Below are 115,343 nucleotides of genomic sequence, written 5' to 3' on the forward strand. Positions count from 1 at the left end.
ACAACATTAGGGTCTATAATTTTTTATAGACCCATGAATTTTTTAAACTTCTGTACCCAAGTAACTTCAAGGTACGAATTTCAGCGAGATAGGTAAGGCTTCAATGCTAGCTTGATGCATTGCGTAACTTTGGGTCATCACTAAGGTATTCAACAAACTCTACTTCAAAGCCTGCTGGATCAAAGAAATAGACATTTTTTCGATAAGGCTCGCTTGCGCCAGGTTTTGCAATCTGGAATCCTGCTTTTGTAAGCCTATCTATCACGGACTCAATGTTGTGAGTAACGTACGCAAAATGGGCCAACCCAACCTGATGTCCTGACAAGTCGCGATTTTCTCCTTCCCCATGATCACTCAACGCAATGTATTGGTATTCGTCACCAAAATGTAGCCAGTTACGAGGCTTACCATACCATTCTCCTTTGCCTTCATCACGGATATACCAATGTGGAAATGCTGCTTGGTAGAATTTCAACATTTCTGGGATATCTTTTACCACCAAATTCACATGTTCGAGCTGAATCATCGTTTTCTCCTTAAGCCATAGTCTTATACAACACGGGCAATGCTAATACCTCAAGTTAAGCTGAGGTAAAGCACTTTTTTATCTTTTAATAAAAAAGTTTGAAGACATTATAGTTAAGGTGATAGTAGGGCTAGGGCGTGTTGATCTTTTGCGTTTGAATTTTGTTCAATTCGAAGAAGGGCCAATCATAGCCCTTCATTGTTCGCGCCACTAAACGGTTTACAGTTTACCAACCGTAGCCCACACCGCTGCAAGCGTATCTTGGCCAAACGCAGCGCTACGCTCGGGAGACCAGCCATACAGCTCATCAGCATGGCTAATGTGATCTTTAAACGGCATTTCCACGGTATAAGACAAGCACTTAAACTGCTCGCCAACCCAGTTCGACCCTACCGTTAAATTGGCTTTTCCTGGCTCATCTTTTTCATAGCCAATTTCATCTTGGAATTCTGGCGTTATGGTTAGCAAAGCTTGTTTAAAGTGATTCTCAAGACGTGCGAGACGTTCATCGTATGAAGGAATACCTTCGCCACCGGCAACAAAGTTGTACGGAATCGCCTCGTCACCATGAATATCTAAGAACATATCCACGCCCGTTTCCAGCATACGCTCCCTTACCAGATACACTTCAGGACTGCGCTCCATAGAAGGATTTTGCCATTCGCGGTTAAGGTTAACCCCAATCCCATTGGTACGTAAGTGACCACGAATACTCCCATCGGGATTCATATTCGGCACGACTCGAATGACTACACTATCAAGTAGTGAGCGACCGACGGTATCTGTTTCGTCAAGTAAGCGCTGCAACAACCCTTCAATAAACCATTCCGCCATGGTTTCACCTGGGTGCTGACGTCCAATGACCCAAATATTTTTCTTTTCAGGGCTTGGCTCGCCAATCGTTAACAAGCTAATGTCATTATTGTCGAGCGTATGTCCTAAAGTTTCCAGCTTACAGGCCGGGTGCATCTGAGCATTGTGTAGCAGATCTTGATGGCGATCGTAGGAGTACGGAGCAAAATAGGCAAAGTACATAGAATCTTGTTCAGGAATGATGTCAAATGTGAGTGCATTGCCATCAAATTTTGCTGGAATACGAAACCACTCTTCGCGATCATAAGATGCGACCACATCGTAGTCGGTCCAACCTTCTGGGTATGCCGAAGTCGCCAATTCATTGATAGTAAAGCGGTGAGCTTGCTGCGCTTTACTTTCTAAGCGAAAGTGAAACCATTGCGAGATGTCTGTTTGATTGTCCGCTGGAATGGTCAATTGAATATCCTGCGGTGACATGGCTGAAACTACATGAATGTTGCCACTTTCAAAATTGCTAAAAATTTTCATTTCCGATGGTATCCGTTGATTGAGATGGGCTAAGACTAGCACACTTTATTTCTAATGATGGAAAGTCTTGTCAATGTAAAGAATCCTGATATTGCTGCTTTGGCCGCACAATTTGATCAAAAAACACTGTGTTGAGATAAAAGTTGTTAACTCATTCGATAATTGCTCGTAATCTAGCCGCTATGTGAATACATCACACCAGTGAAACCAAATTTAATCATCGAAAGAACAACGGAAGGTTATTATGAAAAAACTGCTCAACTTACCCATATTATGTACCGCTATGGCCACTGTCTTCCTGGCATCGCCGGTATTTGCACTCAAAATTGATGCCGACAAGATAGACAATATTATGTCATACCAAGGAGATGTTAGAGTAACCGTGAGCCCTAACGAAAAAGTGATGATATCTTCAGATTCTATTCAGCAGTCTAAAAATGGATATACCACCTACGATGGCAACGTCGTGATAAAGATTGATGAAATGACAATGAAAGCCAATAAAATAAAAGTGCAAAAGCGCAAAGATGGTGCCTTTATCATAACGACCGACAAGTTAGTTCAATCCAAAAGCTAACCGTTATCGCGTTACATACCAAATGACTTCAAGAGGGAGGCGTTCGCTTCCCTCTACTGACACCGAAGAGTCACTCTGAACTTTACTCCCTAATGCTTTATATGATCCACGGGGAAATTAAAATAGGTGTTCGGGTATGGCTCATCTGCTAAGGTAAAATGCCACCATTCAGTGTCTAACGGCATAAATCCAGCTTCCATCATCAGGGTTCGCAACAAAAGCCGATTTGCTTTTGCCTGAGCGCTAATATTGGCATAATCCGGGTGTGAAACTGGGCTAAAACAATCGTAACCGCTGCCAAAGTCTAAGCTGTTATCGGGAGCACGTTTATTTTTCTCTAGAATGCATGAGTCTTGAAGACTGACTTTCGACAAATTAGGAACTTGACTGTTGAGAGGTACGATAGTGAGATCAATAGTACTGCCTCGGCTGTGTCCTGAACGCTCTGCAATATACCCTTCAGCGAACAGTGCGGTTTTATCTACATTGGGATAAAACGCTTGCTTCATTTTGGTATCTTCGACATTACTGGCCCACTCGATAAAATTATTGACCGCACGTTGAGGCCGATAACAATCATAAGCTTTTAAGGTTAATCCCATCGGAACCAGCTGAGCCTCTACATTTTTTAATGCTTCTGCCGCTTGTTTCGTTAACAAACATACAGGGCTTAAGTAGCCGTTAATTTTCTGCCCAACGAAGTTATATGCCGTATCATACCTAATATCCAGCTGCATATCGGGTATCATCTTTTTTACTTCAACAAATGTTTCAGGAGGAGTACTAATTTGCGTTTCAGAATAAGCACTGACCGATAAGCCCATCAAAACGGAGCTGGTGAGAAAACAATACGCAACGCTTGCTATCTTCATACTGAATAATTCCTTTTACCACGACATATTACCCTTCAGCATATCAAAGCATCGTCGTTGGTTCAGTATTAAAAATATCAAAATATAAGGTTGATTTTATTCAGCAGAAGCCGAATATGTTTGATATCCAGCTTGATTATGTAAAGAGGCAGCTAGCTCGGCTGGATACCATTTTGAAGTGCCTTAGCTGTGTATACACAACTCATGACAATATCCCCTTATTTAATATCCGAACAGTCGACGCCAGAAGCCTACTTTAGGTTTTTGACCTGCCACAGCATGAAATTGGTTACCCGATTTATCTTGTTGCAATTGGTCAGCGGTTTGATCAGGCGTCGATGCACGTTTTTTTCTTGAACCACAACATCCCATCACTTTTCTCCTATTTAATCTCTATACCCAAGTGACTCCCTTGAGAATGGTTTGTTTCTATCTCAAGGGATAATTTCAGACTAAAGGTTCCATTAAGGGGAGAGTCAACAATTAAATTACACTGTTATAGAATTAATACCCAGACGCTTTGGAAATTAAACCATAAAGATAGAAAGGTTTATTTCCATATAGTATTTGAGGGCACATGAAAGAACGCTCTCAGTTATTTTTCGACCATACTCACCGAAAATAAAAATCCCACTTTTACTTTGTCTTTTCTTTCGAAAATCGGCTCAACATACAATAATTATTAACAAGAATCGTCATTTTCTGTTTACATAAATTAACAAAATAATCAAATAAAATTGACTTAATCACTACGGGTTTAAACATTTAATAATAGTGATTTAATAAAAATATGATGTAGGAGAACTCATGTCAGTCAAAAAATGGTTAGGGCTTATTGGTGCTTTAACAGTAATACCTGCTTACGCTAATGCAGCCGAATTAGCGGTTCAGATGCCAGTTAATCATAATGCAACTTCCGCTAAAGATGTGATGTATTTTAAAAATGCAACCTCTAAAACCATTACACTAATGAACCATTCTGATAAAACCATTTATCCTGTTTTGATTGGTGCTAATTCGATGCCCATTTACGATCGGCATGACCCTGCTAACCAAGCTTATAGGGCCTACGTGGGTTACAATGAAAATGGTAAACACTTTCTTGGACTTAAGCCGAAATCTATTGTGACCATTCCAGTTCCTCAAGCATTTTGGGATTCGGGCAGAATGCAATTGTTTGATACTAGTCCTATTCCATTCCACAACAGCAATACGTTTACTTATGACGTGAACGCGTCGCGATATGCTATTTCGACAGGTTTCACTGACTCGGAAGGGACATCTTTACACGGCACCGACGGAGTGGTTATGCTCTATCATGCTCCTACCGCTCAGGCAATAGGTTTAGATGCACCCAGTCAACTGATCGAATTTACCTATCGAGATCCATCTCTAGCCGGGCCAGGAGTTCCAGCTTCGGAAACCCACAACCTCATTAACTATGATGTATCTTATGTTGATCATATGTACCTCCCGGTTGCAATGGAGGCACTAGCACCAACGGGAGAAACTCAAGTTGGCTATATTGGGACAGGTATAAGCGTCGACAAGATGCAAAATACGATCAGCGAATTTGCTCTTAACACTGGCAATGTCTTAGGTGACTATTTCCACGGAAGTGGCTGGCCTCGGTTTTATATCCCTGCCGATATCACCAGTAATGTCAAAATACCTGGCGCTTTTAATCTTTTTGCATTGGATGGACCCACTTCCACCTATGATTCAGAGAAAATGCTCATAATGGGCGATGGTTCAATGGATCAAGCCAATAAACTCACATCACTGTGGTTTTCTTGGGTTAATTATTATCAAACTAAGGTCAATAAGGCTGCACCCGTTATAGCCGGGCAAAGCCAAGTTGCACTAACTCAGCTAGACATTCCCAATGATCAGCAACAAAAAGCCGCGGAGTTTTCGAAGGTTGTGTACAATGTGGTCGATAATTTCAGACAGGCGTTTCCAGAGGCGAGCCCTAGTAAACTTGTCGAAAATATTGTCGGTTTTTATCTTCCTGAGGGTAAAACGACAACCGAAAGTCGAACCTTATTGACTATGCAAGTTAAATCTCTATTGCGTGGCGTGCCGGATTACACCAAAGATCCAAATGAGAAAGATTGGTATCCCAGCCCAGCGGATAAAGACTCTGCCAAGTATAATTTAGATCCTTACGTATGGTTTGCTCATATCGAGCTTGGTATGACTGGCTACGGCTTTTCAATTGATGATGACACGGCAGATGTTGGTGTAAACGGTGCCAATAGACTCTACGTAGCCATAGGTGGCTTAGGTGGGCTACCCAATCCAGCACCTTATGAAAGGAAATAAATACTCACGCATTTTTCGGTGCTCAACCTCATAGAAAAACAGCTGTAATCATGCTGTGCTAGATTAAATGAGAAGGGATACTCTCATTCATTTTTAAATACACAGGATCAGCTAATAAAAACGTATTTCGATGGCAATATAACAATGATTCGCTACCTAAAACGGTATCAGCCAACGAATAATACCAAACAAGGAAGCACTACCATGAGCAAACCAATTATTGCGGACAATAAACCTAAAAAAGTCGAGTTAAAGAAAGGCACTGATTATTACTTTTGCGCCTGTGGGCGCTCGAAAAACCAGCCCTTCTGCGATGGCTCACACGCTGGCACCGATTTTGCGCCTAAAGCATTTACCGCAGATGATGATGGCGATGCCTACCTGTGCGCCTGCAAGCACACAGCAAATACGCCATTTTGCGACGGATCACACAAGCAATTTTCTAGTGATCAAGTCGGCAAAGAAGGTCCTGGTGTGCAAATTCAAGCGGGCAATTCCCCTATTGCATCAGCGACAAAAGAAGAGCCAACCGTTGAATTTATTCATCAGCTCGCCAGAGAAGGATTATCCAAGTTGGGCCATCATGGTCCAATGACATCGATGGGGGTTCCACGCCATTTGCTCCCTCACTGGGACGATATACAAGTGATGGTTGCCCAAATGGCACGTAAGCCTTTAATGGAAGATGTTCCTGTTAAAACAGAATTAGTGATTGGCCCGAAAGCCGATAAGCCTTTAACACTCGACATCCCCTTGTTTGTGTCCGACATGAGCTTTGGCGCACTTTCTGAAGAAGCAAAAACCGCTCTTGCCAGAGGTGCAGAGCTGGCCGGAACAGGCATCTGTTCGGGAGAAGGAGGTATGCTATCCGAAGAACAAGCGGAAAACTCACGCTATTTTTACGAACTGGCCAGTGCTAAGTTCGGCTACAATGAGTCGTTACTCACTAGAGTGCAAGCGTTCCACTTTAAAGGAGGACAGGGAGCAAAAACAGGAACTGGCGGCCATCTGCCTGGCAATAAAAATATCGGCAAGATTTCCCAGGTTCGAGGCATAACAGAAGGAGAGCCTGCAGTGTCTCCTCCAACATTTGCCGATTTAAAAACAGCGGACGATTTCAAACGATTTGCCGACAATGTTCGCAACATCACTGGTGGCATACCTGTCGGCTTTAAGCTTAGTGCCAATCACATCGAACAAGACATACAGTTCGCTCTTGATGCCAGCGCTGACTACATTATTCTGGATGGACGAGGTGGTGGTACTGGCGCTGCCCCTGAAATTTTTCGCGATCACATCAGCGTACCCACCATTCCTGCGCTAGCGAGAGCGAGACGCTATCTGGATGAAAAAGGGCTCAATGGGAAAGTTACGCTTATTATTACGGGCGGCCTACGAGTGCCGATGGACTTTGTTAAGGCCCTTGCATTGGGAGCCGATGGCGTCGCTATTTCTAACAGTGCCATGCAATCCATTGGCTGTGTTGCTGCAAGAATGTGTAACACTAATAACTGCCCTGCAGGCATCGCGACTCAAAAAGCCGATCTGCGGCAGAGGCTCAATGTCGACAAGTCGGCCAATCAACTGAAAAACTTTTTTCAAGCCTCCGTTGAACTGATGCAAGTCATGGCTAGAGCCTGTGGTCACCATACATTGCAGGATTTTAACCCAAACGATTTAGCTACTTGGCACAGAGAAATGGCCCTGTTGTCTGGTATTCAATATTCTGGATTGATTGATCCCAGCTAGCCCCAGCCTGAGCTCCTAACAAGCCTCCCATTAAGTTAATTTGATGGGAGGCTAAGCAGCATGACTGGCCTAATTATTGATTATAAAAAGACTGGCTATCAGAGGCTGTACTGCCAGCTGAATTCACCGCAATCACTGTATAACTTAAAGTTCCTTGCGGTGCCGTAGTATCTAGATATGGCTCATAGCCATAGGTATACGTGCTGCCCGATTGCTGAACTTTAATTTCACTATATCCCGTACTCAAAGGCGTTGAATCAGACGTTCTTACAATTGTGTAAGATTGCGCCCCTGCGCCGCCCCAAAACGTCACTTCTACAGCACCAGTATCGGTTCTTGTTACCGATACGATTTGCGGTTTAGATGGCGGAGTAGAAATTCTTGGATAAGTATCGGCTAATGGCATACCTTGCAACTGATCAGAGATCTTTTGCACCGCAGCAACAACGTCTATTTCTTGATAATTGTCATCAAGGTGGCTTCCCGGCCAATGATAGGCCCGATAGTGTGTGTTGCTCGGCGTTAGAAACGAAGAGCTCTCAACATGATCAAAATAGCCACCTGCAATTGGCGAGCTATTGATGTCTTTTTGGTGAAATCTCATGCTCCATAATAAGACGCCACTAAGATTGGTTTTGCCATCCAGCATCCTCGCCAGTGTTGGCTGAATGCACGAATCCAAATAGCACAGCCCCATCTCTCCAATCACAAATGCCTTATTGGCTTTAGTCGCGGGTTGTGACTGCTCATCCACATACCTAGTGCCCACTTGGCTTTGCTCTGATTTGCTCCCTGGATAAGCATGAAACGAAACGATATCAATACCATCATCGCTCGTATAATGCCTCTCAGAGGTTTGCATCGCACCATCCATAATGAGATGGTTTTTGTCGACATTTTTGATTGCCGCGGTGACTGCTTTGGTCCATTGGCTAAACGTTGTGTCATCAACTGGAGTTGTGCATTGCCAATTACTTCCACTTTGAGACCAAAAACATTTTTCCAGTTCATTACCGGTTTCCCAGGCTAAAATTGCCGGGTTGTCTTTGTAACGAGTCACTATGGGTAGCACTATTTGATTAATAAATTGCTTTTCCAGATCTTTATAAAAAGCAAGGTGGCTTTGTTCTGGACAAGATAAACCAAACTTAGCGCAAAAGGCTGAAATTCCTCCCCATTTTCCCCCTCCGTTGCCATGACTAAAATCATTCGCATCAATGAATGGGAATATGATTTTTATATTATTTTGTTTCGCAAGTTGCAGTAAATAATCTAACTTTCTAAACAAAGTGGGGTTGATAACAAACTGGCTATTCCCACTATCCCAAGTAAAGTAACTCTGATCGTCGGTATTGCCCGAACTGCGAATGGTTGGTGGGTAAATACGCGTTACTCTGGTTCCCATTTGCACTAAAGTACTGATCGCGTCTTCTAGCTCTTCTTTGGTTGGCGCTCTGAATTGGTCGTGATTATTCGAGTTCCATTGTTGAGAAACCGGATCAAATTGTTGGATAGGATCTTCAACCATTGTCAGCCCAGGCATGTTAAAAGAAGCAAATTTAAATACCTTGCCTTGATAGCAGAGTGTTGTGCCTGTCCTCGTTACAAAATCAGAGGTCGTACTGGGACACGTTGCTGAAAATACATAAGTTGGCGCTAAAAACACAAATATTAAAATAAGATTTCTTAACTTCATATCTTTCACTCCATGGTCTTATTACGTAACAACAAACATTGTTATTCCCAACCAATATCCCATGGAAATTCGGATAAAATTTCAACATCAAGCCAAGCTATGACAATATGCGCAGCATGTCATATTTTAATAATTATAGTTATTTATCAAGTGGTTATATATTATAAATTTGTAAAACTTTGGTGGTTCGTGTAAAAATTGAACATTAAGATGAGCTATACACAATTTGGGGATATATGCCCCCATAGCTGGAGGCATATTGTTATAGAATCACACAATGGCATTTATTTCTGCTAATTCTTGTATCGATTCTTCTTCCTAGTAATGGACTCGTTTCACTGGTTCCCACTCTTCTTCTAGTTGTTATTTTGTATTCTTGAAATCGTCGTTTATAGGCGTAAACATTTCCCTCCCTATAATTAAATCGACTCATATTCTCTATTAGCCAGTCATTTGCACTCGTGCAGCTTGTCAACGTCTCTACCGAACTCTCAACAGGAGGAATAACCGGTAACCATTCACTATGTCTTGACATAAAGTATTTCTTTATTTTTCTCAGTTTGGGCTTTTCATCCCATAACCCACCAGAGCTTGATAGGTTGTCAATAGCAATAGATATCCCCATACATTGCATACATCCCAATTTCTGTAAAAGGTACTTATTATTAGCAGCCTTTATGACATCTCGTGTAAAATACTCTTCTAACAGGTTGGGGTTTTCCTTTAAATCTTGATCGTCAAATGGTTTGACTATCGTCGGATTAAGTTCACGCCCTGCAACACAAATCATCGGAAACCATATACCAGGGAAGCTTTGAGTATTTCTGCTCTCTCCAGTAGATTGATACATTGGAAATCCATTTACCACAGTAATGCGGTTATCCGAAGATTGTGACTGTTCTGGAGAAAGTATGGCTATCTTCATTTTATTATTAACCTTTTTATGCCAAATACTGAATAGTTGTGTTATTAATATTGATTAATTTATTGTATTTTTAATATTTCTATTATATCTAATTCTAATATCAATTAATTAGTCACACGACCATAACAAATACATTTTGTCTAAGAAAGAAAAAATACTCTCTCATATCTATTAATGTCAGAACATTTAAAAATATAAACCTGATTTATTTTCTTATATAACAATGGTTTGCATTATTTTTATTAATATGAAATAGTACCATTAAAAACAAGGAGGGGTTTAAAGCATGTCGTACGAAATAAAGAATGAAGAACAAAACACACTGTCGCAAGAACATTTGAGCAACATCGCTGTCGGCGAAAGAATATCCTTGTATAAACCTTCAATGCGACTTTGCCAAAACGTCCATCAAGCCATCCTTGAGTCACAAAACGAAATGTCGAAATACTTACCTTGGGTGCAACATACACTTACTCTAGAAAGAGTCAACGACACTATGCTAGAAGCAATCGACAATTTTGACAATATGACTCACGAGCTCAGAATGCCAATTATTGACAATCATACCGGGCGATTCTTGGGGATGACGGGCTTAATCATTCGTGATAAATCCGTACCCTGTTATGAGATTGGCTATTGGCTAAGAACCGCCGAGGTGGGTAAAGGTTACATCAGTGAAGCGGTAAAACTGGTTGAAAGCTATGCCTTTAATCAGTTAAATGCCTTACGAATTGCTATTACCGCAGCGAGTACAAACCAAAAAAGCATCGCTGTGGCAAAAAGAAATGGCTATCGACATGAAGCGACACTTGAACAGAACCGACGAATGGCAGATGGGCAACTGGTTGATACGGTTGTTTATAGAAAGTTGGCTCATGAATATCAAGCAGAACAAGAGAAGTAATACAACAAATGAAAATCATCGTCACCGGCAGTGCTAGCGGAATCGGCCTGCACACCCTACAGCGTTTAGTTGAACTTAACCACGAAGTCATTAGTGTCGATAAAACATCATTAGACAATGACAATTTACAATGTAAACACTACTGCGTTGATCTACTTGACCCCAACGATACTGCACTTATCTTTCGAGAAATAGGCGATTTTGATATTGCAATAAACTGTGCAGGGGTAAGCAGCACACGACAACGATTCGATGCTTTTGAGTTGAATGACTACATGGAGGCGTTTAATGCCAATTTCCACCCATTTTTTAACGCTATCCACAATGAAGTAGCTGTGAGTAATGCTAACCGCGCGAAGAAGCGCAAAATCATCAATATTGCCAGCATCACTGGCCATTATGGCTGTACTAACATGGCCGCCTATGGAGCAGCGAAAGCTGCCATTCTTAACCTGAGCAAAGTGATTGCCGTTGAGCACGCACCCAATTTGCAAGTTAATTCTATCTCTCCAGCGACGATTGATACGCCAATGATACGCAATAAATACCAAGGTGAGCTGCCGGATTATTCCAACAGCTACCTTACTGGTGATTGTGGCCACGTTGAGGATGTCTTTTCAGTGATTCAAATGCTTATGGAAAACCATTTTATGACTGGGCAAGATATTAAATTAGACGGTGGGTTTTCCGCTCAGTTTCATATTTAATCCAAACCCAAACAATCATACTTGCATTGTTTGGGTTTCAATTTTAAAAAGCACACCTTACAGCATGGTCAGTTTTTTATTACGAATTTCAATATCTCCTTCAATAACAGCCGCTCTTACTCTATCTACATGTGCTTCATTGATTTTAGACACCAGCTTTTTTTGCTCCGCGACCGCGTCTGCCTTGATCATGGAAACATATTGTTTGAATAACGCCACGTCTTCATTGGCAGCTTTGAGCTTCCGTTTTGATGCTTGAAAATCAGTGTAATCAAATTGAGTGGTCGCCGTCATGGCTTTAGTTTGGCAAGCTTGTAGATGCTGCATCGCGACTTGATATTCGCTTTGCAAGCTCTCAATCTTGGTCAAATAGCTGTTTTGCTTATACGCGGCATAATGTGCGTTAAGAAACGACCATTTTTTCGATACACCATCAACATCAATTTTATAGCCTGGATACCACTGACCATATTCTGCCGCATAGATTTTGTTGGTTGGACCAATATTGGTACTGAAATAATTGCCTGCAATTAAAGCCGTTTTAGCGCCTAAAATAGTTTCAAATTTAGAGGCTGCGTATACCTTGATTTCATTCGGTGTACTGAATTCAATCCCAGGATGGGTGAAATTATGTGCGAACTCTTTTGGCGACAGGCTTAAACTTCCACTTGTTGACATGCTCAAATCTCCATATTTTTGTTAGGGCCCTATCAATGATGATTCCTTGTGACCCTAGCGATGACTCAATACTGTTGATGGATTGATAGATACCGCTTAATGGCTACAAAAGTAAACGATTGCGACATGCAGTACTATTAAATCTTGATGAAGGTTTTATGATCATTGAAACAGTAAGCACACTGTCTCGAACTACTTCAATACAGTTTCAAATATTGACCAATCAGCACAGATTATAACCCATTGATTATAAGTGAATTTCCAATAGAACTATCAGTAGCATAAGTATATAATTGCACATTGCAGGATATACAAGGATATAACGTGGACAGGGAACGAGATATGGATACTAAGCTGATGTCATTTTATTTGGAAAACCCATTTCTGGCTAAATCAAATGACATTGTCTTGGTCAAAGATGCTGAGCATAAAATAGTCGCATTCAACGAAACATTTTCGCGCTTGTCAGGCGTCGTACCGAAAGACCTCATCGGTTTATCTGACCACGATATGCTGTGGAGCAATAATGCAGATATCTATATAGATCATGAACGCGATATTATGGCAGGAGAGAATTATTCCGTGATTGAGCCGTTGCAAGGTACAGACAACGTGATTTTGCACACCACCAAAAAGCCAATTTTTAACCATTCAGGCCAACGAGTTGGCACAATGGCAAAAGCAAGCTTTGTGAAAGACGATGTCATCATGCACGAGCATCTAGGAGGAAAATCAAACATATTAAAAGTCATGGACTTCCCCAACAACAATGCCCATTTAACCACCATGGAGTCCAAATTAGTGTATCTTCTCATGCGAGGGTTTACTCGAAAAAAAGCCGCAGAAGCGCTTAACATATCCGTTAAAGCTTTTGATTTTCACCAAGAAAATATCAAAAAGAAACTTTCGTTAAGTTCATCTAAAGACATCATATTCTACGGCTTAAGCAAAGGTTGGCAGCACTACCTACCCTTTGTTATCCAAACACAGCCCTAAAAAATCAAAGATGTTCCTATTCTTCTGGCTCATCGGAATATACGCAGACATTATAGTCTTCAACCAAACCCGCTTCGCCTAAACAATGGATTTCAAAAAAGTCACTGATTTCACGCCGCTGACAATGTGTTTCAAAGCTTTCCTTATCAGCCCACACCTCATGAAAAACAATAGGGAAGCTCACGCCTTCGGCAAAAGGCGAAGCCACTTTTCTGGTGACCACATACTGAATACAGCCCTCTTCACGAAGAGAGTTTGGCTCTAGAGACTGTAATACTTTAAACAGTTCTTTATCCTTCCCTGCCTTGGGTTTAAACGACGCCGTGCAATAGATCTTTTTTGACATTCCTAGCCTCTAACAGTTTGTGTTATATGATTTTTCTGGACAATAAGCATTCGAAACCTCAGCTGCTAGCCGTAGTCCAACCGAGGTGAGAAAGTGTGACATAGATATATGCAACTTGTATATAGATTTATTCCAAAACCATATTGAAAACGAATATAAATTATCAAAACCTAGAACTTTTCTAGGTCACAAATAAGAGGTATTCGTATTTAATCTCCCCCGAAACGCAACACACACTCCGGCATCAGTGTTGCACCTATTGTCATTTAATTTCCTTAGCAAACAGGCCGTTTTTTCCAAGCGATATGGCTGGTTGTAAGGACATACCTTAACTGAGTTTATTATTCATGAAGATGCAAAAAAACATAGGGATATTATCAATGTTCATTGGCCGTGCCATGGCCAAACCAAGCCGTATCGCGGTAAAGAAAGGTGAATTAGGGTACACCTACAAAGATATTGCTTTAGGTGCATGGCTAGTTTCGGAGCGAGTCGAACAATTACAGCCAAACAGTGGTCAATATATTGGCGTCTATACCGATCAAGATCAAAGCATGTATTACGGCGTATTTGGCGCTCTATTGTCTAATATGGGATACCTGCCTTTATCTCCAGAATACCCCGACGAACGCATCGAATACATGATTTCAGACTCTGGCATAAAGGTCATTTTCACCAAGCAAAAATACGTGGCTAAACTTCGCAACTTCATCGATGACGATACCCATATCATTGCACTCGAACAGCTTGCATGTCGTTCATCGAACGAATTTTGCCTAGAACATCTTGCTCAGTATCAAGAGTACGAAAACTCACCAGCTTATATGATTTATACCTCAGGAAGCACAGGGAAGCCTAAAGGTGTCGCTATCAATAACCGCAATATTACCAATCAGATGCAGTGGGTATTGGAAGGGCTGAACTTCAATGAAAGCAAAACCATCTTGCAAAAAACACCGATGAGCTTTGATGCCGCCCAGTGGGAAATACTGTCCATTTGTTGCGGTGCAACCGTGGTGCTTGGTGACTCAGACGTGTATAAGAACCCAAGCAAAATCATTGCTGAGATCAAACAGCATAAAGTGACATCCCTTCAATGTGTGCCAACCTTGCTAAAAGCACTGCTGTCATATCGTGAATTTTATTTATGCGATAGCTTAGTGGAAGTGTATTGTGGCGGAGAAGCACTCACCAAAAAACTGGCGTTAGAGTTCAAAGAGCACCTTACCAACAAGCGATTGATCAACCTGTATGGCCCAACAGAATGCACGATTAACGCCTCTTATCTCGACGTTGACCTAAATAATCTAGAGCACTATCCAGAGGTTATTCCGATTGGCACTCCTGTTAGTAATACCGAAATATTCATCTGTCGTGATTCAGGGGAATTGATCGAGAGCCATGAAGTGGGTGAGATCTGCATCAGCGGGGTTCAGCTATCGCCGGGCTACCATAACAATGAAAGAGCAACTGCCGATAAGTTTATTCTGGTTCAAGGCCTAAACCATCACGCTGAGCAGTTAATTTATAAAACCGGTGATTTGGGTTTCCGCGACAACATGGGTAACCTCCATTTTGTAGCAAGAAAAGACAACCAAGTGAAAGTCAGAGGATATCGCATCGAGTTGGACGAGGTGAAAGTCGCGATAGAAAGCCACGACTGGGTTAAGCATGCTGGCGTTATTGTTACGGAAAACTCTCGAACGGAAAATAAAGAAATATCGGCGTATGTGGAACTCAACCCAAGAGAAGCTGCGCTAATGGACCAAGGACTAGTTCAAAGCCATCACGTTTCCAAAAACAGCAAAAAGCAAGTCAAAGCCCAGCTGTCTAATCCTGGTGTGAGAACATTTTCATCAAATGAGCGAAGCGTCAAACTACCCGGTCAATCCGAGACCACAGCGCAGTCACAAAAAGCGTTTGCGAGAAAAACATACCGGAGCTTCAAAGGAGAGAAATTGGATGTTAACGATTTAATCTCGTTAATATCTCGATCCAACCAGACCAACAAAGACGCTGGATTCAAAAACACGATTGAAGAGCTAGGATCCATCATGCGGATGTTTGGCCAGTTCCATAGCACAGAGAGATTGCTACCTAAGTATTCTTACGCCTCCCCAGGTGCGCTCTATGCCGTACAAATCTACGTTGAATTATCTGATATATCGGGCATTACAAATGGTGTCTATTATTACAACCCAACTGACCACACATTCACTTTGGTTAATACAACAACGAAACGTAACCAAATAAAGGTTCACTTAGTCGGCATTCATTCGGCCATTTCCTGTGTATACACAAACAATGTCCTTGAAGTGTTGGAAATGGAAGCTGGTCATATCATAGGCATGTTTGATGATGTCTTAAGTGACTACGGCATGCATGCTTCAGAGTTGTATCAATCCAATGATCTTGCCAGCGGAGTAGTCACCAGCAGCGACTCGGTATACCTGGCGAGTTTTGATGTCATTACTGGTCCACAGAGCGCTCACAGCTGTCCCGTAGAAACGTATATACAAGCTAACAACTCAAAAATTGCCCAACTAACGTCTGGGACATACCGCTGCGTGAATGGTGATACAAGATTTGTCTGCGAAAAAAACATTCGTAAGAAAGACGTGATAGCCATCAATCAAAGTGTCTACAACGAATCTCACTTCGGTGTGTCGTTAGTGGTCCCCGATGAAAACCGTTGGGATGCCTATATATGGCTGGGCCGCGAGCTACAAAGGCTTCAACTAAATGAACAAGGAATAGGTTTGATGTCATCGGGCTACAGCTCTAAAACAGGTCATGACCTCCCTTCTTGCAGCCGAATGAGAGACATACTCAGCGGCGAAAACAAAAAGGTCGGCGCATTCTATTTCGCCATAGGCGGCCCCATCACCAAAGAGCAAATTCGTTCACAAGGTATGAAGGAAGATCTCATTCACTCAAGAGGACCCACTGAAATCCTCCGAGATGACTTAAAAAGAACGCTTCCTATCCATATGATTCCAAATCAGATTTCGGTATTGCACACGATGCCACTCACCTCGAATGGCAAAGTGGATAACAACCAGCTCAAACAACTCGCTCTTCAAGAGGAGAAGAGTAACCGTGTGGTGGTTGCTCAGCCAGAAAACGATCTGCAAACCACACTGGCAAAGATTTGGTCGTCCATTTTGGAATACAGCAACGTCTCGATAGACGATGAATTTTTTACCTCTGGTGGGGACTCACTCAGTGGCGTTATGTTGATATCTGAGATAAACGAGGCTTTGGATGTTTCCCTGCCCCTCCAAGTCCTGTTTGACCAATGCAGCGTGAGAAAGCTTGAGCAGCATATTGTAAACAACAGTGAAACAACAACGCTTAGGGTTTTACCGTTAAATCAGCGACAAAGCGATAAAAATATATTCTGCTGGCCAGGTCTAGGGGGCTACCCCATGGGGCTGAAGAACCTAGCAGACAGCGTTGATGACCAGTTTTATGGCATTCAAGCTTATGGGATTAATGAAAATGAGCTGCCCTACTCGACCATCGAAGATATGGCCGCTGAAGACATGAAAGCAATTAAACAAGTGCAGCCCACAGGCCCATATTACCTTTGGGGATACTCTTTTGGCGCGAGAGTTGCCTTTGAAACCGCCTACCAACTGGAAAAACAAGGAGAGGTAGTAAAACAACTTGCACTCATCGCGCCGGGTTCACCAAAACTCAATATTCCGTCTCATGTAGAGGAAATAGCCTGCTATACCAATCATAAATACGTCACGATACTGTACTCGGTTTTCTTTAGGAAAATTACAGGTAGCGATCTTGAGCAATGCTTATTACAGGTCAACAGCAAAGCATCATTTATCGATTTTGTTCAACATCGCCTACCGGAAATAGACACAGGCACAATCGAGCGTATCGTTTCCATTGTGGAGCAAACCTATGACTTCAAATACACCTTTAAAGAGTTAGAGAAACGAACCATCAAGGCTGAGATTTCTATATTAAAGTCCATTGGTGATGACTACGCATTTGTTGATGGTAGCGATAGCTACTATTTGACAGCGCCAAGCGTATTTAGCTTAACCTATGATCATTACCAATCGCTCTCTGTTGGTGGCTCTAAAGAGATATCAGAAATCCTCAGTGAATCCAGCACGGTTCACAACACCATTAACCAAGCGTCATAAGAGACACTCATCATGCCACATGTATTGATTAAACACTTCCCCTCACACATTTCGCGGGCAGATAAAGAGCGCATTGCCAATAAGATTGCGAACGTCATTTCATCAGGCTTTGACTGCCCAGACGAGGTCGTCTCAGTCTCCATGGAGGATGTGGAGCAAGAGCTATGGAATAAAGACGTTTACCAGCCCGATATAGAAGAAAGACCAGACATCTTAGTCAAGAAACCCAACTACTAATTCACCTAGCGTGGTCCAAGGCCACGCTACTCGATCCCAAGAGAGAATTATGAATCAATTAGCCTCGAGCAAAGGAAGCACCATAAAGCCAGCTTTTACCAAAGATGGCATTTATTTCAACGGCAAATTCATTGAAAAATATGGAGAAATAGACCGCAGTTCCTATCATGCAGACCCACTGCATTCCAATAAGAAATTTGGTCTCATTGTTCCAGCCACCAATACGACGATGGAAAAAGAAATTTGGAGTATCCTCGTCGATAACCATAACGTTGAATCGCTGCGCGGTATCGGCTTTCACACGTCGAATGTACTGACTCCAAAGCCTGAAATTAATAATGAACAAGATATCGAGCGCTATAAAACCAGCTTCTTAGCTGGGTTACAGGACGCGATCAATATCGCCAAACTTTCTGAGCCCGATCATCTGATATTGGGCATGAGCTTAGAACATATTTTATACGGCATTGACCAAGTCTCGACACCCATTGATAGCGCTATCGCCACCACCGATATGAGCTGGTCAACATGCCATCAAGCCATAGATCGAGCACTCAAACAATATCGAGCGAAAAATATTGGCATCATCACGCCATTTGAAGCCCAAGGGAACGCTTCTGCGAGGAAAATGTTCCAGGATCTGGGTTACAACGTGGTCGCCGATGTCGGCTTAGCGTGTGGTAACACTCAACATATTGCCCATATCCCAGATTCACTCAAGCAAAGTGCCATCTTGGGTTTACTCGATGCAAAAGGCAATAAGTTAGACGCGATCGTTCAATGTGGTACAAACATGAGCTTTGTGAACCTCGCTGAACAATTTGAGAGCAGCATCGGCGTCCCTTTACTGAGTATCAACGCCGTTGTGCTTTGGCATGCACTGCGAAGTAATGGCATCTTGGACAAGCTCATCAATGCCAGCCGAATTTTCCGTGATCACTAGTTAGGAGGTTTTAAAAAATGAAGAACAAATATTTTCTGCTGGCAGTCATTGGTTTAATTTGGGGCTCTCAGTTTATATTTCAAAAAATCGCACTCACGGCTTTAACACCACAGCTGGTCGGCGTAGGCCGCGCAGTCGTGGGATTTATTACGCTGTTTGTTATTTGTAAGATGCTAAACGTACAATCCAAAGGGGGCACCTCTTGGCTTATATACATGCTGATAGGGCTGCTAGAAGCATCAATTCCATTTACGCTCGTGCCATGGGGACAACAGTATGTCTCCTCGTCCATTGCCTCAGTGCTGATTGGTACCATTCCATTTTTTGTCATCTTATTTACACCACTACTTAGTGCAGGGAGCAAAATTTCGCGTGCCAATATTCTTAGCGTCGTTGTCGGTTTCTTCGGCCTACTGTCTCTATTTGCGCCGGGCATTATAGAGGGCGATAGCTCATTAAGCTTTTGGGGGCCCATCGCCATCCTTGCGGCCTCCGCGTCGTTTGGCGTAGCGCTTCTACTGCTGTCTAAATGTGGAGACGAACACCCGCTGATTGTGGCTAGAAATGTATTGGGCTCTGCCAGCCTGCAAATTTTAGTGATATCCCTATTTACTGGCAGCCAAATCCCCCACCAGGTGACCTTAGATTCGATGCTGTCTATCGCTTACCTAGGCGTAATGTGTGCCGGAGTGGTCTATTTTCTCTATATGATCCTTATCTCCGAAGCGGGCCCAGTGTTCACCTCTCTCACCAACTACCTTGTGCCAACATTCGGTGTTTTGATCGGCGTGATGTTTGCTCACGAGCATGTCGGCCTAAATACATGGATTGCACTGGTGTTGATCTTAATTGCCGTGGCGTTTAATCAAGGGAAAGGCGAGAAAGCGGCGGGGTGAAGATTGAAGAAAAAGTACTTTGTCCCTGCAGAAAAACTAACAAGGTACTGTTTCTCTACCTCAAATCCAAAACCAAACAGAAAACTTAGGTAAGCGTTAAAAAGATTGAAACCCCTAAAAAGATAGCCTCAATTTCTCTATTGCACTGTCCAAGCTAATTAAAGTGGGCCATTAACTTATTGACACTAATGTGCCCCATCCCTTTTGTATAGCACGTTTACAGTACTTCAATAAAATGATTTCTGTGTAAATTGAATTGCAATTTAATTCACAATTAATATTTTTTTCTACTAGGGTATAGAATAGGATAATGATTGGACATCTCAGATGAATACGATACACAACACGATAATATTTGGTGTTACTTTCTCTTTTCTCCTTGCTCCGCCAATTTTCGCCAAGGCTTTGGATAGGTTTGAGATTGGTAAACAAAAAGCCAAAGTCTGTATGACCTGTCACGGTGAAGACGGGATCTCAACTCTCGATCCCTACCCAAACTTGCGTGGCCAAAAATACGGATACCTTATCTCAGCGTTAAAAGATTACAAGTCTAGGGAAAGAACGAGTGGCCTAGCGATATTAATGCAGCAAGAAGCCGCAAACCTTTCAGAGCAAGATATTAAAGACATCTCCTACTACTACTCCCACTTAGGTAAAGATGAACAATAATAAGGGCATCCAACATGGTGAACTCAAATGTACAATATAGCATCAAAGTCGTTCAGTACTTTATTGTCGCTTCTGTACTATGGGCGATCATCGGTATGACAATTGGTGTCATACTAGCTGGTCAACTTTATTGGCCTGCTCTTAACTTTAACTCTGAATATTTCAACTTCGGTAAACTACGTCCATTGCATACCTCGGGTGTTATCTTCGGCTTTGTCGTCAACATATTGATGGGGACGTCATTATATATCGTCCAGCGCAGTGGACAATGCGAACTATACAATAAAAGCTTGTCTTGGATGGTGTTTTGGGGGTGGCAACTCGTCCTACTCCTTGCTTTAATTTCTTTGCCGCTAGGCTATACCACGTCAAAAGAATACGCCGAATTAGAATGGCCAATTGACATACTTATCGTTCTCGTCTGGGTACTGTATGCGGTTTTATTTTTTGGAACGGTAGCAAAAAGAAACGTTCCGCATATCTTTGTTGCCAATTGGTTTTTTGCAGCGTTCATCATTGTTATCGCAATGATTTTTATAGTTAATAACTTGGAAGTACCAGTTACCTTAACCAAGTCTTATTCGGTTTACTCCGGAGCAAGAGACGCCATCGTACAATGGTGGTGGGGGCATAATGCGGTAGGTTTTCTGTTAACCGCTGGCATTATCGGGATGAACTACTATTTTGTGCCCAAAGCCACTGGGAGACCTATCTACTCCTATCGATTATCCATTATTAATTTCTGGGGTTTGGTTGGCTTTTATACTTGGGCTGGAACTCACCATTTACTTTACTCTTCCGTACCAGTATGGGTGCAGAATATTGGCATGATCATGTCACTCATTCTCTGGATACCGTCGTGGTTAGGAGCCTACAACATCTCTATGACCATGTTGCAAAACAAGGCCAAGTTGAAAACCGACTATGTATTATTGTTTTTCTTCTCCGCCATTTTGTACTACTGCTTAGCCACATTTGAGGGACCATTACTTGCGATACGTTGGTTTAACATGTTGGCCCATGATACTGAATGGGTGATTGGCCACGTACATTCAGGTGCTCTAGGCTGGGTAGCCATGTCGGGCATTGCGACTTTTTATTACTTTATTCCAAAGTTATGGGGAAAAGATACACTTTGGTCACCTCGGTTACTTAAGTGGCATTTCTGGTTGGCGCACCTTGGGGTTGCGATCTATGCCATCTCGTTATGGGTAGCAGGAATTGGCGAAGGTTATATGTGGCTTGCTCAGCACGAAAACGGCGAGTTGAAATACAGCTTTATTGAAGCACTGGAGTTTAAAGCCCCCTGGCTCTTTCTGCGCTTTGTCGGCGGTTCCTTATTTGTGCTAGGTATGCTACTCATGGCGACCAATCTCTATAAAACTGTGAGATCTCCCTCTCAACTCATAGCTAGGGAGGCATAGTTATGTTGAGTAAAGACATCACACAATCTGTCGTCGTTTTGATTCTTTCGACTATTTTCGTTGCCTCTTTCTCGTTACTTGTCTGGGTGGTCCCTAATATTTTTAGTACTATCGAACTTAAACACGACAGTAAAGCTAAGCGTTTAACTGCGATCCAACTTGCTGGCCGAGATGTATACATCAGTGAGGGCTGTCATGTCTGCCATACTCAAATGGTCAGGCCTTTGGAACCAGAAATAAAGCGAAGCGGCAGACCAAACCAAGAATCAGATGATATCTATGAGTTCCCCAATTTGTGGGGCTCGAAGCGAACTGGACCAGATCTGACTAACCTAGGTTTAAAATACTCTGATCAATGGCACGTTTATCATTTGATCAACCCACGCGATGTTGTGCCAAGCTCCATTATGCCGTCATATCCTTGGTTATTTGAAAAGACACTCACTGGAGAAGAAATCGGGGAAAAAATGCGGGTGCTGCGTTTTCTTGGTGTACCTTATACCGATGAGGAAATTTCTGAAGCCAGATTACAAGTACGAGGAAAAACCAAGGGCGAAGCTCTCATTCGCTACCTCCAAAGTTTAGGTGTGGACACATTTGTGGAGGGGCAGTGATGAACGTTTTATGGCACCTTTGGGCATTAGGGCTCACCATTCTATTTTTCTTTTTGATGATAGGGGTGGTAATTAAATACTGGCGCTCTAACCATCGCGCAAATGAAAATACGGTGATCGATACGTTTGATGGTATCGAAGAGCGCGATGCTCCCGTACCAAAACTTTTGTTTATTTCCTATTTAATCAGCTTTATTTTATCTGCTGGCTATTTGGTTCTATACCCAGGCCTTGCAGGCTGGCCCGGATTACTTGATTGGAAACAAAGCAACGACAAACTAAGCGATCCGACAACAACGCTCCAAGCCCAAATGTCAGTGATAAGCGATCGTTCTTTGGTGAATCTCGCATCAGACGATCTCATTGTTACCTCTGGCCAGATATTGTTTCAAACCCATTGTGCCGCTTGCCATAGAAGCAATGCACAAGGGCAAGAAAATTTTCCAAACCTCATTGATCATGACTGGTTATGGGGCGGAAGTGATGAGGATATCCTAGACACAATTAATAACGGTAGGGAGGGTGTAATGCCCAGCTGGAAAGCGGTATTTACCCCTGAGCAAATCGAAGAGCTTGCCTATTTTATACTGGCGAAAGGTAATCGAGACATTGATGCACCTGCGGTAAAAATTCAAATTGGACAATCGATTTTTGAAGAAAACTGCATCAAATGTCACTGGGATGGAAAACCAGAGAATAAGAATAATGAAGATATCAATGCCCCTAATCTTTTTGACTCCGTATGGTTGCATGGAGGAAGTGTCGAAGACATTCAGTACTCTATTACCAATGGATGGATCAGCATCATGCCATCATTTCAGGGGAAGCTTTCCGAAGATGAAGTACTCGCCATTGGCGCTTTTATAACGCGTGCGAGACTTGATAACGACGCAAAACTCGCCAAATTGAACTCAAGCTCAGTACAAAGAGGAAAATACCTCGCAAGAGCAGGAGACTGCGTCGCATGCCATAGCGCGATTGGTGGAGAGCCATTCGCAGGAGGTTTACCATTTGTCACTCCTTTTGGCACCCTTTACTCTACCAATATTACGCCGCATATCGATGAAGGAATTGGCTCGTATAACTATGACGAATTTCGAGCCGCTTTGGTTGACGGTAAAGGCAAACACGGTTATCTATATCCCGCGATGCCTTACACCTCTTATCAATATATAAACGACAAAGACATTCGAGCACTGTGGGATTATTTGCAGACCATTGTTGCTGTTCCTCGTCGAGATGATAAAAACGACATGATGTTCCCTTCCAATGTCCGATTAGGATTGTTGGGGTGGAACTTGGTCTTTATGGATACAGCACCTCTAGATTACCAAGTACCCAATGAATTAGCTAAGCAGGTTGACGACGTTGAAAAATGGCAAAGAGGTAAGTATTTAGCGATGGGCCTGGGCCACTGCAGTGAATGTCATACGCCGAGAAACTTTGCCCAAGCTTTAGAAAGCGATCGTTTGTTTCATGGTAATCTGATTGATGGTTGGAATGCGCCCGCAATTGATGCGAACGAGCTTTATATTGATGGATGGGATCTAAAATCCTTAACCGATTTTTTGAAAACTGGAAATTCAGGCAAAGGTACAGCCTTTGCTGGTATGGCTGATGTGGTAAAAAATAGCCTACAATATATGACCCTAGATGATATAGAAAGTATTGCATACTACCTCCTAAAAGGTGACAAGGGGAACTTGATTAACGCTAACGCTGTGAAGTTATCTCCATCCGGCTTTACTGACAGCGCCTATCAAACAGCTGATTATAAGTTGTTTAGCGAAACCTGCGGTGCTTGCCACGGTCAAGATGGGAAAGGTCGTAATTCCATTGCTCCCACTTTACTTCATAACGGTATTATTATGCATAGCGATCCTTACAACACCATAGCCGTTACCATTCGAGGCTTATCACCCAGCTATATCGATGAAAGACGCAACTTCATGTCAATGGTTAGTTTTTCTGAAATATTCTCAGACGAAAAGCTCGCGCAACTTATCTCTTTTGTTCGTAAATACTTGGGAGATAGACATGAACCTGTCACACGTGCAGACGTCAAGAAAGTAAGGCTACAGCTTGAGAAAGCAGGATTTACTGGAGGCTTGCATACGACTCCAGATATGTTTATCCATAGAGACAAAAATATTGATATTGAGTAAAACGATCCGAGCACTAGCTCTGGTTGTATAGAGAAATACTGCATCACTTCAAGATTAGAACATCAGTAATGTATTATTTCTCAACCAAAACATAATAGAAATGAAACTTGGCGTTCCATAGAATGATGACATTTCCAGATCGATAAATGAAATCAATCCTCCTTTTCACTACATCGGCATCATCAATAATATCAAAGTTACGATAACGAGATGCATGTTCTATGTTTGATATCTCTGCTCCTTGCTGTTTGACAACATGTGTCGTCAGCTGAAACACTCCATCTTCATAAGAAGACAAAGAGCCTGATATAGCAAACTGAGAAAAATACTTATAGCCAGCCTCTTTGATAAATATATTTCCATGAAAGTCATTATCGGAAAAACTTACATCGACTATCTTATGCAATGAATCCAATATTGGACCGTAGTGCACATTAGAAATATAATCTCCGTTGACAACTTCTATATTTTCTTTTTTAAAATACTCATAGGAGTATAAATAAAATCCAATAGAAAATAATAACCAAAGCACAATGTATCTATTGGGTTTGACCAAAAACTGATAGTACGGTTTCATAGGCACTGTAATCTGAAGATAATCGTTGAACACCTTATATCACTCTAGCTCGAATTTACCATTCATGAAAGAAAACACTGTCTCTACACCACAATAATATGCGTCAAGAGTCCTTTGCGTTTCACACTGATAATGGACTCTGAACAGACTCTACCGACTTTACTGTGAGCATGTATGTAGTAAATGAAGGCCTCACTATTAGGCAAGGCTCCAAAAGTGAGGCAATCAAAATGGACGGTTCTATAGGTCGCGCCAATTTCTCAGTTTCACCACATTAACTATCGATGAGTTCCAACACATTATTATTTAGTGACAATGACACACTATCATCAGAATTCATATCGGTGTAATAAAATCCTTTGTATTCAATAGAGCTTTCATTCACTCGTGCCTTACTAACCAGAATATTAATCGCTTTCTGACTTCCCATCAGGAACAGACCGCAGCTATTTCCGTCTTCAGATTGACCTAGATCTGTTGCTAAATGTAAGTTATCGTTTGGATTCAGTGAGTAAGAAGCAAACACGCTGTTATCTAGATGGCATCCTACCCCATAAAATATATTAAAGAATGGGTCCGAGGTTGAGTTCTTGATAATCGCTCTGGCTAAACTTGCATGAAAGACTTTCTGGGCAACAATAACGTTTGACAAAGTGGGATAGATAAGCGCAGTACCGTCATATCCCATTTTCAATTTATCTGGAATAGCAGAAAGTTCTCCATTATGAGCGAAAAAAGCTACGTTCGCTGAGCTTTTTCCAACTTTAGAAGCGTAGATACTACAAAAATCTGCTGCATCGTCATTAAATTCAATACTATCGCCACCATTAACAAAAGTGGGAGAACGAAAGCCACAGTTTACCTTAGTCTTTAACATTATCGGTGTTGATAAGTGGTTGGTAAGTTGATATGAAGACGCGTTACTATATGCGGAAATAGCACAGAGCATTGGAATAATTGCCATATATCGACTCAATATTTTCATTATATAAGTAGTTCCTTTGATAAATACGCCATTAGCACTAGTTATAGCACCAGTCATAATGCGTGAGGTGGTTATTTGCGATTTATTTTTTTGGCTGATTTCCAATCGCATTCAGTGGAACCAGACAATATCAACATAATAAACTTTTGATAATCTAACTTTCCGATAAAACTATGGTAATTTAATCATAATATTATAATAAGAAAGGGATTAAAGGAAAGTTATTATATAAGTAAGATTAAACTATCTATCAGTTCAATAATAAGTTTACTTATAATTTTGCTTCTATAATGACTGTCTAGGAGACTCACTCAATGAAGTATGCATTATTTTGTTCAATGTTGTTAAGCACCACTGCGTTCCAATCCCAAGCTCTCATTATCGACAACACTAGTGTGGATGATTATCACTATCGTGTTCTGACAGACAATGTAGAAACCTCGAGCGGAGACATCCTCTCAGGTCAGATAATTACTCTACCTGGAGGGGGCGGTTCCATTGATTTTCTTATCGAGATGGCCCCTTTGCATGCTCAAGGGCAAAAGTTTCACTTTACCTATGAATCAATTAGCCGAAGCATTGCTGATCCTAACGATCAAAGCCGGGTTGCCAACTTGACAGCTTTCAATGACAGTATGAGTGATACGTTTGATTATAGAAACTTAGCCGTGCACCAATACGCCCCTCCTCTAGGAAGTGATATTGATGAAGGAAAGTCTAAAATATTACTGCGTAATCATGCCAAAGCGGTATATTTTTTCTGGGGGATTAATGAACAAGAATACCCCATATCATCAGGAGCACTCACAGTTCCGGAATGGAAAAGTAAAGATAATGCCAGTCACGCTCTTGCCAAATCATGAGGTTAAACTTTAATACTATTCAAAAATCAAAATTATCCACAAAGTCGCTTGGTGCTTACAGAGTTGTTTAAAAAGTGCGACTACCAAAGCAGTTTGACAATCTAACAAACAAGCGATTTGGCTTAGTCACACCTTTAAAGACATCAAAAGTTCGATTTAGTGATACTGTTCAACGATTGCAATCCCTGATTGTGACGTATCTCGTTGTATTGTCAGCTCATCATCGAGCTTGCTATCGGTATAGTAATAATGCTCAAAGTAAATAGATTGATCATTTATCGGCTTGTTTGTCACGTAAATGCCAATAGATTCACTATATGAGCCATTCATCAAGTACAACGCACATCCTGTCGGTGATTCAAATTTTGCAGTGTCCAAAGAAAGAAACAAGGTATCATAGGAGTTAAACAAGTCAAAATGAGTGTTGACTGGATTGTCGTCAGCGTGACACCCCGCTGTGGTAAATATTGTGCTGAAATAGAAAGGCGTGGCATTTCTAAGCGGCACCCTCGCCATGCTTTCGGGGATCACTAACTGGTGAAATGTGAGTCTGTCCCCATTAATTGAGGTGTCCGTGCCATCATACTGAAAGATCACATCTTCGGGAATTATCCCCACACCTTCATCTATTTTAGTCAAAACAAAGTCCGCCTTATGCTTGCCAGCGTCCCCACCGATCACACAATAATTATCCTTAAGCCGAATCGCAACACTGCCAGATGGGGCCACTTGATATTGATCAGGCGTGCAACCATCAGCACTGTTAAAAATAATGGGCTCACTCGTATAATTCGTCACATAAATGTCTCCGGCATCGGCACTCATACTCAGTAATGACGTCGTACTGATTAAGAACGCGAACTTGTTCATCATAATCTTCCTCAAATTCATCATAAAACTCCTTAATTATTTCTAGATTCAATCCGCTACTTATTCAACGATAATTACACCATCGTAAAAAATGTAAAATAAACTTTAACGTTTCGTGTAGTTTAATCGACCTACCTTATCTCCTTCCCCTACCGATATCCTGAAAATAATCGTCACTTCTAATTAATTTCTGATTCGTATTCAATGAAAAGTTGGATTACCTATTTAATCCTACATAAAAACAATAACATCAACACAGAAATGAAAAATAAAAATACCATTAATAAACTAATAATAAATATAAAAATGTCGTTCTATCGATTATGAATCTCTATTCTAGAATTGTGCTTTCTTTTATAAAGTTATTGTTTAATCATGTGATACGCTACATTATTGACGTTTGTTGCTTCCATTCATAGCTCGGAAATCTCGTACTATAGCGACCTCGATAACCTTCACCAAAGATAAAGTTGCTGCATCTGCAAGTAACTATGAAAAAAGAAGTTTAATGTTTTTTTAGTTATTTATTATTGTTTTTTTCCAGCGCTATTCACAGCATGTTGTGGAAGAATATAAGGCGAATATATTGTGCGAGATCATACAGACAGACTTTCAAGTCAATGATGACACGATGAATGAGTGATGCTTTTAACCAGGCTACAATTGAATGCTTGAGGTTAAAGGAGGTATTACGCACATTTAGTGCTGTTAATTGGCCATTATCTCCAGTCGAATCTGTTCGTGACCATGCACCATAGATATTGGGCTTAAAACACCCATCAACCTTATAACCAGAGTGATTTATTATGTTCAGAATTAGCCTCAAAATCCTCATCACAGTATTTGTTGTATCGTCTTTCTCAGCGCATGCTGGTATAAAGAAGCGAGAGCTTTTTTCTGCTGAGTTACCAACTGGTAAGAACTATAAGATGGTCACCAATTTCGTTACCTTGACCGAAGGCCAATCGTTACCTCATCACATTCATCATGGTATTGAATTTGGTTGTATCGAATCAGGCTTGTTAACACTTTATATTCGAGGAGAAAAGACTGCATTGCTCCATGAGGGAGAATGTTATCAAGTGCCAAACAAGACTGAGCATTGGGCCAATGCACAAGAAAACACCACCTTAGTAGCAAGTTGGGTCGTAGATGTCAATCAACCTTTAATGGACACTCGCCTCCCTGCTGGTCGTTCGAATAAGACTTCAACTCATTGATATAGTGTAACCCAGTGTCTGGGCAAGTTGTCTAGCTCGCACCGAAGCTGCCTACCGATTTTGTAAACAAGCTAAGCCTGTGAGAAAGCATGGAAGCTCGGTGCAAAAGAAAACATCATCGATATGACGATGAATAACTCAGGATTGCATTATACAGGCTATCTCACTCTGTTGTTCTCAGCCATTATTTTTTAAAATGCATATATAAAGGCCTTGATTATCAATAAGTTCAACCAGAGATAAGTTTGTATCCACAATTAACTCACTGACTTGTTTTATACTTTTAGGCAAGGTATTAGGTACAATGATATTGTTAGTATTTTTCAGGTTTTCAACAAAGGCTGATCCAAGAGGGTGACTTATCACGATTAGTCCACTACCACTCAACATATTCGACATGTTTTTTAATGCAGAAGATTGATTTAGTATATTACCAAAGCAAGCATTACAATATATCAGGTCATACTCTACTGGGTTGATAAAACTGGATATATCACCCAAATAAACTTCAACATCTGGGTATTGTAATTTGACATGTTCCAACTGATTTGAAGATAAATCCAAAGCATGGATACATACATTGGAAAATAGACACTCAATATACTTTATTAGCACTCCAGTACCAGTGCCTACATCTAAAATGTTGTAGGTTGCATATGGGCTTTTCGCTATGTGACTCTTAGGGCTAGAAACAATTTTCTGCAACCTTGGTTCCGTGAAGTTGGGTCTAGATTCTTTTGATGCGTACCAATGTGACTCTTCATCGAAAAACACTTTTTGGATATTAATAAACTCCTCGTGCGATAACTCATCCTTCAAATACTGTAGCTTGGAGTTAGAGTCAGAATGAGTATTCAGGAGCGCTTTGATATGTTCGATTTCCTTCGTCATTTCACACCACCAATTTTACTATTCAACATCTATATGACTAGCATATCGTTTCTGTAATCTAAATCACTGTTTGTATACTTTTACTTTTTCTAAACAGCCTCAAAGCCTTTGATAGTGGCATACGTCGTTTTCATGAGCTTAAAGCTATAAACAGGAATAATGTTGCCATACATTACTTCCAATCTAATAGGCCATACTTACTCAGTATCTGGTCCAGCTTTCCATTCCTTCTAAGTTCAATAACCCCTTCGCTAAGCTCTTTTGAAAGGGCGGTTGAAGAAGCTTTATCTTTGGGGTTAAACCCAACGTAAAGATCTTCTCCGCGGGTGCATGAAGATGTTGTTATCCCATTGATTTCATTTTTTTTTAAATAAAACCTCATACCGTTTTCTTCAATAAAGAAAGACTTTATCCGACCTTTTTTTAACATTTTCACTCCACGAGATAGTGCATCGACGCCAGATAGATAATTGATATTGTCTTTATCCGTCTGGATACCATCTAATGAGTAACCGGTAAACGTCCCTACTTTAAACTTGCTCAGCTCATCTATAGTCATATCTTTATTTTCATCCAATACAAAAAAGCACGAGCGCTGTATACCAATGGTTTCGACAGGGTAAATTAGCAAAGGCGCTTCAGATTTTGTAGGTGTCAATAATGCGTCTAAATCTCCATTCACTGTATTTATCACTGCTCTTTTCCATGGAAGATAATAGATATCAGCGTTGTGATATATTTCTTTCACTATATCAACAACATACCCAGAATTAGTGCTCTTACAATGGTAGGGACAATAATCAAGTGTTCCAATAGAAACTCGTTCTTTAGAAGCTAAGTTGAACGAAACAAAAAGAATAAGAAGTATAAAAGCTTTCATATCTTGCTCTCTTTAACATGACATTCTGTTGTACTTAATTACTATAGTAGAATAAACGATTTTCTCTATCTCCAGAATACACACAGACTTAGCCGGCACTAGTATGCACTTAAGTAAGTCGACCCATTTTTTTTATATCAATTACTTGAAAATTAAAATCAAGACACGACGTTAGACCAAACCCTAGGAGACTGCCTTTGACTGAGAGGGAGTAAACGCGCCTTCAAAGAGATCCGCTGACACACCAAGCGTAAGTTATACTTGATGAGTTCACTGACAAGCTTGTTGTGGTTTGGCAATGCATGAGGGCCAAGCGCACGTTCACCTGCTATAAGCCCCGGGCCGATAACTAAGCTTAAAAAGGTCATAACCAAAACCGCATTGGACATCGGCTCATCACTTAGTGCGCGACGATTCACACTTAGCCCCGAATGCACCAGTTGTTCAACAAACCCATGGATCACCTCTTCTAACTGCACGCGCTCCACGTTGAACTTAGGCAAGATCAAGATTTTAAAAACGAATGTAGACAGTTTTGGGCGGGTTTTAAGTAGTGTAAATATCGATTTGAACAGCGTATAAAGATGTATTGAATTTGGCTGAATTAAATACTGCTCAAGTGCGGTATACACTGGGTGAAAGATATGCTCTACTGAGCTACGAAATAGGCCTGGTTTGCTGCCAAAGTAATACTTGATTAACGAACTGCTCACCTTGGCTTTACTTGCAATCAGACGTGTTGACACCTTGTCATACGGCATTGCGACAAATAGATCCGCAGAGACCGTAACCAGTGCCCCTCTTACATCTCGACTCGATCCTAGTAATGGTCGGCCCACTCTTCCTTGTTTGTTGTTCATGCTATCCTCCTTGGGTAAGGGTTGTTTTTAGTTACCAGTGTTACTCGAGCAAAACTGAATAACCAATAAAATACTATAAATCAGAACTTTACCATTCATTACGGCGTGATATAACACCAGACACCCCACATCGAGCTCGATTATTCTTTTAGTCGAGTTTTTTTAGTTAACTTTTATCACCGCTATGATATCTATAATCCACACTCGGATTTTTGATGCTGATTTTAAGCTTGTGATGTAACAGTGAGATAAGACATCTCTCACCACCCGACATATTTATCACCAATGGCACTGGATTTTTTCATAGAAAAGTCGCAAATAACTCTCTATGAACGGCATAAAAATTAGGCAACTATAACTTTTTATTATTCTCAGCCTTGAGGTCCACGAGATATATGAACCCACACGTATTGATTGAATTTCACCGCCAAATCAACGGCAACGTTTGTCATGACTGTATGGCTATTCGCCATATTGAGTTGTCCGATATGGGCGTCTGCTCACAATGCGGTAATCTAGCCCAATGCCTAGATGCTGATTTGATAGCGTATTACCAAAGCCGGTTACTCAGCCACGAGTTTATATGGCGGTATTTACCCATGCTACGCGCACTTGGTAGCTGTGGTGAGGTGTACTCTATTGAGCATATCGCGAGGGTGTACAACAAGCTTATTGAAGAAAATACATTTGGATCAGAAAATTAATTTATATCCTCCGCTTTCATCTTTTCACTCGCGAGCCAATCGCATCGATACCCACATCTGCCGTACTCTGCAGGAGTTAGGTTTGCCCGTCGTAATGTCCACGTCCTAGGTACAGAACAAACTGTTAATTGATAAGTTTTTATCTCCATATTTTATTATTACTTTTCATGGAGGTGTGCTCGAATTGGGTACAAAACCCCACAATAAGCACCATGATACCTTGTGCATATACGCATGTAATTGAAGCAATGTGCTCATCACTTAGATTTACGATCTTTCGCTTACTTCATTTATATAGCTTAGACAAGGACACACCTTTGAAACTCGAAGCCAATGGAAAAATCCTCTCAATCGATCAGCCCAGGCAATGGGTATCCTCAATGTTACACCTGACTCATTCTACGATGGAGGCCAGCACCATGGTTTGTATAGAGCACGCCAAAGCCGAGGACATGCTGGTGGCTGGTGTTGCCGTCATTGATGTCCGGGGAGAGTCCACCCGCCCCGTCCCCGTGGAGGTGGAAACCAGACGTGTGCTCCCCGTTATCGAGGCGTTAAAAAAACTACCCCAACGCTTGGATATCAGTCGATACCAGCTAGGCGCAAGTGATGCAGAAAAACCATCCTATCGCAACGTGGTCTCGGATGTGCTGCAGTTTTTGCACGAGTGTGCACTTGCTTGTCAGGAGGCAGGGATCGCCCGAGACAGACTCATCTTCGATCCGGGGTTTAGGTTTAGCAAAACACAACAGGATAGGACAATTATCGTTGCTCGCCAATCTCGAGGTGTTTCAGCTGCAAACGTTACCTATATTGGTTGACATGTCAAGAAAGTCGATGCTGTTTCAATTGCTTGAAAGTGACCCCTCTCAATGTCTGACAGCTAGTATTGCCTGTGCCAGTATCGCCATGTTATAAGGTGCCCATTTACTTCGTGTACACGACTATAGGGAACCCCTCTATGCTATCAAAGTCCTCTCGGCGATGTCCGATCAATCGAGGGAAACACTGAGCTGATTTTCAAGCTGGCAGATCAGTAGCCAATTTGAGCCCTTCAGCAATAGGGCCCAAGCCTACCTTTCCTTCTTGGGCGATAAGCCAGCCCCTCCAGCTGATTACTAGCCTGGCGACGACACTTGGTATTGAAACTCAGCAACGGACACTTCCACTCGTCGGTTCATAGCTCTTCCCTCAGGAGTAGCGTTGCTGGCAACAGGACGGGCTTCACCTTCTCCATTCACAGTTAAGCGCTCTCGCGCTATACCTCGCGCGACCAAAGCATTGGCAACGGCTTGCGCGCGTTGTATGGATAATTCTCGATTGTAACGTGCACTACCCCATGAGTCGGTATACCCAACCACATCGAAGTGTGCCTGGCGGTATTTATTGAGAAACCGCGCCAACTCATCGATTTTACTCTCACTACCGGGTTTAAGTTGACTACTGTTTAGCGCAAATACCTGATGGCCCAGCAAGGCGCTATGAAATGTTTTGGATCGGCTCACCGGTGGCAACGGCTCTACCTTGTTACTCTCTTGAACAACGGTGGGCGACGCAACCTTCTCTTTCGCTGAACCAAAGCGGTAAACAAAACCCACCGAGGCCGTGTTGGTCAAGGTCGGCAAGAGTCTATTATCTGTGATCGCCTGATATTCCAACCGTATCGTACCATGTTTGATGACATTCAATTCGAGACCCAACGCACTAAAAAACGCTCCATCACCTTGGTTCCCATAATGGGTGTAGGCACCCCCTACTTTGCTGTAAATAGCCACGTTATCATCGAGCCTGAACGTCATTTTTGGGGCCAATGTAAATGCCTCTACTTGTCCGTTTGGTAGGCCAAGCTCTGGAAATTTACCCAAATAATCATACCCTGCCTCAAAGGATAAGAAATCATTCAGTCCAAATCCCGCAAAAAGTCCAGCGGACACTGACTGGCCCTCACACACACGACCATGCTGGCAGGTATCACTCATCCATGCTTCACCTATCTTAATGCCAAGGTAAGGCGTAGAGTTGGCAACATTAGCTGTCATCATGAGGGATGCAGCCATAACCACGGCTAACTTTTTCATATTACACTCTGTTTACTTATGTTTATCGGTATCGTTGTTCTTTATGACACCTCCATGAGGCAGTACTACCAGAGGATGGAGTGCAGCATCACTATTGTATCTCATGGATGTAGTCCCACTCACAGTTTCTACCCCACTATTAATACAATTATCATAAAGGAACATCTTGACGATGTTATAACCGTTTTCTTCACGAGTTTTCTTGATAATAGCTTGCGAGTTTTATGATATTTTTTTTATAATAACGCCAAGTGGTTGAGTTAGTGTATAATTTTTTTCTTTTGAATGGATTGAGTTAAATGACCTCCGGCCTAGCCGGAGGCTTATTTGGTGACGCCCTCTAAGGGCTCAAGTCAGCGCCCAAGGCGCTAAACACCAAATTCCAATTGATCTCGTGCATCATCGTTACGTTCTTCGTTTCTTATATATTCAAGAACCACAGCCTCATCAAGACCAACCGTTGAGACAAAGTAACCCCTTGCCCAAAAGTGTTCACCATTGAAGTTACGCTGCTTTCCCTTAAACTTCCTTGCTACTGATATTGCACTTTTTCCTTTCAAGTAACCGACTACATTAGATACCGAATATTTTGGGGGAACACTGATGCACATATGAACGTGATCTTTCATCAAGTGCCCTTCCTCTATCACTACACCTTTCCGCTTCGCTAGCTCATGAAAGGTTTCACCTAGGTGTTTTCTAATTGCGCCGTATATCAACTTTTGCCGTTTTTTGGGAATAAATACGAAATGGTATTTACAATCCCAACGGGTATGAGACAGACTCTTATAGTCTCGCATAGGGTGTTTCCTCTTTACTTTTGGTCGAGCAAAGAAGTGGCATATACCGTTGTCACGGTCAAACCTATGCGAGTCACCCTAGCTGAGCTAGGGGTTTACCAATATTTAATTATGGCTACCGTTGAAGTGAAATATCGCTTTTGTTCTCAGACTGATCCTGTCATGAAGCATGGGCGGAACCCGAGAGGTGTCCAGTGATATCGTTGCTTGGAATGTAAACGAAGTTTCTTTCTCGATTACGCTTAGAAGCCTGTGAACCCAGAGTAAAGAAAAAATCGTCGACATGGCGATGAATAGCGCAGGACTACGCGACACAGAACGAGTCCTGAAGGTCGGCGACAATACGGTTTTGCACACTCTAAAAACTCCAACCAAGGCAAGTAACCACGATCCCGTTTGATGCCGCGAATATTAACTGATTTGCGAGGTCGACGAGTAATGGTCGTTTGTCGGTAATAAAAAGAATCAATGTTGGTTGTGGCATACATGGGAGCCAAGGTTTAAACGCATTGTCGCCCATGCATTTGGAAAGCGGAACTGCCAAACATTCAAGCACCTCCAATGCTTGTTGGCTCCCTTTACCATAAACTTCTTCTGTACGGATGACTTTGTTGTTTACTCGGCAAACTTACCACTCGAAAAACACATTGTGGGAAAACGCTACACACAGAGAATTGAACGGGCCAATCTCACTTTACGTACTCGCCTGAAGAGATTAGTGAGAAAAACGATGGACTTCTCTAAGTCAGAAACCATGCACGACAAAGTGATCAGTACTTTCATCGAGCGAGAGTATTACTAGTGAATCAACTAATTGGAGTCAAGACCATTTTTTTACTTTAATAGATAAAACCTGGTAGTAAAAACCATCTCAGACATAAAATGGTCATAATACTTAACAGGTTGTGCAAAGAGGCCTTCCAATCTCAGAATACTTTCAGATACATTGTGTTGAGTGGATGACGTGTCACATATTAGCAACATCACCGTTAGGTATCCATGCAAGAAGTGATCATTAGCGTCAGCTGCTCCAAGCACAAGCAGCTAACAATGTGAAGTCGTATCATTTCGGGAGCATGTAAACAGGGAATCTAACATTAAACTCACCAGATTGCAGCTCACCGTTTTTCTCTACCTCTACTTGCAATTTAGTGTCACCATTCATATTAAAACCATCATCCTCATCATATTCGTTATCAAAGATAATAGACTGGGTGTCATTCCCCTTATATTGCCTCAGATGAAGTCTTATAGATTTATTACCGTCGGGCGTCACCGTGGCAAGCTCGGGAGTCCCCCCTTTAGGGGGTTTAAATTTGATATAATGCGATGAGCAGTTACCAGTTCTGATGATGAAATCCTTGAAACGTTTACCTGAACGATTTTCGAAATCCTCCTCCGTCAGATCAAAGATCATCGATTCTGGATCGACCGAGACTGTACAATTTCCAGGCTCTGGATTGGGATCGGGATTACTATCTCCATTCCTAGGCCCCCACCACAGACTTGGTCTTTCATGTATTGAAGATTTGGAGCGCACGTATACCCATTTTAAGTCATGCGGATCATTCGTATTATTCACCCGAACGATGTGTAGCGTATACTTCATTTTAAGCTCACATCGACTAGCATCATCCACTTGAGTGGTTCCTGCTTGAGCTGCCCCCGGATAGCAACTACCTCGACGAAGCCTCCCACCTGGTTCAGCATCAACATAGAACGCAAAATCACTATTGCCGGAATCAATCATACCGTCTCCGTCTGGTAGCCAATTTACTGGCTGCGTATGATCTGCATCATAAGTAAGACTATAGCATCCATAACTAAAACTTACTCCTCCATCAAAAAACTCTTCCCTCCATGAGTTCTCGATCCAGTCAATTGGTTCTCCATCATGGATGTTAAACTTTTGGTAGTACTTCAAAGAATGATTGTAGTACGGCGTATTTCCATTAGAATAATGATAATTGGGTTCATTCTGTACTTGATCTACAGTTGATTGGTTGCACACCTTGTCACTTTTCGTATTCGGCTCTAATGCCTGAATTTTACCGATAATATCTTGCTTTGGGTAGAAAGGTTTGGTGTCTACCGTTGGATACAATGGTTTAACATTCGGGGACTGCGGATGAAAGGGCATTGGCCGAGTATCGGGAACCACCGGCTGAATTGGCATCGGCCGAGTATCGGGAACCACCGGCTGAATTGGCATCGGCCGAGTATCGGGAACTGCCGGATACAGTGGTTTTGTTGTGATGCTGGGAAGCGATTGTTTTAGCTCTTCGTCAGAGGAAGCAAAACTATCTGAAGCCGCAACGACCAAGCTTATCGAAAGTAAAGAAACAGTAATAAGAAAGTTGTATTTCATGAACGGTAACCAGTTAATAATAAGTGAACTTAAGTGAAACCAACACTTCAAATTGGTTAGCTGAACGAACCTTATTTCCCATATTTCTTATACTAGACTGCACATTCCAAATTAAAGGTTGACTCTTGGGTATAGTAAGCGTATGTCCGCCCAAAAATCTTTCCGAATTTGTCACACTCGGATTATTTGTTGCACTGAATTGAAGTTTTAGGCCTGAGCCTATATCTAGTGCGTCTTGACCGACAAGCTGATAAGCATCGGAGTAAGGTTCGATCTTTAGTTCCCCCGTAGCGGCTTTGTCACATGATGTTTTGATAGCAAAGCTTTGATTAACCAATCCATTATCCACATCTGTTTGTGTATAACCCCAGAAATCAATGGTAGGCGGGTACTCTATAGAGCAGGTAGGGTTAACGCTGATCTCGCCTTGAATCGTAAATGTGGTTTCTGCATCTACTCCTCTTGCTAAGCTACTTGCACAAAACAAGTAACCTAAAATCCAAATTGTGTATTTCACTATCGAATTCATCATAACCATATATCTATATTTCAGGTGGCCTACAACTTAATAGTATGGGTTGTCGAGTTCATTTCGCCTTCAATGGCGCTTGTAAAAACGACACGTCTGTAGTTTGTTTTATACCGTAGTCATCCAAGTAGGAAACGGAGACCTTGTCACCTTTATGAACCACCTGTTTGAATGACACCTTGGAGAATGGTTGAAACTTCGCAATACGCGGAGAAATTCCTTTAGGCAACGCCACAGGTTTCCCATTGATGTTCACGTTGAGAATGGCAAAGTAGTATGGCGAGCGGTTTTCTATCACCATTTTTCTGCCATGAGTTGTCCATTGAAGCTGAGATTTTTCAGCGTTTTTGCGATGTTTGCTGATGGATTCAGGGCGATATAACAGTTTAATCACATCATTGATCGCCACCATCATCGAGGATTTTGGCGCGTTCTCTGGTAGCATGGGGATCTCTTGGATACTTAAATAAAATAAGCTTTCTCTGTCGGTTGGAAACTTCGTGGTGTCGACCGCGTTCATCACCCGCAGCTCCTGCTTTTGTTTTGAATCTAGCTGCCCCAATTGTGGTATAACCGCAAACTGATCCGATACCGAAAAATTTCCATCCAACACACTGGCCTGATAGCCAAATGTCCTATCTGAGGGGTTAGACAGCACAATCTCAGCATTCATCTCATTAGCAGGCACCACTAAACGTGTTTTGCTCAGTGTCAAGTAGGCAAACGAAGACGAGCTGTACGACAACAAAACTGTTATCAGCATGAAACATTTAAATGAAAATGTTGAGCGGTTATTTATTTTACTAAGCATGAGGAAGTCACCCTTTCAATTTTACTGCCTGTACCTTGCTGTGGTGGCAATTGACAGACATATTGTTTATCGTCTTTAGATACAAGATTTACCGTATCTACAGTATATTCCAAGTTCAGGAAAGTCCCAGTTTGACCGCTAACGAATCCAAGTAATGTGCCATCGCCAGCAAGGACTTTTGCACCTGATAGGCCCGTGGGATTGTCTTTGGTGGTAAATTTGACAAACATCGGTCTTTTGTATTCCGCTTTATATTTAAACACCGGCACGGCATCACGCTCTGGATACACAACCGCATTGATTGTTTTGACTGACATGGCGTAGGGTAAATTGTTGTAGTCCAATTTTGAGGTATTGGCATGATATGGATTCACACCCGGCAAGATAATTTCGCCATGTTCATTGGAACAGTATTCGTCGCTGCTAGCACACAATTCATGGTCCCCTAGGCCGTCTATATCGATGATCTCATAAGAGTCTGAGCTAATGTGGGTAAAATCTAGATGGTTTTGATACCATAGAACGGAACCGGAGTAGTTGTTAGACAGCTCATAGCTATCTTCTGAGCCCATCAATCCCATTTGATAGGACATATACTTTGAGTGCGTGTTCAGGTTGACGTTCGCTGAAGTAACCTTACCGTTTTTGGTATCCGTATTCACATTGGCGCTATAAGCCATATCCTGGTTATAATTCGATACCCCTGTTGTCGATTGGATGGAGCCCTGAGAAAACTGTGATATATGAGAAACGTTGATGTTAGAGTCTTCTAAGCTCCAGTTTACGCTAAGCATAGCGCTGGCTTCTTTTTGATCGTCCACGGTGCCAGATAACATCAGCGTAATACCATGAGATAAAGCATACGCTACGTTGGCATCGACTTTGTACGAGGCGTCTCGGTTATAGTAGGTATCGTAAGAAAACTGTAGGCTGTCACTTAACGCCTCGCTCCATGTATTTTCAATCAACAAATAGGTTTCGGCTTTAAGTTGATTCTCATCATTCTGTGTGGCGTACTGAGGGAAAGAAAGATAATGGGAGGAGTTATAACGCAATGCGCCCAGCTTTAGCGCGAGGTCATCACCAAAATACTTTGCGTACTGAATACGCTGGCTAACACCAAACACATAGTTGCTGTCGTCTAACCACACTTTTTTGGCGTAGCTTTCATTGAGATTAAAAGACAGCGTGCCTATCTCACCCAGCGTCAGTGCACTGCCGATGTTGCCACCGATATAGTTATTCGAAAACAAAGAGCCTGCTTTGAATGTGAAGGTATTAAAACCATAAGAGAGTGCGCCCAACACAAAAAGGTCATTGGTACTGTTATTAAAATCAGTTCGTCCCGCATCTATCTCATAATCAAACGTCCCAGGCCTCATCAGCCCTGGCAGGTGCGATACTGGATAAGAGTAGGTATAGACGGCGCCATTTTGCTCCTTGATCGTCAAGGTTAAGTCCGCTTGACTCGATGGGTTTAATTCAGAGATCACGAATGGCCCCGTGTACAGCACTTTACGATAGAGTATGGTGTCATTTTGCGAAACGGTTACTTGTGCGCTTTGTGACAAAACATTGCCACTAATGATAGGTGCATAAGACGCCTCCCCCGCTAACATGCTGTTGTCTCTTTTTAAGCTAAGGCCTGAGAAGCTAAACGAGTCAAACTGCTCAGTCCCGATGCTGGTTTTTCCTGCCGTCATATAGGAGGATAAGGATGGAACCACATGCTTGATATAAGCATCACCTAAGCTAGCGCTATTGTCTTCAAAAGACCAATGAGATCGAAAATAGAAACCATGAACGTTGGCACCCGAAGTGCCATGACCAAACACCTGACTGTCATACTCACCCGATTGGTTTTTGTCGATCGTGTGATCGATGGAGTATTGGGTGAACGCCAAGTTGGCACCTTGTGAAAAAACGTGAGACTGCTCTGGCTTATGGGTTAATAAATATTGTGGTATAAACAGGTTTAACGTGAGTTCAGGCCGATTAAACTCGTAACGGATATGCTGATTTTGATCAAACATCAACAAACCACGATCATCGAAAACATGGCTATCAGCAATGCTGACATGGATATTGTCCAAATACGCTTTGGAGAGTAAAGGGCGACCTTTGTCAAAGTGGATTCGAGCGTTGTATTTATTTTCCCCATTCACATACAGCGTGACAAAAAACTCCCCGGACACCTCATGAGTAAGGGTGTTGAACGTCTCCGAGTTCATAGCAGTATTAGAGTTCAAAAAACCCGTGGCAAATGTCATTTTTGCTAAAGCATGTTGGCTAATTATTAGGCATAAAAATGCAATCAGTACTCTGATAAAAATACAGTCTCTCATATTTACTTTGCCTAACTCTAAATAAAACAGGGGTTGGAGATGTAGATACATCGATGTTGAGTGATACGACTTCATTAAATCGCCAAACCTTCGCGATCGGTTTGACGATTTAATGATTACTTTTAAAGTATTACGAAGTCATACCTCACTTTTGCATCGAGCGAGCCATGATCACCAGGCGACGCAGACCAAGGGAAAGCATAGATATCATAAGGCTGAGTTGTACTAAAATCGCCAGCAGCAATGGAAACTTCGTGATCAGATACAAATCCACTACCACTTGAGGGTGTGCTTGATTTCGACAATACTACACCTGTCACGGCACTGTCAGTTCCAAAAACAGATCCTCCAGTTGTTGAGTCTGTAGTCGCACTCTCTTGCGCACCACTGACCCTAAAGGTAGAGCCATCAGAAGTATCACAATTCCCACCCGAGCCATCGGTTAATACGAATTCGATTTTCTGCATTGCATCTGTGAATAGACCTTGTTTGCCGGAGCCATCGATGTTACCAAAATTGACTATTTCGTTCCCTTCATTGGTGATTACTTCCACAGAGCACGATCCAGAACTAATCGCACCAGCAAAAGTGATCACTCCGCCTGCATGATCTGGCGTAGAACCAACCATTGCGGATGCAGCCATTGCGTTTGTAGCAAATCCGCCTGCCATAGTAGCGGTCAAAATCATTGAGCTTACTAGTTTCTTATTGAACATGATTACATGTCTCCTAATAAAATATCTATCGTGAATTATTTGTTTGTTGTCGCCTAAACTGAGTACACATTGCTACCCAGCTGACGAGGTGCACAATAAGAAAATCGAACTTATCCATCCAATCAAAAAAGTGGGAATACTCTGCTAAAAAACCTGTAACTCTTGCTTTTTCCGCATGAAAATTGATCGATTTTCTTGCCACCATGGCATAAACAACAGAATTGGCAATTGCCGTTCAATTTTGACAATATCTTTATTATTAAATGGTTAGCCTTTATTTTGAGTTAGTTAGCCGCATTCTCAAAGCCCATAGAAATCTTACTCGCCTAAGAAAGGTCAGTTTGCCGTTTTAAACTGTGAAATGGTGGATCAAGCAATAAAAAATGTAGGGATTTTTTGCGCCCGTTTTAAAAATGACCGGGTGTAATAATAGCTTTTGCTGTGACCGATATCGCCCTGACCATCTACATTATGAATGTGAGCCATGATGGGCTGGAATTCAAAAGGCATCGAACATTGGTGATCTTGTGTCGTTGCTAATGTGCTTTAGCGCGCGTAAACAATAGGGGAGTCAACAACGATTTTTGCTTTTACAATGCGTGAGCTATTTAGGTAATCACGAAAGGACATTGCTACAAAAGAGAGGAATGGAGCCCCATTTGAGGCTCAGCTTAATGGCTCGATAGGAGAAGTGCTTACGATCAGAAGCGATGAGTTTGACGACCCCATCACTCCCTTTTTACTTTGCCCCTGCATGCTCAACGCGGAGCTTGATCATCCAATACGAAGTCAGCAAGCGCTAGTTGCGGCCAGCCATGACACCACCATCCACATCCCAAACAGCGCCAGTCACCCAACTTGCTTGCTCTGAGAGTAAAAAAGCAATGATATTGGCAACATCATTTGGCGTCCCAACTCGACCAATGGGATGAAAAGCATGGAAGCTTTGCAATGTTTCCTTTATCTCTTCTTTAGGAATGAAGCCCTCATAAATTGGCGTTTGTACCACCGCTGGAGACACTGCGTTGACACGAATATTGTGTGGAGCTAGTTCCATCGCCAGATGTTGAGTCAGTGAATGTAACCCAGCTTTAGCCATAGAATACGCCGAGGAAGGCGTCGCTGCGATGGCCTGTTTTGCCCACATAGACCCAACGTTGACGATGGCCCCTGGGCGCCCTTTTTCTACAAGGTTGGCGGCAACCTTCTGGGTGATAAAGAAAAACGCTCGGTTCAATTGCATGTACTGGTCGTAGTCATGTGCACCATGCTCAAGAAATGGCAATGGGAAGAAGACGCCAGCCGCGTTAACAAGTAAATCAATGTCAGTGTAATGACTATCAATCATATGCAATAGCTCTTGAACGCCCTGTTCACTTTTCAGATCGGCAGTGACGGCTTCAACCTCTCCTATGTCGGACAATGCCGCACGAGCTGACTCTGTCTTATCGGCTCTATGGCCAACGATCACTACTTTTGCGCCTTGCTCTAACACCATTTGCGCCGTAGCCAATCCCATACCACTTGTGCCACCAATAACCAGTAGTCTATTTCCTTCAAATTGCTTGTTCATCATTTAGATTTCCTTAAGCCGAGCTGCACGGCTGAGATTACATTTAACATGGCCGCCGAGGCTATCCCGTGCTCCACGAACAAGTTCGACGTATTCTAGAAAATGTCGGTCTACTTACGTCGATATGATCAACATGAGCTATCATTGATTTTCCTCAACAGCTTGATTGATAGTGTCACTGGATTTACTTTCCACCACAAACGAGATAATCTGTTACCCCGTGAAAGAAAATATTTATCGCGATGAAATTACCCATACATCTCAACGCATTAAGAGCATTTGAAGCCAGCGCCAGGCATCAAAGCTTCTCCACCGCCGCCGAGGAGCTTCACGTGACACCAGCGGCCGTAGGACAATTGGTTCGTTCATTGGAAGAGTGGCTGGATACCCCTCTATTTCATAGAACAAATACAGGTAAAGCTCGCCTCATCCCCACCGAGGCAGCAGAGCACGCGTTGCCTGATATTCGAAATGGTTTTGACAAACTCATGTTAGGCCTAGAGCGCCTGCAGCAAGGTTCCGTAAACCAAACATTGACTGTGGCGATGAGCCCATCCTTCGCTGAAAAGTGGCTACTTCTTAGATTAGAAAGCTTCCAAACGCTGGATACGAATACCACGGTTCGATTGGATACCAATTTAAGCTTGGTCGATTTTGCCGCTCAACACATTGATATTGGCATTCGCTATGGACAGGGGCAGTGGCCAGGATTGGTTGCAGAAAAGCTGATGGGGGAAGAAGTGTATCCAGTCTGTTCAGCACAATTTTTAGAACAAAGGACACTCCATCAACCTGAAGATTTACTGTGTGTTCCTCTGATACATGACGGTTCACTAGGTACGCACGCCGGGTTCCCAACGTGGTCTGATTGGCTAAACAAAGCCAGAGTCAACGGAGGCAACAAAGCCCAGCACCTACAAATCAACAACTCGGCGGCTGTACTTCAATCTGCGGTGGATGGGCATGGCGTCGCACTTGCTCGCAGCGTGATGGTGAAAAGAGAGTTGGACGATGGACGTTTGATCCGATTGTTTCCCAACATAGCATTGGAGTCAGCACTAGCATACTACCTTGTCTATCGTCCAGAGTGCTCAACATGGCCGAAAATACAATCCTTCAAAGCCTGGTTATTTTCAGAAGTGAAAAGAGGGTAAGGCGATCGTTCTGGATGAGAATCGACGCATAGACCATCACTATGAACCAAGCAGTAAGAGCTCCAACAGAAGCGAACCTGGGAAACTTACCCTACTTCTCCATTTGATAGACACGAGTTTGACCTTTCTGTTTTGAATAATGATAAACAATACCCTTACCATCACTCTTATCAACGATAAACACGTCTCCGGCTTGCCCCATCTTAGAAATGCGCTGGTTCTCGGCTTTCTTCTCTAATCCATTTTTCACGATGACCGTTCTACCATCAGCATTCACCACATGGTAATTCGGATTCACATACATGCCTACGCGATTCGATTTGTATATGTAGTACAAAGAATAACTAACGAGCATCAGGGAGGTTATCACAGCAAATAGGTTCAACACGACTCCAAAATATTTTAGCTTTCCACCTTTTTTTTCTCTCATCACCGAAGAGGCTGCTGCCTCTACATAAGAGAATTTTTGTATTTTATATCCAACTCTAGGTACACTGACAATCACTTCAGACTCAGTAATTGTCTTAATTTTTTTTCTTAAATCAGAGATTAGTTTGTTATAGGATGCATCCGTCACGATAGTTTTTGGCCACAAATAGGCCATGATGTCGTTTTTAGCGACTGGTTTTCCCGCATTTTCAATTAACAGCCTAATAAATTGGGCTTCCTTAAACTTTAAATGTATCCGCAAACTAAACTTATTAATGAGGCATTCATTATTCGAATCAAAAAAAAGATCATCATCGATTTTTACAATTCTTTCGCTATTATTCATGGGTAACCTTAACTACTTCTTCACTATCATTAATGAGTATCTTGTTATTCTTTAATAAATACATCATAGGCTTGCAACGTAGAATCCCAAAGAATCATCACCGGCCCTGTTCGATAGACTAACGCAATACTTCTCTTGACAAGATCGCTATCATCGATAACATCAAACTTACGATAATGAGAAGAATGCTCGACATCAAAAATTTTAACACCTTGCTCTTTGAGTACTTGTGCTTTTAGTTGAAACACACCATCTTTAAAATTCGAAAGCACCCCTGTAATTTTAAACTGAGAAAACGTTTTATATCCTTTCTCTTTTATGAAAATATTCCCATGCAACTTATTGTTCATAAAATTGACTTCAATAACCTTATGTGAAGAGTCAAGTATGGGCCCATAGAATACATCAGAAACGTAGCCCCCATTGACCACTTCGTCGCTGGTTTTTCTATAATGCTCGTAGGAAAAATAATGGAAAGCCAAGGATAAAAACAGGAGAACAAAAAGATACGCATTTGGCTTACCCGTAAATAGTCTTAGTTTTTTCATATACTTTCTATAAACACCTTATTTTTCTGGACGTCTAGTTAAAGCTCAGATGATTTCAATACCAAGTATAAGCATTCATCTGACTTAACTGTATAAAATATAGTGATTTTCACTTTTATAATATCAGTCGCGAGCGAAGCATCACAAATCTAGAAGATGCAATCCTTCCTCTTTAGTCTAAGTCTGCTTCCGAGCGGAAAGCCACAAACTAAAAGTCACCACAGTCGGCCTACTCAATTTAATTAATGAAAAAACAACACTATATAAGTTGCATTTATTATGCATGTTAAATTTTTAAAGTCAAATTTCAGCACCTAACATAGAGCAAATCTAATGTGGGCAGCCATCAATGTATGTGATGAGTATTTGTTCACTTAGTAACATCATAATCCACCAAAATAGACATTAAAAAATTTGTGACATTAGTTCCATTAATATTACTTTTATCAACCACTGTTGAGCCTAATTTTAGTCAAGATTTTATTAATCGCAAGCGTCACCCAACCATAACAAACAAGAGTAATATATTGATAAAAAAAGAAAATAGCATAAAAATATCGGCTAATTACAACAAAAGTAAATAGGAATTTTTATATAATTTGATAGCATCGCCGCACTTTATTGAACTTTATAGAGCGTATAGGCAAATGAACTACTTGATTAGCATCATGACCGATCAGCCCATAATCAAAAGTTTCTTAGTGAACTGTATTCGGGATTCATCTTATCGAATGAAGCAGAGTGTTTTTTTTCTAGAAAACAGAAAAGTTGGCTCCAGAGGTTTAATATCACCTTATTCAGACGTGATATACTGCCCGAGCTCAATCAATGAATACAAAAGAATTGTCATCATCGACACCGATAGTCGGTCGTTCAACGGAATTCAAAAAGATAAGGTTAAACACATTAAAGAGTTCATTGGACACAAATACCGTGATGTAAATGATACCTACTTTCTTTATCTGTCCACACCACTTAAGAGCGAGGAATTTAATATACGGTCCTTCATACCAAAACCATTAAATAGAAAGACATTAACGAGTATTTTTGATTATGTTTTTGATACAAACTATCTTAACGATAAAATTCAAGCCTAGTATCTTTTTTGCTTGCTTCAATAAGGCTGAAAAGGTAACTCAAAGGGTTACCTTTAGGTGAATGGAAGCCTGACCAATGCGATTTACCGCAGAGATTGAGAGCTAGCTTGATCAAATCGTTATAGGCTTCGTTATAAAGTGGTAATAGACCTGCCTTTATGGCAAATAAATATCGAGAGCCAAAAGCAGCAGCACTATAGCTAGACACAATGACAAAACAATAAACTCAACCAAATTACAGACTGTTTTACTTACCTTCACTACGGTTACCTTGATGTTAATATCTTGACGAAATACGGTTTCAGTGTATTGTGACAGCGAAGTATCCATTTATTTGAGATAGACAAGCGCCACCTCATGGTACGGACCTCACCCTCCTTGTCTCGAAAGACCTTCGGTTCACAATACGATTATTAGCAGCGATATGATAACAACGCCATAGAACAAAACATTATAATAAACAATGAAAATAGTGTTATTGTTGTTATAACTAAACCGTTAGCCCTACCCCATTAACTCTAGTATTGTCGCAAGAAACCTTTGTTTTGTTGCTCTTGCTGGACCACAGATTGGATTGATGTCTTTGTCAAAGTTCCCATACCCATTAACGTTAAAGTATGCCCTCAGCTCCTTTTCTGAAGGCATAATCTGATCAATAAACACAGGTGTCCCCCCATTTAAATGGTATTGAATCCTAAAGTAATCCATCATATTCCCTGTCATCAGTGGAGCTTGAGTTGTTAGGCTCGCTTCCACATCACACCCAGAAGCGGCCCTCGCACTGTGCTCAAACCCAAGTGTATGTCCTAACTCATGTGTTAAAACATACACCAGAATGGCTCTCACCAAATCCAGGTCACTTTCATGATGTATAAAGCCCAGATCGACGCTATTTAAACTGTTTAGTGTTTGCTCTATTTGCTCTGGGTGCAGTTCAATTGCCCCTTGATAAGCGCTGGTACCTGGTTCCGTAGGGTAACCTAATGGATAAGCTGCAGCTGCAGCCCCGGCACCAAACCCGTGCTCAGGAGCAGGGAACACCCTCACAACGATATCCGCGTCCTCTTTTGAATCTACTAATATAAAGTTCACAAACAGTGCCCACCGGGGAAAAATAATGTTTTGTAGGAAGCTTCTCAAAGTAAACGTAAAAGGTGTCCCATGATAGTTTATAGTAATAGTTGCATTCTCAACATACACCCTAATAGCACCGGTATCATAGGAATTACTTGCTTGAAACAAACCGTTAAATGGGTTACCAAAATCTCTCGCCATAAATGTGGTTGCGGTTAGCTCACCATTAATATTAAATCCTGTGCTGGCTTGTACTGGCATTGCAAATATAAGTGCCAAGCACAAAGACAATAAGTAAAAATGTTGTGTTTTCAACGCTAATCATCCAAGGTTATTCTGTTTACATACCAGTAATTGCTGTAATATACATAGTGAATACATACTCTTGCTTTCGTTAAATACGCTAGTTTAACTAAGTCTATTACCACTTCATTGTCTGCCCAAAAACTATCATTTGTTTGTGAACTGTCATCCATCACTCCCCTAAAGTACATGCCTCCGTTGTCGTGAAAACTTAGATTCTCGACAAATCCACAGGCATCATTTTCATTATTCCTATCGATATTGTTGATTGGTTTTTGTGCGTATGTACTAAAAGAAATAAACAACATTAACGTTATTATATATCTCATTTTTTCCTCATCGATTCATTATTTGTTTTATCTTTCCAATATTGACAAACTAAACAGTCAATACTCTTCGCTAAATATAATATCAACCGTGGATGTCGAAAAAAATGCACAACCATTTTTTTTTGCTCAATAAAATAAACGATACAGACAACAATTCCATCTCAATATAATGCTCAAAATAAATACTGATAAGTCAATTTTTATACGGTAATGATGTCGGTTGTTAAACTGGAAAGTAATTTTTACTCGTAGACTCACCCTTTGATCAAGTATGGAAATAACTAAAGGGCAATCGGCGTTATAGATAGGTTTCTATGCTAGGCAGAGATGTGTATACTGGCCACACTGGCGAAATGAGTGGCTAATTATAGCTATCATGGGCAACTACACGTTATGACACTTTCATCAAGAAGGCTAAGGGTCATTACCGATATACCTTAAAAAACCGAGTATCAATGTTACTCGGTCCAAAAAAGAAACGCTAATGTAGAGCTGAGACTAATTAGTCGACGGTGGCAAAAGCTTTAACCGCACAGCTGAAGCTGGTGATACGATATTTCTGAGTGAAAGGCCTAATTAGCTTAGTGCGTTTAATGCATCAAGCGCTGCTGTATAATTGGGTTCATTTGTAATTTCTGAAACCAGTTCACTGTACGTTACCAACCCCTCTTCATCTACTATTAAAATGGCACGTGCAGAAAGCCCTTCCAATGGACCTTCACTGATCTTAACCCCAAAATGTTCAGTAAATAGTGGAGAACGGAAAAATGAAGCAGTTCGAACGTTTTTAAGTCCTTCAATCGCACAGAATCGGTTTGCAGCAAACGGTAAATCTGCAGAAATACAAAGCACAACCACATTTTCCAAGTGAGATGCTTCTTTGTTAAATCGACGAACACTTGCTGCACAAACAGGAGTATCAATACTCGGGAACACGTTGATAACTAATTTTGTACCACATAAATCTGACCATTTAATCTCCTCTAATGTTGAGGAAGTTAGCGTAAAACTTGGGAGCTGAGAACCCGCTTGGACGAAGCTCCCTGATATCGCTACTGGCTCACCTTGGAATGTTACTTGACTCATGATCTATACTCTCTTGTTGCACTGTGTTTATTTATCCAATTAAATTGGGGTGTTTATGACCGAAAGCCAATAACGACGCTCTCGATAGTAAATTACCTATTGAGAATATCCAGATGCCTAATACGACGTCATATTGGTTGGTTTTAGAGCAAAAGTTACTGAAAAACCACCAAACTTTGGTCAACCTCTAGATCCTATTCTGAATCTCTATGAAAATGAATGGATTAAATAGATCGAAATGAAGTTTGTGGTCAATCGAGCCAAATCGAAATATTTTGTTATTGTGTGAACAATGCGTAGACAGCCCTTAACCTTACCGAACAGTCAACTTGCCTTTAGATACAAATTAAACGGTTCAGCCAAACTATGAATTGCTCCGAGTTCATCGAAGCTTGGCCGATCTACTTATAAATTGTTGATTTTTAACCAACCTTTTGCGTTTGGCCACATAAAATAAAGGGTGTAGCCGATCAGATCGTGAGCTCCTGATTTAGTTCCCCTGAATTACGCAACAAAGCCGTAAATGGGTGCAAAACCCCTTAGAGGCGTGTCCAATTTTTGGGGCCTTCTATTGGTCCACTTATTTGTAACAAATGGGCTTTAAGAACTAATTAATTTATTTATATATTCAGCAACACCTAGAGAATGGGCATGCCCTATTACCTCGGCATGAGGAACAGCTTTCTTTACACTTGTAGAAGCATTTAGCATAACTTTAGGGAACCCTACATATTTCAGCATTTCAATATCGTTTTCACCATCACCAAATGCCATTGTTTGCTTAGGTGTAAAACCAAGATGATTACAAAGTAAACTTACAGCAGATGCCTTATTGACCCCAACAGGCATAATTTCCATACACCAAGGTAATGAAAATGAAAAATCCAATTTACCAAAATATTTGACTTGTAATTCATCATGTAACTTTAATAAAGATAGTCTATCACCCAAAAGGAAAAATTTTATTATCCTCTTTCTTTTCAAAAATTTTTTATTTATTATTTTGTATTTAAAACCAGATTGTGGACTGTAGTTTTCTAGATTATTATTGGTTTCATTGATATACCAGCTTTTAATCGTATATGCATTTAAATGTATATCTTTTGGTAAGGGATAATTAATTATCGATATGGAAGTGTCTATAGGGATGTAAGTTACCCCAATTATTTTATTATTTGGATCAATAACCATACCTCCATTGCAGCTAATCATACCGATAGGCCTGTCAATTCGCTTTGATAAATCCATTACATCAAAATTATGACGTCCTGTTGCGATAGAAAAAGTTCCCCCGCAATCATGGAGGTTTCTGATTGCAGTGATAGTCTCTCTATCTAACTCATGATTATTCTGCAATAATGTGCCATCTAGATCACTAATGAAATGCCTAGGCATCTCCCCCCTCCTTATCTAAACTTAAACAGTAGTAATATATTAACATAGTGGTTCTGTCACATTAACGACAGAACCGGCATCGCTATCCTTCAAGAGGTAAATTTTTTTTCACTCTGGATCAATAAAGTATGAAAGTAGTAGCTTTCAGGGTTACCCTGTAAGCGGTTATGACAGATAGTTCCATTATCAACTAAAGATTTAGTATAAATTGTTTCCGAAAGGTATTTTTTTCTTTTTGAAATTATATTTGATTCTATTCCCATTTGATCGAATTCATGTATTAGTTTTTTTATATCTATTAGATCGTTTGCCATGAAAAACATTTTCCCTGTATTCTTACAATAAGATAAGAAGTTGTGTCCTAGATTACGTAAATTACGAAGGCCATCACTACCACCATCGAGACAAAGCGTGTTTTTTCTATCTACATTTTCTAAGTTAAATGGTAAAGTGGGCAATGTGCTTAATAGCAAATCAAAACTTTTGTCTCGATACTTACTGCTCGTAAAACAACTAAAATCTACATTGAATTTTTTTATGCCATTTATATTTAAATTATTTCTAGATAATTCTATAGCACTTTTGTTTTTATCAATTAGTGTTATATCAATTGAAGGGAATTTTAATTTTATAGCTAGAGACAACAGCCCTCTACCACTTCCTAGCTCCACTGACTTTAATGATTTATTTTTAGATAAACTATCTGATAGTATATCAATATTCTCAAGAAAGTGGTCAGTATAATAATCCTGTGTTATTACGCTTGAAGTTGATGTTAAAGTTATATCTTGAGTCAAACCGGGAATGGATATGTTTTGAAAACCTACTTTTGGTAAGCTCCCTGTATGCTCTATCTTGCATTCAGATGTTTCATAAATACTATTTATTTCGCTACTCATATTTATATCTCTTTTAAATGTCGTACATCTCTTAGATAAAAATCATCAAGCAGTATTCAAGTCTAGTATAATTAATACCGCTCTTCCTTGCTCATTGGACGTTCGCTATATAAGCTCAGTTTCTAGCACCCATTTTTCACTGCCCCACAAGTTTTTCTGCTCTTTGTACATATTCGAAGAACGATGAGCAGAGAGGTGTGTGCCTATTAAAGGTTATAATGGTTAGTTTTAGGGCAGGTATCGTTGAAAAACCGTCAAACTTTGATCACCTCCGAGATCCTATTCTTAATCTCTATAAAAATGAATGGATTAAATAGATCGAAATGAAACTTGTGGTCAATTGAGCCAAATCGAAGCATTTTGCCATTGTATGGACAACCCTTAACCTTACTGAACAGTCAAGTTACCTCGAGATAAAAATTAAACCAGGCGGCCAAATCATCTAACTGACAAAGAAAATAATATAAGACCAAAAATTTCGAAACAAAATCACAAATACTACCTTTATCACCAATTGTCCTGTTTTATCTATGAACTTCATTAGCAACAGCTAATCAAAACGTATATTCTTGGCAAATAGTTATTATTTGCAAACCAGATTCTTTATATAACGGCCAAATCCGATATAGATGATAAAGCGAATTATAAATGAGTAAAATATCAGAAAAACTATTACTAGTGATATTTATACTAAATTTTTCTTTCTCATTCTCAACCCTTGAGACGGTTATCGATCATTTTGAAAACACGCCTGTTTCCGGCTCTATTATTCACTATCACAATAGCTTTTTCAGTGTGTATCCTGACTCTCATAATATTAATGATAATCATGATATCGAAAATTGCAGTGCTCATCACTGTCATTCAAACCATCAGGCCATTACCAATGGTTCGTTAAGTTTTACAAAAATCACTTCTACACTATTCATGCTTCAAAAAACGATTTTTTACACCTCCCCTCTCTACTCAATATTTAGACCGCCTATTTCCCTTTAAATTATCGAATGAAATCTTGGTTTTAACCATACGAATTATCGTAGATATCATGACATTTAAAGGAAATGAAAATGGCTCATTTAGACGCATATTATATTTATCGAATCGAAGGAAATTGGAATAATATTCCCCACCAAGTCACTGGTTTATTATATAACTACCATTGTGATTCATTTTTCGAAAAGCCTATTATCCCACATGAGAACACCAACCCAAATAGAGTTGAATCTTTAGAAAAGCTATCACCAAATCTCTACCCACCAAGCTTTTGGATTACTGACAGTAATAACTTCCCTCTAGGCCTGATTAATCAATGGTTTGATGAGAGCGAGAACAAGATCTCAATTCCTAGTTCAGACGGAATGTCTCACACCATATCGAGATTAGAAGGTCGATTTCAGAACCAGTTAATCACCAAAGCGCTCAGCACAGTGCCTAATTTTTTAATTGCCGATGGCCATCACCGATATGAAGCAATAAAACAAAAAAGGTACACAACAGCACTGCCTGTTTTTGTCATCTCATCCTCTCAAGCCGCATTTCAGTTTAACGAGCTATGTTTCAAGTTGAAGGAAAATACCAACATTGATTGCCTATTAAGTAGGATCTCTGAAAATTGGCTTACTCAATGCCGAATTGATGAGGCCGATATTAAAATTAACTTTGCTAATAACACATGGGGATTGCGTCTTAAAGAAAATGATCGAAAAAACGCAAATATATTTATTTTAGTCTATGAAAAGCTAAAACAAATTAATGAAATCACATCAATAAAGACCTCGCCAGAATGTTCACGGTTTGATAAAGAATGTGTATCAGTGAAAGTGGTACATTCTAATGTGTCTCATGTTATTCAGGAAGGAGTATCAGGGCGAAGAATGCCTATTAAGTCGACGTGTTTTGGACATAAACCGAATGAAAATATTCTACAACACATTGCCAAAGCCTACTCCAACGACTCAATGCTAGAAGGAGCATTATCATGAGCATCACTAACCCTATCCAGACTAACATCGTATATCGCCACAAGCTGCTCGCAAATTCAGTATCAGAAGCAGTGGGCAATGTTCCTTTTATTAAACTTAATCGAATTCATACGTTATGTTTAAATAATGATTTCTACGTAAAAATGGACTCTTGCAATCCTACCGGTAGTATCAAAGACAAAAATGCAGCGTTTTTAATAAGCCAAGCTGAGCAAAAAGGTCTATTACAACCGAATGGTACAATTATAGAATCCAGCTCAGGCAATTTTGGCATGTCACTGGCAAGTATTGGGGCCTCTAAGGGCTATCGAGTGATCATTGTAATTGACGCCAAAACTCCGCCTCCAGTCATCAAGATGTTAAAAGCTTATGGCGCACAGCTAGAAGAAGTCCCCTTATCTTTTGCCGACAAAGCGGGCTCGATGCAAAAAGCTCGTATGGCCCATGCCAAAAAACTCGCCGATGCTATTCCAGGCTCCTTTTATCCATGCCAGCACCTTAATCCCGACAACCCCCTCGCACACTATTATTATACGGCGTTTGAAATTTCGAATGCGTTTGAACAACAACCCGATGCCATCGTTGTTGGGATCAGTACCGCCGGGCAACTGTCAGGGACCGCTCAGTATTTTAGAGTCCATAGTCCGCGAACAGAAATCGTCGCGGTCGATGTTGCTGGCTCTGGCATCTTTGGTAAACCAAGACATCCTTATAAAATGACGGGGCTTGGCCTGTCTTTTGTTCCTCCCGCATTTAATCGTAGTGATATCGACTACGCCTATAACGTCACAGATCAAATGGCCTTTTCTATGTGTCACCACTTAGGCAAAAAGGAGGGGTTATTGTTAGGCGCATCTACCGGAGCCATCGTCAGCGCAGGGCTTGCGTACGCCGCACAGAAAAAATCTCAACAAACAACGGTGGTACTTATCAACCCAGATAGAGCGGATCGCTATCTGGATACGGTTTACAACCATGAATGGTTAGCCCAAGCCAACGTGCAGCTCTTCAACGAACATCAGTTACAACAACATATTGATGATTTGTCTCCAATCTATTGCCCCAATCAGGCTAAGGAGGTAACAGTAGATGCGATCTCGTAATCGGCGTTACCTCAAAGAGCTGGCGCCTGCGTCTTTAAGCGATATGGTGATGGCCTTAGGCGATCCGATTATCATTTTCGTCTTGGCCTCACTGCCCAACAGTACCCAGAGCCTAGCCGCCTTTGCGCTAGGCAAAGGCATTGCCGTTTTCTTTGAAAGCCCAATCATCTCGGTACTGCCCGTATCGAACCTATTATCAGTAGCAAAGAAAAGTCGAGAGGTGTTGTTTCGCTTTGTGTTGACATTAGGTTTGATACTGACTCTAAGCATGTTGCTGCTCTCATTATTGCCCGAACTCGGCTGGTTCATGTCTGTTCAATCTGGCGTTTGGGAACAAGCGTCATTGATGGTCTTACTGCTGTGTCCTTGGCCTTTGATGATCGCACTAAGGCGTTACTGGCAGGGGCAAATACTTCATGCGGGGTATTCTGCCGATATCGCCAAAGGCGCTATTTTAAGATGCCTAGTCTTAATTGGTGTCTCCTTTTCCATCACGCTTGTTTCCACTTCAAGCGCGATCATTGTCGCTGGCGCATTGTTAACGGGCGTATTGGTAGAGCTGATATACGTTCGTTACCGCGTGCGTCGTTTCAAACCCACCGATGCGGGAGTTGATCCCGCATTACCCACCGACATGAGAACCATGGGGCGTTACTATTGGCCATTAGCACAATCGATGATCACATTATGGGGAGCTCGCTTGATGCTACCCATTTTGATTGCCTTTTTGGGAGAGCTAGAACTCGCGGCATGGGCGGCAGCATGGATGCTGGTGATCAGTATCAGCAATGGAGTACGGATGCTGCAACAGTTGGTCATCCGTCACTTGCAAGCATGTCCAGACAATAAGCGGGGAATCGAGAGAAGACACTTGTTTCGTTTTTCATTATTGGTCGGGATAGGTTTTAGTGTCACTCTAGGGTTTATCGCCTTTTCCTCATTGGGGCAATCATTGATGCTACTTTATGTCAGCGGCGATACACAGCTTACCCATGCCATGCACCCAGTGTTGGTTGTCTTACTGATTTTGCCGATGTTGATGGCAGTTCAGTACTACTTTATGGCATTGCTAATGTTAAAAAATGCAACGAACTCCATCGGTAAAGCCGCCTTTGTGGCCAATCTTTATATGGTCGTCGGTGTGGCGTTAATTGTATGGTTTCATCTGCCATTATATACCATCGCGATCCAAGTGGCGCTCGCTATGCTGCTAGAAGTTGTCTTGTTAGGGGGAGCAACAAAAAGCCGAAAATTAGTCACTATACAACCACGGAGCTAGCGCCATATTCGGCTGATTTTAGAACGAAGCATCCTATAAATCGTATTGAACTCCGGCTTCCATGAATGGCTTGGCCAGTGAACTGCCCCCAATAGTTGAACACCAATTATTGGGGGCTTTTACTTTAGATGCGTTGTAGCACGTCAAATCAATGAGGCGCTCTACTCTCCACCCAACTTCGCATCCAACGCCTGCCTGACAAAACCACTGCTTTTTTGCAACAGCGATTGAGCTTCCGTGCTATCCAAGCCAGCTAACAGCATAACAATGGCGGTTTTACAGTGATGGTCGCATGCGTTGAGCGCTTCCTCTGCTTGCTCCCTGGTACACTCAGTCGCTTCCATTACAATTCGTTTTTGGCGCTCAACCAATTTCGCGTTGGTTGCTTCTACGTCAACCATTAAATTGCCATATACTTTTCCGCAGCGAATCATAGCACCTGTAGTGAGCATGTTTAAAACGAGCTTTTGTGCCGTCCCTGCTTTCATTCGAGAAGAGCCTGTCACCACCTCCGCACCAACGATAGGCGTGATAGCAAATTCAGCAAGTTGAGACATTGCAGAATCAGGATTACAACTCACACTGACTACTTTGGCATTTAGAGAGCGCGCATACTCCATAGAGCCCAGCACATAAGGTGTTCGCCCGCTGGCCGCAATGCCAACCAACACGTCAGCACTAGAGAACTGTATCTCTTGCAGATCCTGAATACCAAGCTCTTTACTGTCTTCAGCATTTTCAACGGAGCGAGTGATCGCTTGTTGACCACCAGCGATAATTCCAATTACTTGATCTGGTTTGGTTCCATAGGTGGGTGGGCATTCACTCGCATCTAAAATTCCAAGACGTCCAGACGTACCTGCCCCGATATAAATCAGTCGTCCCCCCTGGGAGAAAGCAGAGGCAATAGAATCAACCGCAGCTGCGATTTCTGGTAGCGTTTGCTCGACGGCAAGCGCTACTTTTTGGTCTTCTTGGTTGATCACGCTCAGCATGTCCAATGTCGAGAGAGTATCGATATTTTCACTGGCGATATTGCGGCTTTCGGTAACTAAACGGGTTAAATCCATGGTTGGCCCTAGCATAAAGATGATCTCAATAGGTAGAGAGTAATTGACTAGGGTAGTCAAATACAGTGTTCATGCACTCAACTGAGAAGCGAAACAGCCAGCGTTTTCAAGACGCTTTAGCGACACCAAACCTTTTATCGTAAGACAGGGCTAGATAAGAAACGAGATAAGCACTGGCCACCCCCACAATATCGCCAACAAACACATCGAATAAGCGATGCTCACCCATCAATACACTTTGCGCAACACCGCCAGCTGCAAGCGCAACCAACATAGAGCGTAAACCATAGGCCACGGGATATTTTGGAATACATAATGTCGCGATGATCAATATCCCAGCAAAATCATAGAATACGGCTGGAATGGGCATGGAGAGTAGAATAACGGTCGCTGCGGCTAAACCAAATGCCGCACCACCAACCCGGTGAACCAACTTAAGGTGCATGCTAGTGAACTCGCCGGTTATCACCGCAACCGATGACCAAATGACCCAGTTTGATTCGGGTACATGATAGTAACGAACAAAAATTGTTGTCAAAAAGACGGCAATGGTAATGGATACCACAGTCCACACCGCTTGTGGATTCCATTTGGGCATCACTAAAGTATGCCACTTCCATACCACTTGGTGCCTGTCATCAAAGCTGCAGACAATAAAATGCACGATGGTAGGACCAACTAGAGCCACCAATGCCCAAATGACGAGATCCATACCATGTTGGCTAATATTGAAACCTGCGTGTTCGCTCAAAGCGATGGAAAGGTATAACGTCGGAATTAATGTAAAGCTACCCAATGTCCGGTAAGGCTTACCGAACACGCTAAGTCCCATACATAGCAGTGCCCATAGTGTTACTACGCAGGCATAAATCCAAAAACTGGGCTGCACACAGAGCAAAAGCACGATACCCAACATGATCACTATCCAATGCAACACGATAGCAGACATGCCCCAACGGAACGTTCTCAACACGTGGTAAAGAGAGAAACTCGCCAGCGCAAACTCGATCCCCATTTCATCTCCCGTGAACCAATAATAAATAAAACACGGCAGAATACTAAGTACAACCCAAGACACTTTCTTGGTGAAGTCATTATTTATAAGGTATCTCGCTGATAAGTAAGCCATCATATCTTCCACTCCAAACTGTGCATCATGTGAAAGCCGAACTAAAGAGAGTTATATGTTATTTTTTCTAAAAGTAATACCAATAGAAGACGAAACTATTAGACTAAAAACAAGGCATAAATCCAATCAATTCTGTTGATATAAAAACTTTCACATATTGTATGATAGCGAATAAAGGTAAATAGAATAATCAGTATTAATAAACCTTGTTGTTAGAAAAAATAACAAATACCAAAATCGGTGCGAATCGCTAGTAAACAACGAAAAAAGCGGCTGCCAAATCAATGACAACCGCTTTTGTTTAAGAGATATTTGACTAATGAAGAACAGGTAACATGTTCCAGCTCGCCATAAAACTTAGCGATAGCAGCACGATACCAAAGATGACCAAGATGGTAAGTAGAGGTACGCCACCTGAGACTTTAAATGCGCCAGAAGCATCCGCCAATTTGTTTTGACGACGAATAGACACAGCCATTGCGACTGGCAGGAATACCAAGACCACAGCTAGGCTGGCAGCAGCATAATCTAACGCCACCTGAAATAAAGTCGGCGCAAACAGCACCAATGCCAATGGTGGCAAGTAGGTCAACAGTGCACCTTTACCATTACCACATTTGGTTTGGCTATCTAATTTGAAGATATCGGACAAATAATCTTTCAGCGCCATAGTGACCGTTAAGAAGGAAGTCGTCACTGCAACATTCGTAAACACATCCATGACTTTATGGCTCCAACGCAACGAACCTTGTGAGCCTAACATAGTGAATAGAGCGCCTACGTCACCGCTGCTGTGGGTATGCAAAAAGCTAGAATAGCTGGTATGACCAAATCGAGGCAAAATCCCTAAAGTCACACAAAGCCACAAGCTATAGAGAAGAAACGGAATCAAACTACCAACCACAATGGCAATTTTAAGCTGTTTAATATCCTGCTCTAGATAGTTGTACATGCTAGGCACAATGACTTGAAAACCGAACGCGAAAAACAGCACAGGTACGGCATACCAAAAATACGGCAGCGTATGTTTAAAATCGAAGAGGTTCGCGTGAGTCACATCAGGCATCAAAATTGCCACCAATACGATAAAGCTAATCCCTTTGATTGAAAGCAAGGTTCTGTTTGCTAAATCAACCGAACGGTGGCCAAAACAAACAATAGCGCCCAACACAATCGCAAACACCAAACTAGACACCCAATAAGGCAATGTCACACCACCTTGTTTGAGCAACGCACTCAACATGGAAGTACCGCCACTCAGATAGGCAGAAGACACAGCATACATAAGGATTAAATAAGCCACCATACAGACAACTTGGCCTACACGACCTAGCGTCTTGCTGCACATAGTGTCGAAATTGATGTTTTTGATCTTAAGCTTGGCAAGCACTTCAACGAGTAGTAGAGCTGTAACGACAGAAATGATCCAAGTAATGCCAAGTGAAATAACAGTAGGAATAAACCCTAAGCCTGCCGTTGATAAAGGTAAAGCCAAAATCCCTGCACCAACACATGTGCCGGTAATAATTAATATGGCTCCTATGGTTTTCGATTCCATCAAATTCTCACTTTATAAATTGAATAATACAGACTATTAATATATGTCTTATCAATAGGTAACTATTGTCTAGAAATTAAAATAGAGGGGAGTATCCAATAAGCGAGGAGGCATGAAAATCTATAATAACTTACATCTCTGTAAGCTAAACTAACATATTATTCTGAATTACCAAAAATTTAGCTCAATAAACAACCGATCAACAGAATTAAATTCTACACCAAACGAATTATCTCTCAAACATTAATTTTGCTTATTGGTATTTGTGCATATTCATTATTCAGAAAACATGTCCAAAATGAGTTTGCATGGTGTAATTGATCAATGTAGCTTGTATCATGTTGCTTAATTTACCTCCACTTTCCTCACTGTCACTCAACTGAGCCTTCATCTTCTATGCAATTACGTAAAAACATCATACACACCCTCAAAACGTCTTTTGGCAATGCCATAGAATGGTATGACTTCTGCTTGTTTGGCTATTTCTCTGCCACCATTGGCAAACTGTTTTTCCCTACAGAAAGCGCATACAGTAGCCTGCTGATCGCGTTTGCGACCTTCGCTGTGGGATTCATGGCTCGCCCGCTAGGAGGCATTATCTTTGGTTGGGTTGGAGATCGAGTAGGGCGCTACTTTAGTATGAACCTTGCGATCATCATTATGGGTTTGTCGACGCTGTTTATCGCCTTCTTGCCTGCTTACTCATCCATTGGCATCTTGGCGCCTATTTTGTTGGTTGTAATTAGAATTATTCAGGGCATCTCCGCTGGCGGACAATATGCTAATTTGTTGGTCGTGACAGCAGAAAATAAACAGCTAAAAAACACTGGCTTTTACTCGGGCATCGCCATCACTGTATCCCTCATTGGCTTCTTACTTGCTTCTGGCACCAGCTATTTGGTCTTGAATTTCACCCCGCCAAGCCTTGAACATTATGCGTGGAGAATGACTTTCTTCTTTGGTGGCGTGCTGCTTGCTATCTATTTGCTGATCATTCGTTCACAGTTTAACAATAGCGAAGTTAGCTTCAATGACCGCTCCAATGCACCAAACACCAATACCTACAAGCACTTATGGAAGGAGCATAAGCTTAGCTTTATGATCGTAGTATTGTTTAGCGCGTCACTGGGGGGAATGTTCTATATCGATTTTGTTTACTTCGTTACTTTTTTCAACCAATACAGCCACCTATCCATGAGTCAGTCTCTGACTTTAAATACCATCTCGCTGCTGTTTGCCTGCCTGCTTTATCCTATGTTTGGATTACTGTCTGATAAATATGGTCGAGCCAAAATGACGCTATATGGCATTGTTGTTCATATTGTTCTGCTTTACCCGGCCATTCACTTAGTTTTATCACAAAATATCGTGAGCATGGCGTTTGGCTTATTACTGCTAGTGGTTCTAGGCTGCTGGGTTCAAGGTGCGATAACACCCATTTTTTCAGAAATATTTCCGCGAGACGTGCGCAGTAGCGGATGCTGTGCAAGTTACGGCATTGGTGCTGCCATCAGTGGCTTCTCTCCAATGCTCGCCACCCAACTCGACCACAGTTTTTCCAATGGCTTCGTGTATATCTTTGCTGGTGCCCTGATTATTGGCGCGGGTTGCGCCATTCTATTGATGATGAGAAATACATCAAACAACTCGCTCATTGCGCAGCAAAGTTGATAAGCTCAAAAGCCAGTTCGGCAAAAGAGCGGTATTTGGCTTGATACTTAATCGGGGGGTTATCAGGAGCATTGCCACCAAATACCGCTTGGAACCGTAACATAATGCTGCCATTTGCATCAGGAAAAAACAGATCACTTTATTGATTCGTTCTTCCCCAATACATTGAAGTGTCCGTGACTATCTTGCTTCCATTACAATCCTGATTAGGATTGGAGGAAATAGGTTCAGCTGATCTTTCTGTGTTTTACCTATCACCCAGCAACATAACGGCTTACAGATAACCTAGATAATGGACTCCACTTTTCTGCCGTAGTTCATCGTGCCTATCTTATAGTTCCGCTTAATGTTGGGCCTAACGACTTTTAACCTCTCATCCCAGTTGAAGCAGAATACACCGATAACCGGAACATGATCGCTTTCAAACTGATTAAACGTCTCCATCGACACCGTATTATGATTTTTACGGTAACGATAATCCATTCCAGCCGTAATGATGTCGCAGCGCGTTTTACCCGGCACTAAAAAGTTACCATGTGCAATAAAACCCACCCTGTCCAACACACCATAGTTTGCCTTTGTGTTGCCACTTTTTTTCTCCAACTTAGGCTTTAACACTTTTGTTAAGCTAGGAAAATAAGTGGAGTTAAAGCTTCTGGGCGGGACAAATTGCAGTTTGCTGTACTGAGGTAACACTTGATGGAAGTTGCGCTCTAACCTCTGACGAATTTGCACGGAGCTAACTTGGGATTGGTATTCGCTTTGAAATAGACCGTAGTTGCTATTGCTCTTCGATTGATCGACATAGGTATTTTGTAAGTCTTGATGAAAGTTATATCGTTTCTGCGTTTTTGTGCTGTACTTGTTCCCTAGATTATTGTAATTGCTGTTAAACCCTTGCATCTTATTAGAAAACGAAGACACGTTTTCAAACTCATCCATCACTGAATATTTTCTATTTTTTGCGGTACTAATCGCGAGCTTATTACCACCATTAAATTGGCCGATCGTCATGCGCTCGTTGAAATCACCCACCATGATCAGCGCAGAAAGTGGCACATTGTAAGAGGCTACTTCATCAATGAGCTTGTCGTATTCGTACTTTCGGTCACTTTGCTCTGCGGAATCGAAATGAATATTGCATATCGCAATGTACGCCGTTTGCCTTTCATATTCATGCTTACCTCTTTTTACGCTAAGTACGAGCTTCAAAATGGCATAGTTACCCCCCTTATTCCACGAAGATGACCCAGGGATCGTTTTCATCGAATGATGAACACTGCCTTTATGAATCACTTCTATCGATGATCGGCTTCCTTTTGAATCAACCAGATATTTATCCTTCACATAGACACGAAGTTGAACACTACCTTGTCCATGCTCCTTGGGTTTGAAGAGCATATCGTCCCATTTGGTTACTGTCCGCATGATTTCTTTGCCAATGTCGGTATAGCCTTTTAAAGATTTCCCCATGGCATTATGAAAACTGTTCCCTTCTTGTGTTCCGACTGCTATGACTTGAGCGCTTGAGCTTCTAAGAGCCTGAGCAAGCAAGCTTATGTTGTTTTTCCCTGTTTTTGTTTTTGAATAGGCTTGGTTCGCAAGGTTATAAGTTAAAACCGCCACCTTTAGATTTGACATATTCTTTCCCTATTTAGCCAATTTAGAACACAGCATCCTCTTTACGAGGTTGAACATCATCCGAGGAAAAATGCCAAGTGTAAACAGTCTGTAAAATTTTGTGTGAGTTAAACCCATGCAACTTATGGGCAGTGGTGATGTCTATTGACTTGCCTTGTGTTTTCAAACCATGGCGGTGATATGCACGATGTGGTTTTAGAGTATATACTGCCGAACAATCGTCATAGGATAGAAATTGAGTATCAGGAAATTATATATGGGTAAACGCAAGGCTTATGTGGCTTTGATAATTGTGGCGGCTATTGGTGGCCTTTATACGTATTCAAGCCTACACAACCAAGATAAAAAGTCGTTTGCTACTGTCACGGTAGAAAAAGGCACCATCAGTAAACAAGCCACTGCGGTTGGAAAAATTGTCCCTGCCCACTCAATTTCAATCAAGTCACAAATCGATGGTATTGTTGGGAAAATATACGTGAAAGTCGGCGAGCGGGTTAAAAAAGGCCAACCTCTGATTAAATTGCTGCCCAACCCCACACCACAAGCGCTTACTGCGGCAACAACCGAATTAATGCAAGCTGAAGCGGCGCTCGAATCGGCGCAAAAAACGCTCGACAACTTAAAGTCTTTGATCAAACAAAAAGTCATTCCAAACAATTATGATCAATACATTCAGGCCGTGTCAGATTTAAAAACCAAACGTGCTGAAGTACAACAGAAAAAACAAAACTTGGAATTGATTCAAAGCGGCGAAGCCAATATTGGCAAAACCAAATTGACCTCGACAATCTACGCCCCCATTAATGGTACGGTGCTGGATTTAAAAGTAGAAGTGGGCGAACCTATTATTTCAACAGAATCCAGTCAGTCAGCCACCGAGATGATGTCATTGGCGGACATGAATCACCTAATCTTTAAAGGTAGCGTCAGCGAGCACGATGCGGCGCAGTTGAAATCCGGGATGCCAGCCATTATTACCGTTGCTCCCTACCCGAAAGATGTGATCCCCGGAAAACTCAGCGAAGTGGCGATTCAATCGGAAAGCTTGAACTCGCCAGATAGCGAAGTCACCAAGGCCTTTGACAATGGTTTTGAAGTGGAAGCGAGCGATTTAGCTTTTCCCAGCAGCATCACGCTTCGATCGGGTTTTTCGGCGAGTGCGAAAATTACCCTTAAGCAAGCCAAGGACGTACTCGTTATCCCAGAGCGTGCACTTAAATTTGATGGTGACACCCCTATGGTGCTGATCGCCGATGATTCTAAGAAGGGTTATCATAGCCAAAAGGTCACGTTAGGGCTCTCCAATGGAATTAAGATCCAAGTGACAAAAGGCGTGAAACTCGGAGAAAAGTTGGTCGATGCAAGCATGGTAGGTAACAATGAATAATAAAATTGTCACCGCCGCGCTATGCACCATCTTATTGCCCCTGAGCAGCATACCTGCCCACGCCCTCACGCTCACCCAAGCATGGACAAAAGCGAAAGCGCACGATCCTGACTACAAGAAAGCGCAAATTGGCGTATCACTGAGCGAGTCTGAGGTAGACAGCAGCAAAAGTAATCTACTGCCTTCCGTCTCAGCCACGGCATCATCCAATATGTACAACAATGCGGATAACACCAACACTTATGGTGTGCAGCTGACCCAGTCATTGTGGAATAGCGCCAACTGGGCTGACTTAGACAAATCCGAAGCCAGCGTTGTTGCGGCAAAACTGTCGTTAACGAAATCAGAAAGCGACTTGGCGTCCAATTTGGTGAATGCCTATCTCAACCTGTCCAATGCCCAAGATAACCTAAACCTAGCGATACAAAAGGAACAAGAGGGTAAAAAACTACTCAGCATCACCGAAAAACGCTACCGAGCGGGAAAAGTCAAATCCGTTGATTTAGAAGAGATGCGTGCAAATAGTCTCTCCGAGCAAGCATCGGTATTCAGCAACCAAGCAACCGTGGCAGAAAAAAAAGCCGATTTAACCAGCTATATCGATACCACACCAGATAGTGTGAACGAGATCCGAGTCGACAACCTATCCCAACCCGCCATGATGCTGGACAAGGAGCAAGCTTGGCTAACGCTTGCAAAGGATAACAGTCCAGCCCTGTTAGAGGCCTTACAGAAAATCAAAGTCGCAAGGTTAGCAGTCAAACAAGCTCACGGAGGCTACTACCCAACGGTCAGTGGAAAAGTGGGCTACAGCGATAGCGATTCCATTGGACAAGGGCAGTTTTCAGCGGGCGTCACACTTACTGTTCCTCTTGATACCAACGGTTCAACCCAAGCTCAAGTCGCTCAAGCGGATTTAAACTTGATGGATGCGCAGCAAGACGCACGCAAAGTAGAAATTGCACTCAAAAAACAAGTGCAAACCCAATTTGCCCAAGTGCTCTCGTATTGGCAACAGGTCAGCATGGCCAAGCAATTGGTTTCTCAGCGAGAAAAAGTACTTCAGAGCCAACAAGCCTTATACGATGCAGGTATGGCCTCAGCCTCGGATCTAATCGATGCGCACAACAATTTGTACTCCGCTGAAAACGAATTGCGCGCCGACTTGTACGATTACTGGCGACAACGAGTCGCATTATGGCAAACCGCCGGTAGGCTAAACGAGAGCACCATTGCCGTTTTAGCCAAGGCACTCACACCATGAAAGAGCTGATCTCACAAACGCTAAGTACGCTATGGGCGTACCGGTTGAAGAGCACGCTGGCGATCATCGCGATTGCATGGGGCGTCACATCCGTTGTGGTGCTAATGGCTTTGGGAGAGGGTTTTTATCAAAAACAAAGTGCCGCCTTTGCCATTTTATTGAACAATACTCAAATGGCGATATCAGGCTCGGCCAGTAAAGCGTGGCAGGGTTTGCCACCACGCCGAGCCATCACTTTAACCAAACATAACGTGGAACCATTGCTCCATTCTCCACTAGTTAGCGCTATATCCATTCTTTATGAAAATGATAAAACGGTAGTAACCAACAGCAAAGGTCAATCTATTGCCTCCTCAGTTGCTGGAATTGATCCGAACTATTTGGCCATGTCCTCTTTGCAATTGAAGCCCGGCTCAAGAAACTTTACCCCGATAGATCAGGAAAATCACGCTCGCGTGGCGATTCTAGGTTGGCAACTGGCTGAAACCAGCCATGTAAAAGTTGGTGATGCCATCAGCATTAACCACGTCCCTTTTACCGTTATTGGCATTCTCAATGGTGACAATGTTCAGGTGAGTTTTGGTGACGCGAATCGTGTTGAGATCCCCTCCGCGACCTTTACTGATATGTGGGATAGCTTTCCAGCCTATATCGTCGTAAAACCAGCAGGTCGAACTTCGGCCAGCGAACTAAGACAAGAAATCATCCGTTACTTTTCGCACGTATTGCACTTTGATCCCAGTGACGACAACGCTATTTACCTTCCAGACCTTAGCGGTGGTGCGGAAATGATTAAGGCGGTCTTACGTGGCATACAATTGTTTCTGGCCGCCAGTGGGGCGATGACGCTTGCCGTAGGTGCTCTAGGTGTTGCAAATATCATGTTTTTATCTGTGACTGAGCGAACCCGAGAGGTAGGCGTAAGGCTAGCCGTTGGCGCAACAAAGTTCTCCATACTTAGACAATTTATGGCAGAAGGTATCGCATTGGTTTGCTTAGGCGCATTGGTTGGCTTGGGGCTATCTTGGCTTGCCGTGTACCTACTCAATACCCTATCCCTGCCAAATTGGCTTGGTTCCCCGATCATCACACTGAGCGCTGTTAATATAAGCTCAGGTATTACCTTCTTGCTAGCCATACTCGCGTCTTGGTTCCCGGCACGAAGAGCGGCCGCACTCACTCCCATCATCGCCTTGAGCGCGAGGGCGTAACCGATGACGATTTCAATCAGGCAAATTGTCCAGGAAATGTCGGCCGAAAAGCTGAGATTGGCATTGACCATCTTCGCTGTTGCTTGGGCCACACTGTGTATCTCTACCATGTTATCTGTCGGTGAAGGTGTTCGACTTGGCATGTTGAAAGTTGCGCACAACGGAAACGGTAACCTCATCTATATCACGGCAGGAAGAGCCAGCATCGATTCTGGTCAGGTTCAGCTTGGGCAACAGCTGAAGCTCACCATGCAAGATGTGCATTCGCTACAAGCTCTTCCTCAGGTCACACTTGCGCTACCGACGGCGAGATGGAGCTCAACCGTGAAATATCATACTCAGACGTCGTGGCAACAACCCATCGCAGTCACAGCAAATTATCAAAAAGCGACAGGGCTTAAGCTTATGCCAGGAGGACGATGGCTAAACCCATTTGACGCAACTCAACAGCGACGTGCGATTGTTCTCGGCTATGATGTCGCGGCCCGACTCTTTAACCCTCCCAGCAAGTTTGATTGGTTCAAGCCGTTAACTTTGAAAACCAACCCGGTAGGCAAAAGCGTTAAAATCGGCGATATCGAGTTCGTTGTGGTGGGTGTATTGCAGAAAAATAACGCCCAGATTGAGAGTGGCAGTTCAATTAACTACTCAAGCTTTCTTCCTCTGTCCACATGGCAAAGCTACAACAAAAACAGCCCCATTACCGCCATTAATATTCTGCCAGCCCCAACAGCTAACCGAGCTAAGCTGGTGAAAACGATGGAACAAGTTTTAGCCATAAACCATGGTACAAGTATCAACGACACGCAAGCGTTTCAAAGCCAAGATATGTTGAAACAACAAAAAAGCATGAGTCAGTTTTTGCTCGGCCTGCAAAGCTTTTTAGGTATTATTGGCTTTATTACTTTAGCTGTCGCGGGAGTGGGCATTGCGAATGTGATGTATGCGATGGTGAAGCGCTCAACGAAAGATATTGGTGTACGTATGGCCGTGGGTGCCACACCGAGCGCAATTCGGTGGCATTATATTGTTCAATCACTGGTCACGATGTCGATAGGCGGTGCAATTGGCCTAGCCATGACCTACCTGTTTATTCAGCTGATAAGCTCGATAAACCTCAGTGGGAATCAGCTCTATGACCAACTTGGTAACCCGATACCCGTTTTGTCTTTTTCGGTGTTGGCTGTCGTCATACTCTCCCTAGTATTGGTGGGTATTATGGCCGCTTGGCTACCTGCTCACCGCGCTTCCAAAATCACCCCTCAGCAAGCTCTACAAAGTGAATAATGTTATGACAACCGCCTTAGTCAACTTCGACAATATTTGTAAGTTCTACGCCAATGGCGAACTACAGGTAAAAGCACTCGACCAAGTAAGTTTAACTATCGAGCCCGGTGAATTTATCGCTATCTTGGGCCCGTCAGGCTCAGGCAAGTCTACCCTAATGAATGTGTTGGGCTGCTTAGATAATCCCACCAAAGGGAGTTATCTTCTTGAGCAGCAAGACGTTTCCACACTCTCCGCCAATGAGCTGGCTCGTATTCGCAATCAAAAAATTGGCTTTGTATTTCAAAGTTTTAATTTGCTCGATTACGCGAGTGCAAAAGAAAATGTCGCCTTGCCACTGGTCTACAGTGGTGTAAAACATAAGCAGAGAATTCAACGCGCCGAAGCGCTCTTGGACAAAGTGGGTTTGGGTGAGCGAACAAACCATAAACCAAACCAACTCTCCGGGGGACAAAAACAACGTGTGGCGATTGCCAGAGCGCTGGTCAATGACCCACAAATCATCCTCGCAGACGAACCGACAGGCGCTCTTGACTCAAAATCTGGCGCAGAAATCGAACAGCTGTTCAGGCAGTTACATAGAGACGGACGGACGATTATCATCGTCACTCATGATAACGAATTGGCGAACAGGACCAATCGAATCATCACAATTAAAGACGGCCAAGTTGTCTCTGATGTGAACAATCTCAAGGCGAAAAGTTAATGGTCAGATGAGAAAAACCCGAATGAATAAGTATGCAAATGATACACTCTATAAAGGCATACGTATTATAAGGTTGTCTGCAATGCCTTATAGACACTCAGATTACAGCCTCATAAAGCACTAGACTTTAGTCTAAAATATTTGTAATTGCTACACTTTGATGAACTTAATAATACGCCATCTCAGGGTGAATAAACTCAACTATAGTGATAATAAATCTGGGTAGTTGCGTGATTTTACATGTGAATGAATATCGCTTTTACTATGAAAATTCATGCCATTCATGAACAACTCATTGCTTAAGATCATACAACAATTATTTTTACCAGATTTTCATAGACTCTTGGTCTAAACTAATTGGGCGGTATTTTTATTATCGACAAAAGGAGAAGTTATGATCGCTAAGCACAGAGACTATTTGTTGCAGGATACTAAGAATTTCCACGCGCATATCCAAGTGAACCCCATTGGTATACTTGATGTCGATATTGTGGAAAAACGCGAACATCATAGCTGTAGCTTTGATTCTCTCGCGTTTAAGAAAGTAGGATCTAAAACGATCGTTTCTGGATGTGACGAAAGAGGTAAAAAACGAAGTCAGTGGCAACTAACCTTAACTAAAAGAGATGCCGAAGAACTCAATCTCTTGATTGAAGATGCTAACGAAGAATACGAAATGCTAATGCGTGATCTTCTATAGTGAGATAAATGGCAACGGAACGAAAGCTAGAACACTGAATCACGAAAGGCACTACTCGTTAGTGCCTTTTATTTTCACTATATTCGAGTTAATCAATGATTTTAACCCTTACTCATACTAACCATGATGTTGCACAGTCCATCCTCGAACTCTCTTACGCTGCGTATCAGCAGGAAGCTTCACTTCTGAAACTCAGTCATTTTCCACCTTTATCAGAAACCATTGACTCAATACTTAACGCCCACAGTGTGTTCCATGGAATGGAGCAAAATGATCAGCTGGTAGGAGTGATTGAGCTTGAGCAAGGTAACATCTACCAAGTTAACCGTCTCGTCGTCCACCCAGAGTACTTTCGACAAGGAATCGGTCGCTCTTTGCTTACACATTCCCTTTCAAACACGAACACCTATCAAGTCACAACCGCTATAGCAAATACACCTGCGATAAATCTGTATGAGTCTTTTGGTTTTGTACAACAATGTACATTCATGGTTGAAGGCAGTTTGGAGCTGTGTACTTTGGTTCGTTTTGTCCCCACCAAAGCTTAGGTATGTTGATTAGCTCCCTTGAGCACCGATTAACTGAGAAAGATTGCGAGGAAAAGCTTTACCCTCAACTTCTTCACGATAGTCCCTAGCCACTTTTGTAATCGTCTCGCTAATGTGGACAAATTGTTTAGAAAAAGGAGGCCAATCTACTCCCAAACCTAAGGCATCGTTAATCACTAAAACTTGTCCATCGCACTCTGAGCCTGCGCCTATGCCTATTGTTGGTATCAAAAGCTCTTGTGTGATTTGACCAGCTAAAGCGTGAGGGATATGCTCCAGCACCAGCATAAATGCACCAGCCTGTTGGATTTTTCTTGCTTCCTGTTTCACTTTTTCTGCTTCAGAACTGGTATTGCCCACTTTCTTAAAGCTTTTGGCGGTTTGAGGGGTGAGCCCTGTGTGTCCAACGACTGGAATACCGTGTGACACCAAGTGGCGGATGACATCTACCTTTGCACCTTCGAGCTTGACACTGTCTGCTCCGGCTGCAATAAGACGGTTTGCATTGACTAAAGCGGTATCGGGATCTTTATCGGCTTGATAAGGAAGATCACCGATAATGTGGGTGTTCGGCGCTCCTCGCCTGACAGCACCGACATGATATTCGATGTGTTCCATGGTGACATCACGAGTGCTCTCAAATCCCATCTCGACCATACCAACGGTATCACCAACCAAGATGACAGCCACACCAGCCGTTTCAACGCACCTTGCAACGGGGCAAGTATAGGCGGTGAGCATCGAGATGGGGGTTGCTCCTTTCATCGCCAACAAATCACTTGAAAGCAACTTCATAACTAAACTCCTTATAAATTAGAGAATTAAGAAACGAAAATGCAATATATCAAATGGCCTTCTTGTTGACGATGGTAATATTCCTAATCTAACTTTCTACGTTAAGTCGTCGGCTCAACAACATGAACCAACTCAGGATTAAACTGATCAAATGATGTTACGCCCGCAGTTTCTGCGATATCGATAAAATCCGCTATGGTGTTATCGTGAAAGTTTCTCACTTGATGAGATTTAAAGTTCGGCACGATGCCCTTCGCCAGCTCATGGTTTTGCGTTGCAACACCTGTTGGGCAGCGGTCAGTATGGCATTTTAACGACTGAATACAGCCCAACGAAAGCATAAAGCCCCTAGCAGAGTTACACAAATCGGCCCCGTAGCAAAACGCCTTAAACATGTTAAAGCCAGACACCACTTTACCTGCATAAATGATTTTAATGCGGTCGCGTATGCCTTTTTTGATTAACGCACCATTGACGAACTTAAGTGCATCATCACCACGCATACCAATATGGTTAGAGTAATCTAACGGCGCAGCACCGGTTCCACCTTCAGCCGCATCCACGGTGATAAAGTCTGGATAAATCTCTTTTTCAATAAATCGATCTAACAAAGATTCAAATTCACTTGGTTGACCAATACATAATTTGATGCCGATGGGTTTACCACCACTTAGATCGCGCAAGATACCAATAAACTCAACCAATTTTTCTTCAGTGGGGAATGAAGGGTTAAACGGAGGAGACAAGACATCAGTATGGGGCTCAACCATACGAATCTTAGCAATCTCTGGCGTATTTTTTGCCGCTGGTAGTACCCCACCATGACCAGGTTTAGCCCCTTGAGACAGTTTAATCTCAATCATTTTGATCGAGTCGAGTTTACTTTTCTTACGAAATGCCTCTTCATCGAGTCGCCCGTCAGGATAGCGAAAGCCAAAGTTCGCCGTGCCCACTTGTAGAACAACATCCCCGCCTTCCATGTGGTAAGGTGTTAAACCACCTTCACCTGTATTGTGTGAAAAGCCACCTAACGCCGCACCTTTGTTTAAAGATTGAATTGCGGTTTTACTTAGCGCTCCAAAACTCATGGCAGAAATGTTTAGAATCGAAGCAGAGTAAGGGCGAGTACACTCAGGGCCACCCACTAATACTCTTGGCTGGTCTTCAAATTCACCTTTGCTAAACATGCTATGACCAATCCACTCCAACCCTTCTTTGTAGAAATCTCTTTCGGTACCAAGTGGGTGGTAGCCTGGCTTATTTTCTGCTCTGGCATAGACAAGTTTAATGGTGTTTTTACTAAATGGTCTGCCGCCAGTATTACTCTCGACAAAGTAATCGTGCAGAATTGGGGCAATATCCAGCAGTATGTATCTTAAGTGACCAAAAATAGGATACTCACGTAACACCGCATTCTTTTGTTGTAAAACGTCATACCAACCAAGAGCACTGAAAGCGAGAATCAGTATCAGAACTAACGTATCGCCTTGTAATAGGAGTTGATTCAATATCGCCATGACACTGAGCATGATCGACATAAAGATGAAGATTTTTCTATACGACATGTAGGAGCCTTATTGAAGTTGACTATCTTATAATGTTAAGCAATTACTCGTTGAGTATATACCTAAGTCACTCCAAGATACTCCCTTCAACGAGATATACCAAAGTTAAATTATCTATAGCTATGTCAACTTCCTACGACAGACGGTATAAATCGACCTAAATCCCGTTATTTTTCAAACCAAACCACAAGAAAATCAAATAATATTAACACGTTAAATACTCTTCACTCACCATTATGCAACGCTGCACTACTTGTTCGAAACTACAATTAATATCAATGTAGTGAGTATTGATCTCTTGATGGGTGGGCATTTCGAGCGTTTGATACTGACTATCGAGCAGTGAAGGCGGCATAAAGTGCCCTTCTCGGTTTTGCATTCTTTGTGCAACGATGGCTTGGTCTGCATGCAAGTGCAAAAACACTACGTGCTCGTTACCTTCTCGGATTGCGTCACGATAAGACTTCTTCAACGCAGAGCAGACAATAACCGCCACTTCACTTTTCTTTTCAATGCTAAATGCTGCATCTCTAATACGTATTAGCCACGGTGCTCTATCGTGATCATCAAGGGGCTGACCATTGGACATTTTTATCACGTTACTTCGCGGATGAAGATCATCACCATCAATAAATTTAGCACCAATACGCCTAGAAAGTTCACTACCAACCGTGGACTTTCCCGTACTAGCCACGCCCATGATTATAAAAACTAATCCACTCTTACTCATTATTACCTTCGAATATCGACTCACTTAGCGTTATCAAAATAGCAAAATTAGCGCCTGCAATGTTACGGGTAACTTTAACAAGTGTGAAATATCTCAAAGAATCAATATTACCCAGAAGATATGCCGTTATTGATAATTTACATCATTAATATTACGGGTAACATGTTACCGGTAAACAAAAGTAGCATAACAACAATGAAAAGGACAAAATATGTCTGATTTTACCCTCATTCTCACCTCAGCAGGATCGATTGTCTTGCTGCTGTACTTAGTGATGAAAGTACGGCTGCATGCGGTGGTTGCTCTTATTCTTGTTTCAATGATCGCAGGGATCTTATCTGGTATGAGCCCTCAAACCATTGCCGCAACCATCCAGAAAGGCATGGGTGGTACGCTGGGGTTTGTCGCGGTAGTGGTCGCACTCGGCGCTATGTTTGGCAAAGTCATGGAAGAAACCGGAGCCTTGGATCAAATTGCCCATACTTTGCTCAATAAATTTGGTGAGGATAAAGCGAATTGGGCGTTAACCTTTACTGGCTTTATCTGCGCGCTACCTTTATTTTTTGATGTCGCTGTCGTGCTTCTCATTGGCATCGCCTTCGCTGTGGTTCGCCGTGGTGGTGGCAGTGTAGTCAAAATTGGTATCGCACTGTTAGCAGGCATCGCTACTTGTCAGGCCTTCCTTATCCCAGCTCCGGGCCCAATACTTGTCGCCTCTCAGTTACATGCGGATTTTGGCTACATGATTCTATTTGGCCTTATCGCGTCTGTCCCCGCAATGATATTGGGTGGGCCCATTTGGGGAAGCTATATCGCCAAGCATGTGCATGTTGAGTTGCCTGAAGAACATAATGTCGACGAAAATCAACGTATAGGGACAGGCACTCCAACTTTTAAGCTCGCGCTTTCTCTTATCTTTCTACCACTAGTCTTAATTGGCTCTAACACCATAGGTAGCCGCTTTGTCGAGCAAGGCTCAAACCTACAGCACTGGCTGCAGTTTATTGGTCACCCCTTTACCGCCATTATCGTGGCCTGCTTAGCTGCGTTTTATCAGCTGGGCTATCGTAGAGGCGTATCGAATGACAAAATCATGCAGATTTGTGGTGCGGCGCTTCAGCCCGCTGGCGTCATCATTCTAGTGACAGGGGCTGGCGGTGTATTTAAACAAGTTTTGATTGACTCTGGTGTGGGAGCCGCTTTGGGTAACATTCTAGCCGGCTCAGGCTTGCCTGTTGTGGTTTTAGCTTTTGTTTTGGCCGCTGCAGTCCGCATTATTCAAGGGTCAGCGACTGTCGCTATGCTTACTGCCTGTGGGCTCATTATTCCAATGCTGCAACCGCTTGGCTTAGATGGTGCTCAGTTAGCAGCCGTGACGATAGCTATTGGTGGTGGCGCTATTGTGTTTTCACACGTTAATGATTCAGGTTTTTGGCTGGCGAACAAATTTCTAGGACTGAGTGAAATACAAACGCTGAAAACCTGGACTATCATGGAAACCATTGTCGGTACAACGGGCGGTATAGTGGCTCTGCTAATATCGTTGTTCTTATAACTCTGCGATTGAGACTAGCGTCTGGCTGGTCTCAAATACTTTCTCCATCTTCAATGTTAACGGGTAGCTCAATCGTGTTGCATTGCGTATTTTTTCCAGATATCTGCATCAAAATTTGTTGAGCGGCAATACGGCCAATCTCTTGGCGAGGCGTCATAACACTGGCAAGCCTCGGAACAAGAGATTGCCCCACATCGAGGCCATGAAAGCCAGCAATACCTAGCTGCTGTGGTACCTTTATCCCCTGCTTATGGCATTCAAAGATCAATCCCGTTGCTAAATCATCATTGGTACAGAAAAAGCTGTCCACGTTTGGATGCTTGTCTAACGCGTCCAATAACATGGCACGCCCGAGTGAAAAAGATGACGGTTTTTCCGTGAGCAGATAATTTGGCGTCAGACCATTTTCTCTCATCGCTTGCGCATAACCTTGCTTTTTCAAATGTGTTCTTGCGTCTAACCTTGCTCCTAAATACAAGCACTGCCGATATCCCTTGTCGATCAAACGCTGAGTCATCAAATATCCAGCAGAGACATTGTTAAACCCGACGGCCTGATGAATGGCTTTTTGAGTGGTGTCCATCATTTCAACCGTTGGAACACCAGCCATTTGTATCATCGACAACGTCCGATCAGTATGCTTAAAATCGGATAAGATGAGCCCATCGACCTGATAGGACAACAATGACGTGATCCTTTGCTCTTCAATCTGCTCACAATAGCCATAGTGAGCAAGCATCACTTGATAGCCCGCCGCTTCAGTCACTTCTTCAATACCTTTAATCACATCAGCAAACACTTGGTTGGTCAATGACGGTACGAGTACACCAATAGCAAGACTTTTTGAATTGGAAAGTAAGGCTGGAGCCCGGTTAGGAATATAGCCTGTTTTATCTATGGCTTGCTCAATTTTAGCACGTGTACGTTGGGCAACTTGCTCTGGGCTTCGCAAATATCGACTGACGGTCATCTTGGTAACGCCCACGATGTCCGCAATATCTTGTAGTGATGTTCTTTTGTTTTTCACATTCCAATCCAGGTGTTACTGTAACATCCCGCATTATCCCTATATCTGATACGAAACACAATCCTAAGATTTTCAACATTTTCTTTGTATTTTAAGCACTTCAGGATAGATCCAAGTCACTTCAAGTTTACTTTGCATTTCTTGGACAAAAATCCTCTCCCCCAAAATCAAAAAGGACGTTAGAATGCTCGCATCGAGTAAATACCCTAGTGTATCGGGCTTTAAGACACGACGATTGGAGACACCATGCTACGCTATTGCCTCATTGCAATTTCGGCCATACTACTTGCTGGATGCACAGAACATCAGGCAAATGAACTCGGGGTAGGCAACGGGACTGTCAATAGTTATCCGCAGAACATGTCTAACATGCAACTTTGCCAAACCCTCTACTTTTCAAGACCCACCGATCAAACCAGGGTAGCCATCGGCGCAGAGTTTGATAGAAGGCATTTGGATTACCAATCTTGTAAAGCACGATATAACCAAACTTTCTTAACCACCTTAATCAAAGACTACCAGGTAGCGGAAGCGGCAAACTCTAGTGATTCTGGTAGTGATAGTTAGATTTATATTAAGAAGGACACACAGTCCAAAGAGGGATTAAAGGGATTAAAAGGGACACACTCCCCAAGTGTAGAATAAGTATGATTTATCAAGATCTAGGTGGTATACCGACACCTTTTCGATGCCTTCCTCAGCCTATTGCCATCATCATTACTCCATCTTTGTACTCTCGGATAATAGATGATGACAACAGCCCGCTCTCGACTAGTTTGCCTTGAATCCACCGCCTACTATCATTGTGTATCACGATGTGTTCGACGCTCGTTTCTATGTGGTGAAGATGCCTTAACGGGTAGAAGCTATGAACACCGTCGAGCGTGGGTTGAGAAGAAAATACACCAATTGTCTGCCGTTTACTGCATTGATGTGTGTGCTTATGCCGTCATGAGTAATCACTACCATATTGTCTTGTATGTCGATAAACAAGGTGCGGACAAGCTCACACCGTATGAAGTGGCTAAACGTTGGGGTCAACATCACCACTTACCTTTGATAGTTCAACGTTGGCTGAACGGTGAACCTACGAATGGAGCAGAACTTCATGCCATCTTCACCCTAATTGACCAATGGCGAGCTAGACTCTGTAACCTGAGCTGGTTTATGAAAGAGCTCAACTATGAGATTGCGTGTCGAGCGAACAAAGAAGATGACTGCAAAGGGCATTTTTGGGAAAGCCGCTTTAAAAGCCAAGCCTTGTTGGATGAACAAGCCTTACTTGCAGCAATGGCTTACGTGGATTTAAACCCTGTACGAGCTGGTGTAAGCAAGACACCAGAAACCTCAGAGCATACATCAATTCAAGTGAGAATTCGCGCGCTCAAGAACAATCAAGCCACCGCTCCAGGACTTGCGGTGTTCATTGGTAACCCAACCAATGAAATGGTCAAAGGATTGCCGTTTCGCCTCATCGATTACCTCGAACTGGTGGATTGGAGTGCCAGGCAGTACAGCAAAGGGAAACACGTCATGCTGAGCAAGGTTCCTCCCATACTGTCCAGACTCAAACTCTCCCCGAGCCAATGGTCCATCGCTACCACTCAAATTGAGAAATACCGAGCCACATTTTTAGGCTGCAAACTGAGCCTTACCCACTTCAAACAGCTAAATCACAGAAAACGAGTTCACGCTTTGTCTTTAGATAGTTAGGTAGCGACCTCACCAGCCTTTGTATGATCTCTTTCTAAGCTCACGCAAAAAGGTGAATATTCATAGATAAAAATTCACCTACTCAAAAACATACCATTAATCATCAGAACCGAGTATCGGTGTAAGCCACTAAGTCTTTAATACTCTAAGTTATAGTGTGTGTCCTTCTAACCCAATTTGGAAGTGTGTGTCCATCTAATCTTCATAGCCAAAGAGTGTGTCCATCTAACCTACATCTCATCTTTCAGCTCTTTAGTCCTAGAGATTAAATAGTCTTTAAAATCAGTACACCGTGCTGGCATTTGGGTGCGTTTTTGGTAGTACAAACTCAGCTCAAACTCACTTTTCACGTAATCATTTAAAATGGAAACTAACGTGCCACTTTGTAGTTCTTCCTTAACCAATTGTTTTGGCAAATAGGCGACCCCTCCTCCTTGCAGAGCAACATTTTTCACAAACATACTGTTTTCAATTTCAATCGTTTGCGCAATTTCTACCGTGGTAAACACGCCTTGTTTTTCAAATTGCCAACGGTTACCACCGACTAATGTCGACGTATATAAGCAGTTATGGTATTTCAGCTCCTCAGGCGTCATAGGCTCTTCATTTTGTTGAATATAATCCGGAGAGCAACAAGCCACCAGAGGGTAGCGAAGCAATACTCGTTTCACCAATAGACTGTCTTTGTCTAGATGTCCTTTGTAGGTGGCGTGCGCTTTTATAGAAAAATCCACTTCATGCAAGTGATCAACTGGCAGAGCTGTTTCGAGAATTTTAAACGATACTTTCGGGTGCATCGCCAAGTATTCACCCACTATCTGACTTAAAAACTTTTGTGCAAATAATGGCGTAGCCGCTATTTTGATTAGCCCTCTCATCTCGTGCTCCAAATTCTGTATTCCAGTAAACACGTCCTTGGCACTGCGATAAATTGGGTCGTACTGCTGGTACAATAGTTTGCCAACATCAGTAGGCGAAATCGTCCTCGTTGAGCGCATTAATAAACTCACTCCTAACTCTTCTTCTAACTCTTTAATCCACCGGCTTCCCGCCGAAGTCGAAATGCCGTGGATTCTCGCACCTTCAGAAATAGAGCCTGTTCGCACAACTTCAACAAAAAAAGCTGCTTTATCCAGCATTTATAACCCCCTTTCACCCCTTCCCCAATTTCAAAAATTAGAATCCTATAAATGGGAAAATAATACATGTTTAGATAGCGTTATTATGATACTGATCAAAGCTCAATTGTGCATGCTGATTAATAATAATTTGGTTATAGCATTGATTTTTAATCATTTAATTGGTCAAGCACTGTATAGTCGCTTAATTTCACTTTCCACGTTGATGGCGGTTTGCAAAATTTGAGTCATCGAATTCTAGTTGCTATATCTATGAAGCCTAATATAACGGATTCATAGGGACGTAAATAAAACGGAGGAAATCATCATGCTTAAAGGCAAAATTTGTGTTGTTACTGGCGGTGGACAAGGTATAGGTCGAACAATAGTCGAGCGTTTCGCATCTGAAAATGCAGAACACGTTTATGCCTGTGATATGAACATCGACACAATCAAAGAGGCCTACGAAAACACCACTAACGTATCACCTGTACTACTTAACGTTTGCGACCGCACGGGCATTCAATCTCTTGTAGAAGACATCAAACAACGTCATGGTCGTATCGATGTACTCATCAACAACGCTGGTATTACTCGGGATAATTTGTTGGACCGCATGACCGAAGAAGATTGGGATATCGTTCTGGATGTCAACCTGAAGGGCGTCTTTAATATGACTCAAGCGATCGCCCCCCTCATGATTGAAAATAACTCGGGTTCCATTGTCACCATGTCTTCAGTTGTGGGAACGGATGGCAATATTGGCCAAAGCAATTATGCAGCAACCAAAGGTGGTGTCATTGCCATGACAAAAGGTTGGGCGAAGGAATTTGCACGCAAAGGCGCTCAAGTCAGAGCGAACTGTGTAGCCCCAGGCTTTGTTGAAACACCAATGACCAAAGACCTACCGGAAAAAGTCATCCAGTACATGGTTAGCAAAACCCCACTCAATCGAATGGCAAAAAGCGAAGACATTTCCAATGGCGTGACTTTTTTAGCCAGTGACCAAGCAAGCTTTATTACCGGACAAACTCTAAAAATTGATGGAGGACTGGTCATCTAACGTTTGGTCGTCAATTACTTTTTGAGTTTCTATTCATATAAGTCATAGCAATGAGCCCAAACTTCCATGCACGGAACGTTTAGGGCTCAGCATTAAGTCTAATCGTATCAACACAGATTTTAATTAATAATCGTCAATAAAATTGAGCAAGCAATCGTGAACTGCAGGATTCGTCTTAAACCATTGCTCGCCAACATCAGCAAGTCCGGTTTACTACAAAAATAGAAAATATGGTAAGCCCCGAAATCAACGTCAGCTTAACGCTAGGAAGTATCTGCTATGAATAAGAAACGACAACTCTCAGCTTCTGAGGCCATAGAATTGGTAAAAGATGGAGACACATTGGCCCTAGGTGGGTTTGTTGGCTCCGTTGTTCCCGAAGCCTTAGAACGCGCTTTAGAAGAGCGTTATCTCAATACAGGTGCTCCCACGAACCTCAACCTTGTTTTCGCAGCAGGACAAGGTGATGGAAAAGAAAAAGCAGTCAACCATTTAGCACACGAGGGTTTAGTCAGCCATGTGATTGGTGGTCATTGGGGGTTGGTACCAAAACTGCAAATGCTGGTCAATGAAGAAAAAGTGACCGGACATAACTTACCCCAAGGCGTAATATGCCAATTATACCGAGACTCAGCCGCAGGCAAGCCCGGCACCTTAACCCATGTGGGGCTAGGCACCTATGTCGACCCTCGTTTCGAGGGCGGTAAAGTCAATAAAAAAACGCTGGAAGAGCGCGTGATATTGACCGAAGTCGCGGGTAAAGAATATTTATTCTACCCACGCATTGATGCGAGTGTAGCTTTTATTCGTGGAACCACCGCAGATGAATACGGTAATATCTCTATGGAAGAAGAGTGCCTGTTTCTTGAAAATCTTGCCATTGCGCAGCTTGTTCATAATTGTGGGGGTACGGTAATAGCACAAGTGAAACGCGTGGTTAAAGCTGGCGACATAGAACCGCACAATGTGCGTATTCCTGGCGTTTTTGTCGACGTCATCGTCACTGCGCAAGAGCACGAGCACCCACAAACCTTTTCTGAAACCTTCAACCCCACGTACTTAAAATCACATAGCAACGCCCTTTCCCAAACGCACAGTTTTAGCGAACTCAATATCAAAAAAGTAATTGCTCGCCGCGCAGCACTCGAGTTGAAAAAAGAAGCGGTTATCAACTATGGAATTGGCCTACCAGAGCTCATTGCACAAATAGCACATGAAGAAAATGTCAGTGATCAAATCATTGCCACTGTCGAGCCAGGAGCCATTGGCGGTACACCAGCAGGTGGATTATCTTTTGGAGCATCCGCTTTTCCAGACGCCATCATTACCCAAGACCAAATGTTTGACTTTTACGGAGGTGGTGGCTTAGACCAAGCATTTTTAGGGCTTGCAGAGGTGGATCAGTATGGGCATATCAATGTGTCCAAATTTGGCAAAAAGCTTGTCGGCTGTGGTGGTTTTATAGACATCACCCAAAACGCCAAGACCGTGTATTTTTGTGGCACGTTTACAGCAGGGCAATCTAATATCACAATTACGGATGACGGCCTGAACATTATCCAAGATGGCCACATCAGCAAATTCATCTCAAACGTTCAACAGATTACCTTCTCTGCAGAAACTGCAATACAAAACAATAAGCCCGTTCTGTATATTACCGAAAGAGCCGTATTTAGACTCACTGAAGACGGACTGGAGCTGGTTGAAATTGCGCCTGGTGTCGATCTTGAACAAGATATCCTAAACCAAATGGGCTTTACTCCAAAAATATCAAGCAATCTACAGCTGATGAATGAGACAATATTTTCAAGCCAAAGTATGAGTTTAGAGCTGTTAAGTATCGACAAATTGAACATATCGATGCGGCATAATCGCTAAATCGTAGCAACGTTTTTCGGAATTTCCCCCAATAATCTAATCGTTAAGGAACTACTATGCGTAGCGTTAGCCCAAAGTTGCAAGCCTGGCTCGTGAGCTTTAATGAAATACTTCGCTCTCTTGAGCAACAAAATATCCCGAGAACACCTTCTTCCGCTCGCGAGGGGCTTGCTGAAACGACAAGAACATTTGTCACTCACTCACCAGCCATAGAGAGTGTTATTGACGATTTGGTGGACAATATCCCAGTTAGGATTTACCACCCCAGACCAGAGAAGCTTCTGCCCGTTATCATTTATTTACACGGTGGTGGCCATATGGCTGGAAGCATTGAAGTGTATGACCCTATCTGCAAAAAAATAGCTCACACTACAGAGCACATCGTCATTTCGGTGGACTACCGACTAGCACCGGAACACCCTTACCCTGCTGGCTTAAACGATGCCTATCGCGTCGTTGAGCAAATATGGGCACTGCTGGATAAAAATCATATTGGCGCGGTGAAAGCGCTTACCATCGCAGGCGACTCTGGGGGCGGAGCATTATGCGCATCCATATGTCATCGCGCACAATTTGACTCAAACGTCTCTATCGACAATCAAATATTGATTTACCCAAGTCTTGATTACACGATGAAACAAAAGTCGGTTCAAGAAAACGGCGTGGGATATCTGTTAGAAGCGAAAGGCATGGCTTGGTATTTTGATCATTATTTTCAGCATGCTGAAGACCGAGTGATTGCGTCGCCACTGTATTCCAATTTCACCGATGCGTTACCGAGGACATTACTGGTGACGGCTGAGTTTTGCCCACTTAGAGACGAAGGAAAACGCTATGTATCTAAACTACAACAGGTGGGCGTAGAAGCAACCAACATCCATTATCCGGATATGATTCATGCGTTTCTTAACCTTGAAGATTTGGTGCAGGAGGAATGTCATACGCTCTACTCATCCATGGCCGAATTCTTATACCAACCCTAAGTTTCCGGTGACATGTGCAGCACTTGTTGCAACAGGCAATGAACCAAGGGCAACGAACACTTTCCTTACCCTTGGTTCTAAGCAAGCTTACTGTTTTGCTTTAGCGACTGCTTGATTAATATAGGCCATAGGCACTGCACCAGGAATTAGACTGATCTGATCTGTCTTGATTTGCTTACCAGATAGAGGCGTTGGCAAGACGATAAAGGTTGGGGTTCCCCGAACAGATATTTTGCTGGCTAATTTAAAGTTGCGCTTTATCTCACCCGCGTATTTTTCTAAGTCAGATTTAGACTTCACTTCTATACCGACACTTTTAGCAATGTCGTTCACTTTCTCAATCGTTAGCTTATCGGTTCGAAGCATATCAGTATAACCTTTTCCTTCCGAGTTCTTGGCAGTGAACTGCGCATTGTGATATTTAGCGAATAACTTTTGACCACCCGTTTTATAGGCATCTAGCGATACCAAGGCGGCATAACGCGATACTGGGCCAAAGAAAGGAAATTCTTTAAATACAAAACGAATATTGGGGTGGGTTTTTACGTACTCTTCATACAATGGAAACGCCTTATGGCAGTACATACATTGATAATCAAAAAACTCGACCACGGTAACTGGCGCATCGGCTCGACCAATAGTAGGAGACTGTGGGTCAAAAGCGAGTTGATCGCTATTGTCTATTATCGCCTGCTTAACCGCTTGTGGCACTTGTGGGAGTGGGGCTAAAAATGATGGGCGTGAACTCGCTGCACTATCATTTTGAGTGGAGGCTAGACTGCTAAAGCTCATGCCAAAGAACACTGCCACCGTAGCTAGCTTGAAAAAGCTTTTACTGATTGATTTCATAATACGTTCCATTACGTCAATTGTTATCCATCTCATTGCCATTGAATGAGTGGCCAACAATGTAAAGATTGACCTAGGGTAAAGGTCAAGCAGATTTTTATACGATATCTGTATAGTTTCCACACTCTAATCATCGAACTCAAACTGCAAATCAGTAATCATAGTTCTAAATTCTCGAGAATCCTCATCAAAGTGATATAACATCTTATTCATGCCCAGTGTATGAGTATATTAGCCAACAAACGACAGGTTCAAAGGGGAGTAATCATGCCGACACATACGGTAGCAGAAGAATTCGTTTACCAGCTTTCAGAGTACGGAGTTAAACAGATTTTTGGTATCACTGGAGACGCTATGAATGCGTTCACAGATGCGATAAGAAGAAATGGCAACATACAGTGGTATACCGTAAGGCACGAAGAAACTGCCGGGTTCGCGGTGGCGGCGCAGGCTGAGCTTTCGCAAGAGCTAGCGGTGTGTGTGGGCACCATAGGACCAGGTGCTATCCACCTAATTAACGGCCTTTATAATGCGACAAGAGATCGCTCTCCAGTGTTAGCGATTACCGGTCAAGTGCCCAGAGCAGAAGCCCAATCCGATTATTTTCAAGAAGTTGACCAAGTCAAAGCGTTCGATGACGCGTGTGTATTCAGTGCAGTGGTACAAAGCGAGAAACAAATCCCTAGACTCATTCAGCAAGCTATCGAAGCTGCCGTCTCTGAGCGCGGTGTGGCACATATTGCCATCCCCACTGATTTAGCCATCACCAAAATAGAAAAGAACAACCCGCCTATCCAAGTTTTCCACAAAGACAATGCCTGCATCATTCCGTCTAGCGCTGAGCTAGCGTCTATGAAAACGCTTATCGAAAGTAGCAAGTCGCCTTCCATTCTAGTGGGCCGCGGAGCCATTGGAGCAAGAGAAGAGGTCCACAACCTTGCGAAGTTGCTTAACGCGCCAGTGGCCCACTCACTGAAAGGTACAGAGGTGCTAGAGTATCATGATCCCTATTCCATAGGTGGCCTTGGACATGTCGGTACGCCACACGGGATGGCGGTGATTGATGAGTGCGATCTATTGATCATGTTGGGCACCGATTTCCCCTATAGCGCGTTCCTGCCAAAACATGGCAATATTATCCAAGTGGATTTGAACGCAAAAAAACTCGGCCACCGAGTTCGCATTAAGCATGGGGTCGTGGCAGATGTCAAAACCACACTAACAATGCTATTGCCACAGCTCAGTGAGAAAAGCGATACCACTCATCTCAACAAGCTGCAAAACAGTCGCGACAAGTGGCTACAGAAGACGCACAAAAAATATGCGTTAGAGAAAGGTAAAATAATTCATCCACAATCTGTTGTGTTAGAAGTCAGCAAACAAGCCGAAGAAGACGCTATCTTTGTTGGCGAAGTAGGTGAAGTCACTGTGTGGGTAGCAAGATATCTGCAAATTCACTCCAAACAAAAACTTATTGGATCATTTAATCATGGCTCACTTGGTGTAGGCTTAGCCGCTGCGCTTGGTGCCAAAGCGAGATACCCCAACAAACAGGTGATTGCGCTTTGTGGCGATGGCGCGTTCGGCATGCTGCTCGCCGATCTCGTAACGGCAGCTAGGTACAACTTAAATGTTGTTTCAATTGTCTTTCGCAACGATAAATTTGGTTTCGTTGAACTGGAAATGGAAGCATCCGGCTACCCGCGCTTTGCCACCGACCTGGTTAACCCAAACTTTACCCAAGTCGCCAATGCATGTGGCTGTTTGGGCATCGAAGTGAAAAAGCCAGAAGAGCTAAGCGAAGCCCTGAAACAGGCCCTATCGGCGGATAAGCCCGCCGTTGTCGAAGTCTATGTCAATCCAGATGAATTGATTCTTCCTCCACAAATAGACCTTGAAACGGCGTGGAAATTTACCACAGGGAAAATCAAAGAAGTGGTCATCGAGCGTAAAATTCAGGAGTTATTCAAACCCAGCAAATAGCCCCAAGCTCCATTCATTAGATGTAGGGTCTGCTAGAAGTAGGCAGGCCCTGCTCTTTAGCAGTTAGGAGCGTGTTAACAATATCAATAGCTCAGAGTTGTCCGTCAGCAAAGAGTCGATGGTGCAACCGTCTAGCTCTGCTAAAAAGGCCGCCTTGGCTTTCGCCAGTTTTTCTTTTAACCGACAAGCTGGGGTGATATGGCAATGCTCAACAGAGCAATCCACCAAATCTAATGGTTCAAGATCTCTGATTATCGCCCCAACGGTAATTGTACTCGGTGGTTGTTGTAAACGAATGCCGCCATTTTTTCCGCGCACCGTATGGACATAGCCGAGCTGACCCAGCCGATTAATCACTTTCACCATATGATTCCGAGATACGCCAAATAAATTCGTGACTTCAGTGATATTGGTCAACTCATCTTTTGGTAAAGAGGCTAAAAATATCAGCGTCCTGAGTGCATAGTCAGTAAAGTTTGTTAGTTGCATACATCTACCTCTAAGCAAAAGTGTAAATCTTTTCTTGCTTAAAAGATATATTTGAGATACAACTTTAAACATGCATTATCAATGCAACTTTAAAACCAAATAGGATACTGACCATGCTTAGTCAACAAACCATTGAAATTGTTAAATCTACTGCCCCTCTATTGGCCGAAACCGGACCAAAGTTAACCGCTCACTTTTATGATCGACTGTTTCGTCACAACCCTGAGTTGAAAGACATTTTTAACATGAGCAATCAAAGAAATGGCGATCAGCGCGAGGCACTATTTAATGCTATATGTGCCTATGCGACCAACATTGACAACTTGCCTGCTCTATTAGGCGCGGTTGAAAAAATAGCTCACAAGCACTCTAGTTTTCTTATTGGCGAGAAACAATACGACGTAGTAGGTCAGCACCTACTAGCCACGATTGATGAGCTATTCTCTCCAGGACAGGAAGTATTAGATGCGTGGGCTGAAGCATATCAAGTATTAGCAAACGTGTTTATTCAGCGCGAAGAGCAAATTTATCAAGACAATGAGCAACTTGCTGGCGGGTGGCGAGGTCTGCGTGAATTCGAATTGGTAGAAAAGATACCCGAGTCCAGCCACATCTGTAGCTTCGTCTTTAAGCCGACTGACGAGCAGCCTGTCAGTACATACAAACCTGGTCAATACATTGGTATCTACATCAATTCTGATCACTTCGAAAACCAAGAAATCCGACAATATAGTCTGTCTTGCGCACCGAATAGCAACGGCTATCGAATCTCAGTCAAGAGAGAGAATGACGGTAAGGTGTCCAACTACTTACATAACCAGTTACAAATCGGTGACAAAGTAAAGCTCGCCGCTCCAGCGGGCGATTTCTTTATGGATGTGGATACAGCGACACCAGTCATACTGATCTCTGCTGGTGTAGGACTCACCCCAACCCTATCAATGCTGGAAACACTTGAAGATCATAGTGCACCTGTCACATGGGTACATGCCACGGAAAATGGCCAGCAACATGCGTTTAAGCAACACATCAGCAAACTTGTTGATAGCAAACCCAACATGAACTCGCTCGTGTGGTACAACTCACCAAACGCTGAAGATATATTCGGTGAAGATTATCAATTCACAGGCTGGGTCAACTTGCGTGAAATAGAAGCCGTGTTAAAACAAGAAGGTGCACAAATTTATTTCTGCGGCCCGGTTGGTTTTATGCAGCACATTGCAAAACAATTAATAGAGCTTGGCATTTCTGAGCAGCAATTCCACTATGAATGCTTTGGCCCACACAAAGTCGTATAGCACTTTCTGATATTCAGGTACCGACTCACAACACGCAAGTTTTGAGTTGGTGCCTAATCTTCAGTTTTGTACCCTACAATGCTTCGAGATGTTTGCTCCAGAGCGATATGAGTACTTACTTTTTAAAAGCTAATTGAAAGCGATTAGGCAGCTTGGCAGATAATTTTAACGCTAGGTTACTAAAGGTTGGAATAAGCAAGTAAACCAGCGCAATAAATAGCACTGAACCAAACAAATCAGCGGGTCTGTGCATTCCCATCCAAATCCGGCTATATTCCACGCCCATTGACCACAACAGCACGCCACCAGCCATCAGGTAGCGGTTGTACTCTAAAAACAAGCCACCAAATAAAGCGACGCATATCGCGGCAAAAATCGTGTGGCCTGACGGGAATGAATAATTCATGCCTTTTAGCCAGCTATCGATTCGCCATGAGCTTACTTTATCAGCAACAGACTCAATGACTTGAATTTTTTGTGCTTTATCTAGGTTGTAGAAGTGGGCCGGTTGGGGAATGACGAGCTGGTTAGATAAGAGCGTTGTGTATGGCCTAGGGCTTTCAGTCAGGCTTTTAAGCCCCACTTTACCAGCAAAGCCAATCAACAAAATAATGAAGAGTTGAACACCTCGCGCGAGCAGTTTCTCTCTAGAAATCCCCAATCGCGTCGCTAAAAAACACAAGATGGCAAGGGAAACAATAAACCCTTTGCCAGCGGAATCCGTGAGTAAAGTAAAAAACACACCACTAAACGTGCTAACAGGTCCTTTTAAGTTAATGCCAGCCGTCAATACTGCTACGACTATGATCGACACAAACATTGCCAATAACATGACAAACCCACAATGCTTTTGATGGAGTAATCTGTTCACAATACTTTTCACATGCCCGCTAAAAACAGGCGTTGATAATAAACAATAAGTTCAGCTAATGTTTCAAATTGCTGTCAATTTGTAGAAAGAACCCGATAGTTTTTAACTTTAAAAATCATCCTGCTACCCAATCATACTGTTAACGTATGAAAATGATTCAGTGGTCCGGTACCATGACCAATCTTGAGCGCATCAGATGTTTTCAACGCCTTGAAAAGGTACGCTTTAGCGCGACGTACTGCCTCTGTAAGGGGATAACCTTGAGCCAGATAAGACGAAATGGCTGATGATAGCGTACACCCTGTTCCGTGACTGTTTTTTGTCATGACTCTCTTCGAACAATATTGCTCAATTTTACCATGGTGAAATAGCCAATCGCAGCTACGGTCGCGCTCTTCCATGTGCCCACCTTTCAGTAACACAGATGTTGCGCCCAGTGCTAGCAGGTCTTCACCTAACTGGGTTATATCTGGATTAAAATTGGGGCTACCTCCTCCCGTCAGACACACGCTCTCAGGCAAATTAGGTGTTAACAAATCCACAAGAGGTATCAATCTATCTTTCAAACAGGATATAGCTTTAGGGTTAAGTAAGTACTTACCACTACTGGAGACAAGAACAGGATCAAGTACCACATACTTAGGCTTATAGTGAGCAATTTTTTCACTCACAGCCTCGATAATGGACGCTTCAGCCAGCATACCAATTTTAACGACATCAATATGAATGTCGGAAAAAACAGCCTCAAGCTGAGAGGACACTTGTTCCCTAGGCACAGGGTACACCGCGGATACCCCTAATGTGTTTTGAGCCGTAATCGCGGTAATGACTGAGCATGCGTAGCTACCGGTTGCTGATATTGTTTTTAGATCAGCTTGAATGCCTGCCCCTCCTCCACTATCGGAACCTGCGATGGATAAAACAATGGGTGTGGTGGGGTTGCTTTGTAATGGATGCATGATGGTTTCAACACACTTTTAGATTCAAGTCTTCATTTCGAATAATCGATACTAACAAAGCTTTGTATGAATAAGAATTCTTATTCTATAGTAAACAAATCCGGCTTTCTTCAGGTTGAGAATGTACCTTAGTTAAGTGAAGTTAATATGAACATGTGTGGGTACAGCTGTAGCGGTTAAACACCTGGTTTATTCTCATGGAGGCATATCCTATGAACGCACCCTTAATTACTCGCATTAACGAGCTTCCTCGTATACAAAAAATTCTCCAAGAGCTGCTTGATATGGTCAATCAAGAAGATGTCGAGTTTGGGCCTTTGTCGGATAAAATCTCGATGGATCAAGTGCTCAGTGCCCGCCTTCTTCGCCTAGCGAATTCTGCCCATTTTGGCGCAAGTAAAAAAATTGGCTCGACCAATGAGGCCTTGTTGAGAGTGGGAACGGGCCCAGTGCGAACACTCGTGGTGGCTTCTGTCCTATCCGGCGTATTTAACAATATTCCGACTTTGGATATGAACGAGTATTGGTCGAATACGTTTGAGATTTCAGTGATCGCCAGTAAGCTCGCCGAGGAAACTGGGCTTGACGGCAATGATATTTTTACCATTGGCGTTCTGCATAACATTGGCGAGTTGATGATTCACACCCTCGCTCCTAATGAAGCATTAAAAGTTGTCGAAAAAGTGCAAAACGGCAAGAACGTGTTTGATGCCCAAGAAGAAGTGCTGGATGTTTCAGCACCAACACTTGGAGCAAAGCTAGCAAAAAGCTGGAGCTTCCCGGAAGAGATGGTCGATGCGATTGCCCATTTTCATCAACCGAGAGAATCCGAGATATCTCCCAAACATGCGGTCATTTTGCACTTTTCTCGGGCCATTCATGAAACCTGGGAAACATTGGCGACAGAAGCTGAGAAAGAGGCCTACCTCAAAGAGCACCCGGATTCTCGGCTTCTTAGCATCCCCACCGAATTTATGCATACCATCGACAAAAATCGAGGCAATGGCCAAGAAATGGCTAACCAACTACTGGCTAGCTAATTGGCGAGTTAAGTACCGATAACGCCACCATCTTCTCGGGTAATCATCATCACTGTCGAGCGGGGTTTACTGTTTCCTCCGCCCGGAAAATGCGATGGCGCACCTTGCTCTCCCGGATGCTGAACACCAATAAACATCGTGGTTTGGTCCGGGGAAAATGCGATCCCAGTGATCTCACACGCTATGGGGCCGGTAAGAAATCTTTTTAGCTCACCCGTCATAGGATCGCCACACAACATTTGATTGTTGCCCTGATCTTTGAAATCACCACTATTGGAATAGTTACCATCGGTTTGGATCCACAAACGCCCAGCTTTATCGAAGCCAATCCCATCCGGGCTGTTAAACATATTGTCACTATTGATATTCGCGCTGCCCGCATAAAGATCGCCATGATGTACCGTTGGATTTCCTGCAATCAGATACAGATCCCAGCTAAAACCCTCTTGGCTATGATCACCATGTTTCGGCAGCCAGCGTAAAATTTGTCCGTAATGATTCTCCGCTCTAGGGTTTGGCCCGCCAACAGGCTGCCCTTCTTTCAATCCGCGATGTTTATTGTTCGTCAGTGTACAAAACACATGTTGATTGTCCGGGTGAACCGCAACCCACTCAGGACGGTCCATTGTGGTCGCGCCAACTTGTGTTGCCGCTCGCCTGGCAAAGATTTGTATCTCTCCTTGGTCTGCAAACCCATTTTGTTTGGTCAACCCATTTTTGCCGAAGGTGAGCTCAATCCACTTCCCTTTGCCACGTAACTCGTTTTCACCAAATTCAAACTTGGCCACATACAAGGTGCCTTCATCAAGAAGCTTGCGATTATGTTCATCGTTTCCCGGCTGGAATTGATGCTTAGAAACAAACTTATAAAGGTGCTCGCCGCGTTCATCATCCCCCATATACACAATAACTTGGTTATTTTTATTAACCACAAGCGCCGCATTTTCATGTTTAAATCGCCCAAGCGCCGTCTTTTTAACTGGTATTGACGATGGGTCATGAGGGTCAATTTCAACTACCCAACCGAAACGATTTGCTTCGTGTCTATTTTTAGCCAAATCAAAGCGGGCGTCATGCCTCTCCCATTGGGTTTTACTCGGTTTTGCTTCAAATCCATAGCGACGCTCGTCTTCGGTCAGGTCTGTTTTTGCGTCAGTACCAAAATAGCTGTCAAAGTTTTCTTCACAGGTTAGGTAAGTCTCCCAAGGCGTTTGACCATTTGCGCAATTTGCAAACGTCCCGACCGGATGCACTCCTTGCGGATCAGCCTTAGTGGAAAGATAGCGATGTCCTGCCGCTGGACCTGAGAACACCATAGCGGTATTGGCGGTGATACGGCGGTTTCTTTGCCCTTTTTTATCTACTGACCACACTTGGTGCTCTTTGTTAATCTCAATGACGCTGACTCCTACCGCTGATTGAGCCTTTAACACATCGTCTTGACTTAACAGACTCCCTTGATGCTCAAACAAGTACTCATAATTGGTGTATTCGTTATTGATTGCCATCACCGCCCTGTGTTCATCAATAGAGAAAAGGCTCATGCCATCGTTGTTGTCACCGAACTGGGTTAGCTGATCCGCGGCAGGACTTTTACCTGAAGGGTCGAAGTTAGGCGCACTGGCAAAGATAGGATCGCCCCATGAAATAAGGGGGGTCGCTTTATACCCATTTGGTACAATAACCGTATCCGAGGTTGAAGTAGGTATCGCAACAAATTTCAACATCGAGCTGGAGAAGCTATCTGCAACCGCTTTTGCCACTGGGTTTAAGGTTAAAAATGCTCCTGTGCTAACCGCAGCCGATCCGATAAGAAAGCGCCGCCGTGACAGTCGACACTCGAGTTCTTCAGTAAATTGGGAGCTGTGATCTTGTGTAGTATTCATATTGGCAATCCTTGCTGAAAATCCGAAACCTGAGAAGCCTACTAGGTAAAAATGATCTTTTTGTTAAAAAAATACGTCAATATCATTTCAAAGATGAAAAGTTAGAATGTGTACCAAAAAACATCATAAATTACATTGCACTACTTTTTTGCGGCTTAGATTTTAGTTAGGATGGAATTGCATTGAATATATGTGATCTACCTCCTAGTGCATGTCTATTTTCGAGGTTACATTTAATAAAGCTAAATGGTATGGATCACCTATAGCTCATTGAAGAAGCTAATATTAATGAGAGAGGGATTAGTATGAAAAAAATGAGAAGAGCTCAGTTACATCGTATTCGAATCCAATACTGGAAAGACTCTGTAAAAAACCCAAGTAGTAAATCTTCATAAGCTTTTATTTTTTGAACAGACAGCTGGCTAAAAGCCAGCTTTTTAGTGTTTAACTGCCTGAAAAAATTATCGTATCTATACTTCATTTCGTACGCTTTATATCCAAGCCTTCGAACAACACGAGTTCAAAACACTTTTCAAATAAGCCACAATGGTGGGCTCAACAGCACTCGATGCAAAACCACCGCATCATAGCCAATGAAAAGCAAAAGGAACAACGATGGATAATATTCAACTAGATGACCCTTTTTATATCCGCCATGGAAATATCATTGCACAAAATTACTTTGCGATAACCAATGATCACCTTTGCCCTTCTACACAAAAGACTATCATTGAGGATATGTGGGAAGCCCCTTTTGCCATCCTTTCACATGGCACTCAGCCTGATCCCATCTTCAATTTTGCCAACAAAACAGCGCAGCATTTGTTTGAAATGGATTTTGCCACTTTTACCCAAACCCCATCACGGTATTCCGCCGAGCCTATACAGCAAGAGGAGCGAGACCGTTTATTGGCAAGGGTAGCAAATAAGGGCTATATAGACGACTATTGCGGCGTGAGAATATCATCAAGTGGTAAACGCTTTCGTGTTGAAAATGCGTTGGTTTTTAATCTCATTGACGATCAAAAACGCTACTATGGTCAAGCGGCGATTCTAAGACATTGGCAGTTTTTGTAACGAAAGCGACATAATTCGAGAAGCAACAAGCAGTACTCAGATTTAAATATGAAACAAATTAAATATCTGCTATTTTGTAAATAAGCCACAACATATTGATTTGGTTCAAAATGAAGGTTATATACTCTGCTCACATCGAGAGGTGAGTTGGGTATAGACAAATGGATTATTGAAATGTCGTGCGGTAATCAATTAGGCTATCTCATTGTATTCACAAATAATTATAAGTCAGAGGCTGAATCATGGAAGATTCTCATTACTTAAAGGCAGAGCTATACAACCAAGTATCTAATAATCTGGATATTTTTGAATTTTTGTATCAGTCTTCATTAGATGGAATTTGGTATTGGGATACGGTGGATGGCAACAATGAATGGATGAGTCCTGAGTTTTGGAAGTTGCTCGGCTACGACCCTAATGAAAGGAAACATTTGGTCTCAGAATGGCAAAAAGTTATCCATCCAGATGACTTAACCATCGCCACTGAGAATTACCAAAAGCACTGTCAAAACCCTGAGCACCCGTATGATCAGGTCGTGCGATATCGACATAAAAATGGCTCAACAGTCTGGGTCCGTTGCCGCGGGGTGGGGATCAGAGATGAATCTGGACAAGTGATAAGAATGCTTGGCGCCCACACTGATGTTACTCATATCAAACAGGTTGAGCAGCAACTTAAAGAAGCCAATATGCGCTTAGAAAAGCTCAGTATCGAGGATCCGATGACAAGCCTGTTAAACCGAAATGGTTTAGTCAAAAAATTTGAAGAATACGTCGCTACATGTATGGACAATCATTCTTCACTTGGTATTGCTTTAATTGACGTTGATAATTTTAAAGCGGTAAACGACCAATTTGGCCATCTAATCGGTGATGAGTTTCTGATTATTTTATCTAACTGTATAAAAAGCGCTCAAACATTTGAAAGTGCTGCAGTGCGACTTGGAGGCGATGAGTTTGCCGTGCTCATACCTAACGCGACCTTAGAGCAAACCCTAGCCGGCGCTGAGAAAATTCGCAACGCCATCGAAGGTCAATTTGGTGAGTCATGTGCACTCACAGTGAGTATTGGCGTCAGCTCAGTGAGCTATCAGCAAATTTCCCAGTTTCAAACTGACAAGGACGATTCATTAGCGTTACTTCACCGAGTGTTAAAAGTAGCAGATGAAGCCATGTATCAGGCAAAAGAGTCAGGAAAAAATACCGTCTCTATCGCTAATGGGATAGAGACGGTTATTGATCAGGTTGCTTTGGTCAATCCTTTCTGTCGACAGTGCGGCTAAGGAGTATTATTGGAGTCGTTGTCTATCGATTCACTACTGAGTTTCGCAGTGCACTCGATTTGATATTTATTGAATGAAAAAATACTAGGGCCATGTATTCTTTTCGTGGTGAGTTTTTCTTCGGCATATTGAACCGTGACGTGCGTATAAACCTTATTTTTCACTTCAATGGTGCTGTTTTCCAACTGCTCATCAAAATCAGCCTCCAATAGCTCTACTGCAGTTTTGGCTTTTTCGAGCTCTTCGTTGGCTTTTTCTTTCACTTGCTCTAACTCTTGCTCAGCTTCTTCCGTGCGCTCTTCCTTAGGCAATTTTTTAAAGTCTAGCTCTTTTCTCACCACCTCCATGGTTCCCTCTTGAGCTTGTTTGTAGGTATCCCTTAGCTTACTCAGTTGCTCTTTAAGTTTTCTGTATTTGGCAAAGGCCTCTACCAGTGTTGGCGTGTCTCCCTCAACACCTAAATTCACACAAGACACTTTCCCGCCTACATGCGCAACGCCGCCGCTTAAGGTCCCTTGACGCCCGCTGGCATCGACAACCGTTAAATTCGCGCCACAACTGAGATCATTACCCATACAATGCACCGATAATTCAACGTTTTGTGCGGCTTGAACTTTAGCATATTGAGCGTAATTGGCTTTCACGCTCCCACCAGATTTGACGACACAGCTTTTGTCTTCACCTTCAGGAACGGTGTGGCCGATAATGCCCTTCGCGACAATGACATCTCCTTTTGCTTGTACGTCAGCTGACTCGATAAAACCGCCGACAGTAATCGAACCTGTAGCTCGAACCACCATGTCTGGTTCAATATCTCCATTAACAACGACATTACCTTTAAACTTCACATGACCCGTTGCAACGCCGACGGTAGGCAAACATAGCGCACTTTCCACATCAACAGTTTTGGGTTTGATGATTGGCATGCCTGATTCAGTGGCGACAAGAATATTTGGATCTTTGCTCGAAACAGCAGAGCCCTTCCCTTCCATCAACGCTTGATCGTTACCAGGCTTGGGGTAGATGACTTTTCCTTGAACCGTCAGGCCCGGTGTCCCTTTTGTCGCGGGAATCCTTTTCATTAGGGGATCATTAGCCTCAACAGTGATGGTTTCCCCCAAATTTTTCATATCGACATTGCCGGCGTCATCTTTCTTTTTCGGCGCTAGCACCCGCTTACTGACGTCTTCCACCATAGGAACAAATCTGGCGTCTTTGCCTTGGATTGGCCGCTTTCCTTGAGCAACAGGCTGAGTAAAGGTTTCTCCAGGTTTCAGCTTGATGCTGGTGACAAGCACTTTTTTTAGAGCTAATTTATTAATGCCCTTGGTGACATGAGCATCCGCCAATGCTTTGATGATATCTGGTCCGTTAAGGGGTTTTCCGTCATACGCTCCAGTTACCACCATGCTGGCAAGCATTTCATGGTCACCCAATACGACTTCAACCGAGGCGTCTCTCAATTCTGCAATACGAATGCCTGAGTAAGCTTCACCTTTCATTTCCTTAGCACAGTTGATGAATCGGGTCACTTCCTCTTCCATAACATAGAATTTACCCGCAGATATGTCTGCAAGGGCTTCTTCTAGACCCCGCGTGCCAAAATTGTTGTCAACAGTAATATCTTGAGAGAGCGTTGCCGTCACATATGTACTATCTTCTGACAATGAAACGAACTTATTCCACATTCTAATCCCATCACTTATGCTTCATTGATGACTCAATACATTCTCTTTTCGCCTGCAATCCATCGATAGACGAGACTCATTCGTACAATTCTTTTTTACACTGTAAATTATAATTCGCGAAATTAGAGTTGCACGAAAAGTGTTTGTAATTTGAGTGCTTTACTACATCGAGCTAGGAAAATGGTGTTCACCGTCAAAGTTATATACTACCGTTACACATTTTCCTTCCTTCGAATACTGTAAACTTTCACATAGTTCTTTAGCAAGAATAATGCCACGGCCATACGTCGCTTGACTGTCCGCACTGTGATATTTTTCGTAATCAAACCCTTCTCCATTGTGTTCCAATTCCATTGTCAGCAGGTTTTGGTTTGGAACGAAATCTATCCGGAACTCAAGCAAAGCGTCTTCTTCTAATTCACTGAGTTTTTGCTCTCGAATCAGATAAAAGTTGAAAAAACCATCGGGATCATCTTTGATTTTGGAATCTAAACGCAGTAAACCATGCTCAATCGCGTTGGCAAACAACTCTGATAACACGGAACAAATCAGGTCAAGATCGGCGCCTCCGGGAATAATGCCCATCAAAAATTGGCGTACCTCATTCATTACAACAGAATCTTTTAACACTTGGTTTGGAAAACTTAACGTTGATTGAATCGGTAGGGCTCTCCTCAGAGCTGGCTCTAATGGTTTGCTGGCATCGTGGCCATTTGAAATGGGGAAATTCATTGCCAATATAGACAAGTCATCTTCTGTCCCTTTGGCAGTAAACTTTTGCACTTTGTCATATAAGTTAGAGATAATATTTTTGTTCTCTTGTAGTACCTGCTCTAATCTTTCTGTGCCAAACTGCTCACCTTCTATATTCGCAGCTTCGGTAATTCCGTCGGTATAACTAATTATTTGCTGGTTTGGCTCAAGCTTTAAATGAACGAGATTGGTCTCAAACTCGTGCTCCTTTAGCACGCCAAGAGGCATATGATTAGACTCTAGTTTACGTACGATCTGACCGTCTGCTCCAAGTATATAGGCATCTGGGAGACCTCCTCCCCACCAAGACACTTCAAACCCGTTGGCCCTGACTTCAAACACGCTGGCAGCTAGCATCATACCCAAAGGCAAGAATTTAACTAATGAGTTGTTGATTTCTGTAACTATCTCTCCTAGCGACATCCCTTTTGCGGCCATGGAAAAGAAAGCGCGAGACGCTGGGATAGCTGAGATAGCGGCTGGTAATCCGTGGCCGGTTGCGTCGGCGATCATGACATACACACCACCATGTGGCCGATTTGCCACGACAATTAAGTCGCCGTTAAAAATGGTTGAGGGGGTCGAGATGTAATTTAAACCGTAGATATGATTAACCTGTGAACTCATTTCGTCCATTAGATTGGTAAAGATAGATTCTGCTATGGCATAGTCATATTTTACGTGTTCGTGGAAGTGTTGTAGTTCATCACGTTGGTGAATCACTTCTTTATGCATCTTTACAATGCGGTGATGCGCTTGGACTTTGGCCACTAACACACTTCTTTCTACGGGCTTTAAAATAAAATCATCACCTAATGCAAGTGAGCGCTCGAACGAATCGTGATCGTCCAATACGGTTAGGAATATGATTGGAATATGGTGGTTAGGAAAAGTATTGCGAATTTCTGCGGCAGTTTGAAAACCATCTTTGATTGGCATCATGACATCAAGCAAGATAACATCTGGCAAAACAGACATTTCCTTCATCGCTGCGACAACATGCTCCCCATCTTCAAAGGTATCGATGGTATCTGCAATATTCACCAGCATGTAACGACATAGTTCCCTATTCGTTTCATGATCATCTACGATCATTACTCGCATACTCGACCCCTTGATCAATCAATATTGAACTTCTTGTCAAACCGCGAAATTAACAAGATCTTTTTTACCTGGGGCAAAGTGTTAGTAATCTTTATCGCACTATCACCCTGACCCAAGTAATTTTGCATATTAAGTAGCATACCTAGCCCTGCACTATCGATATAATCGACCTTGCGTAAATCGATAACAAATTGAAACTCTTTTCTATCTAGGTAGGCTCGACGAAATTCTTGTACTAAGTTGAATCCAAACGCACCTTCTATCGCGATGGTGACACGCTTGGCGTTGGAATCGACTTTAGCTTCTACTGTCATACAAACTCCTTAAAACAGTTCTACTTCACCTTCTTCAATACTCACTTGATTAGCCGCAGGGTCTCGTCTATCTTGTACCCGACTGATCAAATCCGATAATTCTGCAAGCAATCCAGCCTCATTCATCTCTTTATGGGCATATCGATTGAGCATCTGCGTGACTTCTTCTACAAACGCTAACGAGTCTTTGGCATAATCGCCCTGCTGAACCACTATGTCTGCAAATTGCAGCGCCCTTATTCCGTTATCAACGTGTTGATGGAGCTCCGTGCCAAGGCTGCGAATTTTTTGTACTTCTTGCTCGATTTCAATGTTAACTTGATGTACACCATGCAACATTTCATCGACTTTTTCTTTTGACTCAATGGCTTCGGTCATATCAATGGTCGCCATGATACCCACGGTTTCATTGGCTTCTTCGACCGTTTTTTGCGCTGTATTGATTTCATCTTGAATTTGGTTATTCAGCTCATCCGCTTTAATCGACAGGTTACGTACTTCTTGGGCAACGACAGCAAACCCTCGACCTGCTTCTCCGGCTCTTGCCGCTTCTATCGCCGCATTTAGCGCCAACAAGTTCGTTTGCTCGGATAAGCCTCTAACTTGATTGAGCAGCTTAAAAATCACTTCCAGCTTGTCTGACATGTCATGGATGCTATGAACAGCGGAAATACTTTTTTCAGATACGTCTATTAGCCGTTGTACATATTCATCGATGATGGCCTCAGTACGCGGCAACACCGTTGTTAAGCTGTATTCACTGTCTCGGTTTCCCAGTAAACTTTCTACCAAAAAATTGGATATTTGACTTTGTTCTTCCGCCACTTTTTGCAAGGTAAAGAAGGCATTGTTCAAGGTTTCGACAGATTCATTGATGACCGTATGTTGACGGTTTAATGGATCGGATATTTTGGAGCTGGTCTTAGATAAGATGTTTTGGATTTCATTTAAAGAGCTGGAAAAGTTTTGAATGGCAAACTTATCGTCGCTTTGCCCTTCGACGTTATTGCCGTTTGGTTGATAGGTAATTAGAGCCCATGGGATAGCAGCAACACATACAATCAATACTAATTGCCACATACTGGATGAGTAAAATAAACTCACGACAAGTAAGGCTAGCTGAATCAATAGCGCCGCTACATACTGATACTTCCTTGTCTTTAATAGTTTTTCCATAACAGTGTCTCTAATCTGGATTCATCTTCCTGATTCACTCAAACAAATATTCACAAATCAACTTAGGAATTTTTTTCAAATCAACAATTTTTTCAGCAGCTCCAACTTCAACTGCCACTCTTGGCATGCCCCAAACGACTGAAGATTTTTCATCTTGAGCAATCGTGAAAGCACCTTCATTTTTCATATTCAGTAAGCCTTTCGCTCCGTCGTTACCCATACCAGTTAAAATAATACCGATCGATTTCTTGCCTACGGTTTCTGCCACCGCGTCAAACATAACCTCAACCGATGGCTTGTGGCGGTTCACACTGGGTCTATCATCGAGCTGACAGTACAAGTGCGACCCTTTCCTAACTACGGTAATGTGCTTGTCTCCTGGAGCCACATAGGCACTGCCACATACCAATGGAGCACGACTGGTATTTAACTCTTTAACGTCAATGTCGCAGCTTTCATTAAGCCTATTTGCAAACGATTTGCTGAACATCGCACTAATGTGCTGAGAAATGATGATTGGCGGCATTCCGGACGGCAATGCCGCTAACAGATCCCTAATGGCCTCGGTGCCTCCAGTAGAAGCGCCGATAGCAATCACCTCACAAGAAGTTTTCGAGACTTTCTTTTCATCCCACGCTTTTTTTGATGCTTGACCCGAATATGAGACGCTTAGGTTAGCACCAGCGGCCATTTTTATTTTTTCATTGACCAAGTCTTTGTAGTTGACCATATCTCCCGTATTGTCCACTTCAGGCTTAGGAAAATAATCAACAGCCCCCGCTTCCAGCGCCTCTAAAGTAGCATCGGCACCATGTTGAGTGAGGGTTGATATCATGACAACAGGCATAGGGCGTAGGCGCATTAAGTTTTTGAGAAACTGTACACCATTCATTTTGGGCATTTCGATGTCCAAGGTTAGGACATCGGGATTATGAATTTTAATAAGCTCCCGCGCTTCATAGGGATCAGCTGCTTCAGCGACCACCTCTAACAGCGGGTCACTATTTATCAATTGGCAAAGCAAAGCCCGAAAAACAGGCGAATCATCAACAACAAGTACTCTGGATTTTATGGTCATTAAAATAGCTCCACATCATCATCGTGATTACGATGGCTTTCTTTATCCAACTGACTTGCGTATTTTTCTTCTTCTTGATGAATAATATGTACTTCATTGAACGGTAGCTTTTTAATCCAAGCCCGCCCAGTGGTTGGCTCAAACATGACTTTTCTTGGCGAGTCTCCTCCTAAGTCTTCTGACACTACCCTTAGTGATTCTTGATCGACATAGCACCTAACAAACTCGATGTTTTTTTTGCCAATCATGGAAATGTGCCCCATCATTTTGGCGCCACCAAACAATTTTACTTTTAAATTTTCTCGACGTGCGCCATGAGAAACCAGACTATTGATGAGCATTTCCATCGCAAAGCTCCCATAACGAGACGCGGTAGAGACCACTTCATCAGGGTGCCAATGACGCAGCTGGTTATTGCTATCAAATGGCAAAAGAAAGTGATTTAGCCCGCCTATTTTTTGCTCTTCATCCCAGATACATGCAGCCACACAAGAGCCAAGGCCAGTACAAATAATTTCCTCTGCGTCTTCAGACCAATACACACCACCTGGCATTACCTTCACAAGGTGCTTTTGTTTCTGGGGATGATAAAACCGGTTTATGTATGTCTCGTCATGCTTATATTTTGTGGTTGCCATCGCCGTCATCCTAGCCTCACTGTTTTACATAGATGGTATGCCCCAAATGGTGGAAAATATCTGCGCACGACCCAACGCTTTCGGAGTGACCGAGAAACAATATCCCATTTGGTTTTAAATACTGGTGAAATCGACGTATTAAGTGCTCTTGTGTGGGGCGGTCAAAATAAATCATGACGTTCCGACAGGAAATCAAATTAAACTTAACGTCCATTGGCCATTCATCTAGTAAATTAATCTGTTTAAATTCGATAAATTGCTGCAGCCCTTTTTTTATCTTTATCTTTCCTTGTTGCTGCTTTTTCCCTCTAACGAAACACTTTCTTAAATACATATCAGGAATAGTTTCCACACTTTCGTCACTATAAACCCCGGTTTTTGCAGTCTGCAGCACTGTCGTATCTAAGTCGCTCGCTAAGAGGGAGATGTCCTCACACGATTCCAATATTCCTGAGACATAAAGGGAGGAAATTAAGCTGTAGGGTTCTTGCCCTGTCGAGCAGCCCGCCGACCAAATTCGAAGATGACTCTCACCGCCCTCTCGCCACTCTTGCTTTAATACTTTTTCTATAAATTCAAAATGATGGTATTCACGAAAGAAATCCGTTTTATTCGTGGTTAACGAATTAATAAATAGCATTCTTTCGTTCTCATCATTTTCAATGAGTTCTTTATACTCTGAGAAGCGACGTAGCTTCAAACGACGCAGTTGGCGGCTCACGCGCCCATACACCATGGCGCGCTTGCGATCACCCAAGAAAATACCGACAGACTTGTGCATAAACCACTGGATATACTTAAAATCCTTAGCAGTAAGCTCGAACTCTTCCACGTTGCTGTCACTAATCATTTCTTGCTCTTGAGCTAAAACTCTTCCCATTCGTCATTACCCTCATTTAGCTTTAGGTTCGAATTGGCAACTTTTACACTGTGAATTGGACTGACTTTCTTTTTGCTCTCTCTGGGCTTTGGCTCGTTAGACATTGGGCTATGAGAGCGAGATGGTTCAAAGCTGGCGACATTACTGTCATCGCTAAAGAAGCTCATCAGATTAAGTAGCTCTTTACCTTCGTCTTTAAGTGACTGACTGGCCGCGGAGGTTTCTTCTACCAGCGACGCGTTTTGCTGCGTCATTTCATCCATCGTCGCAATGGCTTTGTTGATTTCATCAATACCAGTAGATTGCTCCATGCTTGAAGAGGCGATCTGAGAAATCAGCTCGGTTACTTTTTCTACCGCTTCAACGATTTCATTTAACGTTTCGCCAGACTCATCGACAAGTCGAGAACCCTCGTCTACTTTCTCCACACTGTCTTTAATCAAACCTTTGATTTCTTTTGCCGCAGCTGCGCTTCGTTGCGCTAAGTTTCGAACTTCTCCTGCCACAACGGCAAAACCGCGACCCTGCTCACCTGCTCGCGCCGCCTCTACTGCAGCATTCAATGCAAGTAAGTTGGTTTGGAAAGCGATTTCATCTATCACACCAATAATGTCTGAGATCTTCTTACTGGCACTGTTGATTTCTGACATGGCTGACACAGCTTGACCGACCACAGAGCCTCCCTTACTGGCTTTTTGAGCTGCATCATCGGCCAGCTCATTGGCCCCTTTAGCATTCTCCGCATTTTGTCTAACCGTGGCCGTCATTTCTTCCATACTAGCGGCCGTTTCTTCAAGGTTGGACGCCTGTGCTTCTACACGTTGGCTTAAATCGTTGTTCCCATCGGCGATTTCAGTAGAGGCAGTAGCAACTCTTGCAGACGAGGAGGTGATTTTCTCGACCATATCGCTGATATTGGTAATTGATGTATTTACAGCCTCTGACAGGCGACCGAATTCGCCTTTATTAGTATCAGACATGGTGTTATTTAAATCACCAGTCGCCACTTTACTCATGACATCAATACACTGACCAAGCGGTTCAACTAGAGTATCAAGTAAGTTATTGATTCCATCACCCAATTCTTTCATAAATCCGCTGTATACAGCAGTATCAATTCGCTCATCTAGCTCGCCAGCGATGGCTTTTTGAATTAGGGCTTCAACTTGTCGTTGACCATCTCTTTGCTCGGTAATATCTTCCCATTGAAGGGCTGGACCAATGTATTCGCCACTTGCGTCGTGCATTGCAATACATGTGAGATTAAATTCAAGCCCACCAACGGCGATATCGGAACTGAAGGGTAAGCGGTCGGGATTGTTGATAATGCCTCTTTGGTGACTAGGGTTTTTATGGAAACTATCTATATTTTGACCAATTAGATTGCTGGCATCAAAACCAGGCAGGGCTTTTTGTAAATCTCTCTCACGAGACTTAAGCAAATTCGACAAGGCAGGGTTCAAATACTGAATGACGCCGTCTTTATCCGCCATCATCAAATTGGTGGTCATCCCTTCGACCGCAGAAGCTAAACGCCCAACTTCAACTTCTCTGGCTCGAATTTCAGTGACATCACTCCACTCCAGTGTATTGCCTATATAATGCCCTTGAGCATCTAATATAGCTGCAACATTAAGTTGAATGATGAGATCTGCGATTTTGATGTCAGTGCTGTATGGAAGGTTAGACTGATCGGCGAGCAGCTTTCTTTGATGTGCAGGATTTTGATGGAATTCATCGATGCAGCGGCCCATCAACCACTCTTCGGAAGCAGTAAAGCCTGGCCATACAGTTCGTAAGGTTGTTTCGTGGGTTTTAAATAGGCTGATGGTTTCGTGGTTCGCATAGGTAATGTTGAAGTCACGATCAATCATGACCATTGCCGTTTGCGCTTGATCAATCGCTCCCTGTAAACGTGCAACGTTATTTTGTTGTTCACGCTCTTGAGTCACATCAGCCCATTCAAGCGTGTTACCTATATAGTTACCATCAAGATCAGTAATAGCTGCAACATTAAGCTCGATCTTCAGATCGGCGATCTGAATATCGGTGCTATAAGGGAGGTTGGAAGGATCTGACAGTAACTGGCGTTGGTGAGCCGGATTTTTGTGGAATTCATCGATGCAACGGCCCATTAACCAATCTTCTGAAGCGGTAAATCCAGGCCAGACCGTTCTTAATGTATTTTCATGCTGACCGAATAAGGCTATGGTTTGCTCGTTGGCATAAGTGATCTTAAAGTCTCGATCGATCATTACCATTGCGGTTTGTGCTTGATCGACTGCAGCTTGAAGTCTTGCCACTTCATTTGCTCTTTCTCGAACTGCAGTAACGTCTGCCCACTCCAGCGTGTTACCTATATAGTTCCCACTGAGATCTTTAATCGCGGCGACGTTAAGTTCGATCTTCAGATCGGCGATCTGAATATCAGTACTATAAGGAAGGTTGGAAGGATCTGACAATAACTGGCGTTGGTGAGCCGGATTTTTGTGGAATTCATCGATACAGCGGCCCATCAGCCAGTCTTCTGAAGCGGTAAATCCAGGCCACACCGTTCTAAGCGTATTTTCATGTTTACTGAACAGAGCAATGGTTTGATCGTTGGCATAAGTGATCTTAAAATCTCGATCGATCATGACCATTGCGGTTTGAGCTTGATCAACAGCGGCTTGTAATCTAGCGACGTCATCTTGTTGTTTACGGTAGCTAGTAACATCAGCCCACTCTAGCGTGTTACCAACATACTTTCCGCTGGCATCTAGAATCGCCCCAACGTTAAGCTCGATTTTAACACCCTTTACATCAATGGTTGTGGTGTATGGCATGTTGTTGGGATCAGATAACATGGCTCTCTGATGTTGAGGGTTTGAGTGGAATCCATCAATACAGTAACCAATGAGATAGTCTTCTTCAGCTCGAAAATCTGGCCAAATTGATTGAAACAAGGACTGATGTGTTTTTAGTAGCTCAAGAGACTGTTGATTCATATAGGTGATTTTAAAATCACGATCGATCATCATCAGCGCGGTTTGAGCCGCGTTTAACGCGGAAAGCAATTGCTGTTTTGAGACTCCGCTTTGCTCTTCTCTATACCCATCCATTAATGAGTCTTGTGCTGACGCTACAAATTGACTGACTGGTTCCCTTCGTTTATTCCAAAATGCCATGACGTTTCCCTCAAGCTTCCACTTCTTCCACTGACGTTTTATTAAGCTCCGCTACATCAAATAGAGCCTCCAAATTAATCAAAATTAAATGGCCACTTTCAACAGAAGCAATACCCTTGATATAGCTTTCATCAACTGTGACCGACATATGAGGGGCAGGCTTTATCTCTTCAACGGATAAATTGTACACCTCAGCGACACCATCCACGATGATGCCTAAAGGATGATTTTCTTCATCATTTAGTACTATCACGACGGTTGTTGCGCCTATTGTCGCGGGTGCTAAATTAAATCGCATCCGCAAATCTACTATCGGAATATATTCTCCTCGAATTTCGAGCACACCCAATAAATATTCTGGAGAGTTCGGCACTTCCCGCACCTCACTCCAGCCACGAACCTCTCGTACGTCCAGAATTGGAACTCCGTATTCCTCTTCTGCTAAAACAAAACTTAAGAATTCTTGTGTTGCCATGATGACTACTCCGCCTTTAATATCCGTTCTACATTGAGCAGCTCTTCCGTATCAAACAAGGACATCACCTGATCACCAACATTGATTACTCCTTGTAGATAGGGTGAAATATGCGACTCTCCCACAGCTGAACTGAGCTCATTGCTTCCTTGGCTTATCACATCACTCACTGCATCGACAACTAGCCCCATCAGTTTTTCACTTTCCTCACCTTTGTGCCTTAATACCAAGACAACTGTTGATGGTAAGTACTCACATTCACCGATATTAAAACGCAGCCTTAGGTCAACAACGGGCACTATCATTCCCCTCAAATTAGTCACACCTTTGACATAATTAGGCGAATGAGGAATGGGAGTTGGCTTCTCCCAAACCCGAATCTCCTCGACATCTTTGATTTGCACGCCGTATAACTCGTTTGCCAACTTAAAGCTTAAAAAGTCCGCACTTTCACTGACCTCTGAATCGACCTTACTGATGATCTCTTGAGCGACTTTCTCTCTTTCAGACTGCTCAGTTAGTTCTTGTTCTGCTTCCATGTTCACTCCTAAGCCGCTCTTCCATTTCGGCCCACATCAGCATTACGACTTAAAAAGCCAGTAATTAACCCCTGAATGTCCAAAATTAAGGAGACCGAGCCATCACCCAATATTGTCGCCCCTGATAAGCCCTGAACCTTGCTGTAGTTCGACTCCAAGCTTTTAATAACGACTTGTTGCTGATCAAGCAGCTCATCAAGTAACAAACCGACTCGATTTCCCGCCGCCTCAACAAAACACAAAATTCTTTCTTCCAGCGGACCGCTGTCGCCCATTTTAAGTTCATCTTGCAGGCGTAATATCGGAATGTTTTCTTCACGAAGTCGATACAGCTCAACGCCACCGGATGCAAACTTCACGCACTCCATATCAATCTGGATAGACTCAACAATGGTCAGTAATGGAATCACATACACTTCACCACCCACTTTAACCAGCTGCCCATCCAAAATCGCTAAAGTCAGTGGCAAGCTGATAGTAAATTTACTGCCTTTGCCGAGCTCTGATTCAACTTCAATATGTCCGCCAAGCTCTTCGATGTTTCGTTTCACCACATCCATCCCGACGCCTCGACCAGACACATCTGTGACTTCCTCCGCAGTGGAAAAACCGGGGGCAAAAATAAGGCCTAGTACCTGTTTTTCCGACATTTCGTCACGTCTTGTATCTGCTGCAACCACGCCTTTTTCTAGAGCTTTATTCCAAAGTTTGTCGCAATCAATACCTGCACCGTCATCTTCAATTTCTATAACGATTGAGCCACCTTGGTGATAGGCATTTAACTGGATCGTCCCTTCCTCTGACTTGCCGTTTTCCAAGCGAATTTGAGGGATTTCGATACCATGGTCGATGCCATTTCTCACTAAATGAACCAGTGGATCCACGATTCTTTCTAAAACCGTTTTGTCTAGCTCCGTGTTTTCCCCTTGAATTTGCAGATCAACTTTTTTCTCTAATCGCCCACACAAGTCTCTAACTAGCCTTGGAAAACGGCTAAATGCGAAACTCATTGGTAACATACGAATATTGAGTACGTTCTCTTGTAAGTCTTTACTGTTTTGCAGTAGTTGATCTAGCCCTGATTTAAGTTTCTCTAACTTATCTATCGTAAAATCGTTGCCAATTTCCGCTAGCATGGACTGTGTGATAACAAGCTCACCCACTAGGTTTATCAGGCCGTCCACTTTATCAATGTCGACTCTTATCGAGCTCACGCTTGGTTCTGCTTTTGTCGCAGCTGCAGCTGGCGCACTTGCAGGGGCCTTTTTCTCGTTATCTTTAGGCTTAGTTTTCGCGGTTTCTTCTACCGTTGAGGCTTCGACTTCAACAGGAGGCGATGACTCTTTTTCAGCCGAAGTAGGTGGAGTGTCTTCTTGCTGGTCAGTTAATTTTTCCAGGGTTAAGTCACACTCGTCTTCAACCCACTCAAAAATTTCGCGAATTTGCTCTTCACTAACCGCATTTGAGACGCTAGCCTGCCAACTGAGGTAGCATAGCTCTCCCTCAATCTCGTTAATATTAGGTAACTTTTCTAGGTTAGCGGTTATGTTACTTTTATCGTCTAATTCCTTTACTTCTCGCAGAATTCTTAATGGGTCATTGCCACTAAAGAACATTTCTGGATGAGGCACAAACGTGATATGCCAAGTAAAGGAAGAAGAATCTGCACTATTAGTTTCCTCACTCGCTTGATCAGCTTTGTCAGCTGAGCCGGAACTAGGCTCAGCATTGTCTCCTAATAGTGCTTCTAACTTTTTGCTTACTGATTCTTGAAGATTAGAATCAACCGCCTTACCACTTTCATGCCCTTCCAACATGTTCATGATGCAGTCGACGCTTTCCAGAAGTACATCTATCGCTTCAACACTGAGCTTGATTTCTTCGTTTCTAACGAGGTCTAAATAGGCTTCAACAGAGTGAGTAAACTCACTAATATCAAACAGATTAAACGTAGCGGCTCCGCCTTTGATAGAATGTGCGGCCCGAAAAATAGTATTAATCGGCTCTAAATCATCGTCTGATGGGTCGAGTTTTAGAAGAACTCCTTCGAGAACCTCGAGGTTCTCACGACATTCTTCATAAAACATCTTACGCAGTTGTTCCATGTCTAAAGCCATAAGACTTTCCTATTTTATTGCTCAGTGACGTTGTATATAGAATACGAAGGGACTAGATAACTCTCTTCAACGTTTTTAATAACGTATCTGGATTAAATGGTTTTACTAGCCAGCCAGTCGCACCCACCGATTTCCCTTCTTGTTTTTTTTCTGTGCTGGTTTCTGTCGTTAGCATCAGTATGGGAATAAATTTATATTGAGGTTTTTCTCGAATCGCTTTCACAAAGTCGAATCCCCCCATATTTGGCATGTTGACATCCGAAATAACTACATCAAATTGGGTCTTTAACGCCTTATTTAATGCATCGCGTCCATCGTTCGCCGTTTCTACATCGTAGCCTGCGTCTTTCAACGTATGACTCACCATTTGACGGATAGACACGGAGTCATCTACAGCTAGGATTTTGGTCATCTTTAGCCTCTCAAACTTCTTAATTAGTGTGTTTCAAATAACTCAGCCAGACCTAAGATAGAGATTCCTTCTAACAATGTGTCCGTTGAGTTTATAAGTTGTATTTCGATTTCAGTTGCTTTCGCTGAAGTAAACATCGATGCAAGAGCCTGTATACCTGCAGTATCTACCCTCATCACTTTCGATGCATCGATCTTCAAAGGTGCCGATTGGTTAAGCCATTGTTGGTAGGTGGATGTCGCATCCATCACTGTTGAAATATCCAAGCACTCATCAAGTAGGCAATCCATGTCGCCACCCTTTTATATTAGTTATTAATAAATTATTACTGACGTTATACTGAGTGTAGGAAGAAAAATGGAATAAGCAAACAAGGAAACTGGTTTACTCATTACGTTTCAGTTTAATGTGATTTCGATCCTTTGCTTCAAGGTTCAAATAGGTAGATTATTTAGGCTTAGGGGTTAGCCATCATTTGTTAGATACAGAGAACCAGCCAGACTGTTATTTATTTCTAATTAAACAATTAGTTAGACTCATTGTTCGCCAACTCTGCAACCTAACTCGTTTTAGTCAATTTCGTTTGTTAATTTAAGTTACTCATTCGGCTATTTACACTGTAAATTTCCTCTCGTTCCTGGGACTTACACATAGAATGGATTGATAACAGCCGGAAATGAGTAAATTTACACTGTAAACTCTAAGCTAGGTCATTAAGGTTTTCTTTTAACTTGGCCTCTACTTGCTTTCGCCCTGTCAACCGGTAATGGTGCGCACAAAATTTAAAACTACGCTGCTGAATCACTTTCGCAATGAGAATCTCAGATACCAAATCGAGTTTATAAATGGGTAGGCTATAAATAAACTGGTTTATTAAAGGAGCGAGTACTTCATAGCCTTTGCCTATTTTGGTATAAGATAATGCCAACTGATGTTCTCGCGTATCAAGCGCCTTCACCTTTGTGAGTTTTATTAATTCTCTTGCGATCGAGGGATCCAATAAGCGTAGATAGCTGGTTAGTGCATAAGGTATAGAATGAGAAAATGTAGCCTTTGCCTGCTCTAACCAGTCGCTACACTCACTTGTTACCATCAGTGCTGAATGACAACCGCTCGCTGGATCTTTTTTGCTACCAACCTTTATCAACTGAAACTGATTTTTCTGCCAAAATTTGAGTAACTCTAGCGTCATGCCAAAACTAGTAGAGAAATATTGGTAGCTAGGGCGCGAGCAAATATGTTCAAGGAGTGCAGACCCCACGCCCATCCTCTGAAGTTCTTCATGGACTGCAATTCTCATTATCCTTAAGCTCTTTTGCCTAGCTGCTTGCGTAATTCCTAATGAGCCGATAATTGAGATAGGCGTTAAATGACCTTTTGGACGACGGGTCCCTTGCTCTACCTTATCGATAATATCTTCACTTAAACTGCCTTCTTCTACTGCTAATACGCAAGCAACGGGAATCTCTTTGCTAAACGCAGCAAAGACTCGAATAGAAGTATCGCCCAGCAAAGTCATTAAATCATTTGGTGACGTTTGGTAGTGCGCGTTGACCAACAGAGCAAAACAGGCACGTAGCAAACTTGGCTTTTGCAAAAACTCTTGGCTAGAGATAGCGCGTATGTCGAGTTGCTGAGATTGTAAAGCGGATAGCGAAACAGGTTCTACATCGAGCAAAAACGCCCCATACTGCCAAGATTCAAGCCAATCGTTTTCTCCCCATCGAATGGGTTGCATGAGTTGAGACTGACGCGTACCCGAGCGGAAGTTTCTCAGCCACTTGACAAACTTTAAAGTAAAACCTCGACCACATCCTTCATAGCCATGGATGGTAGTAGAGAAAACAATGCGGTTGTAGCTTGATGCCATTTTCTTGAGTAATCCCACTGGTATGGCTGAAGCCTCATCGACAAAAACGACGTCGGCTTCTACCTCACCACTGAGCAATTCATCGGGGGCGATAAACGTCAACCTAGAGCCTTGGAACGCTAATTGATTTTTTTTTGATACGCACAGATCTAGCATTCTCTCTGCATGTCGAAATACAGGATCGACAGATAGTGGGTTTGGGGCCGTGACCGCAATATTCAGTGTCCTGGTTTTCATCAATTGCGCCGCGGCGATGCCGAGTGCACTACTTTTCCCACGCCCTCTATCTGCTGTCAAAATTAATGGTCTTTTAGCATGACCTTCAACGACTCGGACAATGTCTTGCACTGCCTCTCTCTGCTCTAGATAGTTCTCTGAGCGGTTGGACTGAGCCAATTTAGGCAAAGAAGGAGTCTTGCCATCTTGGGACAAATTAATTAACTTCATGAGGTGTTGCTTCAGCCACTCATGTGAACCGTCACAGTCATCTAAATCTGCTGCAAACACGATGAGAAGCCCCCCTGCCACTATTGCACCTACAGCGCTATTAAAGCTATTGGCATCGAAGCCATCCTCGAAATCGCAAATAAGCAGTGAGCATTCTTTCCCTAAAAACTGCGAACCTTGTTTATGCGTTACGTGCTGATTAATGCCATCGACTGACTCTCCACCGAGCTGAAATGCCATGGCTGAATGACTAGCGGAAAACAGTTGGATTAACTTGGAAGCCTGCTGCTTTTTCCACTCGATTTCTCCATGCAATACCACACCACATCTTTGATTTGTGGACGATAGCAGGTGTTGGAGAGTTTGAAAAAAAGGGTCAACGTCGATCATCATTAAAGTATCCAATTGCCTAATAGGGTGAGTTTATCACAAGATAAAAAAAAGCCGCATATTGCGGCTTTTATACGACAAGGCTAAGGTCAGCTGAGCTTTTGTTTGATAAACGAAAGAATGTCTTGCATCATCTCATCATCTATCTTTTTCAGATTTAAAGATAGGTTTGCGCCACTTCGATTATAACTCGCTCGCCCTTTAATAAAATCAATCTTACTCGAGGCATCAGCTTTATTTGGTGATAGCTCTAGAATCCAGGACTCTATTGACTCAGATACTTCTTTAGTGAGTCGAGCGACCCCTTGGGTTGAACTGCGTTGCCACACCGCCCCTTTTTCTGACTGACACTTATCAAGAAGTTTTTCCTGATTTGACTTAGTAAGTTCATTGAATTGCTTGTGCAGCTTTACGATGGTTGGGCGGCCCAAGTCACCGACATTTGGATAAGCTTGCAAAAGTGGTAGAGGAAGAGAAGCTGCCTTCAGAGCACCACTAACAAGCGCTTCACTGCATTGAAAAATTTTAGCGAGCGCTTTTTGATCCTCGGCTTCACCACTATCAAGTTTGGCCTGCATTTCCTTACCTTTTTCGTAAAGCGAAAGCGGTTTATGAGCGTTTGCAACATCAGAAAGGAATTTGGCGTGGTTGGTATTGATATCATCGGCTACATAAATCAAGAAGTCCTGCTGAGCAATAATACAAGACATACGGCGACGGCTGCCGTCTAAGACTTCTATTTTACCGTCTTCAGTTTTCCGGCCTACAGCTGGGTACTGCTGCCCTCTTACTTTCAATGTAACCAGAACATCAGACAACGCATGTTCATTTAAAAAAGATTGCTCTCGAGCATTCTGGGAGAAAACCAGGGTACGTTGCTCGATTTGATCGGCGGGAATACGAAATAGCTCGAAAGAAACGGTCTGTTCACCTGCAACATCTAACTCGATGACTTGAGCCTGCTCTTTAACCGCAGTACGAGCTTCTTGTGGTGTCGTTGCACGGCGTTTATTTGCTTTGCCAAACAGTTTCGCGTTTAATTCGGATGTTTTAATTGCCATTTATACTATTACCCTTTATTCAGTGAAGGCCAATTACTGTGAAGAACTCGTTCTAATTCAAGCGCACTTTTTTGAACCGCATCTTGAGCCGTTGCCAATGTCTTTTTTCCGCCTTCAAAATCACTGGTGGTCAAATCAAAAACCGTACTATAAGTATCGGCGCAAGTTTCAAATGCTCGACTTCTAGGAATCGTCGCCATCATGACTTGATCCCCCAAAAGATAATTCATTTCCGTGAGTACGGATACTTGCTTTTTATTGTCGTCTTCAAACATGGTCGGCATCAATCGCACAAACTCGAGCCCTTTCCAATCTTGAGGAAACATCTCGTAGACAGTAGGCAAATGTTGGAAAAAATTAACCGTCGATGCCCAATCTAAACGCTTTGCTGCGCACGGAATAAGTAACGCATTGGAAGCGTACATTGCGTTCCATACTAACGGGTCTACATGCGGCCCCGTATCTATCATGATAACGTCAAAGTCTTCAGATATCTTATCGATAAGTTTTTCTTTAAGCAGCTTCACAATATCTAACGATTGATCCTGAGATAAATGTTGCCAAGCCTCTGCATTAAACATGGCATCTTCTGGAAACGCAGAGACCGTTTTTAAGTTTGGATACTGAGTGGGTAATAGCACATTCTTATGTAGAAATTCTTTATCAACGACGACATCTTCTGGCAAGTTTTCCAACATAACATCGACCGCAGAATAGATGTTCTCATGCTCTGTAACGCTTATCTGAGGGTTCAAGAACAGTCGCAGCGAACCTTGTGGGTCCAAATCAATCAAACAAATACGGTAGCGTTTATCTAGATTTAACGCCATACATGCCGCCAAATGCACTGCCGTCATAGATTTTCCGGTGCCACCTTTTTGGTTTTGAACGTTGATGATCCATGGCTTATTGCCACCATTTTTCTTACGTTCAAAAAACTTTGGTACCCCAGCGGCTTCCATAATCATATGCGCTTCAGAAAGCGAAATGGAATAATGGTTGGCATTGTTTTTAGTAAATTGATGCCCCGACTCTTCTATTTTACTAATAGCCTCATCGAGCTTTCTACGAGTCAGTCCTGAGCGGGTTTCCATTAGTGCCTTGGACATCGCGGGAAAATGGTCATCACTTCTTTCTTCTAAAACAATTTCAATACGATCAGCCTGAACTTGTTGAGTCTGCTCGGCTATTTGATACAGGTTTTGAATAGTTTGCTCTCTTTTCATTGCCATAATCCGTTGTTAATGACGCACTGTGATTGTACAGCAATTCGTTAATATAACAACATAATGCTGCACAAATGTTTATTAGTTCACATTTAATCTTTATTTAACACATTACGAAAAAACGATTCCATTTGAATGGAAATGAAGGATTATTTTCAAGGACAACGACCCCATCAAAACCATCACATTTAAAATGTCACAACGTCACTTATTTACAATGTAAACCTAAAATTCTATCCGGAACGATTAGAATGTCATAAGTAAATACGGGGAGTGTCATTTCAACTGTGTCACACCTAACCATACTTGAAAATTAAGACAACAACGACCAACACAGCAATATACTTTACATGATTGAAAGCATGATCAAGGTCATATATGATCATGCTTTCGTAGCATACCACTCATTTAGGAACGATGATCAAGATGAAACGACATACGCTTATTCGATTAACTATGATCAACATCATATACCCGACATACGGATCAATGATCAAGTAAACTTCCTCTTCGGAAGCATGTATTTATGAAGATAAAATACTGCTAATGTCAGATGAACAATGGATTTTTCAAAAATTGGCACTCATTTTAGGCTGTTCGACCCGACAGTCGAAAGATTCTTGATTTCGAAGTCAATTGCTTGATCATCGTTCCAGGTATTTTAAACTAGTAGCCTAACTCTTGGAGTAATGGGCACATCACGCGATTGGAAAAAGAAAAGTTCAATAACCTCGGAAATAACATCCTTGATCATAGTTCCATTGTAAAAATAGAAGAAAATGTAATCTGTTTTAACCGATTCACAGGGTGGAACGATT

Annotated in this window: 100 protein-coding genes and 1 pseudogene; 42 read left to right on the forward strand and 59 right to left on the reverse strand. The window is 42.5% G+C overall.

Annotated elements, in window-relative coordinates; genetic code table 11:
* Positions 1-106: 106 nt before the first annotated feature.
* Together M9194_RS09090 and M9194_RS09095 are read right to left on the reverse strand one after the other, a co-directional pair.
* Positions 107-526: a VOC family protein gene (locus M9194_RS09090; RefSeq protein WP_250612319.1), complete on the reverse strand. Its 420-nt coding sequence runs from the start codon at positions 524-526 to the stop codon at positions 107-109.
* 219 nt (positions 527-745) lie between these two features.
* On the reverse strand, positions 746-1,870 hold the full coding sequence (locus tag M9194_RS09095) for a M14 family metallopeptidase (RefSeq protein WP_250612320.1): 1,125 nt from the start codon (positions 1,868-1,870) through the stop codon (positions 746-748).
* Between the two features lie 244 nt (positions 1,871-2,114).
* On the opposite strand from M9194_RS09095, the gene M9194_RS09100 reads away from it, so the two are divergent.
* Positions 2,115-2,447, forward strand: coding sequence for an LptA/OstA family protein (locus tag M9194_RS09100; RefSeq protein WP_250612321.1), 333 nt, complete (start codon positions 2,115-2,117; stop codon positions 2,445-2,447).
* Positions 2,448-2,536: 89 nt separating this feature from the next.
* On the opposite strand, the gene M9194_RS09105 is transcribed toward M9194_RS09100, so the two are convergent.
* Positions 2,537-3,319 carry a M15 family metallopeptidase gene (locus M9194_RS09105; protein ID WP_250612322.1) on the reverse strand — a complete coding sequence of 261 codons (783 nt, stop codon included), beginning with the start codon at positions 3,317-3,319 and terminating at the stop codon, positions 2,537-2,539.
* Positions 3,320-3,541: 222 nt separating this feature from the next.
* Positions 3,542-3,691, reverse strand: coding sequence for a hypothetical protein (locus tag M9194_RS09110; protein ID WP_250612323.1), 150 nt, complete (start codon positions 3,689-3,691; stop codon positions 3,542-3,544).
* A 435-nt stretch (positions 3,692-4,126) separates the two neighbouring features.
* Between M9194_RS09110 and M9194_RS09115 the strand changes: the two genes are divergently transcribed.
* Entirely contained in the window at positions 4,127-5,644 is a 1,518-nt protein-coding gene (locus M9194_RS09115; protein ID WP_250612324.1) for a hypothetical protein, read from the forward strand.
* A gap of 204 nt (positions 5,645-5,848) precedes the next feature.
* On the forward strand, positions 5,849-7,393 hold the full coding sequence (locus M9194_RS09120; protein WP_250612325.1) for a glutamate synthase-related protein: 1,545 nt from the start codon (positions 5,849-5,851) through the stop codon (positions 7,391-7,393).
* Between the two features lie 73 nt (positions 7,394-7,466).
* Here M9194_RS09120 and M9194_RS09125 read toward each other — a convergent pair whose 3' ends face one another.
* Both M9194_RS09125 and M9194_RS09130 read right to left on the reverse strand, forming a co-directional pair.
* Positions 7,467-9,089, reverse strand: coding sequence for a cellulase family glycosylhydrolase (locus M9194_RS09125; protein WP_250612326.1), 1,623 nt, complete (start codon positions 9,087-9,089; stop codon positions 7,467-7,469).
* A 262-nt stretch (positions 9,090-9,351) separates the two neighbouring features.
* Entirely contained in the window at positions 9,352-10,014 is a 663-nt protein-coding gene (locus M9194_RS09130) for a hypothetical protein (protein ID WP_250612327.1), read from the reverse strand.
* A 286-nt stretch (positions 10,015-10,300) separates the two neighbouring features.
* Between M9194_RS09130 and M9194_RS09135 the strand changes: the two genes are divergently transcribed.
* Together M9194_RS09135 and M9194_RS09140 are read left to right on the forward strand one after the other, a co-directional pair.
* Positions 10,301-10,918, forward strand: a complete 618-nt coding sequence (locus M9194_RS09135; RefSeq protein ID WP_250612328.1) for a GNAT family N-acetyltransferase — start codon at positions 10,301-10,303, stop codon at positions 10,916-10,918.
* An 8-nt stretch (positions 10,919-10,926) separates the two neighbouring features.
* Positions 10,927-11,625, forward strand: coding sequence for an SDR family NAD(P)-dependent oxidoreductase (locus M9194_RS09140; RefSeq protein ID WP_250612329.1), 699 nt, complete (start codon positions 10,927-10,929; stop codon positions 11,623-11,625).
* A gap of 57 nt (positions 11,626-11,682) precedes the next feature.
* On the opposite strand, the gene M9194_RS09145 is transcribed toward M9194_RS09140, so the two are convergent.
* On the reverse strand, positions 11,683-12,303 hold the full coding sequence (locus tag M9194_RS09145) for a hypothetical protein (RefSeq protein ID WP_250612330.1): 621 nt from the start codon (positions 12,301-12,303) through the stop codon (positions 11,683-11,685).
* A gap of 342 nt (positions 12,304-12,645) precedes the next feature.
* On the opposite strand from M9194_RS09145, the gene M9194_RS09150 reads away from it, so the two are divergent.
* Positions 12,646-13,299 carry a PAS domain-containing protein gene (locus M9194_RS09150; RefSeq protein ID WP_250612331.1) on the forward strand — a complete coding sequence of 218 codons (654 nt, stop codon included), beginning with the start codon at positions 12,646-12,648 and terminating at the stop codon, positions 13,297-13,299.
* Between the two features lie 16 nt (positions 13,300-13,315).
* Here M9194_RS09150 and M9194_RS09155 read toward each other — a convergent pair whose 3' ends face one another.
* Complete coding sequence (locus M9194_RS09155; RefSeq protein ID WP_250612332.1) at positions 13,316-13,645, reverse strand: putative quinol monooxygenase; 330 nt, start codon at positions 13,643-13,645, stop codon at positions 13,316-13,318.
* A gap of 380 nt (positions 13,646-14,025) precedes the next feature.
* Here M9194_RS09155 and M9194_RS09160 point away from each other — a divergent pair, with 380 nt between their 5' ends.
* The 8 genes from M9194_RS09160 to M9194_RS09195 all read left to right on the forward strand — a co-directional run bounded on the left by M9194_RS09160 (position 14,026) and on the right by M9194_RS09195 (position 24,762).
* Positions 14,026-17,814, forward strand: a complete 3,789-nt coding sequence (locus tag M9194_RS09160; protein WP_250612333.1) for an amino acid adenylation domain-containing protein — start codon at positions 14,026-14,028, stop codon at positions 17,812-17,814.
* A 12-nt stretch (positions 17,815-17,826) separates the two neighbouring features.
* Positions 17,827-18,051 (forward strand): tautomerase family protein, encoded by a 225-nt coding sequence (locus M9194_RS09165; RefSeq protein WP_250612334.1) that lies wholly within the window; start codon positions 17,827-17,829, stop codon positions 18,049-18,051.
* Positions 18,052-18,100: 49 nt separating this feature from the next.
* Positions 18,101-18,994, forward strand: coding sequence for a maleate cis-trans isomerase family protein (locus M9194_RS09170; RefSeq protein ID WP_250612335.1), 894 nt, complete (start codon positions 18,101-18,103; stop codon positions 18,992-18,994).
* 17 nt (positions 18,995-19,011) lie between these two features.
* Entirely contained in the window at positions 19,012-19,890 is an 879-nt protein-coding gene (locus M9194_RS09175; protein ID WP_250612336.1) for a DMT family transporter, read from the forward strand.
* 327 nt (positions 19,891-20,217) lie between these two features.
* On the forward strand, positions 20,218-20,559 hold the full coding sequence (locus M9194_RS09180) for a c-type cytochrome (protein WP_250612337.1): 342 nt from the start codon (positions 20,218-20,220) through the stop codon (positions 20,557-20,559).
* 14 nt (positions 20,560-20,573) lie between these two features.
* Complete coding sequence (gene ccoN / locus M9194_RS09185; RefSeq protein WP_250612338.1) at positions 20,574-21,983, forward strand: cytochrome-c oxidase, cbb3-type subunit I; 1,410 nt, start codon at positions 20,574-20,576, stop codon at positions 21,981-21,983.
* A gap of 2 nt (positions 21,984-21,985) precedes the next feature.
* A complete protein-coding gene (locus M9194_RS09190; RefSeq protein WP_250612339.1) occupies positions 21,986-22,597 on the forward strand; it encodes a cbb3-type cytochrome c oxidase subunit II in 612 nt (203 codons plus the stop codon).
* Positions 22,597-24,762, forward strand: coding sequence for a c-type cytochrome (locus M9194_RS09195; RefSeq protein WP_250612509.1), 2,166 nt, complete (start codon positions 22,597-22,599; stop codon positions 24,760-24,762). Before M9194_RS09190 ends, M9194_RS09195 begins: the two co-directional genes overlap by 1 nt.
* Before the next feature lie 73 nt (positions 24,763-24,835).
* Here M9194_RS09195 and M9194_RS09200 read toward each other — a convergent pair whose 3' ends face one another.
* A complete protein-coding gene (locus M9194_RS09200; RefSeq protein WP_250612340.1) occupies positions 24,836-25,339 on the reverse strand; it encodes a hypothetical protein in 504 nt (167 codons plus the stop codon).
* 274 nt (positions 25,340-25,613) lie between these two features.
* Positions 25,614-26,435 (reverse strand): hypothetical protein, encoded by an 822-nt coding sequence (locus tag M9194_RS09205; protein WP_250612341.1) that lies wholly within the window; start codon positions 26,433-26,435, stop codon positions 25,614-25,616.
* Positions 26,436-26,638: 203 nt separating this feature from the next.
* Here M9194_RS09205 and M9194_RS09210 point away from each other — a divergent pair, with 203 nt between their 5' ends.
* Positions 26,639-27,187, forward strand: a complete 549-nt coding sequence (locus tag M9194_RS09210; RefSeq protein ID WP_250612342.1) for a hypothetical protein — start codon at positions 26,639-26,641, stop codon at positions 27,185-27,187.
* Positions 27,188-27,343: 156 nt separating this feature from the next.
* On the opposite strand, the gene M9194_RS09215 is transcribed toward M9194_RS09210, so the two are convergent.
* Positions 27,344-28,060: a hypothetical protein gene (locus M9194_RS09215; RefSeq protein ID WP_250612343.1), complete on the reverse strand. Its 717-nt coding sequence runs from the start codon at positions 28,058-28,060 to the stop codon at positions 27,344-27,346.
* A gap of 803 nt (positions 28,061-28,863) precedes the next feature.
* On the opposite strand from M9194_RS09215, the gene M9194_RS09220 reads away from it, so the two are divergent.
* Complete coding sequence (locus M9194_RS09220; protein WP_250612344.1) at positions 28,864-29,277, forward strand: cupin domain-containing protein; 414 nt, start codon at positions 28,864-28,866, stop codon at positions 29,275-29,277.
* Between the two features lie 177 nt (positions 29,278-29,454).
* Here the strand turns inward: M9194_RS09220 and M9194_RS09225 are convergent, their stop codons facing one another.
* The 3 genes from M9194_RS09225 to M9194_RS09235 form a co-directional block, all read right to left on the reverse strand.
* Entirely contained in the window at positions 29,455-30,168 is a 714-nt protein-coding gene (locus tag M9194_RS09225; protein WP_250612345.1) for a class I SAM-dependent methyltransferase, read from the reverse strand.
* 172 nt (positions 30,169-30,340) lie between these two features.
* Complete coding sequence (locus M9194_RS09230) at positions 30,341-31,048, reverse strand: substrate-binding periplasmic protein (RefSeq protein ID WP_250612346.1); 708 nt, start codon at positions 31,046-31,048, stop codon at positions 30,341-30,343.
* Between the two features lie 158 nt (positions 31,049-31,206).
* The gene (locus tag M9194_RS09235) at positions 31,207-31,908 is read right to left on the reverse strand and encodes a TetR/AcrR family transcriptional regulator (RefSeq protein WP_250612347.1); all 702 of its coding nucleotides are present in this window, start codon (positions 31,906-31,908) and stop codon (positions 31,207-31,209) included.
* 395 nt (positions 31,909-32,303) lie between these two features.
* Here M9194_RS09235 and M9194_RS09240 point away from each other — a divergent pair, with 395 nt between their 5' ends.
* Positions 32,304-32,612, forward strand: coding sequence for a hypothetical protein (locus M9194_RS09240; protein WP_250612348.1), 309 nt, complete (start codon positions 32,304-32,306; stop codon positions 32,610-32,612).
* A gap of 380 nt (positions 32,613-32,992) precedes the next feature.
* Positions 32,993-33,433: a dihydropteroate synthase gene (locus M9194_RS09245; protein WP_250612349.1), complete on the forward strand. Its 441-nt coding sequence runs from the start codon at positions 32,993-32,995 to the stop codon at positions 33,431-33,433.
* A 297-nt stretch (positions 33,434-33,730) separates the two neighbouring features.
* Here the strand turns inward: M9194_RS09245 and M9194_RS09250 are convergent, their stop codons facing one another.
* Together M9194_RS09250 and tnpA are read right to left on the reverse strand one after the other, a co-directional pair.
* Positions 33,731-34,690 (reverse strand): OmpA family protein, encoded by a 960-nt coding sequence (locus M9194_RS09250; RefSeq protein WP_250612350.1) that lies wholly within the window; start codon positions 34,688-34,690, stop codon positions 33,731-33,733.
* 368 nt (positions 34,691-35,058) lie between these two features.
* Positions 35,059-35,490 carry an IS200/IS605 family transposase gene (tnpA, locus tag M9194_RS09255; RefSeq protein ID WP_250612351.1) on the reverse strand — a complete coding sequence of 144 codons (432 nt, stop codon included), beginning with the start codon at positions 35,488-35,490 and terminating at the stop codon, positions 35,059-35,061.
* 111 nt (positions 35,491-35,601) lie between these two features.
* Between tnpA and M9194_RS09260 the strand changes: the two are divergent.
* A pseudogene (locus M9194_RS09260) lies at positions 35,602-36,292 on the forward strand (IS1 family transposase).
* Between the two features lie 261 nt (positions 36,293-36,553).
* On the opposite strand, the gene M9194_RS09265 reads toward M9194_RS09260, so the two are convergent.
* From M9194_RS09265 to M9194_RS09290, 6 genes are all read right to left on the reverse strand, one after another.
* Positions 36,554-37,858 (reverse strand): hypothetical protein, encoded by a 1,305-nt coding sequence (locus tag M9194_RS09265; protein WP_250612352.1) that lies wholly within the window; start codon positions 37,856-37,858, stop codon positions 36,554-36,556.
* 13 nt (positions 37,859-37,871) lie between these two features.
* Positions 37,872-38,390: a hypothetical protein gene (locus M9194_RS09270; protein WP_250612353.1), complete on the reverse strand. Its 519-nt coding sequence runs from the start codon at positions 38,388-38,390 to the stop codon at positions 37,872-37,874.
* Between the two features lie 55 nt (positions 38,391-38,445).
* A complete protein-coding gene (locus M9194_RS09275) occupies positions 38,446-39,198 on the reverse strand; it encodes a fimbria/pilus periplasmic chaperone (RefSeq protein WP_250612354.1) in 753 nt (250 codons plus the stop codon).
* Entirely contained in the window at positions 39,183-41,543 is a 2,361-nt protein-coding gene (locus M9194_RS09280) for a fimbria/pilus outer membrane usher protein (protein ID WP_250612355.1), read from the reverse strand. The genes M9194_RS09275 and M9194_RS09280 overlap by 16 nt, the downstream gene beginning before the upstream one ends.
* A gap of 122 nt (positions 41,544-41,665) precedes the next feature.
* Entirely contained in the window at positions 41,666-42,259 is a 594-nt protein-coding gene (locus tag M9194_RS09285; protein WP_250612356.1) for a hypothetical protein, read from the reverse strand.
* 799 nt (positions 42,260-43,058) lie between these two features.
* On the reverse strand, positions 43,059-43,832 hold the full coding sequence (locus tag M9194_RS09290) for an SDR family NAD(P)-dependent oxidoreductase (RefSeq protein WP_250612510.1): 774 nt from the start codon (positions 43,830-43,832) through the stop codon (positions 43,059-43,061).
* Positions 43,833-44,074: 242 nt separating this feature from the next.
* On the opposite strand from M9194_RS09290, the gene M9194_RS09295 reads away from it, so the two are divergent.
* Positions 44,075-44,986 carry a LysR substrate-binding domain-containing protein gene (locus M9194_RS09295; RefSeq protein WP_250612357.1) on the forward strand — a complete coding sequence of 304 codons (912 nt, stop codon included), beginning with the start codon at positions 44,075-44,077 and terminating at the stop codon, positions 44,984-44,986.
* A 91-nt stretch (positions 44,987-45,077) separates the two neighbouring features.
* On the opposite strand, the gene M9194_RS09300 is transcribed toward M9194_RS09295, so the two are convergent.
* The 6 genes from M9194_RS09300 to M9194_RS09325 all read right to left on the reverse strand — a co-directional run bounded on the left by M9194_RS09300 (position 45,078) and on the right by M9194_RS09325 (position 52,492).
* A complete protein-coding gene (locus M9194_RS09300) occupies positions 45,078-45,761 on the reverse strand; it encodes a winged helix-turn-helix domain-containing protein (RefSeq protein WP_250612358.1) in 684 nt (227 codons plus the stop codon).
* Between the two features lie 44 nt (positions 45,762-45,805).
* Positions 45,806-46,309 carry a hypothetical protein gene (locus M9194_RS09305; protein ID WP_250612359.1) on the reverse strand — a complete coding sequence of 168 codons (504 nt, stop codon included), beginning with the start codon at positions 46,307-46,309 and terminating at the stop codon, positions 45,806-45,808.
* 1,601 nt (positions 46,310-47,910) lie between these two features.
* Positions 47,911-48,795, reverse strand: a complete 885-nt coding sequence (locus tag M9194_RS09310) for a zinc-dependent metalloprotease (RefSeq protein ID WP_250612360.1) — start codon at positions 48,793-48,795, stop codon at positions 47,911-47,913.
* Between the two features lie 893 nt (positions 48,796-49,688).
* Positions 49,689-50,198 carry a thiol peroxidase gene (gene tpx, locus M9194_RS09315; RefSeq protein ID WP_250612361.1) on the reverse strand — a complete coding sequence of 170 codons (510 nt, stop codon included), beginning with the start codon at positions 50,196-50,198 and terminating at the stop codon, positions 49,689-49,691.
* Positions 50,199-50,798: 600 nt separating this feature from the next.
* Entirely contained in the window at positions 50,799-51,593 is a 795-nt protein-coding gene (locus tag M9194_RS09320) for an HAD family hydrolase (protein WP_250612362.1), read from the reverse strand.
* 89 nt (positions 51,594-51,682) lie between these two features.
* The gene (locus M9194_RS09325) at positions 51,683-52,492 is read right to left on the reverse strand and encodes a methyltransferase (protein ID WP_250612363.1); all 810 of its coding nucleotides are present in this window, start codon (positions 52,490-52,492) and stop codon (positions 51,683-51,685) included.
* Between the two features lie 1,067 nt (positions 52,493-53,559).
* Between M9194_RS09325 and M9194_RS09330 the strand changes: the two genes are divergently transcribed.
* Genes M9194_RS09330 through M9194_RS09340 form a run of 3 tightly spaced genes read left to right on the forward strand, consistent with a single transcriptional unit; the run spans position 53,560 to position 56,856 of the window.
* The gene (locus M9194_RS09330; protein WP_250612364.1) at positions 53,560-54,474 is read left to right on the forward strand and encodes a DUF1015 family protein; all 915 of its coding nucleotides are present in this window, start codon (positions 53,560-53,562) and stop codon (positions 54,472-54,474) included.
* Positions 54,471-55,577, forward strand: coding sequence for a cysteine synthase family protein (locus tag M9194_RS09335; RefSeq protein WP_250612365.1), 1,107 nt, complete (start codon positions 54,471-54,473; stop codon positions 55,575-55,577). The genes M9194_RS09330 and M9194_RS09335 overlap by 4 nt, the downstream gene beginning before the upstream one ends.
* Positions 55,564-56,856, forward strand: a complete 1,293-nt coding sequence (locus M9194_RS09340; RefSeq protein ID WP_250612366.1) for a hypothetical protein — start codon at positions 55,564-55,566, stop codon at positions 56,854-56,856. Before M9194_RS09335 ends, M9194_RS09340 begins: the two co-directional genes overlap by 14 nt.
* Before the next feature lie 161 nt (positions 56,857-57,017).
* Here the strand turns inward: M9194_RS09340 and murQ are convergent, their stop codons facing one another.
* The 3 genes from murQ to M9194_RS09355 all read right to left on the reverse strand — a co-directional run bounded on the left by murQ (position 57,018) and on the right by M9194_RS09355 (position 60,613).
* Positions 57,018-57,926, reverse strand: a complete 909-nt coding sequence (gene murQ, locus M9194_RS09345; RefSeq protein WP_250612367.1) for an N-acetylmuramic acid 6-phosphate etherase — start codon at positions 57,924-57,926, stop codon at positions 57,018-57,020.
* Positions 57,927-58,032: 106 nt separating this feature from the next.
* Positions 58,033-59,058 carry an FUSC family protein gene (locus M9194_RS09350; protein ID WP_250612368.1) on the reverse strand — a complete coding sequence of 342 codons (1,026 nt, stop codon included), beginning with the start codon at positions 59,056-59,058 and terminating at the stop codon, positions 58,033-58,035.
* Between the two features lie 313 nt (positions 59,059-59,371).
* Complete coding sequence (locus M9194_RS09355) at positions 59,372-60,613, reverse strand: amino acid permease (protein ID WP_250612369.1); 1,242 nt, start codon at positions 60,611-60,613, stop codon at positions 59,372-59,374.
* Between the two features lie 396 nt (positions 60,614-61,009).
* Between M9194_RS09355 and M9194_RS09360 the strand changes: the two genes are divergently transcribed.
* Positions 61,010-62,284 carry an MFS transporter gene (locus M9194_RS09360; RefSeq protein ID WP_250612370.1) on the forward strand — a complete coding sequence of 425 codons (1,275 nt, stop codon included), beginning with the start codon at positions 61,010-61,012 and terminating at the stop codon, positions 62,282-62,284.
* On the opposite strand, the gene M9194_RS21685 is transcribed toward M9194_RS09360, so the two are convergent.
* Both M9194_RS21685 and M9194_RS09365 read right to left on the reverse strand, forming a co-directional pair.
* Positions 62,265-62,387, reverse strand: a complete 123-nt coding sequence (locus M9194_RS21685) for a hypothetical protein (protein ID WP_284676552.1) — start codon at positions 62,385-62,387, stop codon at positions 62,265-62,267. The two genes, M9194_RS09360 and M9194_RS21685, sit on opposite strands and share 20 nt — an antisense overlap.
* Positions 62,388-62,569: 182 nt before the next feature.
* Positions 62,570-63,925, reverse strand: a complete 1,356-nt coding sequence (locus M9194_RS09365; RefSeq protein ID WP_250612371.1) for a hypothetical protein — start codon at positions 63,923-63,925, stop codon at positions 62,570-62,572.
* Between the two features lie 256 nt (positions 63,926-64,181).
* Between M9194_RS09365 and M9194_RS09370 the strand changes: the two genes are divergently transcribed.
* The 7 genes from M9194_RS09370 to M9194_RS09400 all read left to right on the forward strand — a co-directional run bounded on the left by M9194_RS09370 (position 64,182) and on the right by M9194_RS09400 (position 71,028).
* Positions 64,182-65,312 (forward strand): efflux RND transporter periplasmic adaptor subunit, encoded by a 1,131-nt coding sequence (locus M9194_RS09370; protein WP_250612372.1) that lies wholly within the window; start codon positions 64,182-64,184, stop codon positions 65,310-65,312.
* A complete protein-coding gene (locus tag M9194_RS09375; protein WP_250612373.1) occupies positions 65,305-66,576 on the forward strand; it encodes a TolC family protein in 1,272 nt (423 codons plus the stop codon). Before M9194_RS09370 ends, M9194_RS09375 begins: the two co-directional genes overlap by 8 nt.
* Entirely contained in the window at positions 66,573-67,787 is a 1,215-nt protein-coding gene (locus M9194_RS09380) for an ABC transporter permease (protein WP_250612374.1), read from the forward strand. Before M9194_RS09375 ends, M9194_RS09380 begins: the two co-directional genes overlap by 4 nt.
* A 3-nt stretch (positions 67,788-67,790) precedes the next feature.
* Positions 67,791-69,074 carry an ABC transporter permease gene (locus tag M9194_RS09385; RefSeq protein ID WP_250612375.1) on the forward strand — a complete coding sequence of 428 codons (1,284 nt, stop codon included), beginning with the start codon at positions 67,791-67,793 and terminating at the stop codon, positions 69,072-69,074.
* A gap of 4 nt (positions 69,075-69,078) precedes the next feature.
* The gene (locus tag M9194_RS09390) at positions 69,079-69,780 is read left to right on the forward strand and encodes an ABC transporter ATP-binding protein (protein WP_250612376.1); all 702 of its coding nucleotides are present in this window, start codon (positions 69,079-69,081) and stop codon (positions 69,778-69,780) included.
* Between the two features lie 394 nt (positions 69,781-70,174).
* The gene (locus M9194_RS09395; protein ID WP_250612377.1) at positions 70,175-70,480 is read left to right on the forward strand and encodes a hypothetical protein; all 306 of its coding nucleotides are present in this window, start codon (positions 70,175-70,177) and stop codon (positions 70,478-70,480) included.
* A 95-nt stretch (positions 70,481-70,575) separates the two neighbouring features.
* Positions 70,576-71,028: a GNAT family N-acetyltransferase gene (locus M9194_RS09400; protein WP_250612378.1), complete on the forward strand. Its 453-nt coding sequence runs from the start codon at positions 70,576-70,578 to the stop codon at positions 71,026-71,028.
* 9 nt (positions 71,029-71,037) lie between these two features.
* On the opposite strand, the gene panB is transcribed toward M9194_RS09400, so the two are convergent.
* From panB to M9194_RS09415, 3 genes are all read right to left on the reverse strand, one after another.
* Positions 71,038-71,823, reverse strand: a complete 786-nt coding sequence (gene panB, locus M9194_RS09405; RefSeq protein WP_250612379.1) for a 3-methyl-2-oxobutanoate hydroxymethyltransferase — start codon at positions 71,821-71,823, stop codon at positions 71,038-71,040.
* 101 nt (positions 71,824-71,924) lie between these two features.
* Positions 71,925-73,388 carry an FMN-binding glutamate synthase family protein gene (locus M9194_RS09410; RefSeq protein WP_250612380.1) on the reverse strand — a complete coding sequence of 488 codons (1,464 nt, stop codon included), beginning with the start codon at positions 73,386-73,388 and terminating at the stop codon, positions 71,925-71,927.
* 205 nt (positions 73,389-73,593) lie between these two features.
* Positions 73,594-74,118, reverse strand: a complete 525-nt coding sequence (locus tag M9194_RS09415; protein ID WP_250612381.1) for a gluconokinase — start codon at positions 74,116-74,118, stop codon at positions 73,594-73,596.
* Between the two features lie 211 nt (positions 74,119-74,329).
* Here M9194_RS09415 and gntU point away from each other — a divergent pair, with 211 nt between their 5' ends.
* On the forward strand, positions 74,330-75,673 hold the full coding sequence (gene gntU, locus M9194_RS09420) for a gluconate transporter (protein ID WP_250612382.1): 1,344 nt from the start codon (positions 74,330-74,332) through the stop codon (positions 75,671-75,673).
* A 31-nt stretch (positions 75,674-75,704) separates the two neighbouring features.
* Here gntU and M9194_RS09425 read toward each other — a convergent pair whose 3' ends face one another.
* Complete coding sequence (locus tag M9194_RS09425; protein WP_250612383.1) at positions 75,705-76,700, reverse strand: substrate-binding domain-containing protein; 996 nt, start codon at positions 76,698-76,700, stop codon at positions 75,705-75,707.
* 246 nt (positions 76,701-76,946) lie between these two features.
* Between M9194_RS09425 and M9194_RS09430 the strand changes: the two genes are divergently transcribed.
* Together M9194_RS09430 and M9194_RS09435 are read left to right on the forward strand one after the other, a co-directional pair.
* Positions 76,947-77,267 carry a hypothetical protein gene (locus tag M9194_RS09430; RefSeq protein WP_250612384.1) on the forward strand — a complete coding sequence of 107 codons (321 nt, stop codon included), beginning with the start codon at positions 76,947-76,949 and terminating at the stop codon, positions 77,265-77,267.
* A 183-nt stretch (positions 77,268-77,450) separates the two neighbouring features.
* On the forward strand, positions 77,451-78,413 hold the full coding sequence (locus tag M9194_RS09435; protein ID WP_250612511.1) for a transposase: 963 nt from the start codon (positions 77,451-77,453) through the stop codon (positions 78,411-78,413).
* A gap of 230 nt (positions 78,414-78,643) precedes the next feature.
* On the opposite strand, the gene M9194_RS09440 is transcribed toward M9194_RS09435, so the two are convergent.
* Positions 78,644-79,552 (reverse strand): LysR family transcriptional regulator, encoded by a 909-nt coding sequence (locus M9194_RS09440; RefSeq protein ID WP_250612385.1) that lies wholly within the window; start codon positions 79,550-79,552, stop codon positions 78,644-78,646.
* Between the two features lie 307 nt (positions 79,553-79,859).
* Between M9194_RS09440 and fabG the strand changes: the two genes are divergently transcribed.
* The 3 genes from fabG (at position 79,860) to M9194_RS09455 (ending at position 83,455) form a co-directional block, all read left to right on the forward strand.
* The gene (gene fabG, locus M9194_RS09445; protein WP_250612386.1) at positions 79,860-80,594 is read left to right on the forward strand and encodes a 3-oxoacyl-ACP reductase FabG; all 735 of its coding nucleotides are present in this window, start codon (positions 79,860-79,862) and stop codon (positions 80,592-80,594) included.
* 279 nt (positions 80,595-80,873) lie between these two features.
* Positions 80,874-82,472, forward strand: a complete 1,599-nt coding sequence (locus M9194_RS09450; RefSeq protein WP_250612387.1) for an acyl CoA:acetate/3-ketoacid CoA transferase — start codon at positions 80,874-80,876, stop codon at positions 82,470-82,472.
* Positions 82,473-82,528: 56 nt separating this feature from the next.
* A complete protein-coding gene (locus tag M9194_RS09455) occupies positions 82,529-83,455 on the forward strand; it encodes an alpha/beta hydrolase (protein ID WP_250612388.1) in 927 nt (308 codons plus the stop codon).
* An 87-nt stretch (positions 83,456-83,542) separates the two neighbouring features.
* Here the strand turns inward: M9194_RS09455 and M9194_RS09460 are convergent, their stop codons facing one another.
* Complete coding sequence (locus tag M9194_RS09460) at positions 83,543-84,304, reverse strand: thioredoxin domain-containing protein (RefSeq protein ID WP_250612389.1); 762 nt, start codon at positions 84,302-84,304, stop codon at positions 83,543-83,545.
* A gap of 267 nt (positions 84,305-84,571) precedes the next feature.
* Between M9194_RS09460 and M9194_RS09465 the strand changes: the two genes are divergently transcribed.
* Entirely contained in the window at positions 84,572-86,287 is a 1,716-nt protein-coding gene (locus M9194_RS09465) for a thiamine pyrophosphate-dependent enzyme (RefSeq protein WP_250612390.1), read from the forward strand.
* A gap of 63 nt (positions 86,288-86,350) precedes the next feature.
* On the opposite strand, the gene nsrR is transcribed toward M9194_RS09465, so the two are convergent.
* The gene (nsrR, locus tag M9194_RS09470) at positions 86,351-86,776 is read right to left on the reverse strand and encodes a nitric oxide-sensing transcriptional repressor NsrR (protein ID WP_250612391.1); all 426 of its coding nucleotides are present in this window, start codon (positions 86,774-86,776) and stop codon (positions 86,351-86,353) included.
* 113 nt (positions 86,777-86,889) lie between these two features.
* Between nsrR and hmpA the strand changes: the two genes are divergently transcribed.
* Positions 86,890-88,074 carry an NO-inducible flavohemoprotein gene (hmpA, locus tag M9194_RS09475; RefSeq protein ID WP_250612392.1) on the forward strand — a complete coding sequence of 395 codons (1,185 nt, stop codon included), beginning with the start codon at positions 86,890-86,892 and terminating at the stop codon, positions 88,072-88,074.
* 115 nt (positions 88,075-88,189) lie between these two features.
* On the opposite strand, the gene M9194_RS09480 is transcribed toward hmpA, so the two are convergent.
* A complete protein-coding gene (locus tag M9194_RS09480) occupies positions 88,190-88,945 on the reverse strand; it encodes a phosphatase PAP2 family protein (RefSeq protein WP_250612393.1) in 756 nt (251 codons plus the stop codon).
* Between the two features lie 131 nt (positions 88,946-89,076).
* Positions 89,077-89,904, reverse strand: coding sequence for a bifunctional hydroxymethylpyrimidine kinase/phosphomethylpyrimidine kinase (thiD, locus tag M9194_RS09485; RefSeq protein ID WP_250612394.1), 828 nt, complete (start codon positions 89,902-89,904; stop codon positions 89,077-89,079).
* 212 nt (positions 89,905-90,116) lie between these two features.
* Between thiD and M9194_RS09490 the strand changes: the two genes are divergently transcribed.
* Complete coding sequence (locus tag M9194_RS09490) at positions 90,117-90,944, forward strand: HDOD domain-containing protein (RefSeq protein ID WP_250612395.1); 828 nt, start codon at positions 90,117-90,119, stop codon at positions 90,942-90,944.
* 8 nt (positions 90,945-90,952) lie between these two features.
* On the opposite strand, the gene M9194_RS09495 is transcribed toward M9194_RS09490, so the two are convergent.
* A complete protein-coding gene (locus tag M9194_RS09495) occupies positions 90,953-92,830 on the reverse strand; it encodes a PhoX family protein (protein WP_250612396.1) in 1,878 nt (625 codons plus the stop codon).
* Positions 92,831-93,445: 615 nt separating this feature from the next.
* Between M9194_RS09495 and M9194_RS09500 the strand changes: the two genes are divergently transcribed.
* Both M9194_RS09500 and M9194_RS09505 read left to right on the forward strand, forming a co-directional pair.
* Positions 93,446-93,907 carry an MEKHLA domain-containing protein gene (locus M9194_RS09500; RefSeq protein ID WP_250612397.1) on the forward strand — a complete coding sequence of 154 codons (462 nt, stop codon included), beginning with the start codon at positions 93,446-93,448 and terminating at the stop codon, positions 93,905-93,907.
* Positions 93,908-94,149: 242 nt separating this feature from the next.
* Entirely contained in the window at positions 94,150-95,190 is a 1,041-nt protein-coding gene (locus tag M9194_RS09505) for a sensor domain-containing diguanylate cyclase (RefSeq protein WP_250612398.1), read from the forward strand.
* Here the strand turns inward: M9194_RS09505 and M9194_RS09510 are convergent.
* The 16 genes from M9194_RS09510 to M9194_RS09590 all read right to left on the reverse strand — a co-directional run bounded on the left by M9194_RS09510 (position 95,187) and on the right by M9194_RS09590 (position 114,525).
* Positions 95,187-96,878, reverse strand: coding sequence for a flagellar assembly protein A (locus M9194_RS09510; protein ID WP_250612399.1), 1,692 nt, complete (start codon positions 96,876-96,878; stop codon positions 95,187-95,189). The two genes, M9194_RS09505 and M9194_RS09510, sit on opposite strands and share 4 nt — an antisense overlap.
* Positions 96,879-97,040: 162 nt before the next feature.
* On the reverse strand, positions 97,041-98,735 hold the full coding sequence (locus tag M9194_RS09515) for an ATP-binding SpoIIE family protein phosphatase (RefSeq protein WP_250612400.1): 1,695 nt from the start codon (positions 98,733-98,735) through the stop codon (positions 97,041-97,043).
* A 14-nt stretch (positions 98,736-98,749) separates the two neighbouring features.
* Entirely contained in the window at positions 98,750-99,049 is a 300-nt protein-coding gene (locus tag M9194_RS09520) for an STAS domain-containing protein (RefSeq protein ID WP_250612401.1), read from the reverse strand.
* Between the two features lie 9 nt (positions 99,050-99,058).
* Positions 99,059-100,225: a methyl-accepting chemotaxis protein gene (locus M9194_RS09525; protein WP_250612402.1), complete on the reverse strand. Its 1,167-nt coding sequence runs from the start codon at positions 100,223-100,225 to the stop codon at positions 99,059-99,061.
* Positions 100,226-100,259: 34 nt separating this feature from the next.
* Complete coding sequence (locus M9194_RS09530; RefSeq protein WP_250612403.1) at positions 100,260-101,303, reverse strand: protein-glutamate methylesterase/protein-glutamine glutaminase; 1,044 nt, start codon at positions 101,301-101,303, stop codon at positions 100,260-100,262.
* Positions 101,303-101,950 carry a chemotaxis protein CheD gene (locus tag M9194_RS09535; RefSeq protein WP_250612404.1) on the reverse strand — a complete coding sequence of 216 codons (648 nt, stop codon included), beginning with the start codon at positions 101,948-101,950 and terminating at the stop codon, positions 101,303-101,305. The genes M9194_RS09530 and M9194_RS09535 overlap by 1 nt, the downstream gene beginning before the upstream one ends.
* A 7-nt stretch (positions 101,951-101,957) precedes the next feature.
* The gene (locus tag M9194_RS09540) at positions 101,958-102,821 is read right to left on the reverse strand and encodes a CheR family methyltransferase (protein WP_284676553.1); all 864 of its coding nucleotides are present in this window, start codon (positions 102,819-102,821) and stop codon (positions 101,958-101,960) included.
* Positions 102,806-105,988 (reverse strand): aerotaxis transducer Aer2, encoded by a 3,183-nt coding sequence (gene aer2, locus M9194_RS09545; RefSeq protein ID WP_431769399.1) that lies wholly within the window; start codon positions 105,986-105,988, stop codon positions 102,806-102,808. Before aer2 ends, M9194_RS09540 begins: the two co-directional genes overlap by 16 nt.
* Before the next feature lie 10 nt (positions 105,989-105,998).
* Entirely contained in the window at positions 105,999-106,463 is a 465-nt protein-coding gene (locus M9194_RS09555; protein ID WP_250612405.1) for a chemotaxis protein CheW, read from the reverse strand.
* 5 nt (positions 106,464-106,468) lie between these two features.
* Complete coding sequence (locus M9194_RS09560) at positions 106,469-107,002, reverse strand: chemotaxis protein CheW (protein WP_250612406.1); 534 nt, start codon at positions 107,000-107,002, stop codon at positions 106,469-106,471.
* An 8-nt stretch (positions 107,003-107,010) separates the two neighbouring features.
* Entirely contained in the window at positions 107,011-109,119 is a 2,109-nt protein-coding gene (locus M9194_RS09565; RefSeq protein ID WP_250612407.1) for a chemotaxis protein CheA, read from the reverse strand.
* A gap of 52 nt (positions 109,120-109,171) precedes the next feature.
* Positions 109,172-109,531 carry a response regulator gene (locus M9194_RS09570; RefSeq protein ID WP_250612408.1) on the reverse strand — a complete coding sequence of 120 codons (360 nt, stop codon included), beginning with the start codon at positions 109,529-109,531 and terminating at the stop codon, positions 109,172-109,174.
* 23 nt (positions 109,532-109,554) lie between these two features.
* A complete protein-coding gene (locus M9194_RS09575; RefSeq protein ID WP_250612409.1) occupies positions 109,555-109,821 on the reverse strand; it encodes an STAS domain-containing protein in 267 nt (88 codons plus the stop codon).
* A gap of 410 nt (positions 109,822-110,231) precedes the next feature.
* Entirely contained in the window at positions 110,232-112,241 is a 2,010-nt protein-coding gene (locus M9194_RS09580; RefSeq protein WP_250612410.1) for a tRNA(Met) cytidine acetyltransferase TmcA, read from the reverse strand.
* An 86-nt stretch (positions 112,242-112,327) separates the two neighbouring features.
* Positions 112,328-113,299 carry a ParB/RepB/Spo0J family partition protein gene (locus M9194_RS09585; protein WP_250612411.1) on the reverse strand — a complete coding sequence of 324 codons (972 nt, stop codon included), beginning with the start codon at positions 113,297-113,299 and terminating at the stop codon, positions 112,328-112,330.
* Between the two features lie 8 nt (positions 113,300-113,307).
* A complete protein-coding gene (locus M9194_RS09590) occupies positions 113,308-114,525 on the reverse strand; it encodes a ParA family protein (protein WP_250612412.1) in 1,218 nt (405 codons plus the stop codon).
* Positions 114,526-115,343 lie beyond the last annotated feature (818 nt).

Source organism: Vibrio sinus (assembly GCF_023634645.1).
In the GTDB taxonomy this organism is placed as follows: Bacteria; Pseudomonadota; Gammaproteobacteria; order Enterobacterales; family Vibrionaceae; genus Vibrio; species Vibrio sinus.

Bases quoted from the DNA above. Each gene is read 5' to 3' on its own strand.
- M9194_RS09090 (WP_250612319.1), bottom strand. From the start codon at position 526: ATGATTCAGCTCGAACATGTGAATTTGGTGGTAAAAGATATCCCAGAA.
- M9194_RS09095 (WP_250612320.1), bottom strand. From the start codon at position 1,870: ATGAAAATTTTTAGCAATTTTGAAAGTGGCAACATTCATGTAGTTTCA.
- M9194_RS09100 (WP_250612321.1), top strand. From the start codon at position 2,115: ATGAAAAAACTGCTCAACTTACCCATATTATGTACCGCTATGGCCACT.
- M9194_RS09105 (WP_250612322.1), bottom strand. From the start codon at position 3,319: ATGAAGATAGCAAGCGTTGCGTATTGTTTTCTCACCAGCTCCGTTTTG.
- M9194_RS09110 (WP_250612323.1), bottom strand. From the start codon at position 3,691: ATGGGATGTTGTGGTTCAAGAAAAAAACGTGCATCGACGCCTGATCAA.
- M9194_RS09115 (WP_250612324.1), top strand. From the start codon at position 4,127: ATGTCAGTCAAAAAATGGTTAGGGCTTATTGGTGCTTTAACAGTAATA.
- M9194_RS09120 (WP_250612325.1), top strand. From the start codon at position 5,849: ATGAGCAAACCAATTATTGCGGACAATAAACCTAAAAAAGTCGAGTTA.
- M9194_RS09125 (WP_250612326.1), bottom strand. From the start codon at position 9,089: ATGAAGTTAAGAAATCTTATTTTAATATTTGTGTTTTTAGCGCCAACT.
- M9194_RS09130 (WP_250612327.1), bottom strand. From the start codon at position 10,014: ATGAAGATAGCCATACTTTCTCCAGAACAGTCACAATCTTCGGATAAC.
- M9194_RS09135 (WP_250612328.1), top strand. From the start codon at position 10,301: ATGTCGTACGAAATAAAGAATGAAGAACAAAACACACTGTCGCAAGAA.
- M9194_RS09140 (WP_250612329.1), top strand. From the start codon at position 10,927: ATGAAAATCATCGTCACCGGCAGTGCTAGCGGAATCGGCCTGCACACC.
- M9194_RS09145 (WP_250612330.1), bottom strand. From the start codon at position 12,303: ATGTCAACAAGTGGAAGTTTAAGCCTGTCGCCAAAAGAGTTCGCACAT.
- M9194_RS09150 (WP_250612331.1), top strand. From the start codon at position 12,646: ATGGATACTAAGCTGATGTCATTTTATTTGGAAAACCCATTTCTGGCT.
- M9194_RS09155 (WP_250612332.1), bottom strand. From the start codon at position 13,645: ATGTCAAAAAAGATCTATTGCACGGCGTCGTTTAAACCCAAGGCAGGG.
- M9194_RS09160 (WP_250612333.1), top strand. From the start codon at position 14,026: ATGTTCATTGGCCGTGCCATGGCCAAACCAAGCCGTATCGCGGTAAAG.
- M9194_RS09165 (WP_250612334.1), top strand. From the start codon at position 17,827: ATGCCACATGTATTGATTAAACACTTCCCCTCACACATTTCGCGGGCA.
- M9194_RS09170 (WP_250612335.1), top strand. From the start codon at position 18,101: ATGAATCAATTAGCCTCGAGCAAAGGAAGCACCATAAAGCCAGCTTTT.
- M9194_RS09175 (WP_250612336.1), top strand. From the start codon at position 19,012: ATGAAGAACAAATATTTTCTGCTGGCAGTCATTGGTTTAATTTGGGGC.
- M9194_RS09180 (WP_250612337.1), top strand. From the start codon at position 20,218: ATGAATACGATACACAACACGATAATATTTGGTGTTACTTTCTCTTTT.
- ccoN (WP_250612338.1), top strand. From the start codon at position 20,574: ATGGTGAACTCAAATGTACAATATAGCATCAAAGTCGTTCAGTACTTT.
- M9194_RS09190 (WP_250612339.1), top strand. From the start codon at position 21,986: ATGTTGAGTAAAGACATCACACAATCTGTCGTCGTTTTGATTCTTTCG.
- M9194_RS09195 (WP_250612509.1), top strand. From the start codon at position 22,597: ATGAACGTTTTATGGCACCTTTGGGCATTAGGGCTCACCATTCTATTT.
- M9194_RS09200 (WP_250612340.1), bottom strand. From the start codon at position 25,339: ATGAAACCGTACTATCAGTTTTTGGTCAAACCCAATAGATACATTGTG.
- M9194_RS09205 (WP_250612341.1), bottom strand. From the start codon at position 26,435: ATGCGATTGGAAATCAGCCAAAAAAATAAATCGCAAATAACCACCTCA.
- M9194_RS09210 (WP_250612342.1), top strand. From the start codon at position 26,639: ATGAAGTATGCATTATTTTGTTCAATGTTGTTAAGCACCACTGCGTTC.
- M9194_RS09215 (WP_250612343.1), bottom strand. From the start codon at position 28,060: ATGATGAACAAGTTCGCGTTCTTAATCAGTACGACGTCATTACTGAGT.
- M9194_RS09220 (WP_250612344.1), top strand. From the start codon at position 28,864: ATGTTCAGAATTAGCCTCAAAATCCTCATCACAGTATTTGTTGTATCG.
- M9194_RS09225 (WP_250612345.1), bottom strand. From the start codon at position 30,168: ATGACGAAGGAAATCGAACATATCAAAGCGCTCCTGAATACTCATTCT.
- M9194_RS09230 (WP_250612346.1), bottom strand. From the start codon at position 31,048: ATGAAAGCTTTTATACTTCTTATTCTTTTTGTTTCGTTCAACTTAGCT.
- M9194_RS09235 (WP_250612347.1), bottom strand. From the start codon at position 31,908: ATGAACAACAAACAAGGAAGAGTGGGCCGACCATTACTAGGATCGAGT.
- M9194_RS09240 (WP_250612348.1), top strand. From the start codon at position 32,304: ATGAACCCACACGTATTGATTGAATTTCACCGCCAAATCAACGGCAAC.
- M9194_RS09245 (WP_250612349.1), top strand. From the start codon at position 32,993: ATGTTACACCTGACTCATTCTACGATGGAGGCCAGCACCATGGTTTGT.
- M9194_RS09250 (WP_250612350.1), bottom strand. From the start codon at position 34,690: ATGAAAAAGTTAGCCGTGGTTATGGCTGCATCCCTCATGATGACAGCT.
- tnpA (WP_250612351.1), bottom strand. From the start codon at position 35,490: ATGCGAGACTATAAGAGTCTGTCTCATACCCGTTGGGATTGTAAATAC.
- M9194_RS09265 (WP_250612352.1), bottom strand. From the start codon at position 37,858: ATGAAATACAACTTTCTTATTACTGTTTCTTTACTTTCGATAAGCTTG.
- M9194_RS09270 (WP_250612353.1), bottom strand. From the start codon at position 38,390: ATGATGAATTCGATAGTGAAATACACAATTTGGATTTTAGGTTACTTG.
- M9194_RS09275 (WP_250612354.1), bottom strand. From the start codon at position 39,198: ATGCTTAGTAAAATAAATAACCGCTCAACATTTTCATTTAAATGTTTC.
- M9194_RS09280 (WP_250612355.1), bottom strand. From the start codon at position 41,543: ATGAGAGACTGTATTTTTATCAGAGTACTGATTGCATTTTTATGCCTA.
- M9194_RS09285 (WP_250612356.1), bottom strand. From the start codon at position 42,259: ATGTTCAATAAGAAACTAGTAAGCTCAATGATTTTGACCGCTACTATG.
- M9194_RS09290 (WP_250612510.1), bottom strand. From the start codon at position 43,832: ATGAACAAGCAATTTGAAGGAAATAGACTACTGGTTATTGGTGGCACA.
- M9194_RS09295 (WP_250612357.1), top strand. From the start codon at position 44,075: ATGAAATTACCCATACATCTCAACGCATTAAGAGCATTTGAAGCCAGC.
- M9194_RS09300 (WP_250612358.1), bottom strand. From the start codon at position 45,761: ATGAATAATAGCGAAAGAATTGTAAAAATCGATGATGATCTTTTTTTT.
- M9194_RS09305 (WP_250612359.1), bottom strand. From the start codon at position 46,309: ATGAAAAAACTAAGACTATTTACGGGTAAGCCAAATGCGTATCTTTTT.
- tpx (WP_250612361.1), bottom strand. From the start codon at position 50,198: ATGAGTCAAGTAACATTCCAAGGTGAGCCAGTAGCGATATCAGGGAGC.
- M9194_RS09320 (WP_250612362.1), bottom strand. From the start codon at position 51,593: ATGCCTAGGCATTTCATTAGTGATCTAGATGGCACATTATTGCAGAAT.
- M9194_RS09325 (WP_250612363.1), bottom strand. From the start codon at position 52,492: ATGAGTAGCGAAATAAATAGTATTTATGAAACATCTGAATGCAAGATA.
- M9194_RS09330 (WP_250612364.1), top strand. From the start codon at position 53,560: ATGGCTCATTTAGACGCATATTATATTTATCGAATCGAAGGAAATTGG.
- M9194_RS09335 (WP_250612365.1), top strand. From the start codon at position 54,471: ATGAGCATCACTAACCCTATCCAGACTAACATCGTATATCGCCACAAG.
- M9194_RS09340 (WP_250612366.1), top strand. From the start codon at position 55,564: ATGCGATCTCGTAATCGGCGTTACCTCAAAGAGCTGGCGCCTGCGTCT.
- murQ (WP_250612367.1), bottom strand. From the start codon at position 57,926: ATGGATTTAACCCGTTTAGTTACCGAAAGCCGCAATATCGCCAGTGAA.
- M9194_RS09350 (WP_250612368.1), bottom strand. From the start codon at position 59,058: ATGATGGCTTACTTATCAGCGAGATACCTTATAAATAATGACTTCACC.
- M9194_RS09355 (WP_250612369.1), bottom strand. From the start codon at position 60,613: ATGGAATCGAAAACCATAGGAGCCATATTAATTATTACCGGCACATGT.
- M9194_RS09360 (WP_250612370.1), top strand. From the start codon at position 61,010: ATGCAATTACGTAAAAACATCATACACACCCTCAAAACGTCTTTTGGC.
- M9194_RS21685 (WP_284676552.1), bottom strand. From the start codon at position 62,387: ATGTTACGGTTCCAAGCGGTATTTGGTGGCAATGCTCCTGATAACCCC.
- M9194_RS09365 (WP_250612371.1), bottom strand. From the start codon at position 63,925: ATGTCAAATCTAAAGGTGGCGGTTTTAACTTATAACCTTGCGAACCAA.
- M9194_RS09370 (WP_250612372.1), top strand. From the start codon at position 64,182: ATGGGTAAACGCAAGGCTTATGTGGCTTTGATAATTGTGGCGGCTATT.
- M9194_RS09375 (WP_250612373.1), top strand. From the start codon at position 65,305: ATGAATAATAAAATTGTCACCGCCGCGCTATGCACCATCTTATTGCCC.
- M9194_RS09380 (WP_250612374.1), top strand. From the start codon at position 66,573: ATGAAAGAGCTGATCTCACAAACGCTAAGTACGCTATGGGCGTACCGG.
- M9194_RS09385 (WP_250612375.1), top strand. From the start codon at position 67,791: ATGACGATTTCAATCAGGCAAATTGTCCAGGAAATGTCGGCCGAAAAG.
- M9194_RS09390 (WP_250612376.1), top strand. From the start codon at position 69,079: ATGACAACCGCCTTAGTCAACTTCGACAATATTTGTAAGTTCTACGCC.
- M9194_RS09395 (WP_250612377.1), top strand. From the start codon at position 70,175: ATGATCGCTAAGCACAGAGACTATTTGTTGCAGGATACTAAGAATTTC.
- M9194_RS09400 (WP_250612378.1), top strand. From the start codon at position 70,576: ATGATTTTAACCCTTACTCATACTAACCATGATGTTGCACAGTCCATC.
- panB (WP_250612379.1), bottom strand. From the start codon at position 71,823: ATGAAGTTGCTTTCAAGTGATTTGTTGGCGATGAAAGGAGCAACCCCC.
- M9194_RS09410 (WP_250612380.1), bottom strand. From the start codon at position 73,388: ATGTCGTATAGAAAAATCTTCATCTTTATGTCGATCATGCTCAGTGTC.
- M9194_RS09415 (WP_250612381.1), bottom strand. From the start codon at position 74,118: ATGAGTAAGAGTGGATTAGTTTTTATAATCATGGGCGTGGCTAGTACG.
- gntU (WP_250612382.1), top strand. From the start codon at position 74,330: ATGTCTGATTTTACCCTCATTCTCACCTCAGCAGGATCGATTGTCTTG.
- M9194_RS09430 (WP_250612384.1), top strand. From the start codon at position 76,947: ATGCTACGCTATTGCCTCATTGCAATTTCGGCCATACTACTTGCTGGA.
- M9194_RS09435 (WP_250612511.1), top strand. From the start codon at position 77,451: ATGACAACAGCCCGCTCTCGACTAGTTTGCCTTGAATCCACCGCCTAC.
- M9194_RS09440 (WP_250612385.1), bottom strand. From the start codon at position 79,552: ATGCTGGATAAAGCAGCTTTTTTTGTTGAAGTTGTGCGAACAGGCTCT.
- fabG (WP_250612386.1), top strand. From the start codon at position 79,860: ATGCTTAAAGGCAAAATTTGTGTTGTTACTGGCGGTGGACAAGGTATA.
- M9194_RS09450 (WP_250612387.1), top strand. From the start codon at position 80,874: ATGAATAAGAAACGACAACTCTCAGCTTCTGAGGCCATAGAATTGGTA.
- M9194_RS09455 (WP_250612388.1), top strand. From the start codon at position 82,529: ATGCGTAGCGTTAGCCCAAAGTTGCAAGCCTGGCTCGTGAGCTTTAAT.
- M9194_RS09460 (WP_250612389.1), bottom strand. From the start codon at position 84,304: ATGAAATCAATCAGTAAAAGCTTTTTCAAGCTAGCTACGGTGGCAGTG.
- M9194_RS09465 (WP_250612390.1), top strand. From the start codon at position 84,572: ATGCCGACACATACGGTAGCAGAAGAATTCGTTTACCAGCTTTCAGAG.
- nsrR (WP_250612391.1), bottom strand. From the start codon at position 86,776: ATGCAACTAACAAACTTTACTGACTATGCACTCAGGACGCTGATATTT.
- hmpA (WP_250612392.1), top strand. From the start codon at position 86,890: ATGCTTAGTCAACAAACCATTGAAATTGTTAAATCTACTGCCCCTCTA.
- thiD (WP_250612394.1), bottom strand. From the start codon at position 89,904: ATGCATCCATTACAAAGCAACCCCACCACACCCATTGTTTTATCCATC.
- M9194_RS09490 (WP_250612395.1), top strand. From the start codon at position 90,117: ATGAACGCACCCTTAATTACTCGCATTAACGAGCTTCCTCGTATACAA.
- M9194_RS09495 (WP_250612396.1), bottom strand. From the start codon at position 92,830: ATGAATACTACACAAGATCACAGCTCCCAATTTACTGAAGAACTCGAG.
- M9194_RS09500 (WP_250612397.1), top strand. From the start codon at position 93,446: ATGGATAATATTCAACTAGATGACCCTTTTTATATCCGCCATGGAAAT.
- M9194_RS09505 (WP_250612398.1), top strand. From the start codon at position 94,150: ATGGAAGATTCTCATTACTTAAAGGCAGAGCTATACAACCAAGTATCT.
- M9194_RS09510 (WP_250612399.1), bottom strand. From the start codon at position 96,878: ATGTGGAATAAGTTCGTTTCATTGTCAGAAGATAGTACATATGTGACG.
- M9194_RS09515 (WP_250612400.1), bottom strand. From the start codon at position 98,735: ATGCGAGTAATGATCGTAGATGATCATGAAACGAATAGGGAACTATGT.
- M9194_RS09520 (WP_250612401.1), bottom strand. From the start codon at position 99,049: ATGACAGTAGAAGCTAAAGTCGATTCCAACGCCAAGCGTGTCACCATC.
- M9194_RS09525 (WP_250612402.1), bottom strand. From the start codon at position 100,225: ATGGAAAAACTATTAAAGACAAGGAAGTATCAGTATGTAGCGGCGCTA.
- M9194_RS09530 (WP_250612403.1), bottom strand. From the start codon at position 101,303: ATGACCATAAAATCCAGAGTACTTGTTGTTGATGATTCGCCTGTTTTT.
- M9194_RS09535 (WP_250612404.1), bottom strand. From the start codon at position 101,950: ATGACGGCGATGGCAACCACAAAATATAAGCATGACGAGACATACATA.
- M9194_RS09540 (WP_284676553.1), bottom strand. From the start codon at position 102,821: ATGGGAAGAGTTTTAGCTCAAGAGCAAGAAATGATTAGTGACAGCAAC.
- aer2 (WP_431769399.1), bottom strand. From the start codon at position 105,988: ATGGCATTTTGGAATAAACGAAGGGAACCAGTCAGTCAATTTGTAGCG.
- M9194_RS09555 (WP_250612405.1), bottom strand. From the start codon at position 106,463: ATGGCAACACAAGAATTCTTAAGTTTTGTTTTAGCAGAAGAGGAATAC.
- M9194_RS09560 (WP_250612406.1), bottom strand. From the start codon at position 107,002: ATGGAAGCAGAACAAGAACTAACTGAGCAGTCTGAAAGAGAGAAAGTC.
- M9194_RS09565 (WP_250612407.1), bottom strand. From the start codon at position 109,119: ATGGCTTTAGACATGGAACAACTGCGTAAGATGTTTTATGAAGAATGT.
- M9194_RS09570 (WP_250612408.1), bottom strand. From the start codon at position 109,531: ATGACCAAAATCCTAGCTGTAGATGACTCCGTGTCTATCCGTCAAATG.
- M9194_RS09575 (WP_250612409.1), bottom strand. From the start codon at position 109,821: ATGGATTGCCTACTTGATGAGTGCTTGGATATTTCAACAGTGATGGAT.
- M9194_RS09580 (WP_250612410.1), bottom strand. From the start codon at position 112,241: ATGATGATCGACGTTGACCCTTTTTTTCAAACTCTCCAACACCTGCTA.
- M9194_RS09585 (WP_250612411.1), bottom strand. From the start codon at position 113,299: ATGGCAATTAAAACATCCGAATTAAACGCGAAACTGTTTGGCAAAGCA.
- M9194_RS09590 (WP_250612412.1), bottom strand. From the start codon at position 114,525: ATGAAAAGAGAGCAAACTATTCAAAACCTGTATCAAATAGCCGAGCAG.